This is a genomic window from Streptomyces sp. HM190 (assembly GCF_009857135.1).
Taxonomy (GTDB): Bacteria; Actinomycetota; Actinomycetes; order Streptomycetales; family Streptomycetaceae; genus Streptomyces; species Streptomyces heilongjiangensis.
The window spans coordinates 7,286,063-7,400,024 of the sequence record NZ_CP047318.1 but is presented as its reverse complement, the minus strand read 5'-3'; the positions used below and the strand labels follow the sequence as shown (position 1 = coordinate 7,400,024).

The window sequence follows — 113,962 nt, the reverse complement described above, 5'->3', positions numbered from 1 at the left end:
CGAAGGGGCAGGAGGTCATCGTCGGCGCGGTGACGGACCCGACGTTCGGGAAGGTCGTCGCCTTCGGGCTCGGCGGGGTGCTGGTGGAGGTCCTCAAGGACGTCACCTTCCGGCTCGCGCCGGTCACCGCCGACGAGGCGCTGTCCATGCTGGACTCGATCCGCGCGGCGGAGATCCTGCGCGGGGTCCGCGGCGCGGCCGCCGTGGACCGGTGGGCGGTCGCCGAGCAGATCCGCCGGGTGTCCCAACTGGTCGCGGACTTCCCGGAGATCGCCGAGGTCGACCTCAACCCGGTGATCGCCACCCCCGAGGGCGCGGTCGCCGCGGACATCCGGGTGATCCTCGCGGAGTCGGTGCCCAGGCCCCGGCGTACGTACTCCCGCGACGAGATCCTCACCTCGATGCGGCGGCTGATGCAGCCCTCGTCGGTCGCCGTGATCGGCGCCTCCAACGAGCAGGGCAAGATCGGCAACTCGGTGATGCGCAACCTCGTCGACGGCGGCTTCCCCGGCGGGATCCATCCGGTGAACCCCCGCGCCGATGACATTCTGGGCCGCAAGGCGTACAAGAGTGTCACGGACGTTCCCGGTGAGGTGGATGTGGCGGTCTTCGCGATCCCCGCCAAGTTCGTGGCCGCGGCGCTGGAGGAGGTGGGTCGCAAGGGCATCCCCAACGCCGTGCTCATCCCCTCCGGGTTCGCCGAGACCGGTGAGCACGCACTCCAGGCGGAGATCGTGGCGATCGCCGAACGGCACGGCGTCCGGCTCCTCGGGCCGAACATCTACGGCTACTACTCGACATGGCAGGACCTGTGCGCCACGTTCTGCACGCCGTACGACGTCAAGGGCGGCGTCGCGCTGACCTCGCAGTCCGGCGGCATCGGCATGGCCATCCTGGGCTTCGCCCGCACCACGAGGACGGGGGTGTCGGCGATCGTCGGCCTCGGCAACAAGTCCGACCTGGACGAGGACGACCTGCTCACCTGGTTCGGCGAGGACCCCCACACCGAGTGCATCGCGATGCACCTGGAGGACCTGAAGGACGGGCGCGCCTTCGTGGAGGCGGCGCGGGCCACGGTCCCGAGGAAGCCGGTCGTGGTCCTCAAGGCGGGCCGTACGGCGGCCGGGGCGCGGGCGGCGGGCTCGCACACGGGCGCGCTGGCGGGCGACGACGCGGTGTACGACGACATCCTGAAGCAGGCGGGGGTCATCAGGGCGCCGGGCCTGAACGAGATGCTGGAGTACGCCCGCGCCCTGCCGGTGCTGCCGACCCCCAAGGGCGACAACGTCGTCATCATCACGGGGGCCGGCGGCAGCGGGGTGCTGCTGTCGGACGCGGTGACCGACAACGGGCTGTCGCTGATGGAGATCCCGCCGGACCTGGACGCGTCGTTCCGGGCGTTCATCCCGCCGTTCGGGGCCGCGGGCAACCCGGTGGACATCACCGGGGGCGAGCCGCCGTCGACGTACGAGGCGACGATCCGGCTGGGTCTGGAGGACCCGCGCGTGCACGCGCTGGTGCTCGGCTACTGGCACACCATCGTCACCCCGCCCATGGTGTTCGCCGAACTCACCGCGCGTGTGGTGGCCGAGTTCCGCGAGCGGGGCGTCGAGAAGCCGGTCGTGGCGTCGCTGGCCGGAGACGTCGAGGTCGAGGAGGCGTGCCAGTACCTCTACGAACGAGGGGTCGTGGCCTACCCGTACACGACGGAGAGGCCGGTGGCGGTGCTGGGCGCGAAGTACAGGTGGGCGCGGGCCGCGGGGCTGCTGTGACGGGCGCGTCAGCCGTGCCCCGGCCGGGGGCCCGGGGGGCGGCCCCCGGGCGTGGCACAGCCCGGTGGGCGCGGGCCGCGGGGTTGTTGGGGGGCGGTCGATGAGCTGAGCGACGGCTCGAACCACGGGTCCCGCGGCGACCGCTCACCGCGGGACCCGGCGCGAAGAAACACGGACAGGGGGCGCTGGCCAGTTCTTCCACGCGAAGGGTTCGATCGACATGACGACAACGGACATCTCCACATCCGTCCCCTACCGGGAGGTGACGGACGCAGGCGGCCGGGTGTACCGGATCGGCGAGTCCGACCTGGACATCATGGGGCGCACACGCAAGTGGATGGTCATCCTGCCGTGGGTGGGCATGATGGGCATCAGCTCGGCCGAGTACGCGTTCGCGTCCGCCGAGGAGACCCTGCACACCGCCCACCACTGGAGCGACCAGCACATCTTCTGGATGCTCGGCGTGTGGGTGTTCTTCCAGGCCGCCGTGGCCTTCCCGGCGGGGAAGCTCCGCGAGAGCGGCAGGCTGCCCGCCCGCTGGGCGATGATGCTGGGCGCCGTCGGCACCCTGCTCGGCTATCTCTCCCTCGCGTTCGCGCCGCACGTCGTCGTCGCGTACATCGGCTTCGGCATGTTCAGCGGCATGGGCGCCGGCATGGTCTACGCGACCTGCGTGAACATGGTCGGCAAGTGGTACCCGGAACGCAAGGGCGGCAAGACCGGCTTCGTGAACGGCGGGTTCGCCTACGGTTCGGTGCCCCTCGTGTTCCTCTTCACCGGGTACATGGACCTGACGAACTTCCGCTGGGTGCTCGTCGGCGTCGGGGTCCTCCTCGCGACGGTCGTCGCCGTCGCCGGGCACTTCTTCCAGGACCCGCCGAAGAACTGGTGGCCCGCGCAGGTCGACCCGCTGCGCAAGCCCGACGACCCGCGGGCGCGGCGCGCACTGGAGAAGAACCCGCCGGCCGTGAAGCAGTACACGCCGGCCGAGGCCTGGCGGACGGGCCGGGTGGCCCTGATGTGGTTCTGCCTGCTGTGCACCTCGGGGGTGAACATCTTCGGCATCGCCTTCCAGGTGCCGTTCGGCAACGAGGCCGGTTTCACGGGCGGGATCGTGGCGACCGCCATGTCCCTGAAGGCGATCGTCAACGGCACCGGCAGGGGTGTCATCGGCTGGCTCTCCGACCGGTACGGCCGCAAGGAGTGCCTGATCTTCGTCTGCGTCGTGCTGGGTCTCGCGCAGTACGGCATCCTGTGGTCCGGGAACATCGGCAACCTTCCGCTGTTCCTGGTGTTCTCCAGCGTCTCCGGCTTCGGCGGCGGCGCGATCTTCCCGATGTTCGCGGCGATGACCGCGGACTACTTCGGTGAGAACAACAACGCCTCCAACTACGGCCTGGTGTACAGCTCCAAGCTGGTGTCGGGTCTGCTGGGCTCCGGGCTGGGCGCCGTGGTCGTGGGCGCCTGGGACTACACGGGGGCCTTCGTCCTCGCCGGTTCCATCTCGCTGTTCGCCGGGGTCGTGGCCTTGTTCCTGCACCCGCCGGGACGGCCGCGCACCAAGCACATCGCCCCCAATCCCCGTCCGCTCGGTGACGAGGTGGCGTGACGCCGACGCGTACGGCGGCAGGCGGCCGCCCCGTGGTCCCGCACCACGGGGCGGCCGCCTGCCGCCGGTGTCCTGTCCGGTCGCGTCAGCACTTCTCCCGCAGCCGGTGCAGGTGCTCGCTGGAGCGGCGGGCGAACGTGAACGACTCGGTGGGGTTGTCGTGCTCGGCCTGCCAGTGGTGGGCGAGGCGGTGCCCCTTGAGCCGGGTGACGGCCGAGATGAACTTCTGGTAGTCGATGTCGCCGTCGCCGACGTCCACCATGCGGTAGCCGAACGGGTTCGACGGGTCGCTCTCGCCGTCCTTCACATGGAAGAGGGGGTAGCGGTTCGGGCGCTTGAGGACGTAGTCGAGGGGCTCGAACGGGGCGGGGGTGCCGTCCGGCCGCTTCGAGAAGCGGAACTGGGCGACGTACGCCCAGAAGATGTCCATCTCCAGGTAGACGAGGCCGGGGTCGGTCTCGCGGAGCAGCACGTCGTAGAGGCGGACGTGCGGCTGGTCGGAGGCGAAGGCGAACTCCTCGGAGTGGTTGTGCTGGTAGAACTTCATGCCGCGCGCCCGGGCCGCCGCCCCGTAGGTGTTGAACTCCTCGGCGGCCCGCTTCATCGCGTCGACGGTGGTGCCGTAGCGGAACGGTCCGGCGGCGGTGCCGATGTGCTTCAGGCCGAGGGCCTGGGCGTCGTCGAGGACCTGGTCGAGGTTCTGGGCGAAGGTGTACGCGTTCGGGTCGTCGGAGTAGTAGCCGACGTGGCTGCCGATCGGGGTCAGGCCGTGGTTCCGGGCCAGCCGCTTCAGCTGCGCCAGGGTGATCGGGCCGGCGGATCCCTGGGTGTAGCCCGCGAACTCGACCTCGTCGTAGCCGTACTTCTCCAGTTCGGCGAAGACGGGCGCGAAGCCGAGGGTGGAGACCTTGTCGCGGAGGCTGTAGAGCTGGATGCCGAGGCGGCCGGGCGGCAGGACGGGGCGGCCCCCGCCCGTGCCCGCGGTGGCGGCCTCGGCTCCCTCCACGGCCTGGGCGGGGGAGGCGGCGGTGCCCAGGAGGGCGGCGACGGTGGCGCCCGCGGCCACGCCGAGCATGCCTCGTCTGCTGAGGCGGTGGGTCAGTTCGGGGTCGGGCTGGTGGGTGCGGCTCATACCGGGGACTCCTTGGTGGGGAGAGGTGTGGTCGGGGGCGGTTGCTTCACTGTGATCGGTGCGGGTGCCGGACGGTCACGTCGGACCGGCCAGTCGGAGCAGCGGTGCCTTCACATCGGTGGCCGCGAGGCGGTCGCCGACGGCTCGGGGGTGGAGCAGAGGAGGAGCGGACCGTCGTCGTCGCTCGGGGAGGCGTCCGTGGCTGCCGCGCAGAGGCGCGGGGTCCGGGGACACGACCGCCATGCGGTGGCGCAGCCCCGGCTTCTTGCTGGCGAGGGCGGTGGCCGCCCTGAGCTTCATGTACGGGTCGGGCGCGGCGGGCGGCGTCCCACAGCGTGTTCCCGGCGACGAGGGCGCTGTGCCGGCGCCACAGCAGGATTTCGCCGAGTTCCCGGAAGTACCAGCCGTCGCCGACGACGCCGTGCTCGGCGGGGAGCGAGCCGGTGCGGAAGGTGGACTGGGCGGCACAGGTCACGGCGGGCAGGAGGGTGCCGAGGTGGGCGCGGGAGCCCGACCGGCGGAGGGACTTCAGGTGGGGCATGTGGTCGAGGAGGCGGGGGGTGAGGCCGACGACGTCGAGGACGAGGAGCGGGGTGGGGCCGGTCATGGCAGCTCTTTCAGTCCGAGGTCCGTCAGCAGGTCGCGGGCCAGGCCGAGTTCGGCGGCGATGCCGTCGGTGAGGCGGGCGCGGGTGGTGGGGCGCAGCTCGGCCGGCAGGGCCTGCCAGGTGTACGTCTCGACCTCCAGGTGGCGGGTGAGGGGGTGGGCGCCGCCGACGAGGCGGGTCAGGGCGGCCTTGAGGACCGGGAGGGTGGAGGTGAGGGGGGCGGCGGGGGCGGCGTGCAGGGGGACGTGGAAGTGGGCGCGCCACGGGGAGGCGTCGGGGAGCGCGTCGCCGGTGAGGGCCTCGCCGAGGTCGTCGGTGCCGCGCAGCCCGGCGGCGGTCGCCGTGCGGGTCTGGTGCAGGAAGCGGGGTTCGTCGAAGGCGGCGAGCGCCGTGCGGACCTCGGGGAGGTGGGGGTGCTCGGCGTGCAGGGCGGCCGAGAGCTGCGCCTTGACGACGGGGACGCGGGCCCGGACGAGCGCGTCCAGGGCGGTGTGCGGGTCCTCGAAGGAGGTGGCGAGGTGACAGGTGTCGACGCAGACCCCGACGCGGTCGTGGCCGATCGCGGTGAGCGGGCCGATGGCGTCGGCGGTGGTCTCGACGGTGCAGCCGGGTTCGGGTTCCAGTCCGACGCGGAGGGAGCGGCCGGTCAGCTCGGCGACGGCGTCGAGGCGTTCGCCGAGAGCGCGCAGGGCGGCGTGGGCGGCCTCGGCGCGGGTGTCGTCGTAGGCGGTGCGCCAGGCCAGCGGGAGCGTCGAGACGGTGCCCTCGGTGACGTCGTCGGGCAGCAGCGCGGCGAGGACCCGGGCCAGGGAGGTGGTGTGGTCGAGGCGCTCGGGGTCGGCCCAGTCCGGCTTGTAGACGCGGTACTTGACCTCCTGCGCGCCGAAGCCCTGGTAGGGGAAGCCGTTGAGGGTGACGACCTCCAGGCCGCGCCGGTCCAGTGCGGCGCGCAGCCCGCGCAGTGCGGACGGGTCGGTGATCAGGGCGTCGGCGGCGTCCCTGGCCAGCCACAGCCCGATACCGAGGCGGTCCCGGCCCAGGCGCCGGCGGACGGGTTCGCAGTGGTCGCGGAGTTGGGCGAGGACGCCGTCGAGGGTCTCGGCCGGGTGCACGTTGGTGCAGTAGGCGAGGTGGACGGTGGATCCGTCGGGGTGGCGGAAGCGCATGGGTCACTCCCCGCCGCGCAGGATGCTGTTGCCCTCGTGGGTGGTGCCGGTCGTGGCGGTGTCGAGGTCGAGACGCCCGCTCAGCCCGTAGAAGGCGACCGGGTTGCGCCACAGCACGAGGTCCACGTCGTCCTCGCCGAACCCGGCGGCGAGCAGGGCGTCGGCGACCCTGCGGGTCTTCAGGGGGTCGCTTCTGCCCCAGTCTGCGGCGGAGTTGACCAGTACCTTCTCCGTGCCGAACGCCTTGATGACGGCGACCGTGCGTTCCTCGTCCATCTTGGTGTCGGGGTAGACGGAGAAGCCGAGCCAGGAGCCGCTGTCCTTGGCCTCCTTGACGGTGGTCTCGTTGAGGTGGTCCAGCAGCACCCGCTCGGGCGGCAGCTCGGAGGTCCGCACGACGTCCACGGTGCGGCGCAGCCCGGCGAGCTTGTCGCGGTGGGGGGTGTGCACGAGGGCGGGCAGGCCGTGGTCGACGGCGAGTTGGAGCTGGTGCTCCAGGGCGAGGTCCTCGGCGGGGGTCATGGAGTCGTAGCCGATCTCACCGACGGCCACGACCCGGTCCTTGAGGAGGTAGCGGGGCAGGTGGTCCAGGACGGGGGTGCAGTTCGGGTCGTTGGCCTCCTTGGGGTTGAGGGCGATCGCGCAGTGGTGGGAGATGCCGTACTGGGCGGCCCGGAAGGGCTCCCAGCCGAGCAGGGAGTCGAAGTAGTCGAGGAAGGTGGCGGGGGACGTGCGGGGCTGCCCCAGCCAGAAGGCCGGCTCGACGACCGCGCGGACGCCTGCCTCGTGCATCGCCTCGTAGTCGTCGGTGGTGCGGGACGTCATGTGGATGTGGGGGTCGAAGATGCGCATCAGGTCTCCTTGCCGTCGATGCCGGTCCCGTCGGCCGGTGGGGGCGCGGTCAGGGCCAGGACGCGGTGCAGGTCACCGGGCACGGGACGGCCCGCGGCGGTGCGTTCGTCGGCGTACGAGCCGAGCATGCGGGCGAGTTCGGTGTCGCCGTGGGCGCGGCGGCCCAGGTCGGTGATCTCGTCGACGGGGACACCGGTGAACAGGCACTTGAGGACGGCGTGCCGCCAGTCGTGCGGGGCGAGGTGGCGGGCCCCGTAGGGGCCGAGGGCGGCGGCGACGAGGCGGGTGTCGTTGGTGCGCAGGGCGTCCTGGACGAGGTGCAGCGCGTCGGGGCCGGGCACGAGGTGGGGCAGGGCGTGCAGCACGGCCCGGCGTTCGTCGGCGGTGCCCTGCCGGTAGACCCGGTCGAGCGCGGCGGTGTCGGCGCGGGCCGCGTGCAGGATCAGGACGCGGGCGGCGTCGGCGTGCTCGGTGCCGCAGCGGCGGGCCGCCTCGGCGAGGCGCGGCTCCCACACGGAGAGGGGGCCGTGGGCGCCGGGGTGGCCGGCGGCCTCGTCGAGGGCCCGGTCCAGCCAGGCGCGGGCGGGGGCGTCGAGGCGGGCGGTCAGCGGGCCGCGCAGTGCGGCGGGGTCGGTGCGGGCGGGGTGGCCGGGGTGGTCCGCCGGGTCGGCCGGTGTCGGGGGGCGGTGGTGGGTCACGAAGGGCTCCCGGTGGGGGCGGTGCGGCCGGTCGCCCGGCGGAGGAAGGCGAGGGACCGCTCGGCCTGGTGCGGGCCGGCGTGGGAGTGGCGGGGCAGCTCCACGACGGTCAGGGCCCGGTAGTCGACGGCGGTCAGCGCGTCGAGGACGGACGGGAAGTCGATCTCGCCCTCGCCGAGCGGCAGGTGGTCGTGGACGCCGCGCCGCATGTCCTCGATCTGGACGTGGCGCAGCCAGGGCGCGGCGGCGCGGACGCAGTGGGCGGGCGGCAGGGGTTCGAGGCACTGGCAGTGGCCGATGTCGAGGGTGAGGCCGAGCGCGGCGGGGCTGTCGAGGGCCTCGCGCAGGCGGTGGAAGTCGGCGAGCGTGGCGAGGAGGTGCCCGGGTTCGGGTTCGACGGCGAGCGGGACGCCCGCGGTGCCGGCGGCGTCGACGACGGGGCTGAGCGCGTCCGGGAGGCGTTTCCAGGCGGTGTCCTCGTCGGTGCCGGGCGGGGTGAAGCCGCTGAAGCAGTGCACGGCGTGGGCGCCCAGGTCGGCGGCGACCTGTACGGCGGTCAGGAGCAGGCGGGCGCGGCGGGCGCGGTCGGCCGGGTCGGGGTCCAGCAGGGTCGGCCCGTGTTTGCGGCGGGCGTCGAGGACGTAGCGGGCGCCGGTCTCCACGGTGACGGTCAGGCCGAGGGCGTCGAGCCGTCGTGCGAGCCGCCGGGTGCGGGCGGCGAGGCCGGGGGCCAGCGGGTCGAGGTGCATGTGGTCGAGGGTCAGCCCGACACCGTCGTAGCCGAGGTCGGCGAGGAGGGCGAGGGCGTCGTCGAGACGGAGGTCGGCGAGGCCGTTGGTGCCGTAGCCGAAGGCGAGGGGCTTCATCAGCGGTCCTCCGGGGTGCCGTGCGCCGTCCCCGGCGCGGTGGTCTCCCGCGCCCCCGCCCGCAGCCGCCGCGCGAACGCCGCCAGCGCCGCGTACTGCTCCCCCAGCGCCGACGGGGCCTCGCCCGCCGGGTCCTTGAAGTAGAAGGCCAGCTCGGGCAGGGGGCCCGTGAGGCCCGCTTCGTGGGCGCGGGCGACGAGGCGGGCGAGATCGAGGACCAGGGGCGCGGCGAGCGCGGAGTCGCAGCCCTGCCAGGTGGTCTGCAGGACCATGCGGGTGCCGAGGAAGCCGTCGAAGGCGATGTGGTCCCAGGCGGTCTTCCAGTCGCCGAGCGCGGGGACGTCGTCGATGTGGGTCCGGCCCTCGGGGGCCGTGCCGAGGGTGTCGGTCACGACGCGCTCCTTGCCGGCGTTCTTGGCGGCGGCGGCCGCCGGGTCGGCGAGAGCGGCGCCGTCGCCGCCGCCGAGGAGGTTCGTGCCGGACCAGGCCCGGACGGTCAGCGCCCGCTGGGCGAACATCGGGCCGAGGACCGACCGGAGCAGGGTCTGCCCGGTCTTGCCGTCGCGGCCGGCGTGGGGGACGCCGGCCGACTGTGCCGGGGCGGCGAGGGCGGGATGGTCCAGGCCCGTCGACGGGGTGAAGTTGACGTAGGGGCAGCCGGCGCGCAGGGCGGCCGCCGCGTACAGGGAGCTGGGCGGTGGGGCGGTGCCGGTGGGCGCGGGTTCCGTGGAGGCCACGTGCACGACGACGGCGCGGGCGAGGCCCCGGCGTCGCACGAAGTCCTGGAGGTCGGCGGTGAAGGCGGCGACCAGCTCGTCGGGGGTGCGGGTCTCGCCGGGGAGGGGGCCGCCCGGCCTGATCTCGCGGTCGGCGGCGGCGAGTTCGGCGCCGACGGCCGCGGGCAGGCCGTGGGGCAGGACGCCGCCCGCGGCGAGGGCCTCGGCGCGTTTGGGCAGGGGGCAGTCCGTGGTGTCGTGGCCGCCGAACACGAGGGAGGTGAGGGGCGGCAGGCCCGAGCCCGCGAAGAGGGGGGTCTCGGTGAGCATGCCGGTGGGGGTGTGCAGGCCCGCCGTGAGGGCCGCGCAGCCCGCGACGACGGTGGTGGCGACGGAGCCGCGGGCCCCGATCAGCCAGACGCCGACGCGCGGCGCGGCACCCGGCACGGACACGGACGGGGACGCGGACATGGGCAGCCTCCTGGTCGGGCACGTGGTGCGGGGACGTCGGGCACGTGGTGCGGGCCCCGGACGCGCCGGGGCGGGCCTGGCGAGCGCGGGGTGCGCGGATCCGGACGCGCCGGGGCGGACCCGGCGAGCGCGGGGGCGGGAACGGGGTGCGCGGGGCGGGGAGGCGGCGGGCGGAGGTCCGGCGTCCCCCGCCCGCCGCCGTTCAGTCGCCCGTGGGCGTGGCCGCCGGGTCGGCGGCCCGTGCGGGCAGTTCCTTGATCCGGATGTCGCGGAAGGACACCCGGTCGCCGGCACCGTGGTTCTGGATGCCGAGGTGACCGTCCCGGAGGCTCCGGGCCGGATCGGTGTTGGTGAAATCGTTGATCCGCACGCCGTTGAGCCAGACGAGGAGGCGTTCGCCCTCCACGCGGATCTCGTACGTGTTCCACTCCCCCGGCGGGTTCAGGGCCCGGTCGCGTTTGCCGAGGTCGGCGGAGCGGAAGCCGTAGACGGACCCGGTGGTCCGCTCGGGTACGTCGGTGGCGTCGATCTGGATCTCGTAGCCGTTGTCCACGGCCGACCACGGGTCGTCCGAGGGCGGGAAGCCCACGAACACCCCCGAGTTGTCGTCGCCGGAGGCGCCGGACATCCTCCAGTCGAGCTTCAGGGAGTACGACCCGAAGCCGCGGTCGGCGTACCAGAGCATGCCCATGCCGCCGGTGGAGGTGAGCGTGCCGTCGGCGCCGACCTCGAAGGAGCCCGGCCCGGCCTGCCGCCAGCCGTCCAGGGAGGTGCCGTCGAACAGCGGCCGGTAGCCGTTCTCCGGTCGGCAGTCGGCCTGCGCCTCGCCGATCGCCCACCGGATGCCGCCCAGCAGGTGCTGGCGGAAGGCGGGTTCGGCGTAGGACTCCTTGGTGTGGCCGCCCCCGGTGTAGAAGGCGCGGCCGCCCCGGTAGTTCTGGCACCAGGCGATGGGATGGTCGCCGTTCATGGTGCCGCCGCTGTACGACGACTCGTCGAGCGAGGCGAGGACATGGGCCCGTTCCCGGGGGTTGGAGCGGTAGTTGTACCACTCGTCGGTGCGGTTCCAGGTCGCGCCCAGTACGGCGGTGGCCGGGTGGGCGTGGTCCTCGACGGTGACCGTCGCGGGCTGGATCGCGGGATGCGACTGGAAGTACGCGCCCGCGAGTCCGCCGTAGAAGGCCCAGTCGTACTCGGTGTCGGCGGCGGCGTGGATGCCGACGTAGGCGCCGCCGCGGCCGATGTACCGCTCGAACGCGGTCTGCTGGGCCGGGTTCAGGACGTCGCCGGTCGTGGAGAGGAAGACGACGGCGGCGTACCGGCCGAGGTTGCGGGTGGTGAAGGCGCCGGCGTCCTCCGTGGCGTCGACCTGGAAGCCGTGGGCGGCGCCCAGTTGCCGTACCGCGGTCACGCCCTCGGGGATGGAGTCGTGCCGGAAGCCGGCGGTCTTGGAGAACACCAGCACCCGGGCCTGGCCGGAGTCGCGTGCCGTCCCGGCGCCGGCCGCCTCATCGGACACGGCGGGTCCCGAGACGCAGCCGATCAGCAGGGCGGCGCCGATCGCGGCGGTCCCCATACGTGTGTTCGTTCGCATGGCCGCCCCTCACCTCGTCGTGAACGTGAAGTCGTCGACGTCGAACAGGGCGCCGGAGCCGCTGCCCTTGAAGACCAGGTGGAGCGTGGTGGTGCCGCGTGGTGCCCTGGTCAGGTCCGCGGTGACGTCCTGGAAGTTCTCCCAGCCGCCGGTGACCGGCACGGCGGTGCTGCCGAGCAGCCGGCCGGTGGGCGAACCCGCCCGTACCTCCAGTCTGCCACCGGCGCCGCCGGAGGAGATCCGCGCGGTGATCTTCGTGGCGTCGGACAGGACGTACGGCTCGAAGGAGATCCAGTCGCCGTCGGAGATGTCCCCGACGGTCTTGCCGCCGTGGGCCGTGGGCTTCGACTGGACGGTGATGCCGGAGGAGTCGCCGTAGTGCTCGGCCTGGCGGTGCTTGGGCTGGACGACGTGCCGGTCGTGGGTGGTCAGCGCCTCCTGGCCGCCGCCCCCGCCGTCGGTGTACTCGGCGTCGAACACCCCGAAGATGTTGGCGTTCTCGTCGTGCCCGCCGTCGGCGCTGGTCTGGATGGTGCCGGTGCAGCCGTTGGCGGAGGTCACCGGGTGGCCGTGGCTGTCGTGGCCGAGGACGAAGGTGACCTTCACCTTGGCGCAGTCGATCGTCCGGCCGTCCTCGGGGTCGGTGACCCGCACCTTGAACGGCACCGCCTCACCGAAGGCGAACAGTTGCCCGTCCTTCGGCAGGTCCAGCGTCACCGTGGGCGCGGTGTTGCCGACGACGATCCGCACGCTCGCGCTGCCGGTGCGTCCGGAGGGGTCCTTCGCGGTCACGGTCGCCGTGTAGGTGCCGTTCTTCTTGTAGGTGTGCGTCGGGTTCGCCTTCGTGGACGTGGCGCCGTCGCCGAAGTCCCAGCTGTAGGTCAGGGCGTCGCCGTCCTGGTCGCTGGTGCCCGCGGAGGAGAAGCGGACCTTGAGCCTCGCCTGGCCGGAGGTGCGGTCGGCGGCGGCCTGGGCGACGGGTGAGTGGCCGTCGGTGGCGTTCTCGATGCGGTACAGGGCGGAGTGCTCGTCGCCGCCGAACCAGGAGATGCCGTAGTCGAGGACGTACAGCGCGCCGTCGGGGCCGAAGGCCATGTCCATCACCTGCGTGCCGGTCCACGGCACGTCGGCGATGGAGCGGACGGTGCCGTCGGCGTCGCTGGTGACGCGTTTGATCCAGCGGCGGCCGAACTCACCGGCGAAGAAGTCCCCGTCGTACGCCTCGGGGAACTTCACCGGGGAGTCGAGGGAGGCGTCGTAGTGGTAGACGGGGCCGCCCATCGGGGACTCCGAGCCGTCGCCGAACTCCGGCAGGGAGTTGCCGTTGTAGGGGATCCACGCGGGCTCGGCGGGCGGCAGCTCGGTCAGGCCCGTGTTGTTCGGGGAGGTGTTCCTCGGCGCCGCGCAGTCGAAGGCCGCGCCGGAGGCGCCGGTGGCGAAGTCGTAGTCGACGTAGGCGTCGTTCTTGCCGGTGCAGTACGGCCAGCCGAAGTTGCCGGGCTTGGTCACGCGGGCGAACTCGACCTGGCCCGCCGGTCCGCGCGAGGGGTTGGCGGCGCCCGCGTCGGGGCCGTACTCACCCACGTACAGGATGCCGGTCTTCTTGTCGACGCTGAAGCGGAACGGGTTGCGGAAGCCCATCGCGTAGATCTCGGGGCGGGTCCTGTCGGTGCCGGGCGCGAAGAGGTTGCCCTCGGGTATGGCGTACGAGCCGTCGGCGTCGACCTTGATGCGCAGGATCTTGCCGCGCAGGTCGTTGGTGTTGGCGGAGGTGCGCTGCGCGTCGAAGGCCGGGTTGCGGTTCGCGCGCTCGTCGATGGGGGTGAAGCCGTCCGACTGGAAGGGGTTGCTGTCGTCGCCGGTCGACAGGTACAGGTTGCCCGCCGCGTCGAAGTCGATGTCGCCGCCGACGTGGCAGCAGATGCCGCGCGAGGCGGGCACGTCGAGGATCTTCTTCTCGCTGGCCTTGTCGAGCGTGCCGTCCGTCGTCAGGACGAAGCGGGACAGGCGGTTGACGCCGTCGAAGGGTGCGAAGTCGGCGGCGGTGCCGGTCTCGGGGGCGTCCCCGGCCGGGGTGTCCAGCGGGGGCGCGTAGTAGAGGTAGATGAAGCGGTTGTCGGCGAAGCCGGGGTCGACGCCGATGCCCTGCAGGCCCTCCTCGTCGTGGGAGTACACATCGAGCTTGCCGGCGAGGCGGGTGTTGCCGGCCGCGTCGGTCAGCCGCAGTTCGCCGTCGCGGGAGGTGTGCAGCACCGAGCGGTCCGGGAGCACGGCGAGCGACATGGGCTCGCCGACCTCGGGCTCGCCCTTGGCGAGGGTGACCTGCTGGAAGTCCTCGGCCGCGGTGGCCCGGGGGGCGGCCTCGGCCGCTCCCGCGGCGGGCGAGGTCAGCGAGAGCGAGGCGCCGGCGAGCAGCAGACCGCTCAGCAGTGCCAGGGGCCCGCGGACCCTCCGGCGTCCGAAGGGACTGGTGGGGTGTCTGTTGTCGACGTACGGGTGCACGAAAGGCCTCCAAGGAGGGGCTTGGTCGTACGGAGCTGTACGGGTGTGTGCGGTACGCCGGGGTGCGCCGTCACCCCGGAGTCACGACCGGGCCGTGGGGACCCGGCCGGACAGCCGGCCCGATGGGCGGGGCCGGGGGCCGGGCCGGGACGTCCCGTGCGGGGACTGCCGGCCCGGCCCCTGGGTCCCTTCCGCCGGATCACCGCGGGGCGCCGCGGAGATCCGGCGGAAGGGACCTGGTGCCGCGGCGGGTGACGTTCGCCCGTCGAGGAGCGGCGGCGTTTGGTGCGTGCTCTCGGCGTGCCGGGCGCACGTCCTCGTACGGGATGTACTCGGGCTTGTGCCCGGTGCGCCGAGAGTGCGTGCCGGGCGCCGTGACGGGGCGAACGCCACCTGACGGGGCACTACTAGTCGTTGCCGCCGAACGCGGCGTCGAACGAGGCCGACGGCGGGTCGAAGTCGAACGCCCTCAGGCGGTTCAGCGCCTCGGGGGCGCCCTGGAGCCGGTCCATGCCGGCGTCCTCCCATTCGACGGAGATCGGGCCCTGGTAGCCGATCGAGCGCAGCATCCGGAAGACGTCCTCCCACGGCACGTCACCGTGGCCGGCGGACACGAAGTCCCAGCCGCGGCGCGGGTCGCCCCAGGGCAGGTGCGAGCCGAGGCGGCCGTTGCGGCCGTCGAGGCGCTTGCGGGCCTCCTTGCAGTCGACGTGGTAGATCCGGTCGCGGAAGTCCCACAGGAAGCCGACCGGGTCGAGGTCCTGCCACACGAAGTGCGAGGGGTCGAAGTTGAGGCCGAAGGCCGGACGGTGGTCGACCGCCTCCAGGGCGCGCTGGGTGGTCCAGTAGTCGTAGGCGATCTCGCTGGGGTGGACCTCGTGGGCGAACCGCACGCCCTCGGCGTCGTAGACGTCGAGGATCGGGTTCCAGCGGGCCGCGAAGTCGTCGTAGCCGCGCTCGATCATCGACTCGGGGGCGGGCGGGAACATGGCGACCAGGTGCCAGATGGCGGAGCCGGTGAACCCGATGACGGTGTCGACGCCGAAGGCGGCGGCGGCCCGCGCGGTGTCGGCCATCTCGGCGGCGGCCCGCCGCCGTACGCCCTCGGGCTCGCCGTCGCCCCAGATCCGGGCGGGCAGGATGGCGCGGTGGCGTTCGTCGATGATCGCGTCGCAGACGGCCTGGCCGACGAGGTGGTTGGAGACGGCCCAGCACTTGAGGCCGTACTTCTCCAGCAGCTGGTGCCGGGAGGCGAGGTACGACGGGTCCGCGAGCGCCTTGTCCACCTCGAAGTGGTCGCCCCAGCAGGCGAGTTCGAGTCCGTCGTAGCCGAAGTCGCGGGCCAGGCGGCAGACCTCCTCCAGGGGAAGGTCGGCCCACTGTCCGGTGAAGAGCGTGAAGGTGCGCGGCATGGTGGGGGCCTCCTCAGACCGCGATGGGGGTGTAGACGGAGTTCTTCTCGGCGCTCTCCTCGACCGCTGCGAGCACGCGCTGCACCTGGAGCCCGTCCGCGAAGGACGGTTCGGGGCGCTCGCCCGCCGCGACGGCCCGGACCAGGTCGCGGGCCTGGTGGACGAAGGTGTGCTCGTAGCCGAGGCCGTGGCCCGGCGGCCACCAGGCGTCCAGGTAGGGGTGGTCGGACTCGGTGACGAGGATGCGGCGGAAGCCGGCGTGGGCGGCGGGCTCGGTGTGGTCGTGGTAGGAGAGTTCGTTGAGCCGTTCCAGGTCGAAGGCCAACGAGCCTCGCTCGCCGTTGAGTTCGATGCGCAGGGCGTTCTTGCGGCCGGTGGCGAAGCGGGTGGCCTCGAAGGAGGCGATCGCGCCGGAGGCGAGGCGGGCGGTGAACAGGGCCGCGTCGTCGACCGTGACGGCGCCGCGCGCCTGGGAGCCGCCGGTCGACGCCAGGCCGCTGGACGCCCCGGCGGGCAACGGCCGTTCCCTTACGAAGGTCTCGGTCAGCGCCGACACCCCGATGACCGGCTCCCCGGCGAGGTACTGCGCGAGGTCGACGATGTGGGCTCCGAGGTCGCCGAGCGCCCCGGAACCGGCCGCCTCCTTGCGCAGCCGCCAGGTCAGCGGGAACTGCGGGTCCACGAGCCAGTCCTGGAGGTAGGTCACCCGGACGTGACGGAGGGTGCCGAGCCGCCCCTCGGCGACCATGCGCCGGGCCAGCGCGGTGGCGGGCACCCGGCGGTAGTTGAAGCCGGCCATCGCCACCTGGCCGCGCGCGTGGGCCTCCTCGGCCGCCGCCGTCATGGCCTGCGCCTCCTCGACGGTGTTGGCGAGCGGCTTCTCGCACAGCACGTGCTTGCCGGCGGCCAGGGCGGCGAGGGCGATCTCGGCGTGGCTGTCACCGGGGGTGCAGATGTCGACGAGGTCGATGTCGTCGCGGGCGACGAGGGCCCGCCAGTCGGTCTCGGTGGTGGCCCAGCCGTGCCGGTCCGCCATGGCCCGCACGGCGTCCCGGTCGCGTCCGCACACCGCGGCGAGCACCGGGCTGAGCGGCAGGTCGAAGACCCGTGCCGCGGTCCGCCAGCCCTGTGAGTGCGCGGCCCCCATGAACGCGTACCCGACGATGCCGACCCGCAGCGGTGGTCTGCCGGCCCCGCCGGCGAGCCCGGCGGGCCAGGTCCCGGCACCGGTGCCGGCCGCCGGGGCCGCTGCCTCCTCCGGCTCTGCCTGGTCGGGCTGGTGCGGCTGTCCCATGCGTGTGTCCTCCTCGTGGTCGCGGCGCGGTGGGGGGTGGGGCGCCACCGGGGTCTTGGGGAGCCGGGCCGGCCGGCTCCCGGTGGTCGTGCCGGTCGGGCCCGTCCGGCGGGAGCCATCACTTGAAGCCGGTGGACATGTACTGGTCGACGTTGTCCTTGTCGACGACGGCCGAGTAGAGCGTCAGCGAGGACGGGATCTCGAACTCGGCGAGGCCGCCCACTCCCTTGCCCTGGCCGAGGGCGCGGGCGAGGTCGATCGCGGAGGCGGCCATGGTCGGCGGATAGAGGACGGTGGCCTTGAGCACGCCGTCGTCCTTCTTGATGGCCTGGAAGGCGGAGAGGGCGCCCGCGCCGCCGACCATGAGGAAGTCGTCGCGTCCGGCCTGCTCGATGGCGCGCAGCGCGCCGACGCCCTGGTCGTCGTCGTGGTTCCACAGCGCGTCGAACGTCGACTGGGCCTGCAGGAGCTGGGCCATCTTGGCCTGGCCGGACTCCACGGTGAACTCGGCGGCCTGGCGGGCGACCTTCTTGATGTTGGGGTAGTTCTTCAGCGCGTCGTCGAAGCCCTGGGTGCGCTGCTTGGTCAGCTCCAGGTTGTCGAGGCCGGCGAGTTCGATGACCCGGGCGTCGGACTTGTCCTTGAGCTTCTCGCCGATGTAGTGCCCGGCGTTGAGGCCCATGCCGTAGTTGTCGCCGCCGATCCAGCAGCGGTACGCCTGCGGGGAGTTGAAGATCCGGTCGAGGTTGATGACGGGGATGCCGGCGCGCATCGCCTTGAGGCCGACCTGGGTGAGGGCCTTGCCGTCGGCGGGCAGGATCACCAGGACGTCGACCTTCTTGTTGATGAGGGTCTCGATCTGCCCGATCTGCTGGGCGGTGTCGTTGGAGCCCTCGGTGATCTCCAGGGTGACGTCCTCGTAGCGCTCGGCGCGGCTCTTGGCGTTGTCGTTGATCGCGTTGAGCCAGCCGTGGTCGGCCTGGGGCCCGGCGAAGCCGATCGTCACCGCCTTGCCGGGCTTGTCGTCGGCGGCGGGCTGCTTGTCGGCGGCCGCCTTGTCGCCGGTGTCGTTGCTGGTGCAGCCGACGAGGAGGGTGCCGGCCGAGACGGCGGCGGTCCCGAAGAGCAGTCCTCTGCGGCTGGGGAACTGTGGCATGGCGGTGGACCTTTCCGGTGGGGGCTCTTCGGTGGGTCAGGTCGTGCTGGCCGTGCGTCGCTGGACCAGGACCGCCGCGACGATGATCGCGCCCTTGGCGATCTGCTGGACGTCGGTCTGCAGGTTGTTCAGCGCGAAGATGTTGGTGATCGTGGTGAAGATCAGGACGCCGAGGACGGAGCCGGTGATGGTGCCCCGGCCGCCGGTGAGGAGCGTGCCGCCGATGATCGCGGCGGCGATGGCGTCGAGTTCGTAGAGGTTGCCGTTGGTGTTCTGGCCCGATCCGGACAGCACGATCAGCAGGAACGCGGCGATGCCGCAGCACAGCCCGGAGAGCAGATAGAGGTAGAGGCGCTGGCGGCGGACGTCGATGCCCGCGAGCCGGGCGGCCTCCGCGTTGCCGCCGACGGCGACGGTGCGCCGGCCGAACGTGGTGCGGTTGAGCACGAGCCAGCCGATGACCGTCACGACCGCGAAGACCAGGACCAGGGGCGGGACGCCGAGGACGTACGCGTCGCGCTCGCCGAGGTCGAGGACGCCCTCCACCTCGACGATCTGGGTCCTGCCGTCGGTGATCTGCAGGGCGAGACCGCGGGCGGAGGCGAGCATGGCGAGGGTGGCGATGAAGGGGACCATCCCGCCGTACGCGATGAGCACCCCGTTGACCAGGCCGCAGCCGACGCCGACGATCACGGCGGTGAAGAGGATCCCCGCGAACCCGTACTCCTGGGTGGCGACGGTGGTGGCCCACACGGAGGCCAGGGCGACGATCGCGCCCACCGACAGGTCGATGCCGCCGGAGGTGATGACGAAGGTCATGCCGACGGTGACGACGCCGATCACGGACGCCTGGGTGAGGACGAGTTGGAGGTTGCGGGTGTCGAGGAACTCGTCGGGCTTGGTGATGCCGCCGATGACGATCAGCACGGCGAGGACGCCGAGGAGGGAGAGGGTGCGGACGTCGGCACGGAAGAGGACGGTGCGCCAGGCGGGCGGTTCGGCGGCCGGGGTCACCTGGTCGGTGCCGTCGCGGGGCGGGGACACGGGCTGCGTCATGACGCCGGCCCCCCTTCGCCGGTCGCGGGGCCGGCCGCGCCGGCGGGACTGGCTGCACTTGCCACGGGGCTTCCTTCCATCACGAGGTCGAGGACGCGGTGTTCGTCGAGTTCGCGGGCGGGCGCGGTGTGCACCACCCGGCCCTCGCGCAGGACGAGCACGCGGTCGGCGAGGCCGAGGACTTCGGGCACCTCGCTGGAGACGAGCAGGACGGCGAGGCCCTCGTCGGCGAGGCGCCGCACCACGGCGTACAGCTCGGCGCGGGCGCCCACGTCGACGCCCCGGGTCGGCTCGTCCAGCAGCAGCACCCGGCAGCCGCGGAGCAACCAGCGGGCGAGGACGGCCTTCTGCTGGTTGCCGCCGGAGAGGGTGCGGACCGGCACGGCGGGGTTGTCGGGGCGCAGGGACAGCTCGCGCGTCGCGGCGCGGGCGGCCCGGTGCTCGGCGCCCCGGTCGATCCAGCCGGCGCGGGCGAAGCGGGACATCGTCGACACCGACACGTTCCTGGTGACCGACTCCAGCATCAGCAGTGCCTGCGCCTTGCGTTCCTCGGGGGCGAGGCCGAGCCCGGCGCGTACGGCGGCCCGTACGCTGCCGGTCCGCAGCGGCCGTCCGTCGACGTGGACCTCGCCCGCGGAGGGCCTGCGGGCGCCGTAGATCGTCTCCAGGATCTCGGAGCGTCCGGAGCCGACGAGTCCGGCGAGGCCGACGATCTCCCCGGGCCGGACGTCGAGGTCGAGGGCCTCGAACTCCCCGTCGCGGGCCAGTCCCCGCACCCGCAGCACGGGGGCGGTGGCCTCCGGCGGCGGGGCGGGCGGCCGGTCCGGGAAGACGTACTCGACGTTGCGTCCGGTCATCAGCGCCACGACCTCGCGGGTCGGCGTCGACTTCGCGGGCAGACCGCCGGCCACGGCCCGGCCGTCCTTCAGTACGGTCACCCGGTCGCCGATCCGGCGGATCTCCTCCAGCCGGTGCGAGATGTGGACGACGGCGACCCCGCCGGCGGTCAGGTCCCCCACGATCCTGAACAGGTTGTCGACCTCGTCGGGGTCGAGGGCGGCGGACGGCTCGTCCATCACGATGAGGCGCACGTCGTGGGAGAGCGCCCGCGCCATGGAGACGATCTGCTGCTGGGCGGCGGACAGGTCGCCGACGAGACGGGCCGGGTCGATCTCCGGGTGTCCGAGGCGTTTGAGCAGCGCGGCGGTCGAGGCGCGCGCGGCCCTGCCGCGTACGACGAATCCGGCGGTCGTCGGCTCGTGCCCCAGATACACGTTCTCGGCCACGGAGAGGTGCTCCACCAGATCCAGTTCCTGGTAGATGGTCGCGATGCCCAAGCGCATCGCTGCGATGGGGGACTTGAGGGTGACGGGCTCGCCCCGCCAGCCGATGGTGCCGCCGTCGGGCTGGTGGGCGCCCGCGAGCACCTTGATGAGGGTGGACTTGCCCGCGCCGTTCTGCCCGAGCAGGCAGTGGACCTCCCCCGCCTGGACGTCGAGGTCGACGCCGTCGAGGGCCCGGACGCCGGGGAACGACTTGGTGATGCCGGACATGGTGAGCAGCGGTGGTTCTGGTGCCATGAGTTCCCCTTGGCGGGCGTGCGGGCCGGTTGCAGGGCGAGACGGCCTGCGGGCAGGCGCGTTCGGGCAGGGCAGAGCAGAGCTGAGCAGGGTGGGGCAGGTGGGGCGCGGGTGGGCCGGGACAGGTCAGGAACAGGGCAGAGCGCTGTGCTGGTGGTCGCCCCGTGCGGAGCGGTTACGCGGGTGAGAACAGGTGGTCGCTGATGAGGCGGGCCGCGCCGATGACTCCGGCGGTGGGCCCCAACTCGCCCAGCACGATGGGCAGGTTGCCGGTCGCGAGGGGCAGGGACTGGCGGTAGACCTGGGTGCGTATGGCGGCGAGCAGGGTGTGGCCGAGGCCGGTCACCCCGCCGCCTATCACCACCAGGCCGGGGTTGAAGAAACTGACGAGTCCGGCGATGACCTGGCCGGTGCGGTTGCCGCCCTCGCGTATCAGGTCCAGGGCGGTGGCGTCCCCGGCGGCGGCCGCGGCGGCGACGTCGACGGCGGTCAGGGTGCCACTGGCCTCCAGCCGGGAGGCCAGCTCCACCGAGAGGCCCTGCTGGGCGGCCTCCTTGGCGTCGCGGGCGAGCGCGGCGCCGCTGAAGTGGGCTTCCAGGCAGCCCCGGTTGCCGCAGGCGCAGGGGCGGCCGTCCGGCACGGCGAGGATGTGTCCGATGTCGCCGGCGCTGCCCGTCGTCCCGCGGTGGACCTCACCGCCGGCGACGATGCCGCAGCCGATGCCGGTGCCGATCTTGACGCAGAGGAAGTCGCCCACGGAACGGGCCACGCCCGCGTGCTGCTCCCCCAGCGCCATCAGGTTCACGTCGTTGTCGACCATCACCGGGCAGCCGAGTTCCTGGCTGAGCGCCTCGCGCACCGGGAAACCGTCCCAGCCGGGCATGATCGGCGGGGCCACCGGGACGCCCTCGGGGAAGCGGACCGGTCCGGGGACGCCGATGCCGGCGCCGTCGAACCCTTCCGCGAGCCCCGAGGCCCTCAGCTTGGCGGCCATGGAGAGGACCTGCTCGAAGACGGCGACGGGGCCGTCCCGGACGTCCATGGGCTGGTTGATGTGACCGAGGATCTCCAACTCGGCGTTGGTGACGGCGACATCGATCGAGGTCGCGCCGATGTCGACGCCGAGGAAGCGGAGCCCGGGGGCGAGCCGGATGTTGTGCGAGCGCCGGCCGCCGCGCGAGGCGGCGAGTCCGTCGGCCACGACCAGACCCGTCTCCAGCAACCGGTCCACCTCGACGGCCAGCTTCGACCGGGAGAGGTCGATCCGGTCACCGAGCTGCGCGCGGGAGTGGGGTCCGCCGTCCCGCAGCAGCTTCAGCAGCCGTGCCTGGTGCGCGTTCGCGGGACGAGCCGTCATCCGCCTCACGAGCCCCTCCCCGCCTCAACCGGCCTGTGTCGCGCTGGGTTCCGGCCACCTCTGGGTGGCGTGCTTTCGCAGGGAACGTAGCAGCGGACACCACGTCTGGGAAGAAGTCCGGCACAGATTGACGCCAACTTTCCCCACTCGCAGGACAAAGAAGCGCTCCGTCACCGCCGCATCTCGGACTCCCCTGATCACAGAGCGGCAAGTCGACCCAGGTCAGGGCGGTTTGCTGGGTACGCGGCCTCGGACGGGCAGACGAAACCGGCAGGGACGGAGCGAAAGCCTCATGAGCCCCTGCGGCGTGCGGGAACACCTTCGGAAACCCTCGGTGGGGCCGGTACCGCCCGGTCACGCCGATCGCCGAGGGCACCGGTTCCCTCGCCGCCGGGCGCGACCCACTCCACGCCACCGTGTACACCGGACGGGGGGAAGGTCGCGGCGCAGGACCGACGGCGTCGACTGCCGTGCGCTCGCCGGCATCGATCTCCACGGCGAAGTCGTCGACGTCCACGTCGACTTCGCCGGCCCCGGCGCCCTGGTGGCCCTCGGCAACGGGGGCGTCGCCACGTTCGACCTGTCGGGTCCGGGGTCCTGGCCCGGCACTACGACCGGGGTCGCTCGTGGTAGGTCTTCCGCGTGTGCTCCGTGTGGGCCCGCATGACCTCCGTCGCCCGCTGTTCGTCGCGGTCCGAGATCGCCGCGATCAGTGCGCGGTGCTCGATCCACGACTGGTGGCCGCGCTGCCGGGCGACCGGTGTGTAGTACCAGCGGACGCGGCGGTCGACCTGGGCGGCGAGTTCGGCGAGGACCGCGTTGCCGGCGAGCTCCATGACCTTCGTGTGGAAGCGGGCGTTCATCGCGACGGCGGCGTCCACGTCGTCCGCGTCGACGGCCCGCTCACCCTCCGCGCAGAGTTCCTCCAGCGCCGTGATGCCCGCCGTGCCGGCGTTCGCCGCGGCGAGGCGCGCCGCCTCCGCCTCCAGCAGGGTGCGGACGGTGAGGAGCTGGTCGGCCTCCTCCTCCGTCGGCTCGTGCACGAACGCGCCCTGCGCGGGCCGCAGGTCGACCCAGCCCTCGGTGTTCAGCCGCTGGAGGGCCTCGCGAACAGGCTGCCGGGACACCCCGAGGTGGCCGGCGAGTTCGCTCTCGACCAGGTGCTGGCCGGGACGCAGGGCGCGGGTGGTGATCAGTTCGAGCAGGGCTTCGTAGACGCGGTCGCGCAGCGGGCCGGGACGTTCGAGCTTGGGCACGGCCCCTTGCGGCAGTCCTGTCGACAACATCGGTCCCCCTCCAGAGCACCACTGGGTGTACCGCACACGGAAAGTCAACGGCCCGTACGGGAAAGTCGAGGTCAACAACCAGTATGGATTGTCTTTCGTCTACAGTCTACGAGCCCTCGCGGCCAGGGAGTTGACGCGTCTGTCGCGTCACATCAGCACCGGGGCGGTGCTCAGGGGCAGCGGACGACCTGTCCGGCGTAGGAGAGGTTCCCGCCGAAGCCGAACAGCAGCACGGGGTCGCCGCTGGAGATCTCGCCGCGTTCGACGAGCTTGGAGAAGGCGAGCGGGATACTCGCGGCCGAGGTGTTGCCGGACTCGGTGACGTCCCGGGCGACGACGGCGTTGACGGCGCCGATCTTCCCGGCGAGCGGCTCGATGATGCGCAGGTTCGCCTGGTGCAGGACGACCGCGGCGAGGTCGGCGGGGGTGAGCCCGGCCTTCTCGCAGGCGGCGCGGGCGATGGGCGGCAGCTTGGTGGTGGCCCAGCGGTAGACGCTCTGCCCCTCCTGCGCGAACCGCGCGGGCGTCCCCTCGATCCGGACCGCGTGCCCCATCTCGGGCACCGAGCCCCACAGCACCGGCCCGATGCCGGGCGCCCCGGCCGCGGGGTCGGCCGCCTCGACGACGGCGGCGCCCGCGCCGTCCCCGACGAGCACACAGGTCGTACGGTCGCTCCAGTCCGTCACCTCGGACATCTTGTCGGCGCCGATGACGAGCGCCCGGGTGGCCGCGCCCGCGCGGACGGCGTGGTCGGCGGTGGCGAGGGCGTGGGTGAAGCCGGCGCAGACGACGTTGACGTCCATCGCCGCCGGGGAGGGGATGCCGAGCCGGTGCGCGACCCGGGCGGCCATGTTCGGGGACCGGTCGACGGCCGTGGAGGTGGCGACCACCACGAGGTCGATGTCGGCGGCGGTGAGGCCGGCCGCGGCGAGCGCCTTGGCGGCGGCGTGCCCGGCGAGTTCGTCGACGGGTTCGTCGGGGCCGGCGATGTGCCGGGTGCGGATGCCCACACGGCTCGTGATCCACTCGTCACTGGTGTCGACCATGCCCGCCAGGTCCTCGTTGGTGAGCACCTTGGCGGGCTGGTAGTGGCCGACGGCGGCGATGCGCGAGCCGATCATGGGTGTTCCCCCTCGTAGCCTGTGGTCAGCGGGATTCACCAGTCTGCGCAGTGACTCACGGGTAGGAGGGCGAGTGAGGCGACAGTAAAGACGAACCCATGTTGTGGGCTTCTGTCAGACCTCTGGACATCCACGTACTCGACCGAGCAGTCATGCGGTGAACAGTTGCGTGGCCTTTCGTACGAGTTCGTACAGCCCGTAGGCGAGCGGCACCCCCACCCACAGCCAGGCGAGGACGATCAGCGGGCGCCGGTCAGGCTGATTCGGGCTGCTGTCGCTGGACGGCATCGGCGGCCTCCCTCGGGGCGGGGATGTGGAAGCGGGGGTGGACGGGCCGGACCAGTTCGTTGGCGACGAAGCCGACGACGAGCAGGCCGATCATGATGAAGAAGGACGTGCCGTAGAGGTCGGGGCCGCTCTTGCCCGCCTCCTCCTGGCGGTCGGCGATCCAGTTGACGATCAGCGGACCGAGGACGCCGGCAGTGGACCAGGCGGTGAGCAGCCGGCCGTGGATGGCACCGACCTGGTAGGTGCCGAAGAGGTCCTTCAGATAGGCGGGGACCGTGGCGAAGCCACCGCCGTAGAAGGAGAGGATCACCAGGGCGCAGCCGATGAACAGCGGCTTGGAGGAGTCGCCGAACTGCGCGATGAGCAGGTACATCAGGGCACCGACCCCGAGGTAGACGCGGTAGATGTTCTTGCGTCCGATCAGGTCGGAGGTGGACGACCAGGTGATGCGGCCCGCCATGTTGGCCGCCGACAGCAGTGCCACGAAGCCCGCCGCCGCGCCGGCGGAGACCGGGGTGGAGGACTCGGCGAAGAAGTCCGTGATCATCGGGGCGGCCTTCTCCAGGATGCCGATGCCCGCGGACACGTTCATGCAGAGGATGACCCACAGGCACCAGAACTGCGGGGTGCGGAGGGCGTCGCGGGCCGAGACCTGCGGCCCCTCGAAGGCGCCCGGTCCGCCGCTGACGGGCTTCTCGCCGTGCGGCACCCGCACGAGCAGCACCCCGAGCGTCATGAACACGGCGTAGGTCAGGCCGTGGACGAGGAAGGCGACGGCGATACCGGAGGAGTCGGCGCCGAAGGACTCCAGCATCTGCGCGGACCACGGCGAGGCGATCAGCGCGCCGCCGCCGAAGCCCATGATGGCGATGCCGGTGGCCATGCCGGGCCGGTCCGGGAACCACTTGATCAGCGTGGAGACGGGCGAGATGTAGCCGATGCCGAGGCCGATGCCGCCGACGAAGCCGTAGCCGAGGACGATCAGCCAGTACTGCTCGGTGGCCGCGCCCAGCGAGGCGATCAGGAAACCGGAGGAGAAGCAGACCAGGGCCACGGTCATGGCCCAGCGCGGCCCGTTGCGCTCGACGAGCGTCCCGCCGAACGCGGCGGACAGCCCCAGCATGACGATGCCGAGCTGGAAGGGCAGCGCGCTCTGGGTGCCGCTGAGACCGAGCGCGGATTCGAGCGGTGGCTTGAACACGCTCCAGGCGTAGGCCTGTCCGATGGAGAGATGGACCGAGAGGGCGGCGGGGGGAACGAGCCAGCGGCTCCAGCCCACGGGCGCGACGGGGGGACTCATGATCCCGGACGGTAAGGAGTGACAAGGGAGTTGAGAAGGCGGCACGTCGACCGTATGCGGTGAACGGTATGCGGCGCGCGCCGAACGGTCGGTGGGGCTCCGGTGGCGGGTCCCGGCCACCTCGCCGGCGATCGTGGCCGGGCAGCGTCTTGCCCGGTCGTTGCGCGACCCCTTGCTGGGTCAACTTCCATACTGTAGACAATATTTCGTCGACAGCTTTCGGCAGTGCGTCATCTCCGCGGTATCCCTCGACCGAACGGAGCTCCACTCACCATGAGAGTCGCAGTTCTCGGTGCCGGTGCGATCGGCGCCTATGTCGGCGCCGCGCTCCACCGTGCGGGCGCCGATGTGCATCTCGTCGCCCGTGGACCGCATCTGGCGGCCATGAGGCGGGACGGGGTGCGTGTGCTCAGTCCGCGCGGCGACTTCACCGCCCGCGCCCACGCCACCGACGACCCGGCCGAGATCGGCCCGGTCGACTTCGTCTTCCTCGGCCTCAAGGCCCACTCGTACGCGGCGTGCGGGCCGCTGATCGAGCCCTTGCTGCACGACACCACGGCGGTGGTCGCCGCCCAGAACGGCATCCCCTGGTGGTACTTCCACCGGCACGGCGGCCCGCACGACGGGCACCGCCTGGAGAGCGTGGACCCCGGCGGCGCGGTCAGTGCGGTGCTCGCGCCCGAGCGGGCCGTCGGGTGTGTCGTCTACGCCGCGACCGAACTGGAAGGGCCCGGCGTCGTACGGCACTTGGAGGGCACCCGGTTCTCCGTCGGCGAACCCGACCGGAGCGTCTCGGCGCGCTGCCGGGCGTTCGGCGAGGCCATGGTGGCGGGCGGCCTGAAGTGCCCGGTGGAACCGGACATCCGCGGCGACGTCTGGGTCAAGCTGCTCGGCAACATCTCGTTCAACCCCATCAGTGCCCTGGCCCGCGCGACCATGCGGCAGATGTGCCGGCACGGCGGCACCCGCAGGGTCATCGAGACGATGATGGCCGAGACGCTCGCCGTCGCCGAGGCCCTCGGCTGCGCGGTCGGCGTGTCCATCGAGCGGCGGATGGCCGGCGCCGAACGCGTCGGCGACCACCGCACCTCCACCCTCCAGGACCTGGAGCGCGGCAGACCGCTGGAACTCGACGTACTCCTCGCCGCCGTCGTCGAGTTGGCGGACGTCACCGGCGTCGAGGTGCCCACACTCCGTACCGTCCACGCCCTCTCGGACCTGCTCGCGCTCCGGAGCGCGGCATGACCTCCGAGCGCGGCACGAGCTCAGGGGAAGGCCGATGAGGAAACGCGACCGAAGCCCGAAGACCTACACCCGGCTCACCCACCCCCTCGTCCGCGACTCCCGCGACGAGCCGTTCCGGCGGGCCGGCTGGGAGGAGGCGCTGGACCGCGCCGCCCGCGGCCTCGCCCGCAACCGGGGCGCGTTCGGCATGTTCTCCTGCGCCCGCGCCACCAACGAGATGAACTACGTGGCGCAGAAGTTCGCCCGGGTCGTCATGGGCACCAACAACGTGGACTCCTGCAACCGCACCTGTCACGCGCCGAGCGTCGCCGGGCTGTCCGCGGCCTTCGGCTCGGGCGGCGGGACCTCCTCCTACGAGGAGGTCGAGCACACCGACCTCATCGTGATGTGGGGCTCCAACGCGCGCTTCGCCCACCCGATCTTCTTCCAGCACGTGCTGAGGGGGATCCGGAACGGCGCCCGGATGTACGCGGTCGACCCGCGGCGGACGTCCACCGCCGAGTGGGCGGAGAGCTGGCTCGGTCTGAACGTCGGCACGGACATCCCGATGGCCCACGCCATCGGTCGCGAGATCATCCACGCGGGCCTCGCCAACGAGGCGTTCATCGCGCGGGCGACCACCGGCTTCGAGGAGTACCGCGCGCTCGTCGAACCGTGGACGCCGTCCCTCGCCGAGAAGGTGACCGGGGTGCCGGCCGCCGCCATCAGGGAACTGGCGCACGCGTACGCCCGCGCCGAGCGCGCCCAGCTGTGCTGGACCCTCGGGATCACCGAGCACCACAACGGCACCGACAACGTACGGGCGCTGATCAACCTGTCGCTGCTGACCGGCCACGTCGGCCGCTACGCATCAGGGCTTCAGCCGCTGCGCGGCCAGAACAACGTGCAGGGCGGCGGCGACATGGGGGCGATCCCCAACCGGCTGCCCGGCTTCCAGGACATCCTCGACCCCGCCACCCGGCTGAAGTTCGAGTCGGCGTGGGACACCGTCATCCAGCCGCACCACGGGCTGAACCTGACGGAGATGTTCGAGGCGATGGAGGAGGGCTCGCTGAAGGCCGTGTACTGCATCGGGGAGAACCCGGCGCAGTCGGAGGCCGACAGCGAGCAGGCCGTACGCCGCATGCGGCAGCTGGACTTCCTCGTCGTCCAGGACATCTTCCTGACGAAGACGGCCCAGTTGGCGGACGTGGTGCTGCCCGCGACCGCCGGGTGGGCGGAGACGGACGGCACGACCACCAACAGCGAACGGCGGGTCCAGCGGGTCCGCAGGGCGCTCACCCCGCCCGGTGAGGCCCGCGAGGACATCGACATCCTCTGCGACCTCGCCACCCGGCTCGGCCACCCGTGGAAGTACGCCGACGCCGAGGCCGTCTGGAACGAGCTGCGGTCGGTGTCGCCGGACCACCACGGCATGACGTACGAACGGCTGGAGGAGCACCAGGGCATCCAGTGGCCCTGCCCCAGCACCGACCGTCTCGAACCGAGCTATCTGCACGGCCGGTTGTGGGACCCGGACCCGCGACGCCGGGGCAGGCCCGCGCCGTTCGGGATCGTCCGGCACGATCCCCCGGTCGACCTGACCGACGAGGAGTACCCGATCCGGCTGACCACCGGGCGACGGCTCGACTCGTACAACACCGGGGTGCAGAGCGGCGGTTTCGCCTCGCCGCTGCGGCGCGGCGAGTACATCGAGCTGTGCCCGGAGGACGCGGAGCGCTACGGCGTCATGGTCGGCGAGGAGGTCCGGGTGTCCTCACGGCGCGGGTCGGTGCTGGCGCCCGTCTGGATCGACCTGGCGCTGCGGCCCGGCCTCGCCTTCATGACCATGCACTTCCCCGACGAGGTGGACACCAACCAGCTGACGATCGAGGCGAACTGCCCGATCGCGGGGACGGCGGAGTTCAAGGCGTCGGCGATCCGGATCGAGAAGCTGCCCGTCGCGACCATCGTGAGGTGACGCAAGTGGACCTGCACTTCGGCGACAGCGAACCCACCGACGAGGAGCGGGCGGCCGTCGACGCGCTGCTCGGGCCGCCGCAGTCCTCCTGGGAGGGCGCTGCCCGCGACGAGACGCACGCCGCCGACCTGCGGTGGGCACGCGGCGGCCGCGCGGCCCGGGACCGCCGTGACCTGCTGTTGCCGGGGTTGCACGCGCTCAACGACCGGGTCGGCTGGATCAGCGGGGGCGCCCTGGACTACCTGTGCCGACGGCTGACGGTGCCGCCTGCCGAGGCCTACGGCGTGGCCACGTTCTACGCGATGTTCTCCGTCCGGCCGCGCCCCGCCACCGTGCTCCACGTGTGCACGGACCTGGCGTGCGCGGCGTCCGGCGCGGCGGAGCTGTGCGCGGGCGTCGAGGCACGGCTGGGGCCCGGCAGCGGGGTGAGCGTGCAGCGCGGCCCGTGCCTGGGGCTGTGCGAGCGGGCACCGGCCGCGCTCGCGATCAGGGCCGGGGACCCGGTGCGTACGGCGGTGGCGGCGCCGGCGACCGTCGGGGCGGCCGTGCTCGCGGGGAGCGCCCCCGACTCGGCGGACGAGGAACCGCCGGCCGTCACGGCGGTGCCCCAGGCGGGGCAGGACGGTCTCGTCCTGCTGGGCCGGGTCGGTGTCGTGGACCCGACGAGCCTGGACGACTACCGGGCCCACGGCGGCTACACCGCGCTGCGCCGCGCGTTCGAGCTGGGCCCGGCCGGGGTCGTCCGCGAGGTGACCGACTCGGGGCTGGTCGGGCGGGGCGGCGCCGCCTTCCCCACCGGCCGGAAGTGGCAGGCCACGGCGTCCCAGCCCGACCGGCCGCACTACCTGGTGTGCAACGCGGACGAGTCGGAGCCGGGCACCTTCAAGGACCGGGTGCTGATGGAGGGCGACCCGTTCGCGCTGGTCGAGGCGATGACGATCGCGGCGTACGCGACCGGCGCCCACCGGGGGTACCTGTATCTGCGCGGCGAGTACCCGCGCGCCCTGCGGCGCATGGAGCACGCCATCGCGCAGGCGCGGGCCCGGGGGCTCCTCGGTGACGACGTCCTCGGCCAGGGCTACGCCTTCGACATCGAGATCCGCCGGGGTGCGGGCGCCTACGTCTGCGGTGAGGAGACGGCGCTGTTCAACTCCATCGAGGGCCACCGGGGCGAGCCGCGCTCCAAGCCGCCGTTCCCCGTGGAGAAGGGGCTGTTCGGCAAGCCGACGGTGGCGAACAACGTGGAGACGCTGGTGAACGTCCTGCCGATCCTCACCCTGGGCGCCCCCGCGTACGCGGCGATCGGCACCGGGCGGTCCACCGGACCGAAGCTGTTCTGCGTGTCGGGCGCGGTGGACCGGCCCGGAGTCTACGAACTGCCGTTCGGTGTGACGCTGGGCGATCTGCTGGCGCTGGCCGGGGTCCGGGAGCGGCTGCGTGCGGTCCTGCTGGGCGGCGCGGCGGGCGGCTTCGTACGGCCCGACGAGCGGGACATCCCGCTCACCTTCGAGGGCACGCGGGAGGCGGGCACCACGCTCGGCTCGGGCGTGGTCATGGCCTTCGACGACACGGTGCCGCTGCCCCGGCTGCTGCTGCGGATCGCCGCGTTCTTCCGGGACGAGTCCTGCGGGCAGTGCGTGCCCTGCCGGGTCGGGACCGTACGGCAGGAGGAGGCACTGCTCCGGATCGCGGAGCGGACCGGAGCCGCCGCGGCCGACGACATCGCGCTGCTCAGGGAGGTCGGCCGCGCCCTGCGTGACGCCTCCATCTGCGGTCTGGGGCAGACCGCGTGGAACGCCGTGGAATCCGCCATCGACCGTCTGGGGGCGTACGCATGACCGTGATACCGCTGGGTGTGCCGCGGCGGCTGCTGGAGTTCACCCTCGACGGGGAGGAGGCCCGGGTCCCGGAGGGCTCGACGATCCTCGACGCGTGCCGGGCAGCCGGCAAGGACATCCCGACGCTCTGCCAGGGCGACACCCTCACCCCGAGGAACGCCTGCCGGGTCTGCGTGGTGGAGGTCGAGGGCGCGCGGACGCTGGTCCCCGCCTGCTCCCGCCGGGCCGAGCCCGGCATGGAGGTGCGGACCGACACCGAGCGGGCCCGGCACAGCCGCAAGGTGGTCCTCGAACTCCTCGCGTCGTCGGTCGACCTGTCGACGACCCCGCAGGCCGCCGCATGGATCAAGGAGTACGAGGCGAAACCGGACCGCTTCGGCCCGGACGCGGCCCGTCTGAACGAGGAACCGCGGATCGACAACGACCTCTACGTCCGCGACTACGGCAAGTGCGTCCTCTGCTACAAGTGCGTGGACGCCTGCGGGGACCAGTGGCAGAACACGTTCGCCATCTCCGTCACCGGACGCGGTTTCGACGCCAGGATCGCGGTGGAGCACGACGGGCCGCTCACCGACTCGGCGTGCGTGTACTGCGGCAACTGCGTCGAGGTGTGCCCGACGGGCGCGCTGTCCTTCAAGTCGGAGTTCGACATGCGGGCGGCCGGCACCTGGGACGAGGCGGCGCAGACACGGACGACCACGGTGTGCGCGTACTGCGGAGTGGGCTGCAACCTCACGCTCCACGTGCAGGACAATGAGATCGTGAAGGTCACCTCGCCGCACGACAACCCGGTGACCCACGGCAACCTGTGCATCAAGGGGCGCTTCGGCTACCAGCACGTACAGAACCGGGACTGATCACCACCGGTCGGGACAGGGGCAGGAACATGGGACGAGTCACGGAACGACGCAACGTGATCCGCATCCGGGACGGGGCGGTCTCCTCCCGCCCGGACACGCTCGTCGCCGAGGAGCCGCTGGAGATCCGCCTCGACGGCAAGCCCCTCGCGGTCACCATGCGCACCCCCGGTGACGACTTCGCGCTCGCCGCCGGGTTCCTGGTCAGTGAGGGTGTCCTCGCCGAGCGGTCCGACCTGCAGAACATCGTCTACTGCGCGGGCGCCACGGCCGACGGGTCCAACACGTACAACGTGGTGGACGTGCGGACGACCCCCGGGGTGGTGATCCCGGACATCACCCTCGAACGCAACGTGTACACCACGTCGTCCTGCGGACTGTGCGGCAAGGCGTCCCTGAACGCGGTCCGCACGACGGCCCGCTGGCCCGTCGACGACACGCACGGCGGTGACGCTCCCCCGGTCCGCCTCGACCCCGCCCTCCTCGCGACCCTCCCCGACCGCCTCCGCGCGGCCCAGCGGGTCTTCGACCGGACCGGGGGCCTGCACGCGGCGGCCCTGTTCACCGAGGACGGCGAACTGCTCGACGTACGGGAGGACGTGGGCCGGCACAACGCGGTCGACAAGCTTGTCGGGCGGGCCCTGCAGAACGGTTCGCTGCCGCTGTCGCGGGCCGTGCTGCTGGTGTCGGGACGGGCCTCCTTCGAACTGGCGCAGAAGGCGGTGATGGCCGGGATTCCGGTCCTGGCGGCGGTGTCGGCGCCGTCGTCGCTGGCGGTGGACCTGGCCGCCGAGACGGGGCTGACCCTCGTCGGCTTCCTGCGGGGAGCCTCCATGAACGTGTACGCGGGTGACCACCGGATCGCCCTGCCCGCCACGGCCGCGCAGGGCGGCTGACCGGCTCCCCCGCGACACGGCGGCGGAGCCCCATCGGCGGGGAGCGCCCCCTGCGCCGAGGGCTCCGCCGGTTGGCTCCGCCGGTTCGGCGCCGGGTGCGCGTCGTTGGGCCATGTGGCTGCCCATGGACCGGGTGGACCGGGGCCACTAACGTCCCTTCCGTGCCCGACGACGCGGGAGCACCACGGCGGACGGGGGCGGGACCGGTCGTCGTCCTGGCGCTGGTCCTCGCCCTCGCGGCCGTGCTGCTCACCGTCCTCCCGGACGACGACCGGGAGGACGGCCGCGCCTGCACGGCCCGCACGGTCCGGGACTGGGCCCCGGACGAACCGCTGACCGGCGAGTTCGCCCGCTACGGCGACGACGCGACCCGCACCGACGACTGGACCGGCGGCGACGGCACCCACTCGGTGCGGCTGCCCGACGGGCGGGTGCTGTGGCTGTTCTCCGACACCTATCTGGGGCGGGTGCACCCGCCGCCCAACCCGGTCGGCGAGTCCGTGGCCTGGCGGGACGTCGCGACGCCCCTGGTGCGCAACTCGGCCGTCGTCATGTCCCCCTCGGGGCGGCCGGCGTCCACGCTCCCGGCCCCCGTCTTCCCCGACCCCGCCCCGCAGCGGTGGCGCTGGCCGGTGGCCGCGCGGGTCGAACCCCGCTCCCCCGGATCCGCCGAGAAGGTAGTCCGGGTGCTGCTGTGGACGCGTACGGCGGGGCGGTCGCCCTGGATCTACGGAGTGCCCACGGCCACCGAGGTGGCCACGCTGTCGCTGCCCGCGCTGCGGCTGGAGGGGATCACGACGGTCCTCGACCAGACGGCGGTCGCCGACCCCGCCCGGCGGGTGCTGTTCGGCACGACGGCCGTCGACGCGGGCGACTGGACGTACGTCTTCGGTGGCACCGACGCGCAGGCCGCCTCCCGGCCGACCTCCCACGCGTACGTGGCCCGGGTGCCGCGCGGCAGGCTCGGGGAACCGGGCGCGTGGGAGTACTGGGACGGCACGCGGTGGACGGTGCGGGGGCGGCCGGCTGCGGTACTGGGCGACGGGGAGGACAAGGGCGTCGGCAGCGCCTTCGGCGTCGTCCGGGACGGGCGCACCTATGTGCTGTTCACGATGGCCGCCGGGACCGAGGGCCTGACGACCGTCACCACGTACTGGGCCTGCTCCCCCACCGGCCCCTGGCACGGGCCCACGAAGGGGTTCGGCCCGCCGCTGCCGGGGGACGGGGTCGCGGCGTACAACCCGCAGGTGCACGAGGCGGTCGGCGGCGGTCGGCTGGTCCTCAGCTACGACGTCAACTGGCTGGACGCGAACGCGGCGGCAGCGCAGCTGAACATCACGCGGGACGTGTCCCTGTACCGACCGCGGTTCGTGTCGCTGCGTCTGGCTGCTCCGTGACGTCCGCCTCCTCGGGGTCGTGCGAGCGGCGCTTGGCGATGACCGCGCAGACCATGAGCTGCATCTGGTGGAACAGCATCAGCGGGAGCAGCGCGAGGGACGCCTCGGCGCCGAACAGGACGCTCGCCATGGGCAGGCCGGAGGCGAGGGACTTCTTCGAGCCGGCGAACTGGATGGCGATCCGGTCGGCCCGGCCGAAGCGCAGGAGCTTCGCCCCGTACCAGGTGAGCGTGAGCATCACCGCGAGGAGCACCGCCTCGACGACCAGCAGTCCGCCGAGCCGCAGGGGACTGACCTGGCTCCAGATGCCGCGCACCATGCCCTCGCTGAACGCGACGTAGACGACGAGGAGGATCGAGGCGCGGTCGACGAGGCCGAGAACCCGCTTGTGCCGGGCGACGAAGCCTCCGATCCAGCGGCGGGCGAGCTGCCCGGCGGCGAACGGCACCAGCAGCTGGAGCACGATCTTCCAGAGCGCGTCGGCGGAGAAGCCGCCCACGCTGCCGCCGAGCAGGCTCGCCGCGAGCAGGGGGGTGATGACGATGCCGGCGAGGGAGGAGAAGGAGCCCGCGCAGATCGCGGCGGGAACGTTTCCGCGGGCCATCGAGGTGAACGCGATCGACGACTGGATGGTCGACGGGACGAGGGTGAGGAAGAGCAGTCCCATGGAGAGGGAGTGGCTCAGGAACACCGGTTCGAGGCCCCGGGCGGCCAGCCCGAGCAGTGGGAAGACGACGAACGTGCAGGCCAGGACCGTGACATGCAGCCGCCAGTGCTTCAGGCCGTCCAGGGCCTCACGGGTGGAGAGCCGGGCTCCGTAGAGGAAGAACAAGAACGCGATCGCGGCCGTGGCCGCGCCGGAGGCGACCTCGGCGGCCGTGCCCCGCGCCGGGAGGAGCGCGGCGAGGCCCACCGTCCCGAGCAGCAGCAGGACGTACGGGTCGATCGGCATCGAACTCGGCCGGCGCAGGCGATTCACGGTGCTCCACGTGCTTTCGATCGGAAGTGCGACGGGGCCGGACGGCCCCTCTTCATCGTCCTCTCCCGCCCCGTGATCGGGAATCCGTCATACGGCTCTGACTGTCATCGCGTTCCGTGATGACCGAAGCTAGGGTGCCCCTCATGTACGACCCCACACACCTGCGGACCTTCCTCGCCGTGGCGCAGACACTGAGCTTCACGCAGGCGGCCCGGCGGCTGGGGCTGCGCCAGTCCACGGTCAGCCAGCACGTACGCCGCCTGGAGGACGCGACCGGCCGGCAGTTGTTCACCCGCGACACGCACTCGGTGGAGCTGACGGAGGACGGCGAGGCGATGCTGGGGTTCGCGCGCCGCCTGCTGGAGGTGCACGAGCAGGCGGCGGCGTTCTTCACCGGGACCCGGCTGCGCGGCCGACTGCGCTTCGGCGCGTCGGAGGACTTCGTGCTGACCCGGCTGCCGGAGATCCTGGAGGGCTTCCGGCACGACCACCCCGAGGTCGACCTGGAGCTGACGGTCGAGCTGTCCGGCACGCTCCACGAGCGGCTGGCGGCGGGCAAGCTCGACCTGGTGCTGGCCAAGCGGCGCCCGCAGGACCCGCGCGGCGAGCCGGTCTGGACGGACCGGCTGGTGTGGGTCGGCGCGGAGCGGCTGCGCCTGGACCCCGACCGCCCGGTGCCGCTGATCGTCTACCCGCCGCCGGGCATCACCCGCGCGCTGGCGCTGGAGGCGCTGGAGCGGGAGGGCCGGGCCTGGCGGGTGGCCTGCACCAGCGGCAGTCTCAACGGCCTGATCGCCGCCGCCCGCGCGGGCCTCGGCGTGATGGCGCATTCCCGCCGTCTGGTGCCCCCCGGTCTGGTCCGGGTCCCCGAGCGGGCGGGCCTGCCGGAGCTGGGCGAGGTCGACTTCGTTCTCGTGCACGGACGGCGGCCGGGAGCGGCGACGAGCGCGGCGGACGCACTCGCCGCGGCGATCCTCTCCGGCGGCGACCGCCTCCGCGGCCGGGCCCGCGGGGTGTGACGGACCGGGGCGCGACTGCGCTGGAAGTGATGTCGGTCCGTGTGACCGGAGCCGCCGGGGCCGGACGTGAAGCGGCGCGACCCGGCCCCGGCGGCGGCCGTAACCGGGTCGTACAGATTCGGTGGAGATTACGGTGCCGAAACCTACCGTCCCGTAAGGCGTTCTGCCCGGACTCTGTGCTTCTGCACTGCTTCGCCGCCGCCCGCTCGTACTGATCTCGCCGATTCGTCCCCTCCGTTTCCCCTCCCGTCCCGGCTCCCGGTGAGGTAGCTTTCACGCGCTGTGCGGAGCGCCACGAGGAGCGGGTTTGCGCGAGTTCACCAACCCTCCGTTGGCGTCGGCGCCGCCGGTGGGCGGCCTGGCCGACGTCGTCTTCGAGTACGCCCAGGAGGATCCGACGTACATCGCGCTCGGCCGCAAGGACGAGCGGGGCGAGTGGCGCGACGTGACCTCCGCCGAGTTCCGCGACGAGGTGCTGGCGCTGGCCAAGGGCCTGCTGTCGCAGGGGGTCCGCTTCGGTGACCGGGTCGCCATCATGTGCCGCACCCGCTACGAGTGGACCCTGTTCGACCACGCCCTGTGGACGGTCGGCGCCCAGGTCGTCCCCGTCTACCCGACCTCCTCCGCCGAGCAGGTCTTCTGGATGCTGTACGACTCCCAGTGCACGGCCGCGATGGTCGAGCACGAGGACCACGCGATGACCATCGCCACGGTCATCGACCGGCTGCCGCAGCTGCGCCGGCTGTGGCAGCTGGACGCGGGCGCCGTCCAGGAGCTGTACGAGGCGGGCGCCCAGCTCGACGACGAGGTGGTGCACCGGCACCGGCGGGCGGTCACCCCGGAGTCGGTCGCGACGATCATCTACACGTCCGGCACCACGGGCCGCCCCAAGGGCTGTGTCATCTCCCACGCCAACTTCATGGTCGAGGCGGACACGGTCATCGAGCGCTGGGCGCCGCTGTTCGAGTCCCGCAGGGGCCAGGAGCCCGCGACCCTGCTGTTCCTGCCGCTGGCGCACGTCTTCGGGCGGATGGTGCAGGTGGCAGGGATCCGCGGCAAGGTGAAGTTCGGGCACCAGCCGCAGCTCAGCGCGGCCGTGCTGCTGCCGGACCTGGCGGCCTTCAGGCCGACGTTCTTCCTCGCGGTGCCGTACATCTTCGAGAAGGTCTTCAACGCGAGCCGGCGCAAGGCCGAGCGGGAGGGCAGGGCGGGCCCGTTCGAGAAGGCCGTCGAGGTCGCCGTGAAGTACGCGGACGCGGTCGAGGCGAAGGCATGGGGCGTCGGCCCCGGCCCTTCGGCGGGCCTCAGGATGCAGCACCAGTTCTTCGACAAGGTCGTCTACGCGAAGATCCGGGAGGCCATGGGCGGCCGGATCAAGTACGCGATGTCCGGCGGCTCGGCGATGGACCGCCGGCTCGGCCTGTTCTACGCGGGCGCCGGCATCCACATCTACGAGGGCTACGGGCTGACGGAGTGCACGGCCGCCGCGACGGCCAACCCGCCCGAACGCACCCGGTACGGCACCGTCGGCCAGGCCATCCCGGGCATGACCGTGCACATAGCGGACGACGGAGAGGTGTGGCTGCGCGGCCCCAACGTCTTCCAGGGGTACCTCAACAACCCCAAGGCCACCGACGAGACCCTGCACGACGGCTGGCTCGCCACCGGGGACCTGGGCGCGCTCGACGACGACGGCTACCTCACGATCACCGGGCGCAAGAAGGAGATCCTCGTGACCTCGGGCGGCAAGAGCGTCTCCCCGGCGATCCTGGAGGAGCGGGTGCGCGACCATCCGCTGGTCGCCCAGTGCGTCGTCGTCGGCAACGACCGGCCGTACATCGCCGCGCTCGTGACGCTCGACGCGGAGGCGGTCGAGCACTGGATGCAGATGCACGGCAAGCCGAAGCTGTCACCGGCCGACCTGGTGCGCGACCCGGAGCTGGAGACCGAGGTGCGGCGGGCGGTGGTCGCCGCCAACACCCTGGTCTCGCAGGCCGAGTCGATCCGCACCTTCCGGATACTGGCGCACCAGTTCACCGAGGAGCAGGGGCTGCTGACGCCGTCGCTGAAGCTGAAGCGGAAGGCGATCGAGAAGACGTACGCGAAGGAGGTGGAGGCGCTGTACCGGGCGTGAGCGCACCGGGGACGCGCCCGCCCGGCTGGGCGCACGCGGCGTCTCGTACCGTGGAACCGCCGGATCCGTTTCCGGCCATTCTGCGATTCGGCGCGCGAGCGGGCCGCTCAGGAATGCATCGCGCGCCGTGATCGTTGACGATGGGAAGCACCAACCGACGACTTTAAGGATCGAGAGCTCGTGAGCAGCAAGGTCCCCCCGATCATCCTGAACAACGGCGTCGAGATGCCCCAGCTGGGCTTCGGCGTCTGGCAGGTGCCGGACGACGAGGCCGAGCGGGCCGTCGGAACGGCGCTGGAGGCCGGCTACCGCAGCATCGACACGGCCGCGATCTACGGCAACGAGCGGGGTACCGGCAAGGCGCTCGCCGCCGCCGGTGTCCCCCGCAAGGACCTCTTCGTCACCACCAAGCTCTGGAACAGCGACCAGGGCTACGACGCCACGCTCCGCGCCTTCGACGAGTCGCTGGACAAGCTCGGCCTGGAGTACGTGGACCTGTACCTGATCCACTGGCCGATCCCGGCCCGCGGCACCTACGTCGACACGTACAAGGCGTTCGAGAAGCTGTACGCCGACGGCCGCGCACGGGCCATCGGTGTGTCCAACTTCCTTCCGGAGCACCTGCGGACGCTGATCGAGGCGACGGACGTCATCCCGGCGGTCAACCAGATCGAGCTGCACCCCCACCTCCAGCAGCACGCCGCCCGCGAGTACCACGCGGAGCAGGGCATCGCCACCGAGGCATGGTCGCCCCTCGGCCAGGGCAAGGGCCTGCTGGAGGTTCCGGCGATCATCGCCATCGCGCAGAAGCACGGCCGGACCCCGGCCCAGATCGTGCTGCGCTGGCACCTCCAGCTGGGCAACGTGGTCATCCCCAAGTCGGTGACCCCGTCCCGCATCAAGGAGAACATCGAGGTCTTCGACTTCTCCCTGGACACCGAGGACATCGCCGCGATCAGCGCGCTGAACGAGGACCGCCGCATCGGTCCCGACCCGGCGACCTTCGACGTGGCCTGAGCTCCACCGCGACCGACGCACCCGCCCGCCGGAGGTACTCCGGCGGGCGGTTGCGTGTGGCCGCGGGCGGCCACCGCCGCCGCGCCCGCGTCACGCGCGGGCGAGATGGACCGTGTGGGCCGCGAGGACGAACAGGTCGGTGCGGTGGTGCAGGCTCGCCTTGTCGTCGGGGTCCAGGAGGCGGTCCAGCGTGGAGAGGTCGGACGGGTCGAGGTGGTCCGCGTACTCCGCGAGGGTCTCCCGGCGCCGCCGGAAGACGGTGAGGGCGTGGGCGCGTGCCGCCTCCGGCACCGGGGCCGGCAGGTCCAACAGGAAGGTGCGGGAGGTCGCCTCGCGCAGGCCGGCGGCGGTGAGCAGGCCCGGCCAGTCCTCGGCCTCCGCGACCGTGCCGGGCAGGGCGGCACGCATCTCGCCGAACCACAGCTCCTCGACCGCGTCGAGCCGGGACTGGAGTCCGGGGCGGCCGATGCCGATGTCCCGCGGCAGGAACCGCGCGGGCAGCCCGCCCTCGACGAGCGCCAGTACCCCGCCCGGGGCCAGCCGCTCGGCGAAGGCGGCGATTCCGGCCCGCTGGTCGCCGAGGTGGTGCAGGCTGCGGCTCGCCCACAGCACGTCCGCGCGGTACTCCAACTCGGCGAGACCCTCGGGAAGCTCCGCCTCCAGGGTGGCGAAGCGGTCGGCCACGCCGAGGCGTTCCGCACGGGACCGGGCCCGCTCCAGCAGGGGCCCCGAGCCGTCCACGGCGACGATCCGGGCGCCGGGGAACGTGTCGGCGAGCAGCGTGCTCACCACTCCGGGACCGCTGCCCGCGTCGACGACGAGACCGGGCTCCGGCTGTCGCTCGGCCACCCAGGCGGCGGCCCGGCGGTTCAGCGGCTCGAACAGCTCCGCCTGCTCCTCCAGGTGCTCGGCCAGCTCGGCCCAGTCGATGTCGGTGTGGCCGTGGTGTCCGTGCCCGTGACCATGCCCGTGCCCGTCGCCCTGGCCGTGCTGGTGCTGGTGTCCCATGGTGGTGAGCCTCTCTTCCGGTTGCCGCCAGCCTGCGCCGACACACCACCGGACGGCAATCTTCCTTGCCGTAACGGCAAACCCTCCGGGGCTCAGCCCTGGCCGGCGGCCCGGTAGACACAGACGTTCACACCGGCGGGGCTCGTGACCGTGGAGACCAGTTCCAGGGTGTGCTTGGCGCCGCCGTCGGGGAAGATCGTCTTCCCACCGCCGAGGACCACCGGCATGACCATCAGGCGCAGCTCGTCGACGAGGCCCTCGTGCAGGAGGGTGCGGGCGAGGCTGGGGCTGCCCATGACGAGCAGGTCGCCGCCCTCGCCCTCGCGCAGCTTGCGGACGCGGGCGACGGCCTCCTCGCCGGGGAGGCGGGTGGTGTTCCACGTCAGCTCGTCGTCGCCGAGGGTGCCGGAGACCACGTACTTGGGGAGGGCGTTGATCCGGTCGGCGAAGGGGTCACCGGCGCGCCCGGGCCAGGCCCCGGCCATCGCCTGCCAGGTGCGGCGCCCGAACAGCAGCGCGTCGGCCGCGCGCAGCGCCTCGTCCCATGCCCCGCCGACCACCTCCGGGTCGAAGAAGTCCTGCGTCCAGCCGCCGTGGGCGAAGCCGCCGTCGGTGTCCTCCTCGGGGCCGCCGGGGGCCTGCACGACGCCGTCCAGGCTCATGAACGCGGTGATGACGATGCGCATGGGGTGGTCTCCTCGTTCGCTCGGGGGGTACGGCGGTGAAGACCGGTGTGCCGTCCGGAACTCATCGCCCCACCCCCCGCACGCCTTAGTGACGTGCGTCACACCACCATGCCATCGCAACGGCCGCGTCCGCCCGCCCCCGTGGCGAACGGGGACGGGCGGGCGCGGTACGTCCGGGTGTGTCGTGCGGTCGGACCCGCCAGGAGCTGGGGGAAGCGCTCGCCCCTGGCGGGCCTGCTCAGCCGGCGCCGCTCACAGCGCGGGATACGCGTTGCGCATCAGCTCCTGGAACTGGGCGGAGAACCAGTGCCCGGACAGGGGGGCATTGCCCAGGGCACCGGACATGTTGTTGTTGTTCCGCGGGTTGCCCGTGTACGTCGGGTCGCACATGCGGTCGAAGCCCTTGCCCTCGTCGTTGGGGATCGAGGAGCTGGCACCGTCGGACTCACCCGGGGGCTTCATCCACACGTAGGCGTCGATCCCGGCAGCCGGGGCCGCCTTCGGACGCTCACCGAGGCCCGCTCCGGCCTGGTTGCACCAGTTGCCTGCGTTGAGGCGGCGGTCGTAGCGCCCGCCGTCGACGTACGTGTCGACGCTGGTCGTCGGGCCGGGGCCGGTCGGCCGTGCGCTGCCGCCCCAGCCGTTGCGGGAGGTGTCGATCAGCATGCCGATGTTCGAGTTGAAGCCGGCGGTGACGGCCTGGGCCCGGAAGGCCTGGGCGAAGGACAGCTCGTCGACGTAGCGGTTCCAGTCGACCCACTTCGACTCGCGGACCGACTTGCCGGCCACGGTGTCGTTGATGGTGAAGTTGTTCTCCTTCAGGGCGCTGTAGTTCGCCGTGTTGGTGATGAAGCCGTGGACGTCGTTCACCGTGGCGCCCTCGGCGGTCGCCGCCTCCTTCATGATGGCGGCGGTGGGCGCGAAGTTGTCGTCCCAGCCGAGCCAGCCGTGGTGGCCGGCGTCGACGTAGTTGTAGACGTTGGGGACGTCGCCCAGCTTGTTGAGCGCGTAGCCGACACCCTTGACGTAGTTGCCGTTGGCCTTCATCACGTCGCACGCCGGCACGGCCGTCGGGCGGCTGCCGGTGTTGGTGATGAGGTTGGGCAGCGAGTCGATCTCGACCGTGGTGACGATGCGCAGCGAGGCGTACTTCGGGTCGGCGAGGATCGCCTTGATCGGGTCGATGTACTGCGTCTTGTACTTGTCGATCTCCGTGGGGCCAAGCTCACCGTTGGAGGCGAGGGCCGAGCAGTCACGGCCGGGCAGGTTGTAGATCACGAGCTGGACGACGAGTTCGCCCGAGCCCTTCTGCCGCAGCGCCTCGTCGAGGTGGGCCCGCAGCCCCATCTTGCCGCCCGCGCCCGCGATGGCGGCGGTGCGGTCCAGCCACACACCCGTGGGCTGGTTGGAGATCCGGCTGCCGCCCGGCTCGGCGGCGGCGTTCGCGGACCACTCCGGGTTCACGTACACCTTGGCGCCGGCGTACGGGTTGTCCACCCGTGTGCCGGGCGTGCCCGGGTCGGTGGGGCCGCCGCCACCGTCGTCGACGTTGCAGGTCACCCCGTCGAGCGTGAAGGTCGCGGGGACGGCGTTGGAGCCGCTGTAGGAGGCGTTGAAGCCGAAGCTGACCGAACCGCCGGTCGGGAGCGACCCGTTGTACGTCTCGTTGGAGGCCGTCACGGCACTGCCGCTCTGGGAGAGCTTCGCGTTCCAGGCGTTGCCCACCTGCTGGTTGCCCGCGTACGACCACTTCGCGGACCACGAGGACTTCGCGGCGCCGTTGTTGGTGATCGTGACGGCGGCGGTGAAGCCGGTGGACCACTGGTTCTGCACCTTGTAGTCGACGGTGCAGGGGATCGCCTGGATGCCGGAGTCGTGCGGCACAGCGGCCACCGCGGTCCCGGCGGCGCCGGCGACCAGCGCCATCGCCGCGAGGAGTGCTGTTCTGGTACGGCTCATGAGTGCGGGTTTCCTCTTCCGTAGTGGGGTGTACGTGGAGGTTCCGTAGGGGGTCGTGCGTGGTGACGGTCCGCCGAGGCAGCGCGGACGGTCGCGCGACCCGGCGCCCGGCGACGTGGGACTGTCGTCGCGGGCGGGGTTCAGGCCGGGCCGGCGGGAGCCGGCCGTGTCCTCCGGTTCCGACCCGGGCGAAAAGCGGATCGCCGCGGGGCGGGGTGGGTCGGTTCCACAGCCGCGGACCCAGGTCGCAGGCGTCCGCGAGCACGCCGGACGACCCTGTCGCCGGGCAGCTCGGACACCGTCGGCCCGTCTCCGGCCGGCGGGACGTGCCCGGTCACGGAGACGAGTAAAAGACCTGAACGCGGGGGGTGGCGCATGAGCGACTCCTTGCAGATCGGACGCGCCGTGACGGCCGCGTCGACTGGTGGAACCGCTCCCACTGGTGCTGGTGAAGGTAGCGCCAAGTGACGGTAAAAGACAGGGGTGTTGCGTTATTGCCCACCACAAATCTTTTCGCCCGCCGTCGAATCTTTTCGACTCTTCAAGCACCTTGACCGCCTGCACCCCTCTCTTCAATATGGGAGCGCTCCCACTGGTTCAAGGCTTGTTGTTGCCGCTCCGCCCCCACCTTCGTAAGAGCCGCACGGAAGGAACCAGAGCATGCACCCCAGACGCGGACGCCGTGCCACGCGGCGCCTGTGGACCGCCGTGGTCGCGGCCCTCGCTCTTCCCCTGACGATGCTGGGCACGGGCTCTTCCCCCGCCGCCGCGGCGGCCGTCGCCTGCAACGTCGACTACAAGACCAATGACTGGGGCTCGGGCTTCACCGCCGAGCTGACCCTCACCAACCGGGGCACCGAGGCCATCAACGGCTGGACCCTGACGTACTCCTACGCGGGCAACCAGACGCTCACCAGCGGCTGGAGCGGCACCTGGTCGCAGTCCGGCAAGACGGTGACGGCGAAGAACGCGTCCTGGAACGGCACCATCGCCGTCGGGGCGGCGGTGAGCACCGGCGCCCAGTTCACCTACAGCGGCACGAACACCGCGCCGACCAGCTTCTCGATCAACGGCACCGCGTGTGTCGGCGCCCACCAGCCGCCGATCACCGTGCTGACCAGCCCGACCGCGGGGGCCACGTTCTCGCAGGGCGACCCGGTGCCGATGGCGGCCACCGCGGCAGCCGCGGACAACGCGACCGTCACCAAGGTGGAGTTCTACGACGACACCAAGCTGCTGGGCACGGACACGACCGCGCCGTACACCTTCTCGGCCACCGGTCTGTCCGTGGGCAGTCACTCGCTGGTCGCCAAGGCGTACGACAGCCTGGGCGCGTCGGCTGACTCCGCGCCGGTCGGCATCACGGTCGCCTCGGGCCCCGCCGTGGTGGTCTCGCCGACGCAACTGGGCGTGCAGCAGGGCAAGACGGGCACCTACGACGTGAAGCTCTCGACGCAGCCGTCGGGCAACGTGACGGTGACGACCGCGCGGGCCTCCGGCAACTCGGGTCTGTCGGTCACCGGTGGGGCGTCGCTGACCTTCACGCCGTCGAACTGGAACACGGCCCAGAAGGTGACGGTCACGGCCGACTCCTCGGGCACGGGCGCCGCGGTCTTCGAGTCGACGGCCACCGGTCACGCCAAGGGCGCGGTGACGGTGACGCAGCTGGCGGCGTCGAAGGTGTACGACGCGCGCTTCCTGGAGCTGTACGGCAAGATCACCAACCCGGCGAACGGCTACTTCTCCCCCGAGGGCATCCCGTACCACTCGGTGGAGACGCTGATCGTCGAGGCGCCGGACCACGGCCATGAGACCACCTCGGAGGCGTACAGCTACCTGCTGTGGCTCCAGGCCATGTACGGCAAGGTGACCGGCGACTGGTCCAAGTTCAACGGCGCCTGGGAGATCATGGAGAAGTACATGATCCCCACCAAGGCCGACCAGCCGACCAACTCCTTCTACTCGGCGAGCAAGCCGGCGACGTACGCCCCCGAGCACGACACCCCGAACGAGTACCCGGCGCAGCTGGACACGTCGGTCTCGGTCGGCTCCGACCCGATCGCCGCGGAGCTGAAGAGCGCCTACAACACGGACGACATCTACGGCATGCACTGGCTGCAGGACGTGGACAACGTCTACGGCTACGGCAACTCGCCGGGCAAGTGCGAGGCCGGACCGTCCGACACCGGCCCGTCGTACATCAACACCTTCCAGCGCGGACCGCAGGAGTCGGTGTGGGAGACCGTCCCGCAGCCCACCTGTGACCAGTTCAAGTACGGCGGCAGGAACGGGTACCTGGACCTGTTCACCCGTGACGCGTCCTACGCCAAGCAGTGGAAGTTCACCAACGCCCCGGACGCCGACGCGCGCGCCGTGCAGGCCGCGTACTGGGCGGACGTCTGGGCGAAGCAGCAGGGCAAGGGCGGCGACGTCTCCGCGACCGTCGGCAAGGCCGCGAAGATGGGCGACTACCTGCGCTACGCGATGTACGACAAGTACTTCAAGAAGGTCGGGAACTGCGTGGGTCCGACCGCGTGCCCCGCGGGCACCGGCAAGGACGCCTCCTTCTACCTGCTCTCCTGGTACTACGCGTGGGGCGGCGCCACCGACACCAACGCCGGCTGGGCCTGGCGCATCGGCTCCAGCCACGCGCACGGCGGCTACCAGAACCCGCTCGCCGCGTACGCCCTCGCCAACTACGCCCCGCTGAAGCCCAAGTCGGCGACCGGGCAGGCGGACTGGGCGAAGTCCCTGGACCGGCAGATCGAGTTCTACCGCTGGCTCCAGTCCAACGAGGGCGCCATCGCGGGCGGCGCCACCAACAGCTGGGCGGGGCGGTACGCCACGCCGCCGGCCGGTACGCCGACCTTCTACGGCATGTACTACGACGAGAAGCCCGTGTACCACGACCCGCCGTCCAACCAGTGGTTCGGCTTCCAGGCGTGGTCCATGGAGCGGGTCGCCGAGTACTACCAGCAGACGGGCAACGCCGCCGCGAAGACGGTCCTCGACAAGTGGGTCGACTGGGCGCTGTCCAAGACCACCGTCAACCCCGACGGGACGTACCGGATCCCCGCCACGCTCCAGTGGTCCGGCGCCCCGAACACCTGGAACCCGTCCAGCCCAGGCTCCAACAGCGGGCTGCACGTCACCGTCGCCGACTACACCGACGACGTCGGCGTGGCGGCCGCGTACGCCAAGACGCTGACGTACTACGCCGACCGCTCCGGTGACGCCGACGCGGCCCGGGTCGCCAAGGCGCTGCTCGACGGGATGTGGCAGCACCACCAGGACGCGCTCGGTGTCGCCGTCCCGGAGACCCGTACGGACTACAACCGGTTCGACGACCGGGTGTACGTGCCGAGCGGGTGGACGGGCACGATGCCGAACGGCGACACGATCAACTCGTCGTCGACGTTCGAGTCGATCCGGTCGTTCTACGAGGACGACCCGGCCTGGTCGAAGATCGAGGCGTATCTGGCGGGTGGCGCCGCGCCGTCGTTCACGTACCACCGGTTCTGGGCCCAGGCGGACATCGCCCTGGCCATGGGTTCGTACGCGGAGCTCCTCGAATAAGTCCCCGCTGAAGCTCCGGGTACGAGGTCCTGCGCTCCGGCGGGGGCAGGACCTGGGCCGGGCGGTCCCCACCCGCACAGGGGGCCGCCCGGCCGTTCGCGCCCGTCCATCCCTCCCCCCACATGTCAGGAGAGGACTTCACCGTGCGAAGAACCCGCATCCTCACCACCGTCCTGGCCCTCGCGGCCGGCCTCCTCGCGGGCTCCCCACCCGTGCTGGCCGCCGGGCAGACGGAGCAGGCCGGGCAGGCCGACCGGAAGGTGTCGATCGCCGCCGACACCTACACGTGGAAGAACGCCCGCATCGACGGTGGCGGGTTCGTGCCCGGCATCGTCTTCAACCGCAAGGAGAAGAACCTCGCGTACGCCCGCACGGACATCGGCGGCGCCTACCGCTGGGTGGAGTCGTCGAAGACGTGGACGCCGCTGCTGGACTCGGTCGGCTGGGACGACTGGGGACACACGGGGGTGGTGAGCCTCGCCTCCGACCCGGTCGAGCCGGACAAGGTGTACGTGGCTGCCGGTACCTACACCAACAGCTGGGACCCGGGCAACGGCGCCGTCTACCGCTCGTCCGACCGGGGTGCGAGCTGGCAGCGGGCGAACCTGCCGTTCAAGCTGGGCGGGAACATGCCGGGGCGCGGCATGGGTGAGCGGCTGGCGGTGGATCCGCACAGGAACAGCGTGCTGTATCTGGGCGCGCCCAGCGGGAAGGGGCTGTGGCGGTCCACGGACTCGGGGGCCACCTGGTCGCAGGTGACCAACTTCCCCAACGTCGGCAACTACGTGGCCGACCCGTCCGACACCAGCGGGTACTCCAGCGACAACCAGGGCATCGTCTGGGTCACCTTCGACGAGTCGACGGGCAGCGCGGGCACGGCCACGAAGACGATCTACGTGGGGGTCGCCGACAAGGAGAACGCGGTCTACCGGTCGACGGACGCGGGCGCGACCTGGTCGCGGGTGGCCGGGCAGCCGACCGGTCAACTGGCCCACAAGGGCGTCCTGGACGCGACGAACGGCCATCTGTACGTCGCCTACAGCGACACGGGCGGGCCGTACGACGGCGGCAAGGGCCGGCTCTACCGGTACGCGACGGCGACGGGGACCTGGACGGACATCAGCCCGGTGGCGGAGGCCGACACGTACTTCGGTTTCAGCGGTCTCACGGTGGACCGCCAGAAGCCGGGCACGGTCATGGCGACGGCGTACAGCTCCTGGTGGCCGGACACCCAGATCTTCCGCTCCACCGACAAGGGAGCGACCTGGACGAAGGCATGGGACTACACGTCGTACCCCAACCGGGAGAACCGCTTCACCATGGACGTCTCGTCGTCGCCGTGGCTGACGTGGGGCGCGAACCCGTCGCCGCCGGAGCAGACACCGAAACTGGGCTGGATGACGGAGTCGCTGGAGATCGACCCGTTCGACTCGAACCGCATGATGTACGGGACGGGCGCGACGATCTACGGCACCGAGAACCTCACCAACTGGGACAGCGGCACCAAGTTCACGGTGAAGCCCATGGTGCGGGGCCTGGAGGAGACGGCCGTCAACGATCTGGCCTCTCCCCCGTCCGGGGCGCCGCTGCTCAGCGCGCTCGGTGACGTCGGCGGTTTCCGGCACACGGATCTGACGAAGGTCCCGTCGATGATGTTCACGCAGCCGAACTTCACGACGACGACCAGCCTGGACTTCGCCGAGACCAACCCGAACACCGTCGTCCGGGTGGGGAACCTGGACTCGGGCCCGCACATCGCGTTCTCCACGGACAACGGGGCCAACTGGTTCGCGGGCACCGATCCGTCGGGGGTGAGCGGCGGCGGCACGGTCGCGGCGGGCGCGGACGGCAGCCGCTTCGTGTGGAGCCCGGCGGGCACCGGTGTGCGGTTCACCACGGGCTTCGGGACGTCGTGGCAGGAGTCCGGCGGCATACCGGCCGGCGCGATCGTGGAGTCCGACCGGGTCGACCCGAAGACCTTCTACGGCTTCAAGTCGGGGAAGTTCTACGTCAGCACGGACGGCGGCGCGACCTTCACCGCGTCGAACGCGAGCGGCCTGCCGAGCGGTGACAGCGTCCGCTTCAAGGCGCTGCCCGGCACGAAGGGCGACGTGTGGCTGGCGGGCGGGGCGGCGGACGGCGCCTACGGGCTGTGGCACTCCATGGACGGCGGGGCGACGTTCACCAAGCTGTCGAACGTGGCGCAGGCGGACACCATCGGCTTCGGCAAGGCGGCCGCGGGCGCCTCGTACCAGACGCTGTACACCAGCGCCAAGATCGGCGGGGTGCGCGGCATCTTCCGCTCGACCGACAAGGGCGCCACCTGGACGCGGATCAACGACGACGCCCATCAGTGGGGCTGGACCGGCGCGGCGATCACGGGTGACCCGCGGGTCTTCGGCCGCGTGTACATCGCCACCAACGGGCGCGGCGTCATCTACGGCGACACCTCCGACACGGGCGGCGGCACGGATCCCGGTCCGGATCCGCAGCCGACGGGTGCCTGCGCGGTGACGTACAAGATCACCAACCAGTGGTCGGGCGGGTTCCAGGCGGATGTGCAGCTGACCAACACCGGCAGCGGCGCGTGGACGGGCTGGACGCTCGACTGGTCCTTCCCGAACGGTCAGAGCGTCACGCAGCTGTGGAACGCGGCGCACACCCAGTCCGGTGCGGCGGTCTCGGTGAGGAACATCGCCTGGAACGGGAACGTCGCGGCCGGCTCGTCGGTCGCCTTCGGCTTCACGGGCAGTTGGTCGGGGACGAACGGAAAACCGTCCGCCTTCCGACTCGGTGACCAGTCCTGCACGGTGACCTGACACCCGAGCGGGACGCGACGAGGGCGCGCGCCGGTCGGGCGCGCGCCCTCATTCATTCGTCCGTCAGGCATTCGCCCGTCGGACAGTCATTCATCGGGCAGCCATTCATCAGGCAGTCATTCGCCCGTCGGGCGGTCATTCGTCGTCACGGTGCCGGATCCACCACAGCAGCATCACGGCGGCGGCGACGAGCATGACGATCGCCGGTGCGGCGGTGGCGACACGGGACAGGGTCATCGGCGGTCTTCCTCGGCCGCCGCCCTGGAGGTGACGACGGCGTACTGGACGGGGCGGGCCGCATGATGATCCCGCCTGCGCCGGCCGACGTCAGCGGGACGGCCGAAACTACACCCGTTCGTGTCTGCGTGACCGTGTCCTGCCCGTCAGGGGGTGTAGACCGTCGGCCGGGGTGCGGTCGGCATCCCGGCGCCGATGAAGAAGCTGGTGTGCGGGGGCTGGTTGTACGCGGTGTTCTGCCAGGCCAGTCCTGTGCGGTACTGGGTGTCGTGCAGGAGGGTGGTGATCCTGGTGGCGGTCTCGACCGGGGTCGAGTAGATCCGCAGGGCGGTGTTGGCGCTGGTGCGCCAGACGACCTCTTCGCGCCAGTCGCCCAGGATGTCGCCGGAGAGAACGGGGGTGGACTTGGTGCCGTTGTTGGAGGAGACCCCGGAGCCGGTCAGCAGGCGGGTCTCGCCGGACGGGCCGTACTTGTCGATGCGGGTGCCGTCGAGGAGTTCCCGCACCGGGTCGCCGTCCCACCAGGAGAGGAAGTTGGCGGAGGACGGCTCCCGGCCCTTCGTGGCACCGGCCTTGTCGCGGATGGAGGTGTCGGAGGCGGACCACATCTCGGGGCCGTCGCTGCCCGCGTAGATGTCCCCGGCGACGCCCCGGCCGTTGTCGCAGCAGGCGGCGAGCTTCCAGCGCACCGCGCCGTTCGCGGGGTCGATGTACAGCTCGGCGGGTTGCGAGGTGGACTCGGAGACCTTGAAGTACTCCAGTCCGGGGGTGGAGGGGTCGAGGTCGCCGAGGTGCTGGGCGTCGCCGTGGCCCGTCCTGGTGGTCCACAGGCCGTTGCCGTTGTCGTCGACGGCCATCGCGCCGTACACGATCTCGTCCCGGCCGTCGTTGTCGACGTCGCCGACGGACAGGCTGTGCGAGCCCTGGCCGTCGTAGCCCTTGCCGCTGTTGGTGGAGGAGTTGGTGTCGAAGGTCCAGCGGCGGGTGAAGGAGCCGCCCCGCCAGTCCCAGGCGGCGATCACGGTACGGGTGTAGTAGCCGCGGGCCATGATCAGCGAGGGGCGGGCGCCGTCCAGGTACGCCGTGCCCGCGAGGAAGCGGTCGACGCGGTTGCCGTAGCTGTCGCCCCAGGAGGAGACCGTGCCGCGTCCGGGGACGTAGTCGACGGACTGCATGGCCCTGCCGGTCTGCCCGTTGAACATGGTCAGGTACTCGGGGCCGGTCAGGACGTAGCCGCTGGAGTTGCGGTGGTCGGCGGAGGCGCTGCCGATGACGGCGCCCGTGCCGTCCCGCGTGCCGTCCGCGGTCTTCATGGCGACCTCGGCCCTGCCGTCGCCGTCGTAGTCGTACACCTGGAACTGGGTGTAGTGGGCGCCGGAGCGGATGTTGCGGCCCAGGTCGATGCGCCACAGCCGGGTGCCGTCGAGCTTGATGCCGTCGACGATGGTGTTGCCGGTGTAGCCGGACTGGGAGTTGTCCTTGGCGTTGGTCGGCTGCCACTTGAGGACGAACTCCAGGGCTCCGTCGCCGTCGAGGTCCCCCACGGAGGCGTCGTTGGCCTCGTAGGTGTACGCCACCCCGTCCGGGGTGGTGCCGCCCGCGGGCGGACTGATCGGCACGTCGGTGTAGCCGGTGCGCAGTTGCACCGCGTGCACGGAGTCGCCCTGCTCGACGCCGTTCACGACAGCGCGCACCGTGTAGTCGGCCTGGGCGGGCGCGCCGGCGTGGAAGTAGTTGGTGGACCCGGTGATCGGGGCCGTGTTGACCTTGGTGCCGGCCCGGTAGACGTTGAAGGAGACGTCGCCCGGGTCGGTGCCGAGCCAGCGCCAGCCGACCAGGTTGCCGGCGTCGGTGTGCACGCTGACCACCCCCCGGTCCAGTTTCTCGACCTGGCGTGCGGTGGCCGCGGCGGCGGGCTGCGCGCCGAACGTGGTGAGCCCGGCGGCGGTCAGCGCGGCCGCCGCCAGCGCCGTGACCGTTCTGCGGGCCCTGCGGATCGTTCGTCCGTGGTGCGGGTGCGGGTGCTGCACGGGGGTACCTCCCGGGAGGAAAGACGGGTTCCGCTTGCTCAGTCGCCGCAGGGAGCAAGGGAGTTGCCGCCCCTCGGGGCGTATCGCGCGGCGAGTTCCGCGACCGTCCGCGTGATCCGCTCGCGCAGTTCGGCGGGTTCCAGGACCTCCACCGCGGTGCCGGGTCGCAGGAACTCGTCGTGGGCCCGGTCGAGGTTCTCGACGGGGACGCTGGCCCGTGTCCAGCCGTCGTCGCGGCGGCCCGTCTCGTCCACCGCGCGTCCCTGCGGGCCGGTGAGCCGGGTGCCGGGCGCCAGGCGCACGACGGCCTCGGCGCGGTGCGGCCGGTCGTGGAAGCCGCGCTGGTACGCCGTCCGGTACGCGGCCGGCCGCGGTCACCCCTTGCGGAACGCCCGGAGCGAGAACTCCGGGTCCGGGCGGGGCCGGTCCTGGTCGGGGAGGGCCGCGAGACGTGCCGCGAAGTCGTCGGCGAGGGGGGCGCCGGGCGGCAGGGTGACGAACCAGCCGCGGCGCAGGTCCATGAGGGCGCGGCGGGGGCTGCGGCCCTGGCCGCGGCCAGGGAAGCGGGCCTCGCCCGCGGGGCGCAGCCCGTGCTCGTCGGCGTACTTCTCGACGGCTGCCGCGGTGTCCGTGGCGGGACTGCGGGGGCGGGTGGCGAGGACGGCGTCGATGTCGCTGCCGACGTTGTGGGCGGCCCCCTTGTCGACGGTGGTGATGTACACGCCGCCCGGACGCAGCACGCGGGCGCACTCACCGACGACCGTTCGAACGTCGTCCGGGTCCGCGAGCAAATGCAGGAGCCACACGCTGGTGACGGCGTCGAACGCGTCGTCGGGGAAGGGCAGTCGGCGGCTGTCGCCGAGGACGATCGCGCCGGGCAGACGGGCGGCGGCACGGCGCGCCATAGCGGGGGTGAGGTCGACACCCGTCACCCGCGTCCCGCGGCGGGCGGCGGCGAGGCGCCGGGTCACGATGCCGGTGCCGCAGGCGACGTCGAGCAGGTCGCGCGCACCTCGGGGGACGAGGCCGAGCACGGCGTCGGCGGCTGCCTCGGCGCGGGGCTCGCCGCCGCGCAGGGCGTCGTAGTCGCCCGCCTCCTTGTCGTAGTCGAGCACCGGCTCAGCTCGCCCCGTGGCCGGGGGCGAGTTCCTCCACCCGCCGGGCCAGTTCGAAGTCCTTCTCGGTGACGGCGCCGCCCGCGCTGTGCGTGTGGACGGTCAGCGACACGGTGTCGTAGCCGAGGGTGAGGTCGGAGTGGTGGTCGAGCTCCTCCTGGGTGCGGGCGATGTGCACGACCATCGCGGTCGCCGCGAAGTGCGAGGCCAGCCGGTAGGTGCGGGCGATCCGGTCCCCGTCCAGCGACCAGCCCGGCAGGTCCGCGAGCCGGTCCTCGATCTCCCTCTGCGACAAGGGTTCCACGGGCATGGCCCGCTCCTTCCGTGACGTCCCTGCAGCCGTGCGGTCCTTCTCAGCGTGCCACAGCCGGGCCGCCGTGGCCCTGGTCGCACCGCAGCGCACCGCACCGCGCACTCCTCGATCGTCTCGGCTACGTTCTGACGTATGCCCCTTGTCCCTTCCGGCACCACACGTCGTCCCGGTACCCCGCCCGAGCAGGGCGCCGGCCCGCTGCTGCGGGCGTGGCGGGAGCAGCGGCGGGTCAGTCAGCTGGAGTTGGCGCTGCGGGCCGGTTCGTCGGCGCGTCACATCAGCTTCGTGGAGACCGGCCGCTCCCGGCCCAGTGAGGAGCTGCTGCTGCGGCTCGCCGAGCACCTGGACGTCCCGGTGCGGGACCGCAACGCGCTGCTCCTGGCGGCCGGTTACGCGCCCCGCTATCCGCAGACCCCGCTGGACGACCCGTCGATGGCGGCGCTGCGCGAGGGCGTGGAGCGTCTGATCCAGGGCTACGAGCCGTACCCGGCGCTGGTGCTCGACGCGACGTACCACGTGGTGGCCGCCAACCGGGGCATCGCGATGCTCCTCGACGGCGTCCCCGAGTCGCTGCTGGTGCCGCCGCCGAACGCGATGCGGCTGGTCCTGCACCCCGAGGGCCTCGCTCCCCGCATCCGCAACCTGCGGGCCTGGCGAGGTCATCTGCTGGAGCAGATGGAACGCCAGATCGCCCTGCGCCGCTCGGAGCCGCTGCGCGCGCTGTACGAGGAGGTCGCGGCGTATCCGCTGCCGCCCGGCGCGGCCGACGAGGAGCCCGGGCAGGAGCTGGGCGTGTCCCTCGCGCTGCCGATGCGGATCGAGCACGCGGGCCGGGTGCTGTCCTTCATCTCGTCGATCTCCACGTTCAACACGCCCATGGACGTGACCGTGGCCGAGCTGGCCATCGAGACATTCCTCCCGGCCGACCCTGCCACGGTCAAGTACCTTCAGTCACTGATGATGTGACGGCTCATCAGTCATGTGACGATCAGGCGGCCGGTCGGTCGCCGGCGGCCCGCAGGGCGGTGTACTGGGCCGCCGCGAACCCGGCGACCGTCAGTGCCTGGAGCACCGTCCACACGGCGCCCGCCGTGCTCGGCCCGAGCCACAGGGCGAGGGCGACGAGGCTGAGGAGGGCCCAGGCGAGGTTGGCCTCGACGACCGCGGTCACGGCCCAGGCCGGCGGGCGTCCGCGGGCGGCGAGCAGGGCCACGGCCGCCGCGTACACCGTGAGGAACGCGCCGAGTGCGGCGAGGAGGCCCGCGCCCACCCCGAGGAACCGGCCGAGCGGGCCGGCGGCGACGAGGTAGGCGAGCCCGTTCGCCCCGGTCACGGCGGCGTCCGCGGCCAGGAAGCGGCGCAGCATGGTCCGGGGGTCGGTGGTCCGGGCGAGAGCGGCGAGCGGGGTCGCGGACATGGGGCATCACCCTCCGTCGAGGTGGGGTCGGTCGGCTGGGAGGCGGATCGGCCGGGGCGGCCGTACGGGCCCCCCGGGGCCGGGCCCCGGGCCGGAGTGCGCCGGCCCGGAACCCGCTGCCCTCACCCTGCCGCGCGGGGCGGTGGCGGTCGATTACCTCGGAGGTCATGCCGGTACCTCGGAGGTCATGCCGGTGGCCCGGAGGTCATACCGGTGGCCCGGAGGCCGCGCCGGGTCGGGCCGGGTCGGGTCGGTGCGGGTGACCCGCGACACGGTCCCCGGAGTGCCGTGACCGAGGTCGCGCCGGGGCACCGCTGCCCACTCCTCGGCAGCGTCCTTCGCTCTGTGGGGTCGCCTGCTCCGTGGGATCGCTGTGGCGTGTTCCGTCACGGGGCCGTCGTGGGTGCCGTCGTGGGCGAACCGGAACCGAGGGCTTCCCGTTCCGCTCGACCTCGTGAGATAGGCACCGGAACATGACAGACTGGACGCGTACTTCGGCGTGTGGCGTGTGGTGTGTGGGGAGGCGTGGCGTGAGTGAGCGGCGGCCCGCGCCCACCGTCGGTCAGGTGGTGCTCGGCAGACGGCTCCAGGAACTGCGCGAGGCCGCCGGGCTCAAGCGCGAGGAGGCAGCGCGCGTCCTGCGGGTCGCCCCGGCCACCGTACGGCGCATGGAGACCGCCGACGTCGCGCTGAAGATCCCGTACGTGCAGGTCCTGCTCACCACGTACGGTGTCGCCGAGCCCGAGGTCGCCTCGTTCGTGAAGCTCGCCGAGGAGGCGAACGAACCCGGCTGGTGGCAGCGGTTCCACGACGTGCTGCCCGACTGGTTCAGCCTGTACGTGAGCCTGGAGGGCGCGGCGCATCTGATCCGGCAGTACGAGCCGCACTTCGTGCCCGGGATGCTCCAGACCGAGGAGTACGCGCGGGCCGTGATGGAGGCGGGCACCCTCGGGCAGACCGGGCCCGACACCATCGAGCGGCACGTGTCGCTGCGGATGGCCCGGCAGAAGCTCCTCACCCGCGAGCACCCGCCGCACCTGTGGGTGATCATGGACGAGACGGCGCTCCTGCGGCCGGTGAGCGTCCACTCCCCGGTCATGCGCGACCAGATCGACCGGCTGCTGGAGATCACCGAGAAGGACCATGTGACCCTCCAGGTCGCCGAGTTCGCCGCCGGCCCTCATCCGGGCACGTACGCGCCGTTCGCCCTCTTCCGCTTCGCGGAGCCGGAACTCCCCGACATGGTCTACACGGAGTACCTCACCGGCGCCCTCTACCTCGACTCGCGCCGTGAGGTCGCCCTCCACCTGGAGGTCCTGGACCACATGGCGGCGCACGCGGCCTCCGCGGAACGCACCCGCGAGCTGCTGCGCGCGTACCGCGACCGGTACTGATCCCGCACCGGACGGACCCCCGGCACCGGGCCGGGGGCGGGGGCGGGGGCAGACAGCTCACCCGCCGCGCTACGCCGCGCCGTCCCTCCGTTCCCTGTCGTCGTCGACGATCTCCGCGTCCACGACGCCCTCCTCCCCGGCACCCGGATCCGGGCCGGGGCGGGGTTCCTCGGTCCGCGCTCCGGACGGCGTCGCGTACATCGCCTGGCCCATGCGCTGGCTCACCGTGGCGAGCCTGTCGATGCCGGCCCGCAGGGCGGCCGTGTCCTCGGGGTGGTCGAGGAGCTGCTTCAGCGCGGCCGCGGCCGCCTCGACCTCGCCCCGGACGTCGGCAGGCACCCGCTCCTCGTTGTCGCGGATGAACCGCTCGGTCTGGTAGACGAGTTGCTCGGCCTGGTTGCGGGTCTCCGCGGCCTCCCGGCGCCGCCGGTCCTCCTCGGCGTACTGCTCGGCCTCCCGCATCATCCGGTCGATGTCGTCCTTGGGCAGGGCGGACCCCCCGGTGACGGTCATCTTCTGTTCACGGCCGGTGGCCAGGTCCTTCGCCGACACGTGCATGATCCCGTCGGCGTCGATGTCGAACGCCACCTCGATCTGCGGCACCCCACGCGGCGACGGCGGCAGCCCGGTGAGGTCGAAGACGCCGAGCTTCTTGTTGTACGCGGCGATCTCCCGCTCCCCCTGGTAGACCTGGATGCCGACCGAGGGCTGGTTGTCGGCGGCCGTGGTGAAGATCTCCGAACGCCGGGTCGGGATCGTGGTGTTCCGCTCGATCAGCTTGGTCATGATGCCGCCCTGGGTCTCGATCCCCAGCGACAGCGGGGTGACGTCGAGCAGCAGGACGTCCTTCACGTCGCCGCGCAGGACACCCGCCTGCAGCGCGGCACCCACGGCCACCACCTCGTCGGGGTTCACGCCCTTGTGCGGGTCCTTCCCGGTGAGGTCCTTCACCAGCTCGGTCACGGCGGGCATGCGCGTCGAGCCGCCGACGAGGATGACGTGGTCGATCGCGGAGAGCTTGACCCCGGCGTCCTTCACGGCCTGGTGGAACGGCGTCCTGCAGCGGTCGAGCAGATCGGCCGTCAGCTCCTGGAACCGGGTGCGCGTCAGCCGCTCCTCCAGATGCAGCGGCCCCTCGGAGGAGGCGGTGACGTACGGCAGGTGGATGGACGTCTCGGAGGAGCTGGACAGCTCGATCTTGGCCTTCTCGGCGCCCTCCCGGAGCCGTTGGAGCGCCATCTTGTCGTTGCCGAGGTCGATGCCGTGCTGCCCCTTGAACTTCTTGACGAGGTACTCGACGACCCGCTGGTCCCAGTCGTCGCCGCCGAGGTGCGTGTCCCCGTTGGTGGCCTTGACCTCGATGACCCCGTCGCCGATCTCCAGCAGCGAGACGTCGAAGGTGCCGCCGCCGAGGTCGAAGACGAGGACGGTCTGCTCGTCGCCCCGGTCGAGGCCGTACGCGAGGGCCGCGGCCGTGGGCTCGTTGATGATCCGCAGCACCTTGAGCCCGGCGATCTCCCCGGCCTCCTTGGTGGCCTGCCGCTGGGAGTCGTCGAAGTACGCGGGGACGGTGATCACCGCGTCGGTGACGTCGTCGCCGAGGTACGCCTCGGCGTCCCGCTTCAGCTTCTGCAGCACGCGGGCGGACAGTTCCTGGGCCCTCAGGCGGGTGCCGTCCACCGAGCCCTGCTCGGGGAAGCGCCAGGCCCCGTCGCCCATGTGGCGTTTGACGGAGCGCGCGGTGCGCTCCACGTTCGTCACGGCCTGCCGCTTGGCGACCTCACCCACGAGGACCTCGCCGTTCTTGGCGAAGGCCACCACGGAGGGGGTGGTCCGCTGGCCCTCCGCGTTCGTGACGACGGTCGGGTCGCCGCCCTCCAGCACGGCGACCACCGAGTTCGTCGTCCCCAGATCGATTCCGACCGCACGCCCCATCGCCGTCCCCTTCCTGCGAGGCTCCACCCTGGGTCGCGCCCGTGGCTCCCGCGCCCGCACGCCTGCCCGCCGACCCGTGGCTCCTACCACCAGCACAAAACTTGAGCGGCCTCTTGTCAATGGGGCAGGGGGGAGGTCCGCGTCAGGACACAGGGGCTCGGCGCGTGCGGCTGAGGAGACACCGACGGCCGGACCAGCGCCCCTCAGGGGTGACCGGTCCGGCCGCCGTGAGCCCGCGGATCAGGCCAGCTTGGCCGACAGGGTGATCGGCACCGCCTTGAGGGCCTGGCTGACCGGGCAGTTCACCTTGGCGTTCTCGGCCGCCGCGACGAAGCCCGCCTCGTCGAGACCGGGCACCTCGCCCTCGACGGTGATGTGGATTCCGGTGATGCCCTCACCCGGCTGGAACGTCACGTCGGCGGAGGTGACGAGCTTGGTGGGGGGCGTGCCGGCGCCGGCGAGGGCGTGCGAGAACGCCATCGAGAAGCAGCTGGAGTGGGCGGCCGCGATCAGCTCCTCGGGGCTGGTCTTGCCGTTCGCCTCCTGCGTGCGAGCGGCCCACGTCACCGGCTGCTCGGCGATGGCGCCGGACGAGTCGAAGGTGACGACACCGTTGCCCTCGAGCAGGTTGCCTTCCCATACGGTGTGTGCGGAGCGCGTGGTAGCCACGGTTCTTCCTTTCACGTGGGTCCCGTTCCAACGGGGTCGGCCCCATCCGATCACATCGGGCCGCCCCGGACCCAGCCGACGGGGCGGAGTCCCCCCGCGGTCGACCGCCCGTCCGCCCGACGTCCACCCCCGGCGACGCCGTGCGCCGCGAGGAGACGGCCGGAGTTTCCAAGTCTTCCGGCGCACACGGCGGTTGGTGCGCCCGCGGTGGGCGCCGGGTCACCGCACGCGGAACACCGGGCCGTGGGCGGTGAACGGCAGGCGGGCGCCCCGCGGGAGGGGAGGGGCGTGCTCGCGGCGTACCCGCGGCGTGTCGCACCAGCCGTCGGTGATGACCAGGAGCGGCGCGCCCGCGGGAAGTCGTCGGCCCGCTGCAACAGGTCGACGCCGGGCTGGAGCACCGTGCCGCCGCGCCCGTGGACGCGGACGCGTCCGGCGATCTCCGTGACCGGGACGTAGCCCGCGTCGTGCGGGCCCGCGTCGCAGAGGACGACCCGCGCGGCCGGTACGTCACGAGCCCCGGTGTGGGAGGCGATGGCGCCGGGGCCTTGCCGGGCAGGACCCGGTTCATGGAGGCGGAGGTGTGGGGGACGACACCGAACGTGCGGCGGGCGACCTCCTCGGGCGGGAAGTACCGTCCCGCGCGGGGGATGTCGGGGTGGCGGACTGGCGGCACGAGGGGCCGTGTGGCTCCGTACCGGCTCGGGCCGGGGCACGCACTCGTCGAACCGCAGGGCAGGGGCCGCAGGAGAAGGGGGCGCCGGGTGCCTAGGCGTCTGCCGGGTCCTGTGGGTGGGCGGGTGCGGGTTCGTCCGGGTCGGTCGCGCGGTTCCCCGCGCCCTTGCCGGGCGCCTGCGCCCCCACCGGTATCTGAGGGCCGTCGGCCTCTCTCAGCCAGCGTCTGAGGACGCGGTGGACGTGTTCGGCCCCGACCAGGTCCTCCTTCTCCTCGACCGGTGCGGACAGGGCCAGGGGCGAGAGGAGGAAGGGCCGGGACTGGCAGCCGCCGAGGCCGCCGTGGGAGCCGATCTGCTCCTCGAAGGCGAGGACCTCGCCCTCCTCGGGGTCGTACCAGGAGTTGACCATGATGTCGGCGGTGTGCGGGAAGCCGTGGGTGCGGCGTACGGCGTCGGCGGCGCCGGGGCCGAAGCCGGCCAGCGGCCCCGGGTGGTCGTCGCTCAGTTCGTCGAGGGGGACCTCCGCGCCGTGCGCGCCGAGGACGAGGCCGCCGTGCGCCTCGCTGCGGACGAGGACGAACCCGATGCCGGGGTGGTTGGCGAGGGTGGACAGCAGGGCGGGGTGGCGGGCGTCGATCTCCTCCCGGCTCATCCGGTGCGGCACGTCGGGGAAGGACACCAGGCCGAGGTTGCCGGAGGCGAGCACGACCGGCTCGGAGCCGCGGTCCGGGCGGTGCCGCTCGACACCCTCCCCTTCGGGGATGCGCAGCGCGGCCCGGACCGCGGAGCGGGCCTCGGCGCCGCTGTGGGTGCGCTCCGCCCCGCGCGGTACGGGCAGGCCGCAGCCGGCGCGGACCAGGTTGCCGAGGGTGAGGCCGTAGCGGCCGAGGAAGGTCTCGCCGGGGCTCTGCCCGTGGTCGGAGAGCAGGACGATGCGGTAGTCGCGGGGGGCGTGCTCGGCGACCTGCGCGATCAAGGCGATGGACCGGTCGAGGCGTTCGAGGATCTTGTCGGCGTCCTGGCTGTGCGGCCCGGAGTGGTGGGCGACCTCGTCGTAGGCCACGAGGTCCGCGTAGATCGCGGCGCGGCCCGCGAACATGTCGCCGATGACGGCGGCGACGACGACATCGCGTTCGACGACGGTCGCGAACGCGCGGATGAACGGGTAGAGGCCGCCGCGTTTGACGCGGGGCCGCTGTTCGCGCAGGCGGGCGCGGGTGGACTGGGCGATCTCGCGCAGCACGTCGGCGGCGAAGGACAGGGCGGTGCGGACCGCGTTGGCGGGGTCGGAGAAGTAGGCGAAGTATCCGGCGCGGGACCGGTTCCGCTTGCCGCGGCGGGCGGCGATGGACAGGACGAGCGCGAGCTGGTCGGCGCCGCCGCTGAAGAGGTTGCCGCGGCTCGCGCCGTCGACGGTGAGCAGGCCCCCGTCGCCGGTGCGCTCGATGGCGCGGCGCTGGAGTTCGGCGGCGCCGGAGGGACGGTTGCAGACCATCACCTCCCGGCTCTCCTTCTCGTACCAGCGGAAGGCGGGCACGTCGTGGTTGCTGCCGTGCAGGATGCCGAGCTGGCTGGCGCCGGTCTGGCTGGACCAGTCCGTGCGCCACGGGGTGAGCCGGTGGGTGGCGCGGACGGGCCCGGTGCCGGGCGCGGGCGCGCCGAGCCAGGCGGCGACGGTCGGCATCAGGCCCTTCGCGGTGGCCGCCTCCAGCACGTCGTGGCCGACGCCGTCGAGCTGGAGGAAGACGGTGCCGGGTCCGACGGGGCCGGGCGGGCCGTCGGCGTGTCTGCGGCGGCGGTCCGCCAGCCGGTACAGGCGGCGCCGGTAGGCGTCGTCGTCGCGGACGGCGAGGGCGCCACCGGTGGCGGAGGCGACCGCGGACATCACGGCGGCCACGACCACGGCGGTCTCGGGCGCGGCCTCACCCTGGCCGGAGGGGTTGATCCGCAGGGCGAGGAGGAGCAGCGAGCCGTTGAGGAAGAAGACCAGCAGGCCGAGGACGAGGGCGGGCACCAGCAGCAACGCCCGTACGAGCAGCGGCCACACCAGCGAGGACAGCAGACCGAAGACGCCCGCGCCGAGGGCGGCGGTGACGGCGATCTGGGTGGCGCTCTCGCCGGTGCTGGACTGGAGCCGGAAGTCGGGCAGGAGTCCCGCGAGCACCAGCATCGTCAGCGTCGACACCGCCCATACGGCCAGCATCCGCCAGAACCCGCTCAGCACCCTCCGCCAACGCTCACCGCGCACGTCCGGCCACCCTTACGTCACGTTCCTGGGCCCAGCCTGTCACACGGCCGGGGGAACGGGGGTGACACCGAGGGGGGCACGGAGGCGGGGCGGGGCGTGCGGAAGGCGGGGCGGGGTGCGGCCCGGGCACGCTGGTCGGGGGCGGTAGGGCGCAGCAGGCGGCAGCGGCGGCACGGCGACGGGCGTGCGCGGAGCGCGCCCCGGCGGTCAGCGGCCGTCGTAGCCCGCCGTCGGCATCGACAGCCGGCGGTGGACGCGGGCCTTCATCTGGGCGTCGTAGGCGGGTTCGGCGCGGCCGACGGTCTCGACGCGGACGCCGCGGCGGGCGCACTCGGCGGTGAAGTCGTCGACGGAGGCGAGGGCGCGTTCGAGGACGCGGCGGCTGGGGGCGACGAAGAGGTCGACATGGCCGGCGTCGACGTCGGCCCACAGGGCGCAGTGGTCGGGGCGCAGACCGCGGACGAGCAGTTCGCGCGTCACCACGTAGCCGCGCTCGGCGGCCCAGCGGGCGCACATGGCGTGCTGGCTGCGGGAGTCGACCAGGAAGGGGTCGGCCTCCAGCTCCTCCAGGGGGGTCAGGCTGGCGATGGCGGCGACCCGTACGACCGCTCCGCCTCCCGCCGTCCGCCCCGGGCGCTCGCGGGGTGTCTCCTGGCAGGACAGGGCGAAGGCGTCACTCTCGTCTCCCATGGCGTCCCCCTCACCTCCGGGTCCCGGGCCTGAGACCCTACTCCAGCCCGTAGGCTCGGGGGAGTAGCGCGAAGGAGGCGAACGGAGTGCCGGTGGAGGTCACCTGGTGGGGTCACGCCACCTGCACGGTCGAGGACTCGGGCACGCGCGTGCTCACGGACCCGCTGTTCACGCGCCGGCTCGCGCATCTGCGCAGGCGCCGCGGGGCGCCGCCCCCGCCCGAGGCGGCGGACGCGGACGTGGCGCTGGTGTCCCATCTGCACGCCGATCATCTGCATGTGCCGTCCCTGGCCCGGCTCGCGCCGGGTACCCGGCTGGTGGTGCCGCGCGGGGCGCCGCGCCAGGTGCCGGGGCTGCGCAGGCTGCGGCACCTGCGGCTGTCCGAGGTGGCGCCCGGGGACGAGGTGGGCGTCGGTGACCTGGTCGTCCGGGCCGTGCCGGCCCGCCACGACGGGCGGCGCCTGCCGGTCGGGCCGCACCGCTCACCGGCGCTCGGGTTCGTCGTCGAGGGGGAGGCGCGGACCTATTTCGCCGGGGACACCGGGCTGTTCGAGTCGATGCCCAAGGAGGTCGGACCGGTCGACGTGGCGCTGCTGCCGGTCGGCGGCTGGGGGCCCTGTCTCGGGGAGGGGCATCTCGACGCGGGGCGCGCGGCGGAGGCGCTGGCGCTGCTCGCGCCCCGCAGCGCGATTCCGGTGCACTACGGCACGTACTGGCCGATCGGGATGGACGCCGTGCGCCCCCATGAGTTCCACGCGCCCGGGGCGGAGTTCGTGCGCCTCGCCGCCCTGCGCGCGCCGGAGGTGGCCGTGCACCGGCTGGAGCACGGGGAGAGCGTACGACCGGGGGGCGCGGAATGAGACGTGGGCCGAGCGGGGTCGCGGAGGGTGCCCGGTGATGGTGCTGTCCGTCGTGGCCACTCCCCTGCCCTACGGGCCGACGCAGCAGGCGATCGGTTATCCGATGCTGTTCCTGCTGGTGCTGGTGGGCGCGCTGTTGCCGGTGGTGCCCACGGGGGCGCTGGTCAGTTCGGCGGCGGTGGTGGCGTTCCACCAGACGGCGCCGTTCGCGCTGCTGATGGTGTTCGTGGTGGCGTCGGTGGCCGCGTTCTGCGGGGACATCGCCCTGTACTGGCTGGGGCGGCGCGGCATGGGCTCGAAGAACGGTTCGCGGTGGCTGGAGGCGATCCGCCGCCGGGCCCCGGAGGACCGGCTGGCCCAGGCCCAGCGCAAGCTCGACGGGCACGGGGTGGCCGTGCTGGTGCTGTCACGGCTGGTGCCGGCCGGCCGGCTCCCGGTGATGCTGGCGTGCCTGCTGGCGAAGATGCCGTTGCGGCGGTTCGCGCGGGGCAACCTGCCGGCGTGCCTGGCGTGGGCGGTCACGTACCAGTTGATCGGGATCCTCGGCGGGTCGCTGTTCGCGGAGCCCTGGGAAGGGGTGCTGGCGGCGGTCCTACTGACGCTTCTGATCAGCGTGGTGCCGAGCCTGTGGCGGCGTCTCGTGCGCTGAGGGCCCGGGGCCGGAGGGCGTGACGGCCCGCGGAATCCGTCGTGGGTGATCGGGCGGTTGTCCGCGCCCCTCAGGCGAGGACACGGGACGCCCCGATCGGCAGGTCCCACAGGTTCTCGCGCGCGAGCCCCGCCGCCTCCCAGGCCGTCCGTACGCGGGTGAGGGGTTCCAGGACCGGTTCGGCGGACAGGACGAACGTGGCCCAGTGCATGGGCGCCATGTGGCGGGCGCCGAGGTCCTGGAAGGCCCGGACGGCCTCCTCGGGGTCGCAGTGGACGTCGCTGAGCCACCAGCGGGGGTCGTACGCGCCGATCGGCAGGAGCGCGAGGTCGATGCCGGGGTGGCGGCGGCCGATGAGGGAGAACCAGTGGCCGTAGCCCGTGTCGCCCGCGAAGTACACCCGCTTGCCGTCGGGCGCCGTGAGGACCCAACCGCCCCACAGGGAGCGGCAGGTGTCGGTGAGGGTGCGCTTGGACCAGTGGTGGGCCGGTACGAAGTCGAAGCGGACGCCGTCGAGTTCGGCCGCCTCCCACCAGTCCAGCTCGGTGACCTCGGTGAAGCGGCGGCGGCGGAACCAGCCGCCGAGTCCGGCGGGCACGAACACCGGTGTGGAGCGCGGGAGGCGGCGCAGCGTGGGCGCGTCCAGGTGGTCGTAGTGGTTGTGGCTGATGACGACCGCGTCCACCCGCGGCAGCGCGTCCCAGGCCACGCCGACCGGGGTGATCCGGGTGGGCGTGCCGAGGATACGGCGGGACCAGACCGGGTCGGTGAGGACGGTGAGCCCGCCGATCCGCACCACCCAACTCGCGTGCCCCGCCCAGGTGACGGCCATGCTGCGGGCGTCGACGCGGGGCAACGGGCCGGGCTCGTACGGCAGTCGGGGGATGTCGACGAGGCCCTCGGGGCCCGGCCGTACCGAGCCCTCGCGGGCGAAGCGGGCGAGCGCCCGCAGGCCGGGCAGCGGGGTGGTCAGCCGGTCGGCGAAGGACGCGGGCCAGCGGCGCCGCTCACCGAGGGGACGGGGCTCGGCGGGCTCCGCCGGCGGCCCGGGGACGGCGAAGGGCGGCGCGGGCCTCGGCTCCAGGGCGTCGAGGCGGGCCGCGGACGCCGGACCGTCGGTGTCCTCGGTGTCCTCGGTGTCCTCGGTGTCCTCGGGGGTCGCGGGGGTCGCGGAGGCGCGCGACGAGGAGGCCGCGGGGGTGGTCGACCCGGGCTGCTGCGTCATCGAGAGGGCTCCCATCGCCGGGCGTCGTCGAAGGACCGGCGTCGCTGACCGGACGGCTGACCGCACCACTGGTCGGGCCGCTGCCAGGAGCGTCGACCGGGCCGCCGACCAGGCCGCTGTCCGGACCGCCGACGGGCGGCCGGGCGGCGCGGACACGATCCGGTGGGCGTGGGCACCCTCGTCATCGGAGATCCTCCAGGGTCGATCCGAACTGGGTCAGCGCGCGTTCCACCTGCGGCAGTCCGAGGGGGTCGGGGGCGTTCAGGGCGCGCGTCCGCTCCTCGTCGGCCGTGCCGAGGAACAGCCCCGTCGAGAGACGGAACCGGAGCGCCCCGAGGTCGTCCCCGAAGCGGTGCCCGCCGGGCGCGGGCAGGCCGAGCCGGGCGGTGAGGAAGTCCTCCAGTTCCTGGGCGTCGCCGACGCCGTGCACGGTGAGCGCCGGGCGCAGCGGGGCGAGGTCGACGTACAGGTGCCGGCCCGCGCGCGGGGGCAGGGCGAGCGCCCCGGCTCCGATCACGGCCCGGTGCGCCGCGGCGGCCAGCCGCGCGTGCAGCCGGACCGTCCCGGCGAGCCGCTCGCCGACGGGACCGGGCTCGGCGAGGGCGTACGCGGCGGCCGCGGCGACCGGGGTGGCGACGCGGGCGCCGAGCGCGGTGAGCACGTCGAGGACCCGGTCGCGCAGTCCGCCGCCGGTGCCGTCGGCCGGGAAACGGGCGATCGCGGCGGGCCAGCCCGCCGGCAGGAAGGGGCCGGCGAGGTCGGTGACGACGGTGACCCGGTCCGGCAGCATCTCGGCAGGGCTGAGCAGCACGGGGTCGTGCGGGTCGTGCAGGGTGTCGCGCCAGGTCTCGTCGCTGACCAGGTGCAGCCCTTCCCCCGCGGCGGCCTGAACGGTCTCGTGGACCAGCTCGGGCGGGGCCACGGTGGCGGTCGGATCGTCGGCGACGCACAGCACGAGCAGCCGGGGGTCACCGCCCTCGTCCCGGATCCGGCGCACGGTCTCCAGCAGCGCGTACGGGTCCGGTACGCCGCCGCACTCGGCCGGGGTCGGCACGTGGAAGACGGATCTGCCGAGCGCCCGGGCCTCCGGCTCCCACCAGGCCGCGCACGGCCGCGGGAGCAGGACGTCACCGCCGATCGCGGCGGTCAGCGCGAGCAGCAGGGCGGGGGCGCCGGGGGCGGCCGCGACGCGGTCGGCAGTGGTGGGCAGCCCGCGCCGGCCCCAGTAGCCGCAGGCGGCGTCCAGGAGCTCGGGGGAACCACCGAGGGGTACGGCGTCGGGGCGGCCGGCGGCTGCCGAGAGCACGGCGGTCAGCTCGGGCAGCAGCGGCAGTCCCTGGTCGGGCAGCGGAGGACCGTAACGGACGGGGCCGTACCCCACCGGACCTCCTCCCGGTTCCGTCCGCCGCATCTGTACCTCCGCGCCGTGTCGTCGCGTTGTCCGGTGCTCAGCGTTCCCGCGCTGTCCATGGTGCCCCGCCGTTCCCGCGCGTGCTCCGTACCACCCCGTGCCGCGAGGTCCACGCCCCGCCCCGCCGGTCCCCCGCTCACGCGCCTCGGGGGCTCCGCGCCGGGTGGCGCCGGGGGCGGCCGTGCGCGGTCACGGGGTCCAGCGGCCCCGGCGGTGCAGCAGACGGTGGACGGCGGCGCCGAGCGCGCCCGCGACGAGGAGTCCGCCGGCGACCATCGCCGGGACGGAGTCGGTGAAGGCGCCCCCGCTGCCCGCCTGCACTCCGCGCTGGACCGGCGCGGGACGGTGGGTGTCGTGGTGGGTGGGCTGGTGTGTGGGCTCATGCGTGGGCTCGTGGGTGGGCTGGTGTGTTGGCTCGTGCGTGGGCTGGTGTGTGGGCTGGTCGGTGGGGTGACGCGTGGGGTGGTGGCCGCCGAGGTCGACGGTGTAAGTGGCGCTCCACTGTTTCTGCTCACCGCCGGGCGGGGCCGGGCAGACGCCGTCCACGCCCCACTCGGTGGAGCCGCCCGGCGCGTCCGGGCCGGCCTCAGCCCCGTCCGGACCGGCCTCAGCCCCGTCCGGGCCGGTCTCGAAGTCGGCGGCCGGGGCGATACGGGCGGTGCCCTGGTAGGAGGGCCCGCCCGCGGCGTCGTCGTTGCCCGGGATGCGGTGCAGCTGGACGGTGCCCTGCTCGAACGCCTGTGAGCTGGCGTCGGTGCTGTCGGGGGCCGGGCCGCCGGTCGGGTCGCAGGAGACGGAGACGGTGACGGTCTCGCCCGGCGCCGCATCGTGCGGGACGACCTCGGCCGCCGGATCCGCGTATGCGACCGGGACGACCTCGGCCGCCGGATCCGCGTACGCGACCGGGGCGGCGACGCCGATCACGGCGCCGGCCAGGGCGGCGGCGGACAGGACACGGGCTCTGCGGCGCATGGGCGGGGCTCCTTGGTCCGGCTCGGGGCACGCCCACCGCGCCCCGCCCTGCCCATCAGACCCTGCGCCTGCGCCGCCCGCCCGCCGCCGGACCCCATTCGCGGGACCGGCCCCACCGACCGGGTGACACCAGACGAGCGACCAGGGCGGGACCACGCGAGCGGGGGAGGCGCCCTCCCGCTCCCGCCCTCACCCCTCGTTGCCGCACAGGGACACCGGTTCCCGCTCCAGGCCCCTGCCCCGTCTCTCCACCACCGCCGAGGCCACCTCGGCCAACTTGCGGTTCGTGCCCTGCGAAATACGCCGCAGCACCGTGAACGCCGCGTCCGCGTCGCACCCGAGGACATGCATCACGATGCCGCACGCCTGGTCGACGACGGGCCGCCTACGCAGCGCGGCGCCGAGCTGTTCCGGCTCGGTGGGGGCGGCCCGGTACGAACGGTCACGGACGATGCTCGTCGCCACGAGATCCTCGAGCGCGCGGGCGGACCCGTGCGGCACGTCCCCCAGCGCCCCGGCGCGGAAACTGTGGAGGCTGAGGGGGACGTCAGCCCCGACCGCCGGAACGGCAGGGTGACGCTGGACCGGACGCCCGCGTCGAGGGCGACGACCCGGTAGTCCGGCCACCGCTCGTCACGCGGCAGATCCGCCGCGTCGACCGGCTCCCCGCGGTCCAGGGCCGTCGGGATCGAGCCGTCCCCCGAGCGGAGCTGGACGGCGACCGGCCCGGCGAGGTCGGGGTGGGGGGTAGGCGGCGAGTCGTTCGGCGCCGACGTCGGTGACCGTGCTGCTCGCCCCGCAGCTGTCGCGGTGCAGCGGGCGGCGTGTTCTCCAGGTCCGCCCCGCGGACCCCGGCGCCTTCGGCCACGACACCACGGGCGCCCCCGTCCTCGTGCGGGCCGACGTCACCTCGCTGCTGTCGGTCCCGGTGACCGCCCCCAACGGCACGTCGGGGGCGTCCTCTCCCTCTTCCGACCGGGCGCCCGCCTGGCCTTCTCGATGGCGGAGGCCCGGGCGACGGACACGATGTCGCGCCACATCGCCCTCGCGATGGCCGCCTCCGGGTGACGTACGGACCGAGCGGGAGGCCGCCCCTGCGGCCCGCTCACGGCGACCGGCGGGCCGGGGACCCTCAGGGCCCGGCCGGCCGGTCACATCGGTGACGGGGCGGGTGCGCGGACGGCGCGTGGCCGGTATCTCAGTCGGCTGGGGCGCCGGCGTCCTGCATCACCTGGTCGCGCAGTCGGTCGCAGCACCGGCTGATCAGCCGGGAGACGTGCATCTGCGAGATGCCCAGCTGCTCCGCGATCCGGCTCTGCGTCATGTCCCCGAAGAACCGCATGTAGAGGATGGCCCGCTCCCGCTCCGGCAGCGCCGCGAGCCGCGGCTTGACCGCCTCGCGGTCGACGACGGTGTCGAGCGCGGGGTCGGGCGCGCCCAGCGCGTCGCTGAGCGAGTAGCCGTCCTCGCTGCCCGGGAGTTCGGCGTCCAGGGACAGCGCCGTGAAGCTCTCCAGGGCCTCCAGGCCGACCTGGACGTCCTCCTCGCTCATGTTGGCGTGGGCGGCGATCTCGGCCACGGTGGGGCGGCGACCCGAGATCGTCTGGGACAGGTCCTGGGTGGCGAACCGGACCCGGTTGCGCAGGTCCTGGACCCGGCGCGGCACGTGCAGGGTCCACATGTGGTCCCGGAAGTGCCGCTTGATCTCACCGGTGACGGTGGGTACCGCATAGCTCTCGAAGGCGTTGCCGCGCTCGGGGTCGTAGCGGTCGACGGCCTTGACCAGGCCGAGCGCCGCGACCTGGCGCAGGTCCTCGTAGCTCTCGCCGCGGCTGCGGAACCGCCCCGCGAGCCGTTCGGCCATGGGCAGCCACGCCTCGACGATCCGTCCCCGCAGGGCGTCCCGTTCCGGGCCGGGGGACAGTGTCGCCAGCTCGCGGAACGCCTCAGCGGTGTCGGGGGCGTCGTCGTGCGGATGGTGCTTCGTGCTTGCCTGAGTACGCATGGTGCGTCGCAGCTCCCTAGATGTGCTCTGGGGGGACGGTCACCGTGGGGGGTGCGGACATGCACATATGGGGCACACCCGTGATGGTTGGATCACCGATCCCACGGACGTGCCTCCTGTCCGAAGCACTGAGGTGCGCCTGCCCCGCTCCACGCGCGGCAAACACACCCAGGTTTCCCTCCTTCCCGCCGGGTGACTCGGGCCTGAGGAAAAACACCCTGGGAGGTCCAGTATGGCCATGTATGTCGCCGACCACATCCCGCGCAGACTGCGCGCATGGGGAGTCGAACACGTCTTCGGCTATCCGGGGGACGGCAGCAACGTGTGGTGGGCGTCTGGAACAACCGCGATCTCAACCAGGTGACCTGGGAGCTGCGGGCGATAGGCGAGCCGTCCTTCCTGCCCTCGCAGGAGCTGCCGGACGTCCCGTACGCGGCGTTCGCCCGCTCCCTGGGGCCGACCGGCATCCGGGTGGAGAAGCCGGAGGACGTCGAGGCGGGCTGGCGCGCGGCCCTGGAGGCGGACGGTCCCGCCGTCGTCGAGTTCCTCACCGACCCGGCGGTTGCGCCGCACGCCACCTGGGAGCAGATGGAGGCCACGGCCGCCTCGGTCCTCAAGGGCGACGCGGACCGGGGGCCATGATCAAGCAGGGTTTCAAGGCGAAGGTGCAGGAGTTCCTGCCGAGTACGAGGCCGAGGGCAGGCGGTGACGGGCAGGAAGTGACGGGCAGGACGTCGTCGCTCGGCGGCGGGTGCCCTGTGGTCGCCTCCGGGATGGCCGGGTCGGACCCGGACACCGCGCCCGACCGTCGGGCCGCACGCGGCGTCCGGGAGGCGGCGGTCAGCCGGCCGGTACCGCCGGTTCGGCGGGGTCGGGTTCCTCGACGGGTGGCAGCAGCACCTCCTCGTAGCGGCCCAGCGCCAGAACGGCGAGAAGCATCAGCATCGGAATGATCACAGCGATCACCGCCATGGGCCCGGTCCTTCCCCAGGGAATGTGCGGTGGGGGGGTGTCAGGGCGGGTCTCCCCTGCGCGGACGGGCAAACCCGGGCGGCAAGGGGAAGCCCGTACGGCGAACGGAACCGGCCGCCGCCGGAACTCCCGTGTCGACGGCGGGTCCTCGGGTACGCGGGAGGCCACGCCAACCCTGGAGGGGAGTCATGCAGCGAGGCAGCGACCGGCTGAACGTCCACCGCGACGACGAGAGGAAGCACGAACTGCAGGGTTTGCTCCGGTCCGGCCACCCCACCCGGACCGAGGAGTGGCACGACCCGGAGCCGTACGCCGAGGACGACCCGGAGGTCGCGCGCGGGCCGGTGACACCGACCCGCGCTCCGGCCCGGGTGGAGACGCTGCGCCTGGAGCTGGCCCGGGTTCTGGGCCGCACCTCGTTCCCGGCGCGGTCCGGCGAGCTGATCCGCGTCCTGCGCGACCGGCACGCCCCGGACAACCTCGTCGAGCCCTTGGAGCGGCTGCCGAGGAAGGCCCGCTACGAGTCCGTGCACCAGCTCGCCACGGCGGTGGCGGGCACCCGGGACGGCGACTGAGGGGCGGACCGGCATGGCCGATGTCGACAGGGACGTCATGACGCCGGGCGTCGTGGCGGTCCGGCCGGACGCGTCGCTCGTGGAAGCGGCGCGGCTGATGCGCGCAGGACGTCGGGAACGTCCTGGTCACCGCGGACGAGCGGCTCATCGGGGTGCTGACCGACCGTGACATCACCCTGCGGGCCGTCGCCGACGGCGTGGACCCGCTGACGGTGGGCGCGCAGGCCGTGTGCACCCCCGGCCCCGTGGTGATCGGCCCGGACGGCGCGGTGTCCGCGGCGCTCGCGCTGGTGCGCGACCACGCGGTACGGCGGCTTCCGGTCGTCGCGGACGGGCACCCGGTGGGCATGGTGAGCCTCGGCGATCTGGCCGTCGCCCGGAACTCGGACTCGGCGCTCGCCGACTTCAGCCGCGCCGAACCGGACAGCCGGCCTGGGCGGGACCCCCGTCCGACCTGCGACGTCCCAGAAGATCACGAAGAAGGGAGATCGAACGCGTATGCGTATCGCATTCCTGACCGCACCGGAGGGTGTGGAGCAGATCGAACTGACCGAACCCTGGCAGGCGATGGCGGACGCCGGTCACGAGCCGGTGCTGGTGTCGACGAAACCGGGCCGCGTCCAGGCGTTCCAGCACCTGGACAAGGCGGACACGTTCGCCGTGGACGGCGTGGTGGGCGAGGTGCCCGCCGAGTCGTTCGACGCGCTGGTGCTGCCCGGCGGGGTGGCCAATCCGGACGTCCTGCGGATGGACGACCAGGCAGTCTCGTTCGTGCGGGAGTTCTTCGAGCGGGGCCGGCCGGTCGCCGCGATCTGTCACGCGCCGTGGACGCTGATCGAGGCGGACGTGGTCCGCGGCCGGGTCCTGACCTCGTGGCCCAGCCTGCGCACCGACATCCGCAACGCGGGCGGTGAATGGGTCGACGAGCAGGTGAAGGTCTGCGACCACGGGCCGAACAAACTGGTCACCAGCCGCAAGCCCGACGACCTGAAGGCGTTCTGCGAGACCTTCCTCGACGTCTTCAGGACAGTCTCCGTCTGAGGCGGGTACGACAGCCGGTCCGAGGCCGGACGACAGCGGTCCCGGGCCGTAGCGACACAGGGGGCGCTCGCACGGCGGTGCGGGCGCCCCCTGTGTCGTCGCCGCTGCCGCCGCGGTGTCGGGGCCGCGCGGCGCTAGGGGCGGCGGCCGAGCAGGCACAGCAGCGAGGTCTGCGCGTCGGCGCCCGCCGGCGGCTCCACCGGCGCCGCGAACAGTCCGCTCTTCTCCAGGTCGCCCGCGTACGGGGCGACCTCCTCCGTCGTGAACGTCACGAGCCGCTCGGGGAGCCGTTCGTCGGCGCCGATCGCGCGGGACAGGTCCCAGGCGTGGACGACGAGGTCCGCGATCATCTGCGCGCAGTACGCGGTGGCCGGGGTGTCGCCGTAGGACAGGTGGACGGTGCGGCCGAGTGCCCCCGGCGCGTGGAACGCCTCCCGCGCGGAGCGGGCCGCCGTTTCCCAGGACGCGGCGGGGTCGGGCCCCAGCAGGTCACCGCCGAAGGTGCCGCCGACCTCCTCGATCATGCAGCCGTCCCTGACCAGCGACGGCACCCACAGCTGTTCGGAGACGAGGTGGTTGACGAGGTCGCGGACCGTCCACGCGGCACACGGGGTGGCCGCGCCCCACTGGTCGTCGCGGACGGCGTGCACCCGGTCACCGAAGAGGTCCTGGGCCTCGGCGTGCCGGGCGAGCAGGGGACGGGGCTCCGCCGGGCCGGACGCGTCGCCGGCCGGGTCGGACGGCGAACGGGTCACGACGGCCCCGGACCCCGGTCCCGGGCGCCCTCGCGGGTGCGCCCGGAGACCACCGGGCGCCGCGGATGACGGCGCAGGTACTCGCCCTCCAGGAGCGCCATGCGCTCGTTGTGGGTGCGCAGCGCGTCGGCCGACCCGTGCAGCAGCGTGTCGTGGCGGGTCCGGTGGATCGACTCCAGCTCCTTCATCAGCTGCTGGTCGTCCAGGCGGTCCGGGTGCACTCCGGTCATGGTGGTACCCCGATCTTGGTGTTCCTCCCATGAGAGCCGGGTACCCGCCCGGCGAGCGCCACCCCGAGCGGCATCCGGGAGGGAGCCATGGATCTCGCGTTCCTCCATCCACTGTACGAACATCCGGGGCCCTGGGCCTCCGTGTACGCCGGGACGCCCGCGCCCCCGGAGTCCGTGCCCGGCGAGCGGTCCCTGACGGCGGCCGCCGTGACCCGTGAACTGACCGAGCAGGGGGCGGACGAGGCGACGTGCCGGGCCGTGCGCCGGGCGGTGGAGGAGCTGCGGCACGACGCCGAGCCGTACGGCCGGGCGCTGTTCGCCCGTGACGGGCGGGTGGTCCTCGATCCGACGCTGGCCGCGCCGCCCCCGGCGGACCTGGCCTTCTGGGCGCCGCTGCCGCGTACGGCTCCGCTGCTGGACCTGGCCGGGGAGGACGTCGTGTGCGTGGTGGCGTACGTGGACCGGCGGGGCGCCCGCTTCGAACTGCGCGGCGCCCTCGGCGGCGAGGGCGCCGCGCCGGCGGCCGGGGGGTGGTGGCCGGTGCACCGGACCGGCGGGGCCGGCCGGTCGGAGCGGCACTTCCATCTGTGGATGGAGAACACCTGGGAGCACAACGTGGCGGAGGTCGCCGACGCGCTCGCCGTGTGCCAGGAGGAGACCCGTGCCGACCTGCTGGTTCTCGTCGGTGAGCACCGGGAGCGCGGCGCCGTGCGGGACCGGCTGCCGCGGCGGCTGCTGGACCGGGTGGTCCAGGCCCCGCCCGGTGTGGGCGGCAGGCTGCCGGACGAGGACCTGGCGCGGGTCCGCGCCGAGCACGTCCGCCGGCGGGCCGCCGACGAGGTCGAGCGGTTCCTCGCGGCGCGCGGCCCGGACGCCGCAGGGCGCCGGGGTGCCGTGGAGGACGTGGCGGAGCTGGTGGAGGCGGCGCGGGAGCACCGGATCGACGAACTGCTGGTGCGCGCCGAGGGGCCCGACACGCACCGGGCGGTGTGGGTCGGTGAGGACCCCGACCAGCTGGCCGTGCACCGTACGCAGCTGCGGCCCCTGGGGGTGGGCGTGGACCGCGCCCGGTCGGCGAGGGCCGACGACGCCCTGCTGCGGTCCACGGTGAGCGCCGACGCCCCGGCGGTCTCCGTGACCCCGGCGTCCGAGGCCACGGGGACCGGCGTACCGGCCGGCGGGCTGGGCGCGCTGCTGCGCTGGACGTGACACGCGCGCCGCGCAGGCGGTGGGCGCCCACCGCGGGGGCGTCCTAATGCAGCCGCAGGCAACGTTTGCCCGGGGCGAACGTTGCCCGTCGCGGCACTAGCGGGCGCGCTCCACGCGGCGCTCGTCCCACACCGGCTCCGGGGTCTCCCGGACCCGGCCGTCGGAGCCGAAGACGAGGTAGCGGTCGAACGAACGAGCGAACCAGCGGTCGTGGGTGACCGCGAGCACCGTGCCGTCGAACGCCTCCAGCCCCTCCTGCAGGGCCTCCGCCGACTCCAGGTCGAGGTTGTCCGTCGGCTCGTCGAGGAGCAGCGCGGTGACTCCCTGGAGTTCCAGCAGGAGGATCTGGAAGCGGGCCTGCTGGCCGCCGGAGAGCCGCTCGAAGGACTGCTCGGCCTGTCCGGTCAGCTCGTAGCGCCGCAGCCGTGACATGGCGGCACCCCGGTCCTGCGCGTGTTCCTTCCAGAGGATGTCGAGCAGGGTCCGCCCCTCCAGCTCGGGATGGGCGTGCGTCTGCGCGAAGTGTCCGGGGACGACCCGGGCGCCGAGCTTCCACTGCCCCGAGTGGGCCACGTCCTCACCGGCGAGCAGCCGCAGGAAGTGCGACTTGCCGGAGCCGTTGGAGCCGAGGACGGCGACCCGCTCGCCGTAGAAGACCTCCAGGTCGAAGGGTTTCATGAGCCCCGTCAGTTCGAGCCCGGCGCAGGTGACGGCCCGTACGCCGGTACGGCCGCCCTTGAGGCGCATGGTGATGTCCTGCTCGCGCGGCGGCTCGGGCGGCGGCCCGGCCTCCTCGAACTTGCGCAGCCTGGTCTGGGCGGCGGCGTACCGGGAGGCCATCTCGTGGCTGACGGCGGCGGCCTGCCGGAGCGTGAGCACGAGCTTCTTCAGCTGGGCGTGCTTCTCGTCCCAGCGGCGGCGCAGTTCCTCGAACCGCTCGAACCGCTGCCGCCGGGCCTCGTGGTACGTGTCGAACCCGCCGCCGTGCACCCAGGCGTCGGCGCCCGCGGGGCCCGGTTCCACGCTCACGATCTTCTGGGCGGCGCGGGCGAGGAGTTCCCGGTCGTGGGAGACGAACAGCACGGTCTTGCGGGTCTCCGCGAGCCGCTCCTCCAGCCAGCGCTTGCCGGGGACGTCGAGGTAGTTGTCGGGCTCGTCGAGGAGGAGCACCTCGTCGGTGCCGCGCAGCAGCGCCTCCAGCACCAGCCTCTTCTGCTCGCCGCCGGACAGGGTCCGCACCTGCCGCCACTGCGCCTTCTCGTACGGCATGCCGAGCGCGGCCGTGGTGCAGATGTCCCAGAGGGTCTCGGCCTCGTAGCCGCGGACCTCGGCCCAGTCGGAGAGGGCCTGGGCGTAGGCAAGCTGGGCCGCCTCGTCGTCGACGGTCATGATCTGGTGCTCGGCCGCGTCGACGGCGCGGGCGGCCTCCCTGATGCGGGGCTGCGCCACCGACACCAGCAGGTCACGGACGGTCGTCTCGTCGCGTACGGAGCCCACGAACTGGCGCATCACGCCGAGCCCGCCGGTCACGGTGACCGATCCCCCGTGGGGCTTCAGCTCTCCGGAGATCAACCGCAGGAGGGTGGTCTTCCCGGCGCCGTTGGGACCCACGAGGGCGACCACGGCCCCCTCCCCCACCCGGAACGACACATCGCCGAGCAGGGTCCTCCCGTCGGGGAGGTGGTACTCCAGGTGTGCCGCTTCGAGATATCCCATGCGGCGCATTCTGCGAGGCCCGTGAACCGGGAGGCAAACCGATTTGCCGCACCGCCGCCGGGCCCGCGGCCGCGGCGGGTGCCCCGGAGCGCACCCCCGCCTGACACGGTCGCCGCACCATGGGGTACCCGTGGTCCCATGACCGCAGACGTCGACCTCACCGCCCGCCTCCCGGGCCACCACATCCTCCGGGACCGTTTCCTCGCCGCGGACAGCCGCCTCTTCGACGCGGTGGCGACCCGCGAGTGGCCGGGCGCCCACCCCATGCTGCCGAGGCTGAGCCGGGCCGCCAACCACGGCGTCCTCTGGTTCGCCACGGCGGCCGTGATCGCCGCGACCCGCAGTCCGCGGGCCCGCCGGGCCGCCGCCCGCGGCGTGGCCTCCCTCGCCCTCGCCTCGGTGACGATCAATACGCTCGGCAAGCGCACGGTGCGCCGCCCCCGCCCGGTCCTGGACAACGTCCCGGCCATGCGCCACTTGAAGCGCCAGCCGATCACGACGTCGTTCCCGTCGGGTCACTCGGCCTCCGCCGCCGCCTTCGCGACCGGCGTCGCCCTGGAGTCCCGCGGCTGGGGCGCGGTGGTCGCCCCGCTCGCGACCGCGGTCGCGCTGTCCCGTGTGTACACGGGCGTGCACTTCCCGAGCGACGTCCTGGCCGGTGCCGCGTTCGGGGTGGGCGCCGCCTACGCCGTCCGGGGCATGGTGCCGACCCGCGACCAGCTCGCGCCCCCCGGCCGCCCGCGCGCGGACGCGCCCGCGCTGCCGGACGGCGAGGGCCTGGTCATGGTCGCCAACACCGCCTCCGGCACGGCCGACCGGGTGCGCTCCCTGCGGGACGCCCTTCCCGGCGCCCAGACCGTGGAGTGCGCACCGGAGGACCTGCGGGCCGAGCTGGAGAAGGCGGCGGCCCACGCCCGGGTGCTCGGCGTGTGCGGCGGCGACGGCACGGTGAACGCCGCCGCCGAGGTCGCCCTGCGCCACGGCCTGCCGCTGGCCGTCCTGCCGGGCGGCACGCTCAACCACTTCGCGCGGGACCTGGGGGTGGAGGACGTCCGCGATCTCCGCCGCGCCGTGCGTCAGGGCGAGGCGGTCCGGGTGGACGTGGGGCACTTCCGGTCCGGCGAGACCGAGGGCCATTTCGTCAACACGTTCAGCGTGGGCGTCTACCCGGAGCTGGTGCGGGAGCGCGAGCGGTGGGAGCGGATGCTCGGCGGCTGGCCGGCCGGGGTGATCGCGGCGGTGCGTGTCCTGCGCTCCGACCGGCACCCGCTCCAGGCCACCTTCCAGGGCCGGCCGCGCCCGATCTGGCTGCTGTTCGCGGGCAACGGTACGTACCACCGGCTGGGCCTGGCCCCCGGGCACCGCTTCGACCTCGCCGACGGGCTGCTCGACGTCCGAGTGGTGCACGGCGGGCGCCGCCCGGCGCTGCGGCTGCTGGCCGCGGCCCTCGCCGGCCCGGTGACCCGCTCCCCCGCGCACGCCGCGGTCCGGGTGAGCCGCCTGCGCGTCGAGGGCGTCACGCCCGGCACCCCGCTGGCGTACGACGGCGAGGTCACCGAGGTGCACGGCGATCTGACGCTGGAGAAGCTCCCGGAGGCCCTCACGGTCTACCGGCCCCTCGGCTGACCCCGGGCGGGCGGTCCGCCGACCGCCCGCCCGCTCCCCTCCCCACCACCCTCGTCCAGTATTCAAGACGGCGGTCTCAATATTCGGCATGGGCGCGTACGGTTCCCCCAGGACCTGGAGAAGGGGAACCGCCATGCCGAAGGCACGGGAGACCGCCGTCTACACGCACGGGCACCACGAGTCGGTACTGCGCTCGCACACCTGGCGGACGGCCGCCAACTCGGCGGCGTACCTGCTCGGTTCGCTGGAACCGCACATGACGGTCCTGGACATCGGGTGCGGCCCCGGCACCATCACCGCGGACCTCGCCGCGCTGGTCCCGGACGGGCACGTCACCGGCGTCGACCACGCCCCCGGCATCCTGGACCAGGCACGGGCCACGGCCGCCGAACGGGGCCTGACCAACGTGGACTTCGCGGTCGCCGACGTCCACGCGCTGGACCATCCGGACGACACCTTCTGCGTGGTCCACGCGCACCAGGTGCTCCAGCACGTCGGCGACCCCGTGCAGGCGCTGCGCGAGATGGCGCGGGTGACCAGGCCCGGCGGTCTCATCGCCGTCCGCGACTCGGACTACGCGGCGATGACGTGGTTCCCGGCGTCGGCGGGCATGGACGACTGGCTGGAGCTGTACCGGCGGGTGGCACGGGCCAACGGCGGCGAGCCGGACGCCGGGCGCCGGCTGAAGTCCTGGGCCCTGCGGGCCGGGCTCACCGACGTCACGGCCACCTCCTCCACGTGGACGTACTCCACCGCCGAGGAGCGGGCCTGGTGGAGCGGGCTGTGGGCGGACCGCACGGTCGCCTCCGCCTACGCCGAGCGGGTCACCGGGGACGGCCACGCCACCGAGGAGGGACTGCGGGCGATCGAGGCGGCCTGGCGGGACTGGGGGCGGCAGGAGGACGGCTGGTTCGCCGTACTGCACGGGGAGATTCTCTGCCGCAAGCCGGCCTGAATCCGGGAATCCGCGGACCCGGACCCTGACGAACCGCCGCGGGGCGGCTCAGTCCCTGGGGAGCAGCGGTCCGAGCGGCCCGAGGTCCAGGTTGAGGTCCTCGGGCCGCAGGCCGTAGCGCTCGCGCAGCTCGGTCATCCGGTCGTCCAGCAGCATCAGGGTGAGCCCGATGCGCTCCTCCTGCTCCTCGGTGAGCTCCCCGGTGTCGAACCGGCGCACGGCCTGCCGCTCCATGAGCTGACGGAGCAGCTCGACGACGGTGAGGACCAGCTTGACCAGGTCGCGTTCCACCGTGTCGGGTTCCAGTTCGAGACGGTTGCGGCCGGTCACTCGCTGCCTCCCCAGGGCGCGGGCACATTGGCGTTCACGGAGCTGATGAGCGCGTTCAGGTCGATGCGGACGAGGTCGACGTCCGCGATGCGCAGGGTGAGGTCGCCGGCGATGACGACCCCGCCGGCGAGCAGCCGGTCGAGCAGGTCGACGAGGGCCACCTCCCGGCGTTCTATGACGGTCACGCGTTCTCTCCGCTCATGCCGTCGGAGTCGGCGCGGCCGGTCTCCTCGCCGCTGAAGGAATAGGCGGCCCAGGGTCCGGTGAGTTCCACGCGCAATCCGGGCTCCTCGTTCTTCGTGCGGTCCACGAGTTCCACGAACCCCTCGGAGTCCCGGCGCGGCACCAGATAGGCCGCGTTCAGCACATTGCGGCCGGGGGCACCGGAAAGGGCGGAACTCTGGGGCGCGTGCAGCCGGGTGTCCTCGGCGCGTTCCGAGAGGGTCTCGTGCAGCCGGCGGGCGAACCGGTCGGCCTTCTCCCACATCTCCTCGTGGGCCTGCCGGCTGTGCCGCCGCTGCCGCAGGTAGTCCCGCCCGCTGGCGGCCTTCGCCGGCTCCCGGGGCCGCTGCTCCTCGGACTCCGGTTCCGCGTACACCTTGACGCCCCACTCCACCCGGCCCGACAGCCGGTCCAGGGTGCGCAGGAAGCCCTCCTCGCGGGCCTCCAGCATGACCCGTACGCCACTGTCGTCGTGGAAGACGGTGCCGAGCCGCAGCGGCAGCGGCGTGGTGACCACGGTGAGCGCGTCGATCACGTTCTGGTGGGCGTGGGCGGTCTCGGTCAGCCAGTCAAGGTCCTCCAGGTGGGCGCGCAGCGGCTGCTCCGCGAAGTCCCGCTCGGGCACCTCGCTGACCACGGCGACCAGGTCGTGGTGGCGCAGCAGCCGGGGAGGGGCGCCCCCGACCCCCGTGATCTGGGACTGGAGCGGCGCCTCGAAGGGGCGGCACACGGCGTACACGTAGCGCAGTCCGGTCATGAGGGCTCCTCTCTGGCAGGGCCGCGCTCGACGGCCGGCTCCGGTCCGCGCCGGGGACGGCCGTCGTCCAGCTCGGCGAGCCGGGCGCGCAACTCTGCGTTCTCGCGGGAGAGTTCGTCGCGGCGTGCGTGCGACGACAGGGCCGGGTCGGTCTCCCACCAGTCGATACCCATCTCCTTGGCCTTGTCGACGGAGGCGACGACGAGGCGCAGTTTGATGGTGAGCAGTTCGATGTCGAGCAGGTTGATCCGGATGTCGCCCGCGATCACCAGACCTTTGTCCAGTACACGCTCCAGGATGTCGGCGAGGTTGGCGCTGCCGTTCTGGCCGTACGGCTCGGGCACTCGGCTCGGGAAGGTCACCGGCGGCTCCCGCCCCCGGCTGCCCGTTCCTCGTCCTCATAGTCGTACGGTTCCCCGTCGCTGTCCTCCTCGACGTCGTCCTCGTACGCGTCCTCCACGCCGTCGGGCTCCTCCTCGTAGGCGTCCTCGGGCTCCTCCTCGTACGCGTCCTCGTCGTCCGCGTACGCGTCGTCACCGTCCTCGTACGCGTCGTCCGCGTACGTGTCGGTGGCCTCGTCGGCGTCCCCCGGCCCCTCCTCGGGCTCCTCGTCCTCGTAGGCGTCCTCGGCGTCCTCGTGGGCGTCCTGGGACTCGTCGCGGGCCCCGTAGTCGTCACGGGACTCCTCGCGCTCCTCCTCCGCCACCACGTCCTCGTGGGAGCGCACGACCTCGCCGTCGCGGATCTCCCCGCGCCAGCCGTCCTCCGCTTCACCCTTCAGAGTGACGAAGCGGGCGAAATGTTTGAGATCGAGCCGAGCGCGGCGGCCCTGGGCGCGCCAGAGGTTGCCGGTCTTCTCGAACAGGCCCTTCGGGTAGTACTCGATCACCAGCAGCACCCGCGTGAGGTTGTCCGCGAGCGCGTGGAACGAGACCGTGCCCTTCGTGGTGCCCTTGGCGCCCTCGGACGTCCAGGTGATCCGATCGTCGGGCACCTGTTCGGTCGTACGGGCCTTCCAGCTGCGGTTGGACCAGAAGACCTTGAGCTGCCAGTCGGAGTGGGTGTCATCGGCCCGGCCTGCGCTCTTGACGCCCTTGGCGAAGGTGCTGAAGTCCTGGTAGCGGGTCCATCGGTCGTACGCGGTGCGCACGGGCACACCGACGTCGACGGACTCCAGGATCACCGTCGGCCTGCTGCCCGCCCCGCCCCCGCGGCCGCCCTTGCCGCCGAGGTTCTTCAGGGCGCCCAGCACGTTGTCCTTGGCCCGGCCCGCGCCCACCTCCAGGGCGGTGCGCAGCGGACCCTTGCCCCCGGCGAGCTTGCGCCCGGCCTCCAGGGCGAGCCCGGCGAAGCCGGGGCTGTTGCCGTCGGCGATGTCGTTCAGCCTGCCGGTGGTCTCGCCGAGCTTGCGGCCCAGACCGACCAGCATCCGCTGGGCCAGCACGGCGAGGAACTCCCGCGCCTCCTCCTTCAGGTGGTCGACGGCGGGGCTGTGGGCGAGGTCGGAGAGCGGGGTGCCGTTCGCCGCGCCCTTCGCCGTGTCGGTCGCGTCCTTCGCCGTGCTCGTCGCACGGCCGGTCGCCGCACCCAGGGTCTCAGTCATCGCCACCGCCTCCCCTCGTGGCCCGCGACCGGGTGGCCTTGCGGGCGGTCTTCTTGGCCGGGGTGGTCTTCTTCGCGGCCGTCTTCTCGGCGGCCGCCTTCTTCGCCGTGCCCTTGCCGGCGGCCGGGGCGGCGGTCTTCTTCGCGGAGGCCTTCTTCTTCGCGGGGGCCTTCTCGGCGGCCCGCGCGGCGGTCTTCCTCGCCGGAGCCGGCCGCCCGCGCTCCGGTTCCTCCTCGCCGGACTCGGCACCGTCCTCGTCGTCCGCGCCGGACGCCCGGGCGCGCTCGTCCTCCTCGTCGTACGCGTCGTCGTCGTGGGCGTCCTCGTCGCGCTCCGACCGCTCGGGGGCGGCTCCGGAGAGCTGGTCGCGCACCTGGGCGGTGCGGCCGTGCAGCCGGTCCGCCAGACCTTCGATCCGGCGTTCCACCAGGGCGCCGGCGGCCGCCTTGCCGACGCCGCGCAGGTCACCGCGCAACTGGTCGCCGATCTCCTTGAACTGCGCGCTGTCCAGCAGTTGGCGGGACACCAGGTCCGCGATCGACCGCGGACCGAGGTTCATCCGCTTGCCCGCCACCATGGTCCCGACCACGACGGCGAGCTTCAGTTTCCTCCTACGTCCGAGGACGTATCCGGCCCCTACGGCGAGGCCCAGTCCCACTCGGTTCATCATGTCGTCCCGTCGCCGTTTCCCGTGCCCCTGCGCGCGCTGGTCTCCAGCCGCTCCAGAAGCTCGTCCTCCAAGCGGTCGAACTCCTCCTCGCCGATCTCGCCCGCGTCGAGCCGCTGCTCGAGGCGGGCGAGTTCGGCGCGCACGGCCGCCGGGTCGTAGTACTGGCGCTCGGCCTCGGCCAGCACCTGCCGCACCGCCCAGAGGCTGCCGCGCACCGGTGCGAAAGGCAGCAGCAGCACCTCGGTGATCAGACTCACGCACCCGCCTCCTTCGGCCTCGTCCGCCGTGCGCGCGGCGCGCTCAGTGCGCCGCCTCCCCCTCCGCGTGCTGGGCGGGGCCCGGCTCGACGAAGCTGTACGGCGGCAGCGGACCGTTGACCCTCAGTTCGACGTGCGGATGGCTCGCGCGGACCTCCTCCACGGCGGCCAGGAACACCTCGGCCGACTTCCGGTCGACCAGGTACGAGACGTTGGCCAGCCAGCCGGTGGAGTCCGGGCCCACGCTGATCGCGGTCGCAGCCCGCTCCAGCGCCCGCCGGAGTTGCGCCGCGTCCTCGGCCTCCCGGTGCTGCACCGCGCCGGCGACCATCTCCCCGAGCCGCAGCCGGTCCTCGTACGTGCCGCCGTCGGCCTTCCGGTTGGTCTCCGCCAGCGCCCGCAGCTCGGTGTTCTCACTCATCACTCGGTGCAGCACGCCCTGCTCGTCGTGGCTGGCCTTGACGTTGTACTCGACCTTGCCGTCGAGGGCTCCCAGCCGCTCCCGGTAGTGCTCGGCACGCTCGGCGAGCACATGGGTGACGGCCGCGTCGTCCTCGGCGACGCTGCCGAACCGCATGGGCAGCACGGAGCCGCCCCCGCCCGCCTCGTTCAGCACGTTCTGGTGGGCGAGCAAATCCCTGCGCTTGGGCCGCAGCCCCTCGGGGGCGTCACTGACGATCGCCGCCAGCCCGCCGTCCTTGAGGATGCGCACGGGGCACGGCGGGTCGCCCACCCCGCCCATGCCCTCGGGGAGAGCGGTGTGCGAGCTCGCCGTGATGCCGTAGACGTACGTGCTCACTCCTGTTCCTCCCTCCTGCGCGAGCTGGTGGCCTTGCGGGCCCGGGGCCGCGACTCGCTCCGGCCGTCGTCGCGTGCCTGCCGGAAGGCGTCGGAGATCGTCTCGGCGGCACCGGACAGCGCCCCCTTCGACTTGCCGCGCGCACCGGACTCGGTGATCTCACCGACGAGGTCCGGCAGACCGGGGTCCTTGCGCGGTCCGGCCTCCAGATCGAGCCGGTTGCACGCCTCGGCGAAGCGCAGATAGGTGTCGACGCTCGCGACGACGACCCGTACGTCGATCTTCAGGATCTCGATGCCCACGAGGGAGACCCGTACGAAGGCGTCGATGACCAGCCCTCGGTCGAGGACCAGTTCCAAAACGTCGTAGAGACCGCTGCTGCCGCCTCCACCACCGGACTGCTGTGCCGGGACTACGGTCATGCCGGGCGTTCCTCCTTCTGGGGAATGCGGATGTTGCTGGTGTCAGGGAGTCGCCGGTGTCCGTGGACGTGTCCGGGGACACCGGTGCGGGACGGCCTAGCGGCCGGAACGGCGTGCGTCGGCCCTCCCGCGTTCGTAACGGCGGACGCGCCGGTAACCGGTGAGCTCACCGTCGGCGTCGAGCTCCACCTGGTAGCTCGCGAGCAGGCTCATGGTGTCGGGGACCCGGGCCATCTCCAGGACCTCGACCTCCAACGCCCAGCCGTCCTCGGTCCGTTCGAAGGACGACACGGACTCGGCCTCCAGGCCGGTCAGCTCCGCGAGCTGGTCCCGCGCGTGGCGCAGTACCTGCATGGGGGTGGGGCGGCTCCGAGCCGCCTCGTCCCGGGAACGCCCGGAGGTCTCCCGCCCCGTTTCCGGTTCGTCCGCGTCCTGCGGTGTCGGGTCCTTCTGCGAAGTCGGGTCCTTCTGCGAAGTCCGGCTTTTCTGTGAACGATGCGTGTTCGACGTGCTGGATGTGTTCGACATGGCCACCTCGAACACCGAGTGGCCCCCCGGCCGTTGACCAAACCCTCCGGATGCGTGCGCTCTCAACCGGCAGTGCGCGCAGGCGCCTTCGGGCCGGGCCGAGGGCGCGGGCCCGGCGCGTCGACCCCGCCCGGGGGTCGGTGCGGGCCTGTTCCACGGCGTCCTCGTGGTGGCCGGGGGGTGTTCTGCTGCACCTTCTCGGGCCGGTGGATCTCCACGCCGTGCCGGCCGACCCGCGGGGTCAGTGTGGCCCCCTGGTCCACTCCTCACTCCGTACGGACCGTTCCCGGCGCGCCGGTCAGGGCGCGATCGCGTGCTCCACCAGGAGGCGGCCGGCCGCCGCGATCGCCTCCGCGTCGATGCCCGCCTCGCGCAGCTGCTCCTCGGGGGAGGCGGAGCCCGGCATGTCCCGCACGGCGAGCCGCACCAGACGGGGCACCGGCCGCCCGTCGGCGAAGGCGTCCAGGACCGCGTCGCCGAGGCCGCCCTCCGGGTGGTGGTCCTCGACGGTGAGGAGGCAGCCGGTGCGCTCCGCGGCCTCCCGCAGGGTGCGGCGGTCGACGGGCTTGACCGAGTAGAGGTCGATCACCCGGATCGGGATGCCCTCCCGGTCCAGCGCGTCGGCGGCCTTCAGCGCCTCGTGGACGGTGATCCCGGCGGCGACGACGGTCAGCCGGTCGCCGTCCGAGGCGCGCAGCACCTTGCTGCCGCCGACGGGGAAGTCCTCGGTCGGGCTGTAGACGACGGGGGTGGCGCCCCTGGACGTGCGCAGGTAGCGCACGCCGTCCAGGTCGGCCATGGTGGCGACGAGCTTGGCGGTCTGGTTGGCGTCGCACGGGTACAGCACGGTCGAGCCGTGCACGGAGCGCATCATCGCCAGGTCCTCCAGGCCCATCTGAGAGGGCCCGTCCCGGCCGATCGCGACACCGGCGTGCGAGCCGGCGAGATTGAGGCCGGCCCCGCTGACCGAGGCCATGCGGACGAAGTCGTGGGCGCGGGTGAGGAACGCCGCGAACGTCGAGGCGAACGGCACCCAGCCGCGCGCCGCGAGCCCCACCGACACCGCCACGAGTTCCTGTTCGGCGATGTAGCACTCGAAGAACCGGTCGGGGTGTTCCTTGGCGAAGAACTCGGCGCGCGTGGAGTCACCGACCTCGCCGTCCAGGGCGACGACGTCACCGCGGGCGCCGCCCAGCGCGGCGAGCGCATGGCCGAAGGCGTCACGGGTTGCCACCTCGTCGCCGACGGCGTACCGGGGCAGCTCCGGGTGCCCGGTGCGTACGGCGTGCAGCATCCGCGCGGCGGGCGGTTCGGACACCTCGACGCGGAGGTCCCGCGGGCCGCCGAGTTCGGCGATCGCCTCGTCGGCGTCCTTGAGCGGCTTGCCGTGCAGCCCTTCGCGGTCCTGGACGGCCTCGACGCCCTTGCCCTTGAGGGTGCGGGCGAGGATCACGGTGGGCCGGCCCCTGGTGGACGCGGCCTCGCCGTAGGCGCGGTCGACGGCGTCCACGTCGTGGCCGTCGATCTCGACGGTGTGCCAGCCGAACGCGGCGAAGCGGCGGGCGTAGGCGTCCAGGTCGTGGCCGTGCCGGGTGGGGCCGCGCTGGCCGAGCCGGTTGACGTCGACGATCGCGGTGAGGTTGTCGAGGCCCTCGTAAGCGGCGTGCTCGGCGGCCTCCCAGACGGAGCCCTCGGCGAGTTCGCTGTCCCCGCACAGCACCCAGACCCGGTAGCCGGTGCGGTCCAGCCGCTTCCCGGCGAGGGCGATGCCGACGGCCACGGGCAGGCCCTGGCCGAGGGACCCGGTGGCCGTCTCCACCCAGGGCAGACGGCGCGGCGTGGGGTGCCCTTCGAGGCGGCTGCCCAGCTTGCGGTAGGTCATCAGCTCCGTCTCGTTGATCGCCCCCGCCGCCTTGTACGCCGCGTACAGCAGGGGCGAGGCATGGCCCTTCGACAGCACGAAGCGGTCGTTTCCGGGGTGCTCGGGCCGCTCGAAGTCGTACCGGAAGTGCCGCGCCATCAGCACCGCCATCAGTTCCGCCGCCGACATCGACGACGTGGGGTGCCCGGACCCGGCCGCCTCCGAGCAGCGGATGCTGTCGACGCGCAACTGCTGTGCCAGCTCGTTCAGTTGACGGCTGTTCATGAGTCTCCTTCCGCACCCGGTGCGGGCTTGTGGGAGGTGTCGGTCCGCTCCGGCGTCCCCCGGCCGCGGGCCGCCCCGGTCGGCTCCGGGGTCTTCCCGCCCGTGCCCGTGCTCCCGGAGGCGCCGCCGTGTCCGTCGGCGGCGGACCGCGCGGGGGCGGAGGGTGCCTTCGTCAGTTCCGGGGAGTCCGTGTCCAGGGGGACCGACCAGGAGCGGACGAGGCCGAGTTGGACGCCCTGGCGGGGCAGCACCGCGTCGAGGAGCCAGTCGGCGGCGACCCGGACGCGGTTGCCGGGCATGGCGGCCAGGTGGTAGCCGCGGGTGACGGCTCCGGCGACGGGCCCGGCCAGGGGGATGCCGAGGGGGTTCGCGGCGGCCTTGACCCCGCCGAGGTCCACGACGAAACCGAGGTCGCTGTGGCGGTACGGCCTCGGCTCACCGCGGCCCAGGGAGGCGGCCACGTTGAGGGCCGCGACCCTGCCCTGCCGCCAGGCGTGCTGGGCGGTCATCGGCGTGTACGAGCCGGGCTTGGTCAGATCCGGTACGGCGGCCGCGTCCCCGCAGGCGAACAGCTCGGGGCGGCCGGGCACCTGGAGCGTCGGCTCGACGAGCAGCCGGCCGCGTTCCATCGGCAGCCCGAGCGACTCGGCGAGTGGATCGGGCCGTACGCCCACGCACCACACCAGGGTGCGGGTGCCGACGAACTCCCCGTCGGTCAGCAGCACCCCGGTGGGGGTCGCCTCCTGCACGGAGGTCCCCATACGCACGTCGACACCCCGCTGCCGCAGCACCCGGTCGGCGGTCGTCGACAGCCTCTCGTCCATCTCCGGCAGCACCCGCTCGGCGACGTCCAGCAGCATCCAGCGCGGCCGGACACCCTCCCAGCGGGGCTGCCCGCGCACCAGCTGGTCGGTGAACAGCTGCCCCTGGGCGGCCACTTCGGTGCCGGTGTACCCGGCGCCGACCACCACGAAGGTGCAGCGCGAGCGGCAGTCCTCGGGGTCGTCGGAGCCGGCGGCCAGCTCGACCTGCCGGGTCACGTGGTCGCGCAGGTACAGCGCCTCCGGCAGGCCGCGGAAGCCGTGGGCGTGCTCGGCGACGCCGGGGATGGGCAGCAGCTTGTTGACGCTGCCGGCGGCGAGCACCAGCCGGTCGTACGTCAGGGTGCCGACGCCGCCCTCCGGGTCGGCGTAGCGCACGGTGCGCGCGTCGAGGTCGATCTCGTCGGCCTCGCCGAGCACCAGGCGCGTGTGGCGCAGGGTGCCGGTGAGGGAGACGGTGACCCGGCGCGGTTCCAGGATGCCGGCGGCGACCTGGGGCAGCAGGGGCAGGTACAGGAAGTAGTCGGTCGGGTTCAGCAGGGTGATGTCGGCCTTGCCCTGGCTCAGCCGCTCCAGGGTGCGGGCCGTCCGGTAGCCGGCGAAGCCGGCACCGACGATCACGATGCGGGGTCGACTCACGGTTCGCCTCCGGTGGGTCGCGCGTACGGAGTCCTCGGTCGTGGAGGCCTCAGGCGTGGAGGCCTCGTCGGGTAGGCCTCGGTGGTCCGATGTGTGTGTACGGCCTCGTCCTCGGGGCGGTGGCCCCGCGCCGTACGGGCCTACCGCGTCCCCCTGGTAGGGGCGCCCAAACCGGCGGGGCCCCGGAGGACGCGGGTTTCCGCCGCGGGCTGCGGGTACCCGGACCGCGACCTGACCCGCCCCCCGCGGAGGACACCCCCCATGCCTGAGTTCGGCTACTTCCTGGCGACCGAGGAGTTCGGTCCCGCTGACCTCATCGAGCAGGCGAGGATGGCCGAGCAGGCCGGATTCGACTGCCTGTGGATCTCGGACCACTACCACCCGTGGAACGACGCGCAGGGCCAGAGCCCGTTCGTGTGGTCGGTGATCGGCGCTCTCTCGGAGGCCGTGTCGCTGCCGGTCGAGACGGCGGTGACCTGCCCGACCGTGCGGATCCACCCGGCGGTGGTGGCGCAGGCCGCGGCGACCAGCGCGGTGATGACCGGCGGCCGGTTCAGGCTCGGCCTCGGGTCGGGCGAGGCCCTCAACGAGCACGTCCTCGGCACGCACTGGCCGCCGGCGAACGTGCGCCTGGAGATGCTGGAGGAGTCGATCCAGATCATGCGGCGCCTGTTCACCGGTGAGGAGGTCACCCACCACGGGCCTCACTACACGGTGGAGAACGCCCGCCTCCACACCGTCCCCGACGAACCCGTCCCGATCGACGTCTCCGGGTTCGGGCCCAAGGCCGCGGGGCTCGCCGCCCGGGTCGGCGACGGCTTCATCACCATGGGACCGGACGAGGAGATGGTGACGCAGTACCGCAAGGGCGGCGGAGGCGGCAGGCTCGTCAGCGGCGGTACGAAGGTGTGCTGGGGCCAGGACCGCGAGGAGGCCGTCCGCACGGTCCACCGCCTCTGGCCGAACCAGTTCCTGCCCGGCGAGATGGCCCAGATCCTGCCGACGCCCCGCCACTTCGAGCAGTTGGAACCCCTGGTGACCGAGGAGATGGTCGCCGAGAACACGGTGTGCGGCGACGACATCGACGAGCACGTCCGTGAGCTGCGGGCCTTCGTCGAGGCGGGCTTCGACCGCGTGTACGTCGGCCAGATAGGTCCCGACCAGCGCGGCTTCTTCGACTTCTACCGCACGAAGGTGCTGCCGCAGCTCCGCCAGGGCTGACGCCGCCCCACCCCTCCCCCGGACTCTCGGCCCGGACGGTGCCTTCTCTCCCCATCGTCCGGGCCGAGTGACGTCCGGGCCGGGTGCGTGTGCGGTCGTCCGGACCGGGTGCGCGTGAGGGCGGCGGCCTCCCTCGGGCGACCGCCGCCCCGCGGTCGGCGCGGCGCCCGCGCGTCAGGCCCGTCACGCGGACCCGCCCGCCGGTCCCGCCGAACGCGGCCGTCCGCGGCGATCTCCTTCGCGGCCGTTCCCGGCGGACTTCCAACTAGTGCCCCGTCAGGCAACGTTTGCCCCGTCGGGCAAACGTCACCTGCCGCGGCACTAGGCTCCTCCGTATGGAGATTCTCGGAACCACGCTCCGTATCTGCGTCGACGACCTTGAGGCCGCGGTGCCGTTCTACGAGAGACTCTCGGGCGCACCGGCGATGCGCTTCGAGCGCGGTGGCGTCCAGGTCGCCGCGGTGGGGTGCTTCCTGCTGATGAGCGGCCCGGAGGCCGAGCTGGAGGTGCTGCGGAAGGTGACCGCCACCCTCGCGGTCGAGGACGTCGACGAGGCGAACCGGGTGCTCACCGCCTCCGGTGCCCGGGTCCTGGCGGGCCCGGTGCCGACGCCAGTCGGCCGCAACCTGATCGCGGTGCACCCGGACGGCACGGTGTACGAGTACGCCGACCGCCGCGCGCCGGGATAGCCGGCGGCGCGACGGCCCCTCAGCCTCGGGGGCGTCCGGCGAACACGGACCGCACGATGTCCGTGAGCAGGGCGCCCGCGGTGCCGTCGAGGTCCAGATCGGGGTCGTAGATGGTGACGTTGAGGCCGACGCAGTGCGGTGACGTCACCAACGGGCCGAGCAGTGCTGTCAGTTCGTCGGGGAGCAGTCCGTCGGGGTCGGGGCTGTCGACGGCGGGCATGACGGACGGGTCGAGGACGTCGGCGTCGAGGTGGACCCAGAACCCGCCGAGTGCGGGCGTCTCGTAGCTCTGCGCGGTGACCCGTGCGAGGTCGACCGGGTCCCAGGTGCGCAGGTCCCCGACGGTGACCACGGGGATCTTCAGGGCGGCCGGCTCGGTCCGGTCGTCGTCGTACGCGTCCCGGATGCCGTTCTCAGGGGCGGTCGGCCAGGTGGTCGGACCACATGCGGGTCGTGAGCGCCCACCGCTCGTGGTCCCGCCATGCCCCGTCGACGAACAGGAAGTCGGGCGAGAAGCCCTCCAGCCGGAACCCGCAGCGCCGGGCCAGGGCGATGGAGGCGGCGTTGCCGGGCTGCACGTTGATCTCCAGCCGGTGCAGTCCCAGGGCGGTGAACGCGTGCGCGACGACCAGCCGGAGCCCCTCCCCCATCAGCCCCCGGCCGGCGGCGTGGGCGAAGGCCCCGTAGCCGAGGGCGCCGCACTGGAAGGCGCCCTCCACGATGTTGTTGATGTTGACGAACCCGGCAATCGCCCCGCCGTCCCGCTCGCAGACCAGGAACCCGGCCTTGGCGGGGTCCTCGATGAGCCGGCCCGCGTAGGTGGCGTACGCGGCGGGTGTGGTGGGCGGGAAGAGCCACGGGTGGTGCAGGTCCCGGCTCTCCCGTGCCCGCGCGACGAACTCGGGGCCGTCGTCGAGGGTGAAGGGCCGTATCCCCACCCGGGGACCTTCGGCGAGAGGGCGCATGTTCTCGGACACCCCGCCACGGTACGCCGAGCCGGCGCTCACCCGCCGCCCGGCCGGGGTCCTGGTGAGGTGGTCCGTCTCACCAGCGGCGCTTCATGAAGTACGCCCCGCACACCGCTCCGATCAGCGCCGTCCCGAGCAGCGCCAGCCACAGTGGCATCGTGACCTCGGGGATCAGCAGTCTGATCCGGGTGGTCCGGGTGTTCTCGAAGATGAAGACGAGAGCGAGCACGGCGAGCAGGCCGACGGTGACCCTGCCGGGCGTCAGCATGTCCCCCCACTGCCGGGGTCCGCGTGCCCTGGCCCTGCCTCGGTCCGACGTGGTGGTCTTCGGGCTCATACGACCAGCATGCGACGCGGCGGCGCTCCCCGCCCGGCGGGAGCCCGCCGGGCGGGGCAGCACGCCTCCGGCACCCCCGGTGTCCCTGGCTCCGCCCGGGACCGGTGCCGGCTCAGACCAGCGCCGGCTCGTCCAGCGTCAGCGTGCCCGCGTCGGCGTCCAGTTCGGCCGTCACGCCGAACGGGACGGTCAGCGCTCCGTCGCAGTGGCCGAAGCCGAACTCCTCCACCGTCGGCACACCGAGCCCGCCGAGGCGGTCCACGAGCAGGGCCCGGACCCGCTCGTACGGCTCGCACTGGGCCCAGGAGCCGAGGAGGACCCCGGCGACGCCGTCGAACCAGCCGGCCCGCAGCAACTGGGTCAGATAGCGGTCGAGGCGGTAGGTCTCCTCGCCGACGTCCTCCAGGCAGACCAGGGCGCCCCGCGCGCCCGGCCGGGCGTACGGGTTGCCGAGTTCCGCGGCGAGCAGGCAGAGGCAGCCGCCGAGCAGGACGCCCCGCGCCCGGCCGGGGACCAGGGCGGTGCTGTCCGCGGCGGTGATCGTGCGGACCGACTCGGGGGCGAAGAGGGTGGCCCGCAGATGGTCCTGTGCGCGGGTGTTCTTGAGGAAGTCGACGCCGGCGGCCATCGGGCCGTGCAGGGTGACCAGTCCGGCCCGGGTGGCGAACGCCTCGTGCAGCGCGGTGATGTCGCTGAACCCGACGAGGATCTTCGGCCCGGCCGCGCGAAGGGCGTCCCAGTCGAGCAGGTCCGCCATCCGCTGCACGCCGTAGCCGCCGCGGGCGCACACCACGGCGGCCACGGACGGGTCGCACCAGGCGGCCTGGAAGTCGGCGGCCCGGTCGGCGTCGGTGCCCGCGAGGTAGTCGAAGTCGGGGTGCCGGTCGAGCGCGTGCGGTGCGACGACGGGATCGAGGTCCCAGCCGCGCAGGAGGTCCAGCCCTGCGCTGAGCCGCTCCTCGGGCACCGGCCCGCTGGGGGCGACGACGGCCACCCGGGCGCCGGGCGCGAGGCGGGCGGGCCGGGTCAGCGGGGTCACGGCGGGGGCCGGGGGGCGGGTCGGCGGGGGTGTCGTCACTTGGCGAGCTCCAGGGTAGGGATTCCAGGAGGATTCAACCCGAAGACCTGCGCGTACAGCGAAAGCTCCGCCTCCAGGACCCGCACCATCGTCTCCGCCCGCCGGAATCCGTGCCCCTCCCCCTCGAAGGCGATGTACGCGTGCGGCACCCGCCCGCCCTCCAACCGGGCCAGGAACCGCTCGCACTGCGAGGGCGGGCAGATCACGTCGTCGAGGCCCTGGAGCAGCAGGAAGGGCGCGGTGATCCGGTCGGCGTGCACGGCGGGCGACCGCTCCGCGTACCGCATCGGATCCTCGTCCCGCGGCCCGACGAGGCTCTCCAGGTACCGCGACTCGAAGTCGTGGGTCTCCTCCGGCCCCCACCGGGTGAGGTCCAGCACCGGGTACAGGATGGTTCCGCAGGCGTAGACGTCGGTGGTGGTGAGGGAGACGGCGGTGGTCCAGCCGCCGGCGCTGCCGCCCCGGATGGCGAGCCGGGACCGGTCGGCGGTGCCCTCGTCGGCGAGGGCGAGGGCGACGGCCGCGCAGTCCTCGACGTCGACGACGCCCCACTGCTCGCGCAGCCGGTTGCGGTACTCCCGCCCGTAGCCGGTGGACCCCCCGTAGTTGACCTCGGCGACGCCGATGCCGCGCGAGGTGAAGTACGCGATGGTCAGGTCGAGCACCAGGGGCACCCGGCTGGTGGGCCCGCCGTGCGCCCAGACGACGTACGGCGGGAGTTCGGTGCCGGGGGCGAGGCAGCCGGGGTTGTGGGGCGGGTAGACGTGCGCGTGGATCTCGCGTCCGGCGGGACCGAGGAAGGTGCGGATCTGGGGTTCGGGGTAGTGGGCGGGGTCGACCGGGTCGACGTGCGCAGCCCCGACGACCCGGGCGCGGCCGGCGAGGGTGCCGGTGGAGCCGGAGCCCGCGGGGGCGGTGTCCAGTTCGACGACCTCGTACGCGCTGCGCGGGCTGGCGCCGATGGCGATGACCCGGCCGCCGTGGGTGGCGAGCGACGGGGAGAACTCGGTCCAGGGACCGGCCGCGTCCGTGATCTGGCCGGTCTCGGGGTCGAGGATGCCGAGCGCGGTGGCGCCCCGGCCGTGCACGACGGCGATGAGCCCGCTGTCCAGCAGGGCGAACCAGCGCAGGCCGATCTTCCACAGCGGCCCGCCGAACTCCTCCTCGCGGGCGCACAGCGGCGTGTTGTGGCCGTCGTGGTCGCGCCGGTACAGGTTCCAGTAGCCGGTGCGGTCACTGGAGTGCACGAGGGTGCCGTCGGCGGCCCACTCGACCTGGGCGATCGACTCGTCGGGGCCGCCCTCGACGGTCCGCGCGCCGTGCAGCGTGCCGTCGTCGGTGATGTCGGCGACGATCAGCTCGGTGCCGTCCCAGGGCATGCGCGGGTGGTCCCAGGCGAGCCACGCGGCACGTCGGCCGTCGGGCGAGATCCGGGGCCCGGTGACGAACCGGTGGGCGCCGTCGGAGAGCTCGCGGACGGCGCCGCGGTCCTCGGCCGCCGAGCCGTCCAGCGGTACCGCGGCGACGACCCGCCGTACGTCGGCGGGCGCCTCCCCGGTGAACTCCTCCAGGAGGCACCACACCTCGTCCCGCTCGGTGTGCAGTTGCGGATCGGCCCAGCGCAGCCCGCCACCCACCGTGGACACGGGGGTGAGCGGGACGGGCTCCCCGCCGGGCTCGTACCGGTAGAGGCGCTGGTCGGCGAAGTTCACGAACACCACGAGGGGTCCGCCGTCCCGCAGGGCGCCGGCCCACGGGTGTCCGCCGTACTCGATGACGCGGCTGCGCACGTTCCACGGCGCCGGCAGCACCTGCTCCTCCGTGCCGTCGGGGGTGCGCCGCACGAGGGTGCGCCTGCCGCCCTCGGCGGGGCGTGGTTCGGTCCACCACGCCTCGTCGCCGACGTACCCCGCGAACTCGGGGTGGCCGTCGTGGGCGGCCGCGAGCGCCGCGTCGATCGGCGAGGGCCATGAACCGTATGCCAGGGTCTGCACCTTTTCCCCCATCTCCTTTCGTCCCCCGTCTGTGCCTTCCCCGGGCCGACGTCTCCTAGGCCCTGCCGTCGCGTCCCCGTCGTCACGCCCCGTCGTCGCGTCCTGGTCGGTACGTCCTCGTCGGTACGTCCTCGTCCTCCGCCCGGCGGGCGGGCCCGGTGTCGCTAGGCCGTCCTCAGGAAGCGGTCGAGTACCCGGACACCGAAGCGGAGTGCCTCCACCGGGACACGTTCGTCGACGCCGTGGAAGAGGGCCGCGTAGTCGAAGCCCTCGGGGAGCTTCAGCGGCGCGAAGCCGTAGCCGGTGATCCCGAGGCGCGAGAACTGCTTGGCGTCCGTGCCGCCGGCCATGCAGTACGGCACCACGTGCCCTTCGGGGGCGAACTCCTCGACGGCGGCCCGCATCCGCGCGAACGTCACCGAGTCGACCGGCGCCTGGAGGGCCACCTCGCGGTGCTCGAACTCCCAGTCCACATACGGCCCGGTGAGGTGGTCCAGGGTCGCGCGGAACTCCTCCTCGCCCCCGGGGACGTACCGTCCGTCCACATGGCCGACGGCCTCCCCGGGGATCACATTGATCTTGTAGCCGGCGTCGAGCATGGTCGGGTTGGCGCTGTTGCGCACGGTCGGTTCGACCAGGGCGGCGGCCGGGCCGAGCTTCTCCAGCAGCCGGTCGACGCCCTCGGGGTCGTCGAGCGCGGCGTCGACGCCGTACAGCGCGGCCAGCTCGGTGAGGGCGGCGCGCACGGTCGGGGTGACCCGCAGGGGCCACTCGTGGGCGCCGATCCGGGCGACCGCCGTCGCCAGCCGGGTCACCGCGTTGTCCCGGTTGACCTTGGAGCCGTGACCGGCCCGGCCGCGCGCGGTGAGCTTCAGCCAGCCGGTGCCGCGTTCGCCGGCGGCGATCGGGTAGAGCTGCCGGCCGGCTCCGTCGTGGAAGGTGAACGCCCCGGACTCGCTGATGCCCTCGGTGCAGCCCTCGAAGAGGCCCGGGTGCCGGTCGGCGAGGAACCCGGAGCCGTCCTCGGCGCTGGCCTCCTCGTCGGCGGTGAACGCGATCACGATGTCGCGGCGGGGCCGTACGCCGTGGCGGGCCCACTGGCGTACGACGGCGAGGATCATCGCGTCCATGTTCTTCATGTCGACGGCGCCCCGGCCCCAGACCACGCCGTCGCGGATCTCCCCGGAGAACGGGTGCACGCTCCAGTCCTCGGCCCGCGCGGGCACCACGTCGAGGTGACCGTGGACGAGCAGCGCGTCCGCCGAGGGGTCGGTGCCCTCGATCCGGGCGACGACGTTCGTCCGGCCCTCGGTGCGCTCCAGGAGCGTGGGCTCGAGCCCGGCCTCGGCGAGCCGTGCGGCGGCGTACTCGGCGGCGGGCCGCTCGCGGCAGTCGCCGCCGCCGCGGTTGGTGGTGTCGAAGCGGATCAGGTCGGAGGTGAACCGGACGACCTCGTCGAGCGCCTGTTCGTCCACCGTTGCCGTCTGCTCAGCCATAGGTCTCCTCCGTCGCGGCCGAGACGATCGTCGTGACCGCCTTGAAGGTGCGGATGCCCTCGTACATGGTCGGGCTGGTGTACGCGATCTTGCGTTCGCCGGTGCGGGTCACGCCCGGTACGACGGTCGCGGCCATCGCGAGGTGCTCGGCGTCGAACTCCAGCGCCACGGTGAAGGGCCCGCCCCGCACCGGTTCGTGCCGGACCGCGAGCGACGCGGCCTCCTTCGCCGCCGCGCGGATGTCGGCGGCGGTCCGCGCCGGGGTGCGGCACACCGCCGCGTACCGGGACACATGGTCCTTGACCGCGACCTTGAGCGCGCCGGGCGCGTACCCCAGGGCGTCCTCGCACGCCACGTCGTCACCGGTCACCAGCACCACGGGCACCCCGAACTCGGCGACGACCCGCGCGTTCAGCAGCCCTTCGCTGGCCCGTACGCCGTCCACCCACACACCGGTGATGGAGTTCGCGAGGTAGGTGTGGGCGAGGACGCCCTCCATGCCGGCGCCCGCGTGGTAGCCGACGAAGGCGATGCCGTCGACGTCGCCGTGCTGCACGCCCTCGACCATGGACAGCGCCTTGTGCCGGCCGGTGAGCATCTGCGCCCGCTCGTCCAGCTGCTCCAGGAGCAGGTTGCGCATCGTCCAGTGCGCCTCGTTGATCAGCACCTCGTCGGCGCCGCCGTCGAGGAAGCCGAGCACGGCGGCGTTCACGTCGGACGTGAACATCGCCCGGCACCGCTCCCACTGCGGGGTACCCGGCAGCACGTCGGCGGGCCAGGTGACACCGGTGGCGCCCTCCATGTCCGCACTGATGAGGATCTTCATGACGCCTCACGTTACGCGCCGCCCCCGACCGGCGTGACGGCGAGCCCCCGCCGACGTGCGGTTTCCCGCCGCCCACAGCCGCGGCCGGTGCGGCGCCCGCGCTCAGGCCCGGCCGGCCACGTACCACCGCGACGGCAGTTCGATCCGGGTGCCGTCGGGCGTGTGCTCGGTGGTGACCAGGGGCAGATCGCCGTCGGCGAGGACGGTGAGCCCCGCCTCGCGCAGGTACTCCGGCACGGCCGCGTCGCTGACCTCTGCGGGGGCTATGCCGTGCCGGAAGACGGGGGCGAGCTTCGCGGGCGGGCCCGCGGGACCGCCGGCCAGGCCCATCAGCACGGGCTTGGCGGCCTCGGAGAGTTCGACGAGGAAGGCCCGGCCGCGCTCCCCCACCAGCGTGGCGACGGTCGCCACGAGGCGCCGGCGGTCGTCGGGCTCGCACTGGTGGAGGACGCCGCGCACATAGACGTTGGCGTCGCCGAGGTCCGCGCGCAGGGCGTCGGCGTCCGCCGTTTCGGCCGCGTCGAGGAGCCGGTAGTCGGCCCGGCCGTCGGGGTCGGCGCGGCGGGCGTGGTCGAGGGCGGCGGCCGACAGGTCGGTGCCGACGACGCGGGCGAAGCGGTCGGCGAGGTAGCGGGTCTGGGTGCCGTTGCCGCAGCCGAGGTCCACCAGGGGCAGGTCCAGGGCCGTGAGGTGCGGCTCGAAGAGGGCCAGGTGGACGGCGGAGGTCCGCGCGGGTTCGGCGTCCCAGAACACGGCTCCCGTCTCGTCCGGGGCCTCGCGCCAGAACCCCTCCCAGGCGTCCCGGTACCCATTCGTCACGCTCATGCCCAACCCCCAGGATGCGACCGCGGGCCCACCGGACGGACGACCCAGAACGGTCTACCGCGCCCGTCACGTGGGGACAAGCACCGGGGGCGCACCTTCACCACGCATCCGGATCGCACACACCGCGCCACACCCCCGCGCGTCCACCCGGCCGCCCGTCCCAGAGGGAACACCGGAGGGATCACGACACCGATGGCGCGGTCGGGTGTCGGTCGTCAGCGGCGCCGGGGCAGGGTCAGCTCGAACCAGACCGTCTTGCCGCCCTCCGTCCGGCTCGTCCCCCATGCACGGGCGAGGGTGCTGAGGACGCGCAGGCCCCGGCCGTACTCGTCGGCGGGGCCGGTGCTGAGCAGCGTCGGCAGGGTGTGGTCCTCGTCGTAGACCTCGCAGAGCAGGGTGTCGCCCCGGACCAGCCGCAGTTCGACGCGGCGGCCCCGCGCGTGGCGTACGGCGTTGGTGACGAGTTCGCCGGCCAGCAGTTCGGCGGTGTCCGTGAGCCGCTCCAGCCCCCACACGTACAGCTGTTCACGGACGGCGGCGCGGGCGCGGCCCACCTCGACGGGGTCGGGGGCCAGGCGCCACTCGGCGACGTCCTCCGGCTCGACGCCGTTGAGGCGGGCCATCAGCAGGGCCACGTCGTCCTTGCGGCCGCCCCTGGTGTTGAGGGCGCGGATGATGGTGTCGCAGGCGGCGTCCATGGAGGCGGCCGGATGCGCGGCGGACTCGCAGAGCGTGGCCAGGCCGACGCCGATGTCCTCGCCGCGCACCTCCACCAGCCCGTCGGTGCACATCACGAGCCGGTCGCCGGGCTCGACGCGGACGCGCACCGCCTCGAAGGGCACCCCGCCGACCCCGATGGGCGCGCCGGTGGGCAGGTCGAGCAGTTCGCTGCGGCCGTCGACCGCGCGGACCAGCACCGGGGGGATGTGGCCGGCGTTGGCGAGGTGCAGCTCGCCCGCGATCGGGTCGTAGACGGCGTACAGGCAGGTCGCGAGGTAGGTGTCGCCGAGGCGCTGGGCGAGGTCGTCGAGGTTGCGCAGGAGCTGCGCGGGCGGCAGGTCGAGGGCCGCCATGGTCTGGACCGCGGTGCGCAACTGGCCCATCATCGCGGCCGAGTTGAGCCCGTGCCCCATGACGTCGCCGACGACGAGGGCGGTGCGGGCGCCGGGCAGTTTCACCGAGTCGAACCAGTCGCCGCCGACCCGGCCGAGCAGGGTGCCGGGCAGATACCGGGTGGCGATGTCGCAGCCCGTCCGGTGGGCCTCGATGGTGGGCAGCATGCTGTCCTGGAGCGTCTCGGCGACGTTCTCCTGGTAGGTGTACATGCGGGCGTTGTCGAGGACGAGCCCGGCGCGGGCGGCGAGTTCGGCGCCGGTGACGCGGTCCATGTCGTCGAAGACCTCGCGCTCCGGGTGGCGCAGCAGGATCATGAAGCCGAGCACCACGTTGCGCGCCTTCAGCGGCACGACCAGCATGGAGCGGCCCGTGATCAGCGGCCGGATGTCGCGCTTGTCGAACTGCGCGGCGATCGCGTGCCCCATCTGCTCGCTGATCCGGGGGACGAGGACGGGTTCGCCGGTGGTCATGCACTGGAAGAACGGGGTGTGCGCGGGGAACGGCATGGCCTCGCCGACGGGCACGACGTCGTCCCAGCGGCCGGGTTCGTCGGTGTGCTCGACGGCCACCCGGTGCCACATGGTGGTCGTGTCGGGCACGCCGTCGGGGAAACCCTCCCCGGCGACGACCTGTTCGCGCAGGTAGGTGCCGGCGACATCGGTGAAGCGGGGCACGACGGCCTTGCTGACCTCGATGATCGTGCGGGACAGGTCGAGGGAGGTGCCGATGCGTCCGCTCACCTCGTTCAGGAACTCCAGACGCTCCCGCACGGCGGCGTACTCGAGGTCCTCGCCCTCGTCCTTCAGCTCCTCCGGCACCGGCAGCCCCTGCGCGACGGCGCGCGCGGCGCGTTCGCGGCGCCGCCGCCGTTCCGCGCGCCGGGGCACACCCCAGTCGGGGGTCACGGGCACCCGGTCGTTCTGGCTGAACTCCAGTATCGGATAGCCCAGTTCGAGGATCTGTGCGACGATCCGGGCGCTGTCGCCGACGCTCATGCTCGGCAGGATCTCGGGGAGGCGGCGGGCGAGTTCCTCGGCGCCGGGGAAGTCGGTGTGGAGGGCGAAACCGGGCGCGATGCGCTCGACGGCCACTCCGTCGTGCTGTCCCCGCACCGCCTCGGCGTCGGCGGCCAGCACCAGCAGGCGTCCTGGGCCGGGCCCGACGAGCGGGTAGGCCCACCACAGGACGTCGATCCGGGTACCGTGTCCCGGCCCGGGTGTCTCGGCGGCGCTGGTGGCGCCGGGTGGCCCCTCGGGGACGGAGAGCCGGGCGCGTCCGGCCGACGGGTAGCAGAGCTGCCCGTCGAGGGAGGACTCCAGGCCGGGGCCGAGCCCGTCGTGGGGACCGTAAGCGGCGCGGGACGGGGTGTCGTCCTCCTCGGGGAGGGCGCCGGACACCGGGAGCAGGTCCAGGGCGGGGCGGCCCACCGCGTCCTCCTTGACGGTGCCGAACAGCCGCCGGGCCCCGGTGCTCCAGTGCGACACGAGTCCGCCACGGTCGACGACGACCACGGCCAGGGGCACACGGCCGGCCGCGGTCCGCCGCACCGGGTCGCCACCCGCTCCGCGGCCGGTGCTCGCGCCCGTGTCGGTGCCACGGTCCATGGCCAAGGCCCCTTCTTCCATGACTCGCAAGATCTGCGCCGCCCTCACCACCGTACGGCGGCGTAGCGTCGCGAGGTGTGCCAATACGGGAATTGACCACCAGGAGCCTCCGGCGCACGAAACGGCACGCGTTCGGCTTCGCTCGGCCGCGCACGCCCCCGTGGCGCGGGGCTTCCGCACCTCGGCGGGCGGCCGGTCCCGGTGCTCGGCCGACGTCGTTCCCGGCGCTCCGGCCGGTGCCGGTCCCGCGTCACAGCACCCGCCTCACTCCGTGTACCCGAGGTGCAGGTCCCGTACCGTCCGGTCGCCGCCCGCGACCCGGAGGACCGTGGCGACCGGCGGGTATCCCGTCGCGATCACCGTGTACTCGCCGACGGACAGGTCGTCGAACCGGAAGGTCCCGTCGGCGCCGGTGGCGAGCGTGTCGACCACGTTGCCCGCGGCGTCGAGGAGGGTGACCCGCGCGTCCTCGACGGGGCGGCAGCCGCCGGCGCGGACCGTGCCCTTCAGGACGGCGCCCCCGGCGAGTTCGATGTCCTGCCGGGTCTCGCCGTCGGCCCGGACGGTGACGGGCAGCGCGCAGGGGCGGCGGGCTCGGGCGCCGGCGGCGAGGGTGTACTCGCCGGCCGGCAGATCGCTGACGGCGTAGTCGCCGAGCGCGCCGCTGCGGGTGGTCACCACGACCTCGCCGTGCACGTTGGTGAGGGTGACGGTCGCGTCGCACACCGGCCGGCCGTCCGCGGTGCGCACGGTCCCGACGAGCCGACCGATCCCGCCGAGCACGATGTCGATCTCGACGGGGCGTTCCCCGACGGTCACACCCACCGCCTGCGGCTGGTGGCCGCCGGCCGCCGCGATCAGCACGTAGGGCCCCGGTCCGGGGGTGGACAGCGCGTACGTCCCGTCCTCGCCGCTGCCGCCGCGCCCGGTCTGCCGGCCGACGTCGTCGATGAGGGTGAGCGCGGCCCGTGGCACGACGGTGCCGTCCTGGTGCCGGACCGTGCCGCACAGCGGGACCCCGGGGGCCACCGGGGCGGCCGGGGCGGCGCCGGACACGTGGGCCGGGCGGTCCCGCGGGCCGGGCACGGGCGCCGTGCGGGCGCCGGGGACCGGCTCGTCGGGGACCGCACCGTGCGGTGCCCCGTCGTGGGCGACCAGCGGGGCGCCCTTGAGGAAGAGGGCGACGAGGAGTCCGAGGACGAGCACCGGCGCGAGGTACAAGAGGAGCCGCGGCAGGACGTCGGCCCAGCCCTCGGCGTACGCGGCCCGCAGGGGGGCGGGCAGGTCGCGGACGGGCCCGGCGGTGTGGGCGAGGGGGGTGGTTCCGGCGTCCGCGGAGGCGGGCAGGCGGTCGGTGAGCCGGGCCGTCAGCAGCGTGCCGAGGAGGGCGACGGCCATGCTTCCGCCGAGGTGCCGGAGGTAGTCGGCCGCGTGGGTGGCGGTGCCGACGTCCTCGGGCCGTGCGGAGTGCTGCACGGCGAGCACCAGGACCGGCATCACCATGCCGATGCCCGCGCCCAGCAGGGCCGTCCAGAGGGCGAAGTGCAGCCGGGGTGTGTCGGGTTCCAGCCGGGAGAGCAGCCACATCCCGGCGGCGGCCAGGGCGCTGCCGAGGACGGGGTAGGTCCGGTAGTGCCCGGTGAGAGCGATGAGCCGGCCGGAGACGACGGACGCGGCGACGATGCCGGCCGTCATCGGCAGCATGAGGACGCCCGCCTCCGTCGCAGAGGCGCCGTGGGCGAGCTGGAGCCAGGCCGGGAGGTAGCCGGCCGCCCCGAAGAGCGCGGCGCCGACGGCCGTTCCGACGAGCCCGGTGACGACGAAGACGGGGTCCCGGAGCAGTCGCGGGGGGATGAGGGGATGGGCCGCGAACCGTTCGACGACGAGGAGGAGGACGGTCGCCGCGACCGCGCCGGCGCCGAGCCCGAGGACGACCCGGGAGTCCCACGCGTGGGTCGTGCCGCCCCAGCCGGCGGGCAGCACCAGGCAGGTCGAGGCGACGGCCAGCAGGAGCGCGCCGACGACGTCGAACCGCCGCCGGGGCCCGCGGTGGTCCGTCGCCGGCCGCTTCAGCGCGAAGGTGACGACGGCGAGGGCGAGCAGGCCGACGGGCACGTTGACGTAGAAGCACCACCGCCAGGAGAGCCGGTCGGTGAGGTAGCCGCCGAGGAGCGGGCCGGCGACCGAGGCGAGGCCGAACACGGCGCCGAGCGCGCCGAGGTACCGGCCGCGGCGCCGCTCCGGGACGATGTCGGCGACGATCGCCTGGACGCCGGTCATCAGACCGGCGGCGCCGACGCCCTGGAGCGCGCGGAACGCGATGAGCTGGTCCATGGTGCGGGACCGGCCGGCGAGGGCCGAGCCGGCCAGGAAGACGACGAGCGCGCACTGGAAGACGCCCTTGCGGCCGTACAGTTCGCCGAGCCTGCCGTGGACCGGCAGCGTGACGGTGGCGGCGAGCAGGTACGCGGTGATGACCCAGGGCATCCGGTCCCGGCCGTGCAGGGCGCCGGCGAGCCGGGGCAGCGCGACGGCCACGGTCATCTGCTCCAGGGCGGCGAGGAGCAGCACGAGCAGAAGGGCGAAGAACACCGAGCGGACGCGGCCGGCGCCGAGCGGTGGGGGCGCGGGGGGCGGCGGTGGTGCGGGGGTGCCGGCCGGTTCGTCCTTCAGCAGTGTGGTCGCGCTCATCCGTACCGCTCCCCTCGTGGCACCTACCGCACGGTTCCCGCGTCAAGCGGCAACTGCCGGTAGGGGCCACGAGTTACGGCGTCCCGGTGAGCGCGAGGGAGATCCACTCGAACCGGTGAGGGGCGCAAGAGGCCCCGGCGCACCGCCCGTTGGGCCGGGCCCGGGGGCGGCGGGGTGCCGCGGGACGTCTACTTCTCGACCTCGGCGGCGAGGTTCGCGAGGACGGCGTCGTAGATGCGGCCGAGGCCCTTGGGGGCGAAGGTCCGCTCGAAGAAGCCGCCGATGCCGCCGGCGCCCTGCCAGGTGGTGGTGACGACGACGCGGGAGCTGCCCTCGCCCGCGGGGGTGACCCGCCAGACGGTGACCATGGAGGAGTTGCGGTCCTTCTCGACGAGTTCGCCGTCGGAGGGCTCGGTGACCTCCAGGAGGCAGTCGCGGACGCGCTTGCTGGTGGCCTGGAGCCGCCAGTGGACGAGGGTGCCCTCGCCGTCGCCGCCCTCGCGCACCTCGTACTCGCTGAAGTGCTCGGGCAGGAGCTTCCCGCGCGTGCCGCTGTAGTCGGCCAGGGTGTCGAACACCGTCTCCGCGTCCGCCGCGACGACTCGTTCCGTCGTGGCCTCGACCTGCGCCATTGCACTTCCTCCAGCACTTGGTAACTCGGGGATGTGCGGAAAGCCAACCACCACCCGGCCGGACGGCCCAAATCGGGGGGCCACAGGGGCGGTGAGGGGCCCGCAGGAACGCCTCCCGGCGAGACCTTCACCCGATGTCCGGAGGCCCATTCGCACGATCATGGGAACATGTGTTCTATTCTGGCGCCAGAGCGACCGAGGAGGCGTCCATGCGCTGGGACCATCTGGCCGAGAACCCCGTCACGGCCCGGGACGCCGCGCTCTTCGGCGCGGAGGCGGTGACGACGCGCACGTTCGACACGCCCGAGTTCCGGGGCATGACCTTCCACGAGATCCGGGCGCGTTCGATCGTGAACCGGGTCCCCGGGGCCTCACGGATGCCGTTCGAGTGGACGGTGAACCCCTATCGGGGCTGCACGCACGCGTGCGTCTACTGCTTCGCCCGCAGGACCCACAGCTACCTGGACCTCGACACGGGCCACGACTTCGACTCCCAGATCGTGGTGAAGGTCAACGCGCCGGAGCTGCTGCGCCGCCGGCTGGCCTCACCGCGCTGGCGCGGCGAGCACATCGCGATGGGCACCAACGTGGACTGCTACCAGCGCGCGGAGGGCCGCTACCGGCTGATGCCGGGCATCATCGCCGCCCTGCGCGACCACGCGAACCCGTTCTCGATCCTGACCAAGGGCACGCTGATTTTGCGCGACCTCGACCTCGTCCGGCAGGCCGCCGAGGTCACCGAGGTGGGCGTCTCCGTCTCCGTCGGCTTCACCGACCCGGAGCTGTGGCGCACGGTCGAGCCGGGCACGCCCGCCCCGGAGCGCCGCCTGGACGTCGTGCGGGCCTTCGCCGGCCACGGCATCGGCTGCGGGGTACTGATGGCACCCGTGCTCCCCTTCCTCAGCGACCACCCGGACCGGCTGCGCGAGACCGTACGGGCGATCGCCGCCGCCGGGGCGACCTCCGTGACACCGCTGGTGCTGCATCTGCGGCCGGGTGCCCGCGAGTGGTACATGGCCTGGCTGGAGCGCCATCACCCCCATCTCGTACGACGGTACGAGCGGCTGTACGCGGAGGGGGCGTACGCGCCGAAGTGGTACCAGCGGCAGGTGACCCGTCAGGTCCACGAACTGGCCGAGGAGTTCGGCATCGGCCCGCGGCACGCGGGACTGCCGAGGAGGACCCCTCCGCCCGCTCCGGCCCCGGCGGAGCGGGCCCCGCAGACGGCACCCACCCAACTGACGCTTCTCTGACGGACCGAGCCTGACCGGTTCGGGGTCATCCGGGCGCTCCTTCGTCGCCGATCGGGTCAAGATGTGACAGACCGGGTTCTTCCGTGCCCGCACTCCGGGACGATGCGACCACAGGCCGTGGCGTGCACGGCTCGACATCCTCCGTCCTGGGAGACCTGACAGATGAAGAAACGCGCGACCGCCCTGTGCGGTGCCGCCGCTGTGCTGGCCGGGATGGTCACGGCGGTCCCCGCCGACGCGAGCGGCGGCCCCGCGGCCGCACCGGTGGCGAAGCTCTCCTGGAAGAAGTGCGCCACCAGCGCGTATCCGACCCTCCAGTGCGCCTCCCTGAAGGTGCCGCTGGACCACGCCGACCCGGGGGGCAGGAAGATCACGCTCGCCCTGTCGCGCGTGCCGCACACCGCGAAGAAGTACCAGGGCCCGCTGCTGGTCAACCCCGGCGGCCCCGGCGGCAGCGGACTCACCCTGGCGGGCTACCTCGCCTCCTCCCTGCCGAAGAAGGTCGCCGCGCAGTACGACGTCATCGGCTTCGACCCGCGCGGCGTCGGTCACAGCAAGCCCGCCCTGAACTGCCGGCCGGCCCAGTTCGCGCCGGTGCGCCCCGACTCCCTGCCGACCACCGGCAAGACGGAGAAGGCGAACCTGAAGCGCGCCGAGGACTTCGCCCGGGCGTGCGCCGCGAAGTACGGGGACGTGCTGCCGTACATCGACACGGTGAGCGCGGCCGAGGACATCGACGCCATCCGCGCGGCGCTCGGCGCGAGGAGGATCAACTACTTCGGGTACTCGTACGGCACCTATCTGGGCGCCGTGTACGCCAAGCTCCACCCGGACCGGGTACGGCGCGCGGTGCTGGACTCGGTCGTCGACCCCACCGGGGTCTGGTACGACAACAACCTCCTGCAGGACCACGCGTTCAACGACCGCCACCGGGCGCTGATGGCCTGGATCGCCCGGCACGACCGGACCTACCGGCTCGGCACCGATCCGCGCGAGGTCGAGGACGCGTGGTACGCGATGCGCTCGGCGCTGGCCAGGAAGCCCGCGGACGGGAAGGTGGGCGCCTCCGAACTGGAGGACACCTTCATGCCCGGCGGGTACTACAACGGCTACTGGCCCGATCTCGCCGCCGCGTTCGCGGCGTTCGTGAACAAGAAGGACGACGACCCGCTCGTCGAGGCGTACGAGAACTTCGGCGCCGTCGACGCCGGCGGCGCCAACGGCTACAGCGTCTACACCGCGGTGCAGTGCCGTGACGCGCGCTGGCCGCGCGACTGGGACCGCTGGCGCGAGGACAACTGGGAGGTGTACCGGAAGGCACCCTTCATGACCTGGAACAACGCCTGGTACAACGCGCCGTGCGCGTTCTGGCCCACGGCGTCCCTCGACCCGGTGGACGTCTCCAACGACGCGCTGCCCCCGGTCCTGCTCTTCCAGGCCACCGACGACGCCGCCACCCCGTACGAGGGCGGCGTCATGACCCACCACCTGCTGCGCCGCTCCAGCCTCGTGGTCGAGGAGGGCGGTGGGAACCACGGCATCACCCTCAGCGGGAACACCTGCCTGGACCGGCATCTGACGGCCTATCTGACCGACGGCACGGTGCCGCGCGGCACCGGCGAGGTCGACGCGGTGTGCAAGAGGCTGCCCGACCCCAAGCCGCGGAAGGCCAAGGCGGCGTCCGCGGCGTCCCGCGGCTCGACCCTGCACGGCCTGCTGGGCTTCCGCGGCTGACCCGGCCCGGCGGCCCTGTCGGGGAGCGGGGAGATCCCCGCTCCCCGCAGCGGGCGTGCGCCTAGGCTGCTGCCCCATGGACGATCTTCAGGACCTTCATGTCAGGCACATGACCGTGGCTGACTGCCGTGCCGTCGCCGAGATCCGGGTCGGCGGCTGGCGCACGGCCTACGCGGGGCTCGTCCCGCGGTCCTACCTCGACGGGCTGGACGTGACCGCGGACGCCGAGAAGCGGCGCGCCCTGCTCCTCAAGCCGGGCAACCCGGTGGTCGACCTGGTCGCCGAGCGCGCCGGGGAGGTACTGGGCTGGGCGGCGTACGGACCGTACCGGGAGGGCGACGCCCGCACCGGGGACGCCGAGTTGTACGCGCTCTACGTACGACCGGGCCACCTCGGGGGCGGCGTCGGCGGTGCGCTGCTGCGGGCGTCGCTCGACCGCTGCCGGACCGCCGGGCACCCCCGGGTGCTCCTGTGGGTGCTCAAGGAGAACGTCCGGGCCCGCCGCTTCTACGAGCGGCACGGCTTCGCGCCGGACGGCACCGAGGAGCCGTTCGAGGTGGACGGGGTGGAGATACCGGAACTGCGGTACGCCCTCCGGACGGGGCCCGGCGGCAGCACCCCCTGAGCGGCGCGGGAGTCGCGCGACGCCCCTCGCGCGCCCGGCGACGCCCCGCGGGGCGTCAGCGCTGTCGCGGGATCCTGGCCAGGGCGTGCACCGCGGCCTCCGCCAGAGCCGGGTGTGCGAGCGCCTCTCCGAGGACCCCTCTGGCCCGGGCGTCGCCGAGCGCCCCGAGACCTTCCACGCACGCCAGGGCCACCCGGCGGTAGGGGTCGTGCGGGGTGAGCCGGCGTTCGAGGGTGGTGATCAGCGCGGGCACGGCCTCGGGAGCGCGGAGCTCGACGAGCAGGCGGACCGGGTGGAGGGCGTAGGCGACGCGCAGTTCGTTGGTGGCGAGGGCGGCGGCCGCGCGGGCGGTGCGGGGGTCGCCGAGCCGGGCCAGGGCGTGGGCGGCCGAGGCGCAGCGGGGCGGGTCGCGGTGGTTGAGGAGCAGCACGAGCGCCTCGAAGGCCCGCCGGTCCCCCGCCACCCCGAGCCGGAAGGCGGCCACCTCGCGGGCCCACAGGGGCTGTCCGGGTTCGGTGAGCACGGCGGCCAGTTCGTCGGTGTCCTCGGTGGCGAGGAGCCGTTCGCAGCCGGCCGTTCCGCCCGACTCGTTCCGCACACGCTCCGTGAGCGATCGCAACGCTTCGTCCATACCGTCGAGATTACGGGCGGGGCCCGGCCGCAGGGACCTACATCACCAAGACGAACCCCTGGCGCGCTCGTTACCCACCGGTTAAGCTCAGACGAGCGAGTTACCCACTCGTGTTCGCTTCGACGGTCTGGTGACGCGGCCGTCGTGAGCGCAGTCGGTTCTGTACGCGCAGTACCGCAGTGCGACTCGGCCTCGGGACAGGGCCGGTCGGTTCAGCCGCTCCGCCCGGGCGTGTGCACGCCCACGGCCGCGGCACCGGGCGTGTGCGCTCGCAGCCCGGCAGCACCCGCACTCCACGCGCTGGTCGCGCCTCCTCGGCGTACCCGGGCGCTTCCTCAGTCGTCACCCTCATCCCTGGAGTCCCGCGATGGCCGCTCCCCTGTCCGACTCGCCCCTGTCCCAGCAGTCCCCTCTCACCACGGTCGCCGTCGTCGGCCTCGGCACCATGGGCACCGGCATCGCCGAGGTGCTGACCCGGGCCGGCCGCGAGGTCATCGGTATCGACATCAGCGAGGCGGCCGCCGCACGGGCCGTCGCGGCGCTGGAGTCCTCGACGGAGCGTGCCGTGGCCCGCGGGCGGATCACCGAGCGGGAACGCGGTGACGCCCTCGCCCGCTTCCGCACCTTCACCGACCTGCGGGCCGCCGCCGACGCCGACCTGGTGATCGAGGTGGTGCCGGAGTCGTACGACATCAAGCAGCAGGTCTTCCGGGAGCTGGACGCGATCGTGCGGCCCGAGACGGTGCTCGCCACCGGCACCAACGCCCTGTCGGTGACCCGGCTGGCCGCCGACTCCGCGCGTCCGGAGCGGGTGCTGGGGCTGCACTTCTTCAACCCGGCGCCCGCGATGAAGCTGGTCGAGGTCGTCTCCTCGGTGCTGACCGCGCCGCAGGCCGTCGCGGCCGTCACCGACCTCGCGCTGGACCTGGGCAAGGAGCCCGTCGCGGTCGGCGACCGACCCGGTTTCGTCGCCGACGGACTGCTGTTCGGCTACCTCAACCAGGCGGCCGCCATGTACGAGGCCAAGTACGCCTCCCGTGAGGACATCGACGCGGCGATGCGGCTCGGCTGCGGGCTGCCGATGGGCCCGCTGGCGCTGCTCGACCTGATCGGCATCGACACCGCCCGTACGGTCCTGGACGCCATGTACGCGGCCTCGCACGACCGGCTGCACGCGCCGGCGCCCATCCTCAAGCAGCTCAGCGAGGCGGGCCTGACGGGCCGCAAGTCGGGGCGCGGCTTCTACACCTACGAGGCGCCCGGCTCCGCGACCGTCGTGCGGGACGCGCTGACGCCGTTGGAGGGGGTCGCCACGGCCCCCGGGCGCACGGTCCGCTCGGTCGGTGTCGCGGGCTCCGGGACCATGGCGTCCGGGATCGCCGAGGTGTTCGCCAGGGCCGGCCACCGGGTCGTCCTGGCCGCGCGCAGCGAGGAGAAGGCGCAGGCCGCCAAGGCCCGTATCGGCAAGTCGCTGTCGCGGTCGGTGGACAAGGGCCGGATGACGGTCGAGGCGGCCGCCGAGACCCTGGACCGGATCACCCCGGCGGGCTCGTACGACGCGTTCGCGGACGTCGATCTGGCGCTGGAGGCGGTGGCGGAGGACCTGGAGGTCAAGCGGCAGTTGTTCGCGACCCTCGACAAGGTCTGCAAGCCGGGGGCGATCCTCGCCACCACCACGTCCTCGCTGCCGGTCGTGGCCTGCGCCCGCGCCACCTCGCGCCCGCAGGACGTGATCGGGATGCACTTCTTCAACCCGGCGCCCGCGATGAAGCTGGTCGAGGTGGTCCGCACGGTCCTGACCGCCGAGGACGTGCACGCCACCGTCCGCGAACTGTGCGGCACCATCCGCAAGCACCCGGTGGACTGCGGCGACCGGGCCGGGTTCATCGTGAACGCGCTGCTGTTCCCGTACCTGAACAACGCGATCAAGATGGTGCAGGAGCACTACGCCACGCTGGACGACATCGACGCGGCGATGAAGCTGGGCGGCGGCTACCCGATGGGTCCGTTCGAACTGCTGGACGTGGTGGGGCTGGACGTCTCGCTGGCCATCGAGAAGGTCCTGCACCGCGAGTTCCGCGACCCGGGACTCGCCCCCGCGCCACTGCTGGAGCACCTGGTGGCCGCGGGCTGCCTCGGCCGCAAGACCGGCCGCGGCTTCCGCGAATATGCCAAGCGCTGAGCGGCCGGGCGACTGGCTCCCCGAGGGCACGGACTGGGGCGGACTGCTCACCCCGGGCGGCCGGTCCGTGCCCTCCGGCACCCGCACTCCCCCGCCCTCGCGGGGCGGGGGAATCGGTGGACCTGCGCACTCTCCCGCGCGCATGCAGTACGTTCGGGGCATGTCCCAGCCCGCCAGGTCCTCACGTACACCAGTTACGCCCGACGCGCCGGAGAGTGCCGCGGGCAGTCGTGCCGCCGCCCAACGGCTCAAGATGCGCCGGGAACTGGCGGCCGCGGCCATGGAGCTGTTCTCGACCAAGGGGTACGAGGCGACCACCGTCGACGAGATCGCGGCGGCGGCCGGGGTCGCCCGCCGCACCTTCTTCCGCCACTTCCGCTCCAAGGAAGAGGCGATCTTCCCGGACCACGACGACACCCTGATCCGCGCCGAGGCGGTGCTCAACGCGGCACCGGCGCACGAGCACCCGCTCGACACGGTGTGCCGGGGCATCAAGGAAGTCATGAAGATGTACGCGGCGCGGCCCGAGATCTCGGTCGCCCGCTACAAGCTCACCCGCGAGGTCCCCACCCTGCGCGAGGCCGAGATCGCCTCCGTCGCCCGCTACGAGCGCCTCTTCACCCGCTATCTGCTGGGTCACTTCGACGAGCACGCCCATGTCGACGACGGCAACGACGACCCGCTGCTCGCCGAGGTCGCCGCGTCGGCGGTCGTCACCGCCCACAACCACGTCCTGCGCCGCTGGCTCCGCTCCGGCGGCCAGGGCGACGTGGAGACCCAGCTCGACCACGCGTTCGCCATCGTCCGCAGGACCTTCGGCACCGGCATCGGCGCCGGCCGCTCCATGACCCCGGAGCGGGCCGCCGCGACGGCCTCCACCCACGGCGAGGTCCTGGTGACCGTCGCCCGCACGGACGCCCCCCTCGACGAGGTCATGCGCACCATCGAGGAGGCCCTCCGGGACCGCTGACAGCTCCCGCGGGGCCTTCGAAACCCCCCTTTACCGATCGGTAACTGTGATGACGGCCACCCCACCGGGTGGCCGTTTTGGCACGTCAGAGGCCCTTTTACGCCCCCGTCTGATCGATCATCGCTCAGGTGTTGCGTAAAGATTTCACCTGAGCGAACTTTCTGGCACTCGGTGCCTTGCGGGGTGACACGGCGTGCCATACGTTGAGGGTGTCCGGGCGGCCGGCGAACAGCGGGAACCCGTACGCCGACTGTCCCCGCGGGCCACGTGCCTGCGCGTCCGGACGCCTGCGTCACAGGCACCCTTCCGCGCCACAAAGCGCCGCCGAGAGCACCACCCCTCCGCCGAACCGACGGCACCACCGGAACAGAACCGCAGTACCCCGACGTAACCCTCAACAGCGTCCTTCCCCGGACGCTCGTCGCCGGAGGCACCACCGTGAAGGAAATCCTGGACGCGATCCAGTCGCCGGAGTCCACGTCCGCCGACTTCGCCGCCCTGCCGCTCCCCGAGTCGTACCGCGCGATCACCGTGCACAAGGACGAGACGGAGATGTTCGCGGGCATGACGACCCGCGAGAAGGACCCGCGCAAGTCGATCCACCTCGACCAGGTTCCACTGCCGGAGCTGGGCCCGGGCGAGGCCCTGGTGGCCGTGATGGCCTCCTCGGTCAACTACAACTCGGTGTGGACCTCGATCTTCGAGCCGCTGTCGACCTTCGGGTTCCTGGAGCGCTACGGCCGCACCAGCGAGCTGGCCAGGCGCCACGACCTGCCGTACCACATCATCGGCTCCGACCTCGCCGGCGTCGTCCTGCGCACCGGCCCCGGCGTCAACGCCTGGCAGCCCGGTGACGAGGTCGTCGCGCACTGCCTGAGCGTCGAACTGGAGTCCAGCGACGGCCACAACGACACCATGCTCGACCCCGAGCAGCGCATCTGGGGCTTCGAGACCAACTTCGGCGGTCTCGCCGAGATCGCGCTGGTCAAGTCCAACCAGCTGATGCCGAAGCCGGACCACCTCAGCTGGGAGGAGGCCGCCGCCCCGGGTCTGGTCAACTCCACCGCGTACCGGCAGCTCGTCTCCCGCAACGGCGCCGGCATGAAGCAGGGCGACAACGTCCTGATCTGGGGCGCCAGCGGCGGACTCGGCTCCTACGCCACGCAGTTCGCGCTCGCGGGCGGCGCCAACCCGGTCTGCGTCGTCTCCTCGCCGCAGAAGGCGGAGATCTGCCGGGCCATGGGCGCCGAGGCGATCATCGACCGCACCGCCGAGGGCTACCGGTTCTGGAAGGACGAGACCACCCAGGACCCCAAGGAGTGGAAGCGCTTCGGCAAGCGCATCCGCGAGCTGACCGGCGGCGAGGACATCGACATCGTCTTCGAGCACCCCGGCCGCGAGACCTTCGGCGCCTCGGTGTTCGTCACCCGCAAGGGCGGCACCATCACCACCTGCGCGTCGACCTCGGGCTACATGCACGAGTACGACAACCGCTACCTGTGGATGTCGCTGAAGCGGATCATCGGCTCGCACTTCGCCAACTACCGCGAGGCCTGGGAGGCCAACCGGCTGATCGCGAAGGGCAAGATCCACCCGACCCTGTCGAAGGTGTACTCCCTGGAGGACACCGGTCAGGCCGCGTACGACGTGCACCGCAACCTCCACCAGGGCAAGGTCGGCGTGCTCTGCCTGGCCCCCGAGGAGGGGCTGGGCGTGCGCGACCAGGCCAAGCGCGACCAGCACATCGACGCCATCAACCGGTTCCGGAACATCTGAGACACCCGGGAGCACAGATGACTGAGCGTCAGCCCGCGGCTGCGCCTGAGGGCGCGCCCCCCGCGGCGGAGCCGCTGCTCGACACGGTGGAAGAGACGCAGGCAAGGGAGCGCAGCGACCGCGGACCGAGGAACGTCGACGCGGGCACCCAGCGCTCCCAGGCCCGGCCGCAGAGGGAAAAGGACCGGCCGTGGCTCATGCGCACGTACGCCGGCCACTCCACGGCGGAGGCGTCCAACGAGCTGTACCGGCGCAACCTCGCCAAGGGCCAGACCGGTCTGTCGGTGGCGTTCGACCTGCCGACGCAGACCGGCTACGACTCCGACCACATCCTCGCCCGCGGCGAGGTCGGCCGGGTCGGCGTGCCGGTCGCGCACCTCGGTGACATGCGCCGGCTGTTCCAGGACATCCCCCTGGAGCAGATGAACACCTCGATGACCATCAACGCCACCGCCATGTGGCTGCTGGCGCTCTACCAGGTCGTCGCCGAGGAGCAGGGTGCCGACATCACCAGGCTCCAGGGCACGACCCAGAACGACATCGTCAAGGAATACCTGTCGCGGGGAACCCATGTCTTCCCGCCGGAGCCCTCACTCCGGCTGACGACGGACATGATCGCGTACACGGTCTCCCACATCCCGAAGTGGAACCCGATCAACATCTGCAGCTACCACCTGCAGGAGGCGGGCGCCACACCGGTCCAGGAGATCGCGTACGCGATGTCCACCGCGATCGCGGTTCTCGACGCCGTACGCGACTCGGGGCAGGTGCCCGAGGAGAAGTTCGGGGACGTCGTGGCCCGCATCTCCTTCTTCGTGAACGCGGGCGTCCGCTTCATCGAGGAGATGTGCAAGATGCGGGCGTTCGGGCGGATCTGGGACCGGATCACGCGCGAGCGGTACGGCATCGAGAACCCCAAGCAGCGCCGCTTCCGGTACGGCGTCCAGGTCAACTCCCTCGGGCTGACCGAGGCGCAGCCCGAGAACAACGTCCAGCGGATCGTGCTGGAGATGCTGGCCGTGACGCTGTCGAAGGACGCCCGTGCGCGGGCCGTGCAGCTGCCCGCCTGGAACGAGGCGCTGGGCCTGCCCCGGCCGTGGGACCAGCAGTGGTCGCTGCGCATCCAGCAGGTGCTGGCGCACGAGAGCGACCTGCTGGAGTACGCGGACATCTTCGACGGCTCCCACGTCATCGAGGCGAAGGTCGCCGCGCTGGTCGAGGAGTCGCTCGCCGAGATCGAGCGGATCCAGGAGATGGGCGGCGCGATGGCCGCCGTCGAGTCCGGCTATCTGAAGTCGCAGCTCGTCGCCTCGCACGCCGAGCGCCGGGCCCGGATCGAGTCCGGCCAGGAGAAGATCGTCGGCGTCAACATCTTCGAGACGACCGAGCCGAACCCCCTGACCGCCGACCTCGACACCGCGATCCAGACGGTCGACCCGGCCGTCGAGGCCCGGGTCATCGCCTCCCTCCAGCACTGGCGGGACACGCGCTACCAGCCGCCCTTCAACCACCCGCGCCCCTGCAAGGCGCTGGAACGGCTCAAGGAGGCCGCGAAGGGCACCGACAACCTCATGGAGGCCACCCTGGAGTGCGCCCGCGCCGGGGTCACGACCGGCGAGTGGGCCGGGGCCCTGCGTGAGGTGTTCGGTGAGTTCCGCGCCCCGACCGGTGTCTCCTCCGCCCCGGTCGCGGTCGCGGCCGAGGAGGGCTCGGCACTGTCCGGGGTCCGCCGCAAGGTGGAGCTGACCGCGGGGGACCTCGGGGTCGGCAAGCTCCGCTTCCTGGTGGGCAAGCCGGGGCTGGACGGGCACTCCAACGGGGCCGAGCAGATCGCCGTGCGGGCCCGTGACGCCGGGTTCGAGGTGGTCTACCAGGGCATCCGGCTCACGCCCGAGCAGATCGTGGACGCGGCCCTCGCCGAGGACGTGCACGCGGTGGGGCTGTCCATCCTCTCCGGGTCGCACGCGCA

General features: G+C 72.9%; 95 protein-coding genes and 6 pseudogenes (2 of these 101 cut by a window edge). 33 read left to right on the top strand and 68 right to left on the bottom strand.

What is annotated here, in order from left to right; genetic code table 11:
* Together GSY65_RS31670 and GSY65_RS31665 are read left to right on the top strand one after the other, a co-directional pair.
* Positions 1-1,772, top strand: the 3' portion of a protein-coding gene (locus GSY65_RS31670; protein WP_159774993.1) for an acetate--CoA ligase family protein. 361 nt of this gene lie to the left of the window's left edge; the window shows 1,772 of its 2,133 coding nt (coding positions 362-2,133); the start codon falls outside the window, past its left edge; it ends in the stop codon at positions 1,770-1,772.
* A 220-nt stretch (positions 1,773-1,992) separates the two neighbouring features.
* Positions 1,993-3,381, top strand: a complete 1,389-nt coding sequence (locus tag GSY65_RS31665; protein WP_159774991.1) for an OFA family MFS transporter — start codon at positions 1,993-1,995, stop codon at positions 3,379-3,381.
* 85 nt (positions 3,382-3,466) lie between these two features.
* On the opposite strand, the gene GSY65_RS31660 is transcribed toward GSY65_RS31665, so the two are convergent.
* The 20 genes and pseudogenes from GSY65_RS31660 to GSY65_RS31575 all read right to left on the bottom strand — a co-directional run bounded on the left by GSY65_RS31660 (position 3,467) and on the right by GSY65_RS31575 (position 25,835).
* A complete protein-coding gene (locus tag GSY65_RS31660) occupies positions 3,467-4,513 on the bottom strand; it encodes a sugar phosphate isomerase/epimerase family protein (RefSeq protein WP_159774989.1) in 1,047 nt (348 codons plus the stop codon).
* Positions 4,514-4,588: 75 nt separating this feature from the next.
* Positions 4,589-4,813, bottom strand: coding sequence for a hypothetical protein (locus GSY65_RS33435; RefSeq protein WP_201452874.1), 225 nt, complete (start codon positions 4,811-4,813; stop codon positions 4,589-4,591).
* 4 nt (positions 4,814-4,817) lie between these two features.
* A pseudogene (locus GSY65_RS31655) lies at positions 4,818-5,120 on the bottom strand (alkaline phosphatase family protein); the annotation flags it as partial.
* A complete protein-coding gene (gene eboE / locus GSY65_RS31650) occupies positions 5,117-6,286 on the bottom strand; it encodes a metabolite traffic protein EboE (protein WP_159774987.1) in 1,170 nt (389 codons plus the stop codon). The gene eboE and the pseudogene GSY65_RS31655, both read right to left, overlap by 4 nt.
* Before the next feature lie 3 nt (positions 6,287-6,289).
* Positions 6,290-7,138: a TatD family hydrolase gene (locus GSY65_RS31645; RefSeq protein ID WP_159774985.1), complete on the bottom strand. Its 849-nt coding sequence runs from the start codon at positions 7,136-7,138 to the stop codon at positions 6,290-6,292.
* The gene (locus GSY65_RS31640) at positions 7,138-7,836 is read right to left on the bottom strand and encodes an EboA domain-containing protein (protein WP_201452735.1); all 699 of its coding nucleotides are present in this window, start codon (positions 7,834-7,836) and stop codon (positions 7,138-7,140) included. The genes GSY65_RS31645 and GSY65_RS31640 overlap by 1 nt, the downstream gene beginning before the upstream one ends.
* A complete protein-coding gene (locus GSY65_RS31635) occupies positions 7,833-8,702 on the bottom strand; it encodes a sugar phosphate isomerase/epimerase family protein (RefSeq protein WP_159774983.1) in 870 nt (289 codons plus the stop codon). Before GSY65_RS31635 ends, GSY65_RS31640 begins: the two co-directional genes overlap by 4 nt.
* A complete protein-coding gene (locus GSY65_RS31630; RefSeq protein WP_159774981.1) occupies positions 8,702-9,889 on the bottom strand; it encodes an inositol-3-phosphate synthase in 1,188 nt (395 codons plus the stop codon). The genes GSY65_RS31635 and GSY65_RS31630 overlap by 1 nt, the downstream gene beginning before the upstream one ends.
* A gap of 202 nt (positions 9,890-10,091) precedes the next feature.
* Positions 10,092-11,483, bottom strand: coding sequence for a ThuA domain-containing protein (locus GSY65_RS31625; RefSeq protein WP_159774979.1), 1,392 nt, complete (start codon positions 11,481-11,483; stop codon positions 10,092-10,094).
* A 9-nt stretch (positions 11,484-11,492) separates the two neighbouring features.
* Positions 11,493-13,985 carry a PQQ-dependent sugar dehydrogenase gene (locus GSY65_RS31620; protein ID WP_159774977.1) on the bottom strand — a complete coding sequence of 831 codons (2,493 nt, stop codon included), beginning with the start codon at positions 13,983-13,985 and terminating at the stop codon, positions 11,493-11,495.
* 407 nt (positions 13,986-14,392) lie between these two features.
* Complete coding sequence (locus GSY65_RS31615; RefSeq protein WP_159774975.1) at positions 14,393-15,397, bottom strand: sugar phosphate isomerase/epimerase family protein; 1,005 nt, start codon at positions 15,395-15,397, stop codon at positions 14,393-14,395.
* A 13-nt stretch (positions 15,398-15,410) separates the two neighbouring features.
* Entirely contained in the window at positions 15,411-16,691 is a 1,281-nt protein-coding gene (locus GSY65_RS31610; RefSeq protein WP_159774973.1) for a Gfo/Idh/MocA family protein, read from the bottom strand.
* Positions 16,692-16,809: 118 nt separating this feature from the next.
* Positions 16,810-17,847 carry a substrate-binding domain-containing protein gene (locus tag GSY65_RS31605; protein ID WP_159774971.1) on the bottom strand — a complete coding sequence of 346 codons (1,038 nt, stop codon included), beginning with the start codon at positions 17,845-17,847 and terminating at the stop codon, positions 16,810-16,812.
* A 36-nt stretch (positions 17,848-17,883) separates the two neighbouring features.
* Positions 17,884-18,903, bottom strand: coding sequence for an ABC transporter permease (locus tag GSY65_RS31600; RefSeq protein ID WP_159774969.1), 1,020 nt, complete (start codon positions 18,901-18,903; stop codon positions 17,884-17,886).
* Positions 18,900-20,483, bottom strand: a complete 1,584-nt coding sequence (locus GSY65_RS31595; protein WP_159774967.1) for a sugar ABC transporter ATP-binding protein — start codon at positions 20,481-20,483, stop codon at positions 18,900-18,902. The genes GSY65_RS31600 and GSY65_RS31595 overlap by 4 nt, the downstream gene beginning before the upstream one ends.
* Before the next feature lie 175 nt (positions 20,484-20,658).
* On the bottom strand, positions 20,659-21,840 hold the full coding sequence (locus tag GSY65_RS31590) for an ROK family transcriptional regulator (RefSeq protein WP_159774965.1): 1,182 nt from the start codon (positions 21,838-21,840) through the stop codon (positions 20,659-20,661).
* Positions 21,841-22,448: 608 nt separating this feature from the next.
* Positions 22,449-23,126 (bottom strand): GntR family transcriptional regulator, encoded by a 678-nt coding sequence (locus GSY65_RS31585; protein ID WP_201452734.1) that lies wholly within the window; start codon positions 23,124-23,126, stop codon positions 22,449-22,451.
* 170 nt (positions 23,127-23,296) lie between these two features.
* Complete coding sequence (locus GSY65_RS31580) at positions 23,297-24,247, bottom strand: beta-ketoacyl-ACP synthase III (protein ID WP_159774963.1); 951 nt, start codon at positions 24,245-24,247, stop codon at positions 23,297-23,299.
* 150 nt (positions 24,248-24,397) lie between these two features.
* Positions 24,398-24,535, bottom strand: coding sequence for an MFS transporter small subunit (locus GSY65_RS33430; protein ID WP_201452733.1), 138 nt, complete (start codon positions 24,533-24,535; stop codon positions 24,398-24,400).
* Positions 24,501-25,835 (bottom strand): OFA family MFS transporter, encoded by a 1,335-nt coding sequence (locus GSY65_RS31575; RefSeq protein ID WP_159774961.1) that lies wholly within the window; start codon positions 25,833-25,835, stop codon positions 24,501-24,503. The genes GSY65_RS33430 and GSY65_RS31575 overlap by 35 nt, the downstream gene beginning before the upstream one ends.
* 273 nt (positions 25,836-26,108) lie before the next feature.
* On the opposite strand from GSY65_RS31575, the gene GSY65_RS31570 reads away from it, so the two are divergent.
* The 6 genes from GSY65_RS31570 (at position 26,109) to GSY65_RS31545 (ending at position 34,028) form a co-directional block, all read left to right on the top strand.
* Positions 26,109-27,080: a 2-dehydropantoate 2-reductase gene (locus GSY65_RS31570; protein WP_159774959.1), complete on the top strand. Its 972-nt coding sequence runs from the start codon at positions 26,109-26,111 to the stop codon at positions 27,078-27,080.
* A gap of 34 nt (positions 27,081-27,114) precedes the next feature.
* On the top strand, positions 27,115-29,040 hold the full coding sequence (locus GSY65_RS31565) for a molybdopterin oxidoreductase family protein (protein ID WP_159774957.1): 1,926 nt from the start codon (positions 27,115-27,117) through the stop codon (positions 29,038-29,040).
* A gap of 5 nt (positions 29,041-29,045) precedes the next feature.
* Positions 29,046-30,878: an NAD(P)H-dependent oxidoreductase subunit E gene (locus GSY65_RS31560; RefSeq protein WP_159776597.1), complete on the top strand. Its 1,833-nt coding sequence runs from the start codon at positions 29,046-29,048 to the stop codon at positions 30,876-30,878.
* On the top strand, positions 30,875-31,735 hold the full coding sequence (locus GSY65_RS31555) for a 2Fe-2S iron-sulfur cluster-binding protein (RefSeq protein WP_159774955.1): 861 nt from the start codon (positions 30,875-30,877) through the stop codon (positions 31,733-31,735). Before GSY65_RS31560 ends, GSY65_RS31555 begins: the two co-directional genes overlap by 4 nt.
* 29 nt (positions 31,736-31,764) lie before the next feature.
* Positions 31,765-32,631, top strand: coding sequence for a formate dehydrogenase accessory sulfurtransferase FdhD (gene fdhD, locus GSY65_RS31550; protein WP_159774953.1), 867 nt, complete (start codon positions 31,765-31,767; stop codon positions 32,629-32,631).
* A gap of 161 nt (positions 32,632-32,792) precedes the next feature.
* Positions 32,793-34,028, top strand: a complete 1,236-nt coding sequence (locus tag GSY65_RS31545; RefSeq protein WP_159774951.1) for a hypothetical protein — start codon at positions 32,793-32,795, stop codon at positions 34,026-34,028.
* Here the strand turns inward: GSY65_RS31545 and GSY65_RS31540 are convergent.
* A complete protein-coding gene (locus GSY65_RS31540) occupies positions 33,967-34,980 on the bottom strand; it encodes a bile acid:sodium symporter family protein (protein WP_201452863.1) in 1,014 nt (337 codons plus the stop codon). The two genes, GSY65_RS31545 and GSY65_RS31540, sit on opposite strands and share 62 nt — an antisense overlap.
* Positions 34,981-35,150: 170 nt before the next feature.
* On the opposite strand from GSY65_RS31540, the gene GSY65_RS31535 reads away from it, so the two are divergent.
* The 3 genes from GSY65_RS31535 to GSY65_RS31525 all read left to right on the top strand — a co-directional run bounded on the left by GSY65_RS31535 (position 35,151) and on the right by GSY65_RS31525 (position 39,177).
* Positions 35,151-36,026 (top strand): LysR substrate-binding domain-containing protein, encoded by an 876-nt coding sequence (locus GSY65_RS31535; RefSeq protein WP_159774947.1) that lies wholly within the window; start codon positions 35,151-35,153, stop codon positions 36,024-36,026.
* A gap of 307 nt (positions 36,027-36,333) precedes the next feature.
* Positions 36,334-38,160: an AMP-dependent synthetase/ligase gene (locus GSY65_RS31530; protein ID WP_159774945.1), complete on the top strand. Its 1,827-nt coding sequence runs from the start codon at positions 36,334-36,336 to the stop codon at positions 38,158-38,160.
* A 180-nt stretch (positions 38,161-38,340) separates the two neighbouring features.
* Positions 38,341-39,177: an aldo/keto reductase gene (locus GSY65_RS31525; protein ID WP_159774943.1), complete on the top strand. Its 837-nt coding sequence runs from the start codon at positions 38,341-38,343 to the stop codon at positions 39,175-39,177.
* Between the two features lie 90 nt (positions 39,178-39,267).
* Here GSY65_RS31525 and GSY65_RS31520 read toward each other — a convergent pair whose 3' ends face one another.
* From GSY65_RS31520 to GSY65_RS31510, 3 genes are all read right to left on the bottom strand, one after another.
* Positions 39,268-40,185, bottom strand: a complete 918-nt coding sequence (locus GSY65_RS31520; protein ID WP_159774941.1) for a class I SAM-dependent methyltransferase — start codon at positions 40,183-40,185, stop codon at positions 39,268-39,270.
* A gap of 92 nt (positions 40,186-40,277) precedes the next feature.
* The gene (locus GSY65_RS31515) at positions 40,278-40,871 is read right to left on the bottom strand and encodes a dihydrofolate reductase family protein (RefSeq protein WP_159774939.1); all 594 of its coding nucleotides are present in this window, start codon (positions 40,869-40,871) and stop codon (positions 40,278-40,280) included.
* Positions 40,872-41,123: 252 nt separating this feature from the next.
* A complete protein-coding gene (locus GSY65_RS31510) occupies positions 41,124-42,830 on the bottom strand; it encodes a glycoside hydrolase family 6 protein (protein ID WP_159774937.1) in 1,707 nt (568 codons plus the stop codon).
* A 660-nt stretch (positions 42,831-43,490) separates the two neighbouring features.
* Here GSY65_RS31510 and GSY65_RS31505 point away from each other — a divergent pair.
* Positions 43,491-46,406 (top strand): glycoside hydrolase family 48 protein, encoded by a 2,916-nt coding sequence (locus tag GSY65_RS31505; RefSeq protein WP_159774935.1) that lies wholly within the window; start codon positions 43,491-43,493, stop codon positions 46,404-46,406.
* A 143-nt stretch (positions 46,407-46,549) separates the two neighbouring features.
* A complete protein-coding gene (locus GSY65_RS31500; RefSeq protein ID WP_159774933.1) occupies positions 46,550-49,225 on the top strand; it encodes a cellulose binding domain-containing protein in 2,676 nt (891 codons plus the stop codon).
* Positions 49,226-49,608: 383 nt separating this feature from the next.
* Here GSY65_RS31500 and GSY65_RS31495 read toward each other — a convergent pair whose 3' ends face one another.
* The 4 genes from GSY65_RS31495 to GSY65_RS31480 all read right to left on the bottom strand — a co-directional run bounded on the left by GSY65_RS31495 (position 49,609) and on the right by GSY65_RS31480 (position 52,917).
* On the bottom strand, positions 49,609-51,492 hold the full coding sequence (locus tag GSY65_RS31495) for a rhamnogalacturonan lyase (RefSeq protein ID WP_443043274.1): 1,884 nt from the start codon (positions 51,490-51,492) through the stop codon (positions 49,609-49,611).
* Between the two features lie 38 nt (positions 51,493-51,530).
* The gene (locus GSY65_RS31490; protein ID WP_236580143.1) at positions 51,531-51,794 is read right to left on the bottom strand and encodes a WYL domain-containing protein; all 264 of its coding nucleotides are present in this window, start codon (positions 51,792-51,794) and stop codon (positions 51,531-51,533) included.
* A gap of 72 nt (positions 51,795-51,866) precedes the next feature.
* A complete protein-coding gene (locus GSY65_RS31485) occupies positions 51,867-52,607 on the bottom strand; it encodes a class I SAM-dependent methyltransferase (RefSeq protein WP_159774931.1) in 741 nt (246 codons plus the stop codon).
* A 4-nt stretch (positions 52,608-52,611) separates the two neighbouring features.
* Positions 52,612-52,917, bottom strand: coding sequence for a 4a-hydroxytetrahydrobiopterin dehydratase (locus tag GSY65_RS31480; RefSeq protein ID WP_159774929.1), 306 nt, complete (start codon positions 52,915-52,917; stop codon positions 52,612-52,614).
* Positions 52,918-53,052: 135 nt separating this feature from the next.
* Here GSY65_RS31480 and GSY65_RS31475 point away from each other — a divergent pair, with 135 nt between their 5' ends.
* Positions 53,053-53,886 carry a helix-turn-helix domain-containing protein gene (locus tag GSY65_RS31475; RefSeq protein ID WP_159774927.1) on the top strand — a complete coding sequence of 278 codons (834 nt, stop codon included), beginning with the start codon at positions 53,053-53,055 and terminating at the stop codon, positions 53,884-53,886.
* A gap of 22 nt (positions 53,887-53,908) precedes the next feature.
* On the opposite strand, the gene GSY65_RS31470 is transcribed toward GSY65_RS31475, so the two are convergent.
* On the bottom strand, positions 53,909-54,337 hold the full coding sequence (locus tag GSY65_RS31470) for a hypothetical protein (protein ID WP_159774925.1): 429 nt from the start codon (positions 54,335-54,337) through the stop codon (positions 53,909-53,911).
* Between the two features lie 530 nt (positions 54,338-54,867).
* Here GSY65_RS31470 and GSY65_RS31465 point away from each other — a divergent pair.
* Entirely contained in the window at positions 54,868-55,731 is an 864-nt protein-coding gene (locus tag GSY65_RS31465) for a helix-turn-helix domain-containing protein (RefSeq protein ID WP_159774923.1), read from the top strand.
* Between the two features lie 69 nt (positions 55,732-55,800).
* On the opposite strand, the gene dnaK is transcribed toward GSY65_RS31465, so the two are convergent.
* The 5 genes and pseudogenes from dnaK to GSY65_RS31440 all read right to left on the bottom strand — a co-directional run bounded on the left by dnaK (position 55,801) and on the right by GSY65_RS31440 (position 61,950).
* Positions 55,801-57,666: a molecular chaperone DnaK gene (gene dnaK / locus GSY65_RS31460; RefSeq protein WP_159774921.1), complete on the bottom strand. Its 1,866-nt coding sequence runs from the start codon at positions 57,664-57,666 to the stop codon at positions 55,801-55,803.
* Between the two features lie 240 nt (positions 57,667-57,906).
* Positions 57,907-58,335, bottom strand: coding sequence for an OsmC family protein (locus GSY65_RS31455; protein ID WP_055541002.1), 429 nt, complete (start codon positions 58,333-58,335; stop codon positions 57,907-57,909).
* Positions 58,336-58,554: 219 nt separating this feature from the next.
* Positions 58,555-59,072, bottom strand: a pseudogene (locus GSY65_RS34185) (DUF2201 family putative metallopeptidase); the annotation flags it as partial.
* Positions 59,073-59,103: 31 nt separating this feature from the next.
* Entirely contained in the window at positions 59,104-61,215 is a 2,112-nt protein-coding gene (locus tag GSY65_RS31445; RefSeq protein ID WP_201452861.1) for a phage holin family protein, read from the bottom strand.
* 252 nt (positions 61,216-61,467) lie between these two features.
* Positions 61,468-61,950, bottom strand: coding sequence for a hypothetical protein (locus tag GSY65_RS31440; protein WP_236580142.1), 483 nt, complete (start codon positions 61,948-61,950; stop codon positions 61,468-61,470).
* Between the two features lie 86 nt (positions 61,951-62,036).
* Between GSY65_RS31440 and GSY65_RS31435 the strand changes: the two genes are divergently transcribed.
* Both GSY65_RS31435 and GSY65_RS31430 read left to right on the top strand, forming a co-directional pair.
* Positions 62,037-62,810, top strand: coding sequence for an MBL fold metallo-hydrolase (locus tag GSY65_RS31435; RefSeq protein ID WP_159774919.1), 774 nt, complete (start codon positions 62,037-62,039; stop codon positions 62,808-62,810).
* A 37-nt stretch (positions 62,811-62,847) separates the two neighbouring features.
* Positions 62,848-63,459 (top strand): DedA family protein, encoded by a 612-nt coding sequence (locus GSY65_RS31430; protein ID WP_159774917.1) that lies wholly within the window; start codon positions 62,848-62,850, stop codon positions 63,457-63,459.
* Between the two features lie 70 nt (positions 63,460-63,529).
* On the opposite strand, the gene GSY65_RS31425 is transcribed toward GSY65_RS31430, so the two are convergent.
* The 5 genes from GSY65_RS31425 to GSY65_RS31405 all read right to left on the bottom strand — a co-directional run bounded on the left by GSY65_RS31425 (position 63,530) and on the right by GSY65_RS31405 (position 69,072).
* On the bottom strand, positions 63,530-64,684 hold the full coding sequence (locus GSY65_RS31425) for an MBL fold metallo-hydrolase (RefSeq protein WP_201452732.1): 1,155 nt from the start codon (positions 64,682-64,684) through the stop codon (positions 63,530-63,532).
* A gap of 181 nt (positions 64,685-64,865) precedes the next feature.
* A complete protein-coding gene (locus GSY65_RS31420) occupies positions 64,866-66,095 on the bottom strand; it encodes an aminotransferase class I/II-fold pyridoxal phosphate-dependent enzyme (protein ID WP_159774915.1) in 1,230 nt (409 codons plus the stop codon).
* A gap of 189 nt (positions 66,096-66,284) precedes the next feature.
* The gene (locus GSY65_RS31415) at positions 66,285-67,067 is read right to left on the bottom strand and encodes a PT domain-containing protein (protein WP_159774913.1); all 783 of its coding nucleotides are present in this window, start codon (positions 67,065-67,067) and stop codon (positions 66,285-66,287) included.
* Between the two features lie 189 nt (positions 67,068-67,256).
* A complete protein-coding gene (locus GSY65_RS34180) occupies positions 67,257-67,532 on the bottom strand; it encodes an ANTAR domain-containing protein (RefSeq protein ID WP_236580141.1) in 276 nt (91 codons plus the stop codon).
* Positions 67,533-68,265: 733 nt separating this feature from the next.
* Positions 68,266-69,072: an RNA polymerase sigma factor SigF gene (locus tag GSY65_RS31405; RefSeq protein ID WP_159774910.1), complete on the bottom strand. Its 807-nt coding sequence runs from the start codon at positions 69,070-69,072 to the stop codon at positions 68,266-68,268.
* A gap of 324 nt (positions 69,073-69,396) precedes the next feature.
* On the opposite strand from GSY65_RS31405, the pseudogene GSY65_RS31400 reads away from it, so the two are divergent.
* Positions 69,397-69,755, top strand: a pseudogene (locus GSY65_RS31400) (thiamine pyrophosphate-dependent enzyme); the annotation flags it as partial.
* Between the two features lie 157 nt (positions 69,756-69,912).
* Here the strand turns inward: GSY65_RS31400 and GSY65_RS34390 are convergent.
* The gene (locus tag GSY65_RS34390; RefSeq protein WP_268978238.1) at positions 69,913-70,044 is read right to left on the bottom strand and encodes a hypothetical protein; all 132 of its coding nucleotides are present in this window, start codon (positions 70,042-70,044) and stop codon (positions 69,913-69,915) included.
* Between the two features lie 188 nt (positions 70,045-70,232).
* On the opposite strand from GSY65_RS34390, the gene GSY65_RS31395 reads away from it, so the two are divergent.
* From GSY65_RS31395 to GSY65_RS31385, 3 genes and pseudogenes are all read left to right on the top strand, one after another.
* Entirely contained in the window at positions 70,233-70,619 is a 387-nt protein-coding gene (locus GSY65_RS31395; protein ID WP_159774908.1) for a DUF2795 domain-containing protein, read from the top strand.
* 13 nt (positions 70,620-70,632) lie between these two features.
* Positions 70,633-71,053 (top strand): annotated as a pseudogene (locus tag GSY65_RS31390) (CBS domain-containing protein); the annotation flags it as partial.
* Between the two features lie 64 nt (positions 71,054-71,117).
* A complete protein-coding gene (locus tag GSY65_RS31385; RefSeq protein ID WP_159774906.1) occupies positions 71,118-71,660 on the top strand; it encodes a type 1 glutamine amidotransferase domain-containing protein in 543 nt (180 codons plus the stop codon).
* 134 nt (positions 71,661-71,794) lie between these two features.
* Here GSY65_RS31385 and GSY65_RS31380 read toward each other — a convergent pair whose 3' ends face one another.
* A complete protein-coding gene (locus GSY65_RS31380; protein ID WP_236580140.1) occupies positions 71,795-72,415 on the bottom strand; it encodes a TIGR03086 family metal-binding protein in 621 nt (206 codons plus the stop codon).
* Complete coding sequence (locus GSY65_RS31375; protein WP_159774904.1) at positions 72,412-72,645, bottom strand: DUF6158 family protein; 234 nt, start codon at positions 72,643-72,645, stop codon at positions 72,412-72,414. Before GSY65_RS31375 ends, GSY65_RS31380 begins: the two co-directional genes overlap by 4 nt.
* Before the next feature lie 87 nt (positions 72,646-72,732).
* On the opposite strand from GSY65_RS31375, the gene GSY65_RS31370 reads away from it, so the two are divergent.
* Positions 72,733-73,854 (top strand): baeRF2 domain-containing protein, encoded by a 1,122-nt coding sequence (locus tag GSY65_RS31370; RefSeq protein ID WP_159774902.1) that lies wholly within the window; start codon positions 72,733-72,735, stop codon positions 73,852-73,854.
* Positions 73,855-73,950: 96 nt separating this feature from the next.
* On the opposite strand, the gene GSY65_RS31365 is transcribed toward GSY65_RS31370, so the two are convergent.
* Complete coding sequence (locus GSY65_RS31365) at positions 73,951-75,570, bottom strand: ABC-F family ATP-binding cassette domain-containing protein (protein WP_159774900.1); 1,620 nt, start codon at positions 75,568-75,570, stop codon at positions 73,951-73,953.
* Between the two features lie 138 nt (positions 75,571-75,708).
* Here GSY65_RS31365 and GSY65_RS31360 point away from each other — a divergent pair, with 138 nt between their 5' ends.
* Together GSY65_RS31360 and GSY65_RS31355 are read left to right on the top strand one after the other, a co-directional pair.
* Positions 75,709-77,196, top strand: a complete 1,488-nt coding sequence (locus GSY65_RS31360; protein ID WP_159774899.1) for a bifunctional phosphatase PAP2/diacylglycerol kinase family protein — start codon at positions 75,709-75,711, stop codon at positions 77,194-77,196.
* A 133-nt stretch (positions 77,197-77,329) separates the two neighbouring features.
* On the top strand, positions 77,330-78,151 hold the full coding sequence (locus GSY65_RS31355) for a class I SAM-dependent methyltransferase (protein WP_159774897.1): 822 nt from the start codon (positions 77,330-77,332) through the stop codon (positions 78,149-78,151).
* Between the two features lie 48 nt (positions 78,152-78,199).
* Here GSY65_RS31355 and GSY65_RS31350 read toward each other — a convergent pair whose 3' ends face one another.
* The 13 genes and pseudogenes from GSY65_RS31350 to GSY65_RS31290 all read right to left on the bottom strand — a co-directional run bounded on the left by GSY65_RS31350 (position 78,200) and on the right by GSY65_RS31290 (position 87,345).
* Positions 78,200-78,481 (bottom strand): gas vesicle protein K, encoded by a 282-nt coding sequence (locus GSY65_RS31350; protein ID WP_055539027.1) that lies wholly within the window; start codon positions 78,479-78,481, stop codon positions 78,200-78,202.
* The gene (locus GSY65_RS31345; protein WP_159774895.1) at positions 78,478-78,666 is read right to left on the bottom strand and encodes a gas vesicle protein; all 189 of its coding nucleotides are present in this window, start codon (positions 78,664-78,666) and stop codon (positions 78,478-78,480) included. Before GSY65_RS31345 ends, GSY65_RS31350 begins: the two co-directional genes overlap by 4 nt.
* Positions 78,663-79,460 carry a GvpL/GvpF family gas vesicle protein gene (locus GSY65_RS31340; RefSeq protein ID WP_159774893.1) on the bottom strand — a complete coding sequence of 266 codons (798 nt, stop codon included), beginning with the start codon at positions 79,458-79,460 and terminating at the stop codon, positions 78,663-78,665. Before GSY65_RS31340 ends, GSY65_RS31345 begins: the two co-directional genes overlap by 4 nt.
* Positions 79,457-79,822: a gas vesicle protein gene (locus GSY65_RS31335; RefSeq protein WP_159774891.1), complete on the bottom strand. Its 366-nt coding sequence runs from the start codon at positions 79,820-79,822 to the stop codon at positions 79,457-79,459. Before GSY65_RS31335 ends, GSY65_RS31340 begins: the two co-directional genes overlap by 4 nt.
* The gene (locus tag GSY65_RS31330; RefSeq protein WP_159774889.1) at positions 79,819-81,063 is read right to left on the bottom strand and encodes an SRPBCC family protein; all 1,245 of its coding nucleotides are present in this window, start codon (positions 81,061-81,063) and stop codon (positions 79,819-79,821) included. Before GSY65_RS31330 ends, GSY65_RS31335 begins: the two co-directional genes overlap by 4 nt.
* Entirely contained in the window at positions 81,056-81,730 is a 675-nt protein-coding gene (locus GSY65_RS31325) for a DNA primase (RefSeq protein ID WP_159776585.1), read from the bottom strand. Before GSY65_RS31325 ends, GSY65_RS31330 begins: the two co-directional genes overlap by 8 nt.
* A complete protein-coding gene (locus GSY65_RS31320; RefSeq protein WP_159774887.1) occupies positions 81,730-81,990 on the bottom strand; it encodes a gas vesicle protein GvpG in 261 nt (86 codons plus the stop codon). Before GSY65_RS31320 ends, GSY65_RS31325 begins: the two co-directional genes overlap by 1 nt.
* Positions 81,991-82,033: 43 nt before the next feature.
* Positions 82,034-82,789: a GvpL/GvpF family gas vesicle protein gene (locus GSY65_RS31315; RefSeq protein ID WP_159774885.1), complete on the bottom strand. Its 756-nt coding sequence runs from the start codon at positions 82,787-82,789 to the stop codon at positions 82,034-82,036.
* Entirely contained in the window at positions 82,786-83,211 is a 426-nt protein-coding gene (locus GSY65_RS31310; protein ID WP_159774883.1) for a gas vesicle structural protein GvpA, read from the bottom strand. Before GSY65_RS31310 ends, GSY65_RS31315 begins: the two co-directional genes overlap by 4 nt.
* 96 nt (positions 83,212-83,307) lie before the next feature.
* A complete protein-coding gene (locus GSY65_RS31305) occupies positions 83,308-83,745 on the bottom strand; it encodes a gas vesicle protein (RefSeq protein ID WP_443043271.1) in 438 nt (145 codons plus the stop codon).
* Between the two features lie 64 nt (positions 83,746-83,809).
* Positions 83,810-83,902, bottom strand: a pseudogene (locus GSY65_RS34175) (non-homologous end-joining DNA ligase); the annotation flags it as partial.
* A 135-nt stretch (positions 83,903-84,037) separates the two neighbouring features.
* Entirely contained in the window at positions 84,038-85,885 is a 1,848-nt protein-coding gene (locus tag GSY65_RS31295) for a transketolase (RefSeq protein WP_159774879.1), read from the bottom strand.
* Positions 85,882-87,345: an NAD(P)/FAD-dependent oxidoreductase gene (locus GSY65_RS31290; RefSeq protein WP_159774877.1), complete on the bottom strand. Its 1,464-nt coding sequence runs from the start codon at positions 87,343-87,345 to the stop codon at positions 85,882-85,884. Before GSY65_RS31290 ends, GSY65_RS31295 begins: the two co-directional genes overlap by 4 nt.
* A gap of 261 nt (positions 87,346-87,606) precedes the next feature.
* Between GSY65_RS31290 and GSY65_RS31285 the strand changes: the two genes are divergently transcribed.
* Positions 87,607-88,566, top strand: coding sequence for an LLM class F420-dependent oxidoreductase (locus tag GSY65_RS31285; RefSeq protein ID WP_159774875.1), 960 nt, complete (start codon positions 87,607-87,609; stop codon positions 88,564-88,566).
* A 335-nt stretch (positions 88,567-88,901) separates the two neighbouring features.
* The gene (locus tag GSY65_RS31280) at positions 88,902-89,255 is read left to right on the top strand and encodes a VOC family protein (protein WP_159774873.1); all 354 of its coding nucleotides are present in this window, start codon (positions 88,902-88,904) and stop codon (positions 89,253-89,255) included.
* Positions 89,256-89,274: 19 nt separating this feature from the next.
* On the opposite strand, the pseudogene GSY65_RS31275 reads toward GSY65_RS31280, so the two are convergent.
* From GSY65_RS31275 to GSY65_RS31225, 11 genes and pseudogenes are all read right to left on the bottom strand, one after another.
* A pseudogene (locus GSY65_RS31275) lies at positions 89,275-89,664 on the bottom strand (arginase family protein); the annotation flags it as partial.
* A 4-nt stretch (positions 89,665-89,668) separates the two neighbouring features.
* On the bottom strand, positions 89,669-90,220 hold the full coding sequence (locus tag GSY65_RS31270) for a GNAT family N-acetyltransferase (RefSeq protein ID WP_159776583.1): 552 nt from the start codon (positions 90,218-90,220) through the stop codon (positions 89,669-89,671).
* A 79-nt stretch (positions 90,221-90,299) separates the two neighbouring features.
* The gene (locus GSY65_RS31265) at positions 90,300-90,560 is read right to left on the bottom strand and encodes a LapA family protein (protein ID WP_159774871.1); all 261 of its coding nucleotides are present in this window, start codon (positions 90,558-90,560) and stop codon (positions 90,300-90,302) included.
* Between the two features lie 112 nt (positions 90,561-90,672).
* Complete coding sequence (locus GSY65_RS31260; RefSeq protein WP_159776581.1) at positions 90,673-91,599, bottom strand: S66 peptidase family protein; 927 nt, start codon at positions 91,597-91,599, stop codon at positions 90,673-90,675.
* Between the two features lie 35 nt (positions 91,600-91,634).
* A complete protein-coding gene (locus tag GSY65_RS31255; protein WP_159774869.1) occupies positions 91,635-93,644 on the bottom strand; it encodes a prolyl oligopeptidase family serine peptidase in 2,010 nt (669 codons plus the stop codon).
* A gap of 152 nt (positions 93,645-93,796) precedes the next feature.
* On the bottom strand, positions 93,797-95,128 hold the full coding sequence (locus GSY65_RS31250; RefSeq protein ID WP_159774867.1) for a M20/M25/M40 family metallo-hydrolase: 1,332 nt from the start codon (positions 95,126-95,128) through the stop codon (positions 93,797-93,799).
* Entirely contained in the window at positions 95,121-95,954 is an 834-nt protein-coding gene (locus GSY65_RS31245; protein WP_159774865.1) for a M55 family metallopeptidase, read from the bottom strand. The genes GSY65_RS31250 and GSY65_RS31245 overlap by 8 nt, the downstream gene beginning before the upstream one ends.
* Positions 95,955-96,056: 102 nt before the next feature.
* Positions 96,057-96,779 carry a class I SAM-dependent methyltransferase gene (locus GSY65_RS31240; protein ID WP_159774863.1) on the bottom strand — a complete coding sequence of 241 codons (723 nt, stop codon included), beginning with the start codon at positions 96,777-96,779 and terminating at the stop codon, positions 96,057-96,059.
* A gap of 215 nt (positions 96,780-96,994) precedes the next feature.
* Positions 96,995-99,499: a SpoIIE family protein phosphatase gene (locus GSY65_RS31235; RefSeq protein ID WP_159774861.1), complete on the bottom strand. Its 2,505-nt coding sequence runs from the start codon at positions 99,497-99,499 to the stop codon at positions 96,995-96,997.
* 264 nt (positions 99,500-99,763) lie between these two features.
* Positions 99,764-102,190, bottom strand: a complete 2,427-nt coding sequence (locus GSY65_RS31230) for an MFS transporter (protein ID WP_159774859.1) — start codon at positions 102,188-102,190, stop codon at positions 99,764-99,766.
* 188 nt (positions 102,191-102,378) lie between these two features.
* Positions 102,379-102,822 carry an SRPBCC family protein gene (locus GSY65_RS31225; RefSeq protein ID WP_055541330.1) on the bottom strand — a complete coding sequence of 148 codons (444 nt, stop codon included), beginning with the start codon at positions 102,820-102,822 and terminating at the stop codon, positions 102,379-102,381.
* Positions 102,823-103,031: 209 nt separating this feature from the next.
* Here GSY65_RS31225 and GSY65_RS31220 point away from each other — a divergent pair, with 209 nt between their 5' ends.
* The 3 genes from GSY65_RS31220 to GSY65_RS31210 all read left to right on the top strand — a co-directional run bounded on the left by GSY65_RS31220 (position 103,032) and on the right by GSY65_RS31210 (position 106,434).
* On the top strand, positions 103,032-104,075 hold the full coding sequence (locus GSY65_RS31220) for an Rv2578c family radical SAM protein (protein WP_159774857.1): 1,044 nt from the start codon (positions 103,032-103,034) through the stop codon (positions 104,073-104,075).
* Between the two features lie 162 nt (positions 104,076-104,237).
* Positions 104,238-105,809 (top strand): alpha/beta hydrolase, encoded by a 1,572-nt coding sequence (locus tag GSY65_RS31215; protein WP_159774855.1) that lies wholly within the window; start codon positions 104,238-104,240, stop codon positions 105,807-105,809.
* 76 nt (positions 105,810-105,885) lie between these two features.
* Positions 105,886-106,434, top strand: a complete 549-nt coding sequence (locus GSY65_RS31210) for a GNAT family N-acetyltransferase (RefSeq protein WP_159774853.1) — start codon at positions 105,886-105,888, stop codon at positions 106,432-106,434.
* 55 nt (positions 106,435-106,489) lie between these two features.
* On the opposite strand, the gene GSY65_RS31205 is transcribed toward GSY65_RS31210, so the two are convergent.
* Complete coding sequence (locus GSY65_RS31205; RefSeq protein ID WP_159774851.1) at positions 106,490-107,065, bottom strand: adenylosuccinate lyase; 576 nt, start codon at positions 107,063-107,065, stop codon at positions 106,490-106,492.
* A gap of 367 nt (positions 107,066-107,432) precedes the next feature.
* Here GSY65_RS31205 and GSY65_RS31200 point away from each other — a divergent pair, with 367 nt between their 5' ends.
* From GSY65_RS31200 to GSY65_RS31185, 4 genes are all read left to right on the top strand, one after another.
* Entirely contained in the window at positions 107,433-109,247 is a 1,815-nt protein-coding gene (locus GSY65_RS31200; RefSeq protein ID WP_159774850.1) for a 3-hydroxyacyl-CoA dehydrogenase family protein, read from the top strand.
* Positions 109,248-109,389: 142 nt separating this feature from the next.
* Positions 109,390-110,217, top strand: a complete 828-nt coding sequence (locus GSY65_RS31195; protein ID WP_201452731.1) for a TetR family transcriptional regulator — start codon at positions 109,390-109,392, stop codon at positions 110,215-110,217.
* 438 nt (positions 110,218-110,655) lie between these two features.
* Positions 110,656-111,993: a crotonyl-CoA carboxylase/reductase gene (gene ccrA / locus GSY65_RS31190; protein ID WP_159774846.1), complete on the top strand. Its 1,338-nt coding sequence runs from the start codon at positions 110,656-110,658 to the stop codon at positions 111,991-111,993.
* A gap of 17 nt (positions 111,994-112,010) precedes the next feature.
* Positions 112,011-113,962, top strand: the 5' portion of a protein-coding gene (locus GSY65_RS31185; protein ID WP_268978237.1) for a protein meaA. It continues 223 nt past the right edge of the window; 1,952 of the gene's 2,175 nt are visible here — the first part of the coding sequence; the start codon lies at positions 112,011-112,013; its stop codon lies off the right edge, out of view.

Bases quoted from the DNA above. Each gene is read 5' to 3' on its own strand.
- GSY65_RS31665 (WP_159774991.1), top strand. From the start codon at position 1,993: ATGACGACAACGGACATCTCCACATCCGTCCCCTACCGGGAGGTGACG.
- GSY65_RS31660 (WP_159774989.1), bottom strand. From the start codon at position 4,513: ATGAGCCGCACCCACCAGCCCGACCCCGAACTGACCCACCGCCTCAGC.
- GSY65_RS33435 (WP_201452874.1), bottom strand. From the start codon at position 4,813: ATGAAGCTCAGGGCGGCCACCGCCCTCGCCAGCAAGAAGCCGGGGCTG.
- eboE (WP_159774987.1), bottom strand. From the start codon at position 6,286: ATGCGCTTCCGCCACCCCGACGGATCCACCGTCCACCTCGCCTACTGC.
- GSY65_RS31645 (WP_159774985.1), bottom strand. From the start codon at position 7,138: ATGCGCATCTTCGACCCCCACATCCACATGACGTCCCGCACCACCGAC.
- GSY65_RS31635 (WP_159774983.1), bottom strand. From the start codon at position 8,702: ATGAAGCCCCTCGCCTTCGGCTACGGCACCAACGGCCTCGCCGACCTC.
- GSY65_RS31630 (WP_159774981.1), bottom strand. From the start codon at position 9,889: ATGTCCGCGTCCCCGTCCGTGTCCGTGCCGGGTGCCGCGCCGCGCGTC.
- GSY65_RS31625 (WP_159774979.1), bottom strand. From the start codon at position 11,483: ATGCGAACGAACACACGTATGGGGACCGCCGCGATCGGCGCCGCCCTG.
- GSY65_RS31615 (WP_159774975.1), bottom strand. From the start codon at position 15,397: ATGCCGCGCACCTTCACGCTCTTCACCGGACAGTGGGCCGACCTTCCC.
- GSY65_RS31610 (WP_159774973.1), bottom strand. From the start codon at position 16,691: ATGGGACAGCCGCACCAGCCCGACCAGGCAGAGCCGGAGGAGGCAGCG.
- GSY65_RS31605 (WP_159774971.1), bottom strand. From the start codon at position 17,847: ATGCCACAGTTCCCCAGCCGCAGAGGACTGCTCTTCGGGACCGCCGCC.
- GSY65_RS31600 (WP_159774969.1), bottom strand. From the start codon at position 18,903: ATGACGCAGCCCGTGTCCCCGCCCCGCGACGGCACCGACCAGGTGACC.
- GSY65_RS31595 (WP_159774967.1), bottom strand. From the start codon at position 20,483: ATGGCACCAGAACCACCGCTGCTCACCATGTCCGGCATCACCAAGTCG.
- GSY65_RS31590 (WP_159774965.1), bottom strand. From the start codon at position 21,840: ATGACGGCTCGTCCCGCGAACGCGCACCAGGCACGGCTGCTGAAGCTG.
- GSY65_RS31585 (WP_201452734.1), bottom strand. From the start codon at position 23,126: ATGTTGTCGACAGGACTGCCGCAAGGGGCCGTGCCCAAGCTCGAACGT.
- GSY65_RS31580 (WP_159774963.1), bottom strand. From the start codon at position 24,247: ATGATCGGCTCGCGCATCGCCGCCGTCGGCCACTACCAGCCCGCCAAG.
- GSY65_RS33430 (WP_201452733.1), bottom strand. From the start codon at position 24,535: ATGCCGTCCAGCGACAGCAGCCCGAATCAGCCTGACCGGCGCCCGCTG.
- GSY65_RS31575 (WP_159774961.1), bottom strand. From the start codon at position 25,835: ATGAGTCCCCCCGTCGCGCCCGTGGGCTGGAGCCGCTGGCTCGTTCCC.
- GSY65_RS31570 (WP_159774959.1), top strand. From the start codon at position 26,109: ATGAGAGTCGCAGTTCTCGGTGCCGGTGCGATCGGCGCCTATGTCGGC.
- GSY65_RS31565 (WP_159774957.1), top strand. From the start codon at position 27,115: ATGAGGAAACGCGACCGAAGCCCGAAGACCTACACCCGGCTCACCCAC.
- GSY65_RS31555 (WP_159774955.1), top strand. From the start codon at position 30,875: ATGACCGTGATACCGCTGGGTGTGCCGCGGCGGCTGCTGGAGTTCACC.
- fdhD (WP_159774953.1), top strand. From the start codon at position 31,765: ATGGGACGAGTCACGGAACGACGCAACGTGATCCGCATCCGGGACGGG.
- GSY65_RS31540 (WP_201452863.1), bottom strand. From the start codon at position 34,980: ATGCCGATCGACCCGTACGTCCTGCTGCTGCTCGGGACGGTGGGCCTC.
- GSY65_RS31535 (WP_159774947.1), top strand. From the start codon at position 35,151: ATGTACGACCCCACACACCTGCGGACCTTCCTCGCCGTGGCGCAGACA.
- GSY65_RS31520 (WP_159774941.1), bottom strand. From the start codon at position 40,185: ATGGGACACCAGCACCAGCACGGCCAGGGCGACGGGCACGGGCATGGT.
- GSY65_RS31515 (WP_159774939.1), bottom strand. From the start codon at position 40,871: ATGCGCATCGTCATCACCGCGTTCATGAGCCTGGACGGCGTCGTGCAG.
- GSY65_RS31510 (WP_159774937.1), bottom strand. From the start codon at position 42,830: ATGAGCCGTACCAGAACAGCACTCCTCGCGGCGATGGCGCTGGTCGCC.
- GSY65_RS31505 (WP_159774935.1), top strand. From the start codon at position 43,491: ATGCACCCCAGACGCGGACGCCGTGCCACGCGGCGCCTGTGGACCGCC.
- GSY65_RS31480 (WP_159774929.1), bottom strand. From the start codon at position 52,917: ATGCCCGTGGAACCCTTGTCGCAGAGGGAGATCGAGGACCGGCTCGCG.
- GSY65_RS31475 (WP_159774927.1), top strand. From the start codon at position 53,053: ATGCCCCTTGTCCCTTCCGGCACCACACGTCGTCCCGGTACCCCGCCC.
- GSY65_RS31470 (WP_159774925.1), bottom strand. From the start codon at position 54,337: ATGTCCGCGACCCCGCTCGCCGCTCTCGCCCGGACCACCGACCCCCGG.
- dnaK (WP_159774921.1), bottom strand. From the start codon at position 57,666: ATGGGGCGTGCGGTCGGAATCGATCTGGGGACGACGAACTCGGTGGTC.
- GSY65_RS31445 (WP_201452861.1), bottom strand. From the start codon at position 61,215: ATGCTGGCCGTATGGGCGGTGTCGACGCTGACGATGCTGGTGCTCGCG.
- GSY65_RS31440 (WP_236580142.1), bottom strand. From the start codon at position 61,950: ATGGGAGACGAGAGTGACGCCTTCGCCCTGTCCTGCCAGGAGACACCC.
- GSY65_RS31430 (WP_159774917.1), top strand. From the start codon at position 62,848: ATGGTGCTGTCCGTCGTGGCCACTCCCCTGCCCTACGGGCCGACGCAG.
- GSY65_RS31425 (WP_201452732.1), bottom strand. From the start codon at position 64,684: ATGACGCAGCAGCCCGGGTCGACCACCCCCGCGGCCTCCTCGTCGCGC.
- GSY65_RS31420 (WP_159774915.1), bottom strand. From the start codon at position 66,095: ATGCGGCGGACGGAACCGGGAGGAGGTCCGGTGGGGTACGGCCCCGTC.
- GSY65_RS31415 (WP_159774913.1), bottom strand. From the start codon at position 67,067: ATGCGCCGCAGAGCCCGTGTCCTGTCCGCCGCCGCCCTGGCCGGCGCC.
- GSY65_RS31405 (WP_159774910.1), bottom strand. From the start codon at position 69,072: ATGCGTACTCAGGCAAGCACGAAGCACCATCCGCACGACGACGCCCCC.
- GSY65_RS34390 (WP_268978238.1), bottom strand. From the start codon at position 70,044: ATGGCGGTGATCGCTGTGATCATTCCGATGCTGATGCTTCTCGCCGTT.
- GSY65_RS31395 (WP_159774908.1), top strand. From the start codon at position 70,233: ATGCAGCGAGGCAGCGACCGGCTGAACGTCCACCGCGACGACGAGAGG.
- GSY65_RS31385 (WP_159774906.1), top strand. From the start codon at position 71,118: ATGCGTATCGCATTCCTGACCGCACCGGAGGGTGTGGAGCAGATCGAA.
- GSY65_RS31375 (WP_159774904.1), bottom strand. From the start codon at position 72,645: ATGACCGGAGTGCACCCGGACCGCCTGGACGACCAGCAGCTGATGAAG.
- GSY65_RS31370 (WP_159774902.1), top strand. From the start codon at position 72,733: ATGGATCTCGCGTTCCTCCATCCACTGTACGAACATCCGGGGCCCTGG.
- GSY65_RS31365 (WP_159774900.1), bottom strand. From the start codon at position 75,570: ATGGGATATCTCGAAGCGGCACACCTGGAGTACCACCTCCCCGACGGG.
- GSY65_RS31360 (WP_159774899.1), top strand. From the start codon at position 75,709: ATGACCGCAGACGTCGACCTCACCGCCCGCCTCCCGGGCCACCACATC.
- GSY65_RS31355 (WP_159774897.1), top strand. From the start codon at position 77,330: ATGCCGAAGGCACGGGAGACCGCCGTCTACACGCACGGGCACCACGAG.
- GSY65_RS31340 (WP_159774893.1), bottom strand. From the start codon at position 79,460: ATGACCGGACTGCGCTACGTGTACGCCGTGTGCCGCCCCTTCGAGGCG.
- GSY65_RS31330 (WP_159774889.1), bottom strand. From the start codon at position 81,063: ATGACTGAGACCCTGGGTGCGGCGACCGGCCGTGCGACGAGCACGGCG.
- GSY65_RS31325 (WP_159776585.1), bottom strand. From the start codon at position 81,730: ATGAACCGAGTGGGACTGGGCCTCGCCGTAGGGGCCGGATACGTCCTC.
- GSY65_RS31310 (WP_159774883.1), bottom strand. From the start codon at position 83,211: ATGACCGTAGTCCCGGCACAGCAGTCCGGTGGTGGAGGCGGCAGCAGC.
- GSY65_RS31295 (WP_159774879.1), bottom strand. From the start codon at position 85,885: ATGAACAGCCGTCAACTGAACGAGCTGGCACAGCAGTTGCGCGTCGAC.
- GSY65_RS31285 (WP_159774875.1), top strand. From the start codon at position 87,607: ATGCCTGAGTTCGGCTACTTCCTGGCGACCGAGGAGTTCGGTCCCGCT.
- GSY65_RS31280 (WP_159774873.1), top strand. From the start codon at position 88,902: ATGGAGATTCTCGGAACCACGCTCCGTATCTGCGTCGACGACCTTGAG.
- GSY65_RS31270 (WP_159776583.1), bottom strand. From the start codon at position 90,220: ATGCGCCCTCTCGCCGAAGGTCCCCGGGTGGGGATACGGCCCTTCACC.
- GSY65_RS31265 (WP_159774871.1), bottom strand. From the start codon at position 90,560: ATGAGCCCGAAGACCACCACGTCGGACCGAGGCAGGGCCAGGGCACGC.
- GSY65_RS31255 (WP_159774869.1), bottom strand. From the start codon at position 93,644: ATGGGGGAAAAGGTGCAGACCCTGGCATACGGTTCATGGCCCTCGCCG.
- GSY65_RS31250 (WP_159774867.1), bottom strand. From the start codon at position 95,128: ATGGCTGAGCAGACGGCAACGGTGGACGAACAGGCGCTCGACGAGGTC.
- GSY65_RS31245 (WP_159774865.1), bottom strand. From the start codon at position 95,954: ATGAAGATCCTCATCAGTGCGGACATGGAGGGCGCCACCGGTGTCACC.
- GSY65_RS31240 (WP_159774863.1), bottom strand. From the start codon at position 96,779: ATGAGCGTGACGAATGGGTACCGGGACGCCTGGGAGGGGTTCTGGCGC.
- GSY65_RS31235 (WP_159774861.1), bottom strand. From the start codon at position 99,499: ATGGACCGTGGCACCGACACGGGCGCGAGCACCGGCCGCGGAGCGGGT.
- GSY65_RS31230 (WP_159774859.1), bottom strand. From the start codon at position 102,190: ATGAGCGCGACCACACTGCTGAAGGACGAACCGGCCGGCACCCCCGCA.
- GSY65_RS31225 (WP_055541330.1), bottom strand. From the start codon at position 102,822: ATGGCGCAGGTCGAGGCCACGACGGAACGAGTCGTCGCGGCGGACGCG.
- GSY65_RS31220 (WP_159774857.1), top strand. From the start codon at position 103,032: ATGCGCTGGGACCATCTGGCCGAGAACCCCGTCACGGCCCGGGACGCC.
- GSY65_RS31215 (WP_159774855.1), top strand. From the start codon at position 104,238: ATGAAGAAACGCGCGACCGCCCTGTGCGGTGCCGCCGCTGTGCTGGCC.
- GSY65_RS31210 (WP_159774853.1), top strand. From the start codon at position 105,886: ATGGACGATCTTCAGGACCTTCATGTCAGGCACATGACCGTGGCTGAC.
- GSY65_RS31205 (WP_159774851.1), bottom strand. From the start codon at position 107,065: ATGGACGAAGCGTTGCGATCGCTCACGGAGCGTGTGCGGAACGAGTCG.
- GSY65_RS31200 (WP_159774850.1), top strand. From the start codon at position 107,433: ATGGCCGCTCCCCTGTCCGACTCGCCCCTGTCCCAGCAGTCCCCTCTC.
- GSY65_RS31195 (WP_201452731.1), top strand. From the start codon at position 109,390: ATGCAGTACGTTCGGGGCATGTCCCAGCCCGCCAGGTCCTCACGTACA.